Source organism: Pseudomonas sp. So3.2b (assembly GCF_019464415.1).
Taxonomy (GTDB): Bacteria; Pseudomonadota; Gammaproteobacteria; order Pseudomonadales; family Pseudomonadaceae; genus Aquipseudomonas; species Aquipseudomonas shahriarae.
The window spans coordinates 5,221,114-5,335,433 of sequence record NZ_CP080494.1 but is presented as its reverse complement, the minus strand read 5'-3'; the positions used below and the strand labels follow the sequence as shown (position 1 = coordinate 5,335,433).

The 114,320-nt window shown below is 60.5% G+C and carries 100 protein-coding genes, 1 other RNA gene, 6 pseudogenes and 1 riboswitch (2 of these 108 only partly in view); of the genes and pseudogenes, 54 read left to right on the top strand and 53 right to left on the bottom strand.

Annotated features, from left to right (window positions below; translation table 11 throughout):
- Nucleotides 1-761, bottom strand: the 5' portion of a protein-coding gene (locus tag K1X80_RS23970) for a uracil-xanthine permease family protein (protein WP_216311921.1). 514 nt of this gene lie to the left of the window's left edge; 761 of the gene's 1,275 nt are visible here — the first part of the coding sequence; the start codon lies at nt 759-761; its stop codon lies off the left edge, out of view.
- A 2-nt stretch (nt 762-763) separates the two neighbouring features.
- The gene (upp, locus tag K1X80_RS23965; protein ID WP_029291751.1) at nt 764-1,402 is read right to left on the bottom strand and encodes a uracil phosphoribosyltransferase; all 639 of its coding nucleotides are present in this window, start codon (nt 1,400-1,402) and stop codon (nt 764-766) included.
- 163 nt (nt 1,403-1,565) lie between these two features.
- On the opposite strand from upp, the gene K1X80_RS23960 reads away from it, so the two are divergent.
- From K1X80_RS23960 to K1X80_RS23950, 3 genes are all read left to right on the top strand, one after another.
- Nucleotides 1,566-2,123: a hypoxanthine-guanine phosphoribosyltransferase gene (locus tag K1X80_RS23960; protein ID WP_057438125.1), complete on the top strand. Its 558-nt coding sequence runs from the start codon at nt 1,566-1,568 to the stop codon at nt 2,121-2,123.
- A gap of 3 nt (nt 2,124-2,126) precedes the next feature.
- Nucleotides 2,127-2,594: a WbuC family cupin fold metalloprotein gene (locus tag K1X80_RS23955; protein WP_057438127.1), complete on the top strand. Its 468-nt coding sequence runs from the start codon at nt 2,127-2,129 to the stop codon at nt 2,592-2,594.
- A 204-nt stretch (nt 2,595-2,798) separates the two neighbouring features.
- A complete protein-coding gene (locus tag K1X80_RS23950) occupies nt 2,799-3,086 on the top strand; it encodes a PA4642 family protein (protein WP_038443313.1) in 288 nt (95 codons plus the stop codon).
- A 103-nt stretch (nt 3,087-3,189) separates the two neighbouring features.
- Here K1X80_RS23950 and mqo read toward each other — a convergent pair whose 3' ends face one another.
- Nucleotides 3,190-4,698, bottom strand: a complete 1,509-nt coding sequence (gene mqo, locus K1X80_RS23945) for a malate dehydrogenase (quinone) (RefSeq protein WP_057958467.1) — start codon at nt 4,696-4,698, stop codon at nt 3,190-3,192.
- A gap of 733 nt (nt 4,699-5,431) precedes the next feature.
- Nucleotides 5,432-5,668: a hypothetical protein gene (locus tag K1X80_RS23940; protein ID WP_057958468.1), complete on the bottom strand. Its 237-nt coding sequence runs from the start codon at nt 5,666-5,668 to the stop codon at nt 5,432-5,434.
- A gap of 170 nt (nt 5,669-5,838) precedes the next feature.
- On the opposite strand from K1X80_RS23940, the gene K1X80_RS23935 reads away from it, so the two are divergent.
- The gene (locus tag K1X80_RS23935) at nt 5,839-6,426 is read left to right on the top strand and encodes a YajG family lipoprotein (protein ID WP_029291738.1); all 588 of its coding nucleotides are present in this window, start codon (nt 5,839-5,841) and stop codon (nt 6,424-6,426) included.
- Between the two features lie 56 nt (nt 6,427-6,482).
- Here the strand turns inward: K1X80_RS23935 and K1X80_RS23930 are convergent, their stop codons facing one another.
- Nucleotides 6,483-6,692: a hypothetical protein gene (locus tag K1X80_RS23930; protein WP_008434269.1), complete on the bottom strand. Its 210-nt coding sequence runs from the start codon at nt 6,690-6,692 to the stop codon at nt 6,483-6,485.
- Nucleotides 6,693-6,876: 184 nt separating this feature from the next.
- Here K1X80_RS23930 and K1X80_RS23925 point away from each other — a divergent pair, with 184 nt between their 5' ends.
- Nucleotides 6,877-7,134 (top strand): hypothetical protein, encoded by a 258-nt coding sequence (locus K1X80_RS23925; RefSeq protein WP_057958469.1) that lies wholly within the window; start codon nt 6,877-6,879, stop codon nt 7,132-7,134.
- Nucleotides 7,135-7,269: 135 nt separating this feature from the next.
- Here K1X80_RS23925 and K1X80_RS23920 read toward each other — a convergent pair whose 3' ends face one another.
- Nucleotides 7,270-8,433, bottom strand: a complete 1,164-nt coding sequence (locus K1X80_RS23920; protein WP_186625286.1) for a 1-acyl-sn-glycerol-3-phosphate acyltransferase — start codon at nt 8,431-8,433, stop codon at nt 7,270-7,272.
- A gap of 144 nt (nt 8,434-8,577) precedes the next feature.
- Between K1X80_RS23920 and K1X80_RS23915 the strand changes: the two genes are divergently transcribed.
- From K1X80_RS23915 to K1X80_RS23905, 3 genes are read left to right on the top strand one after another with little or no spacing between them, the layout of a single operon-like run.
- A complete protein-coding gene (locus K1X80_RS23915) occupies nt 8,578-8,760 on the top strand; it encodes a CPXCG motif-containing cysteine-rich protein (protein WP_057438139.1) in 183 nt (60 codons plus the stop codon).
- Nucleotides 8,761-8,771: 11 nt separating this feature from the next.
- Nucleotides 8,772-9,032, top strand: coding sequence for a putative signal transducing protein (locus K1X80_RS23910; protein ID WP_057444473.1), 261 nt, complete (start codon nt 8,772-8,774; stop codon nt 9,030-9,032).
- A gap of 36 nt (nt 9,033-9,068) precedes the next feature.
- Nucleotides 9,069-9,689, top strand: coding sequence for an SOS response-associated peptidase (locus tag K1X80_RS23905; RefSeq protein ID WP_057438144.1), 621 nt, complete (start codon nt 9,069-9,071; stop codon nt 9,687-9,689).
- Between the two features lie 130 nt (nt 9,690-9,819).
- Here K1X80_RS23905 and K1X80_RS28665 read toward each other — a convergent pair whose 3' ends face one another.
- Both K1X80_RS28665 and K1X80_RS28660 read right to left on the bottom strand, forming a co-directional pair.
- On the bottom strand, nt 9,820-10,563 hold the full coding sequence (locus K1X80_RS28665) for a methyl-accepting chemotaxis protein (RefSeq protein ID WP_390897828.1): 744 nt from the start codon (nt 10,561-10,563) through the stop codon (nt 9,820-9,822).
- Between the two features lie 114 nt (nt 10,564-10,677).
- Nucleotides 10,678-10,872: pseudogene (locus K1X80_RS28660) on the bottom strand (HAMP domain-containing protein); the annotation flags it as partial.
- A 1,305-nt stretch (nt 10,873-12,177) separates the two neighbouring features.
- Between K1X80_RS28660 and K1X80_RS23895 the strand changes: the two are divergent.
- The gene (locus K1X80_RS23895) at nt 12,178-12,996 is read left to right on the top strand and encodes a M48 family metallopeptidase (protein ID WP_057958473.1); all 819 of its coding nucleotides are present in this window, start codon (nt 12,178-12,180) and stop codon (nt 12,994-12,996) included.
- A gap of 126 nt (nt 12,997-13,122) precedes the next feature.
- Here the strand turns inward: K1X80_RS23895 and K1X80_RS23890 are convergent, their stop codons facing one another.
- From K1X80_RS23890 to K1X80_RS23880, 3 genes are all read right to left on the bottom strand, one after another.
- Complete coding sequence (locus tag K1X80_RS23890) at nt 13,123-13,707, bottom strand: TMEM165/GDT1 family protein (protein WP_057438151.1); 585 nt, start codon at nt 13,705-13,707, stop codon at nt 13,123-13,125.
- Nucleotides 13,708-13,796: 89 nt separating this feature from the next.
- A riboswitch (yybP-ykoY riboswitch) is annotated at nt 13,797-13,916 on the bottom strand.
- A 51-nt stretch (nt 13,917-13,967) separates the two neighbouring features.
- On the bottom strand, nt 13,968-14,966 hold the full coding sequence (locus K1X80_RS23885) for a class I SAM-dependent methyltransferase (protein WP_057958474.1): 999 nt from the start codon (nt 14,964-14,966) through the stop codon (nt 13,968-13,970).
- Nucleotides 14,967-14,997: 31 nt separating this feature from the next.
- A complete protein-coding gene (locus tag K1X80_RS23880; RefSeq protein WP_128592808.1) occupies nt 14,998-15,963 on the bottom strand; it encodes a 2-hydroxyacid dehydrogenase in 966 nt (321 codons plus the stop codon).
- Between the two features lie 84 nt (nt 15,964-16,047).
- Here K1X80_RS23880 and K1X80_RS23875 point away from each other — a divergent pair, with 84 nt between their 5' ends.
- The 7 genes and pseudogenes from K1X80_RS23875 to K1X80_RS23845 all read left to right on the top strand — a co-directional run.
- Nucleotides 16,048-16,677 (top strand): LysE family translocator, encoded by a 630-nt coding sequence (locus tag K1X80_RS23875; RefSeq protein ID WP_057438156.1) that lies wholly within the window; start codon nt 16,048-16,050, stop codon nt 16,675-16,677.
- Nucleotides 16,678-16,824: 147 nt separating this feature from the next.
- On the top strand, nt 16,825-18,507 hold the full coding sequence (locus K1X80_RS23870; RefSeq protein WP_057438159.1) for a fatty acid--CoA ligase: 1,683 nt from the start codon (nt 16,825-16,827) through the stop codon (nt 18,505-18,507).
- Nucleotides 18,508-18,842: 335 nt separating this feature from the next.
- Complete coding sequence (locus tag K1X80_RS23865) at nt 18,843-20,717, top strand: DUF1302 domain-containing protein (protein WP_057958477.1); 1,875 nt, start codon at nt 18,843-18,845, stop codon at nt 20,715-20,717.
- A 28-nt stretch (nt 20,718-20,745) separates the two neighbouring features.
- Nucleotides 20,746-22,110 (top strand): DUF1329 domain-containing protein, encoded by a 1,365-nt coding sequence (locus K1X80_RS23860; RefSeq protein ID WP_057958478.1) that lies wholly within the window; start codon nt 20,746-20,748, stop codon nt 22,108-22,110.
- Nucleotides 22,111-22,342: 232 nt separating this feature from the next.
- Nucleotides 22,343-25,081 carry a LuxR C-terminal-related transcriptional regulator gene (locus K1X80_RS23855; protein WP_220172533.1) on the top strand — a complete coding sequence of 913 codons (2,739 nt, stop codon included), beginning with the start codon at nt 22,343-22,345 and terminating at the stop codon, nt 25,079-25,081.
- 72 nt (nt 25,082-25,153) lie between these two features.
- A complete protein-coding gene (locus K1X80_RS23850) occupies nt 25,154-27,343 on the top strand; it encodes an OsmC domain/YcaO domain-containing protein (protein ID WP_120734133.1) in 2,190 nt (729 codons plus the stop codon).
- A 32-nt stretch (nt 27,344-27,375) separates the two neighbouring features.
- Nucleotides 27,376-27,628: pseudogene (locus tag K1X80_RS23845) on the top strand (MBL fold metallo-hydrolase); the annotation flags it as partial.
- 59 nt (nt 27,629-27,687) lie between these two features.
- On the opposite strand, the pseudogene K1X80_RS28340 reads toward K1X80_RS23845, so the two are convergent.
- The 10 genes and pseudogenes from K1X80_RS28340 to K1X80_RS23795 form a co-directional block, all read right to left on the bottom strand.
- Nucleotides 27,688-27,768, bottom strand: a pseudogene (locus tag K1X80_RS28340) (hypothetical protein); the annotation flags it as partial.
- Nucleotides 27,769-28,022: 254 nt separating this feature from the next.
- Complete coding sequence (locus K1X80_RS23835) at nt 28,023-28,580, bottom strand: DUF3365 domain-containing protein (protein WP_057958481.1); 558 nt, start codon at nt 28,578-28,580, stop codon at nt 28,023-28,025.
- A gap of 205 nt (nt 28,581-28,785) precedes the next feature.
- Nucleotides 28,786-28,993 (bottom strand): annotated as a pseudogene (locus tag K1X80_RS23830) (MBL fold metallo-hydrolase); the annotation flags it as partial.
- Between the two features lie 203 nt (nt 28,994-29,196).
- Entirely contained in the window at nt 29,197-29,385 is a 189-nt protein-coding gene (locus K1X80_RS23825) for a DUF2892 domain-containing protein (RefSeq protein ID WP_081044184.1), read from the bottom strand.
- A gap of 13 nt (nt 29,386-29,398) precedes the next feature.
- Nucleotides 29,399-29,818 (bottom strand): DUF6691 family protein, encoded by a 420-nt coding sequence (locus K1X80_RS23820; protein WP_057958483.1) that lies wholly within the window; start codon nt 29,816-29,818, stop codon nt 29,399-29,401.
- Nucleotides 29,815-30,255 carry a YeeE/YedE family protein gene (locus K1X80_RS23815; protein ID WP_057958484.1) on the bottom strand — a complete coding sequence of 147 codons (441 nt, stop codon included), beginning with the start codon at nt 30,253-30,255 and terminating at the stop codon, nt 29,815-29,817. Before K1X80_RS23815 ends, K1X80_RS23820 begins: the two co-directional genes overlap by 4 nt.
- Nucleotides 30,256-30,398: 143 nt before the next feature.
- Nucleotides 30,399-30,890 carry an OsmC family protein gene (locus K1X80_RS23810; protein ID WP_057958485.1) on the bottom strand — a complete coding sequence of 164 codons (492 nt, stop codon included), beginning with the start codon at nt 30,888-30,890 and terminating at the stop codon, nt 30,399-30,401.
- 189 nt (nt 30,891-31,079) lie between these two features.
- Nucleotides 31,080-31,883: a sulfite exporter TauE/SafE family protein gene (locus tag K1X80_RS23805; protein WP_057958486.1), complete on the bottom strand. Its 804-nt coding sequence runs from the start codon at nt 31,881-31,883 to the stop codon at nt 31,080-31,082.
- A 28-nt stretch (nt 31,884-31,911) separates the two neighbouring features.
- Complete coding sequence (locus K1X80_RS23800; protein ID WP_220172532.1) at nt 31,912-33,582, bottom strand: bifunctional protein tyrosine phosphatase family protein/NAD(P)/FAD-dependent oxidoreductase; 1,671 nt, start codon at nt 33,580-33,582, stop codon at nt 31,912-31,914.
- Nucleotides 33,583-33,634: 52 nt separating this feature from the next.
- The gene (locus tag K1X80_RS23795; RefSeq protein WP_057958488.1) at nt 33,635-34,513 is read right to left on the bottom strand and encodes an MBL fold metallo-hydrolase; all 879 of its coding nucleotides are present in this window, start codon (nt 34,511-34,513) and stop codon (nt 33,635-33,637) included.
- A gap of 236 nt (nt 34,514-34,749) precedes the next feature.
- Between K1X80_RS23795 and K1X80_RS23790 the strand changes: the two genes are divergently transcribed.
- The 9 genes from K1X80_RS23790 (at nt 34,750) to K1X80_RS23755 (ending at nt 42,339) form a co-directional block, all read left to right on the top strand.
- Nucleotides 34,750-36,075, top strand: coding sequence for a sigma-54-dependent Fis family transcriptional regulator (locus tag K1X80_RS23790; RefSeq protein ID WP_057958489.1), 1,326 nt, complete (start codon nt 34,750-34,752; stop codon nt 36,073-36,075).
- A gap of 157 nt (nt 36,076-36,232) precedes the next feature.
- Nucleotides 36,233-36,433, top strand: a complete 201-nt coding sequence (gene cydP / locus K1X80_RS28655; protein ID WP_057958490.1) for a cytochrome oxidase putative small subunit CydP — start codon at nt 36,233-36,235, stop codon at nt 36,431-36,433.
- Nucleotides 36,430-38,001 (top strand): cytochrome ubiquinol oxidase subunit I, encoded by a 1,572-nt coding sequence (locus K1X80_RS23785; RefSeq protein WP_057958491.1) that lies wholly within the window; start codon nt 36,430-36,432, stop codon nt 37,999-38,001. Before cydP ends, K1X80_RS23785 begins: the two co-directional genes overlap by 4 nt.
- Nucleotides 37,994-39,130 (top strand): cytochrome d ubiquinol oxidase subunit II, encoded by a 1,137-nt coding sequence (gene cydB / locus K1X80_RS23780; RefSeq protein WP_057958492.1) that lies wholly within the window; start codon nt 37,994-37,996, stop codon nt 39,128-39,130. Before K1X80_RS23785 ends, cydB begins: the two co-directional genes overlap by 8 nt.
- 22 nt (nt 39,131-39,152) lie before the next feature.
- Complete coding sequence (gene cydX / locus K1X80_RS23775) at nt 39,153-39,275, top strand: cytochrome bd-I oxidase subunit CydX (RefSeq protein ID WP_081044185.1); 123 nt, start codon at nt 39,153-39,155, stop codon at nt 39,273-39,275.
- Nucleotides 39,272-39,559: a cyd operon YbgE family protein gene (locus K1X80_RS23770; RefSeq protein ID WP_057958493.1), complete on the top strand. Its 288-nt coding sequence runs from the start codon at nt 39,272-39,274 to the stop codon at nt 39,557-39,559. Before cydX ends, K1X80_RS23770 begins: the two co-directional genes overlap by 4 nt.
- Before the next feature lie 11 nt (nt 39,560-39,570).
- Complete coding sequence (locus K1X80_RS23765; RefSeq protein ID WP_057958494.1) at nt 39,571-40,011, top strand: group II truncated hemoglobin; 441 nt, start codon at nt 39,571-39,573, stop codon at nt 40,009-40,011.
- 198 nt (nt 40,012-40,209) lie between these two features.
- Nucleotides 40,210-40,590 carry a rhodanese-like domain-containing protein gene (locus K1X80_RS23760; protein WP_057958592.1) on the top strand — a complete coding sequence of 127 codons (381 nt, stop codon included), beginning with the start codon at nt 40,210-40,212 and terminating at the stop codon, nt 40,588-40,590.
- A gap of 987 nt (nt 40,591-41,577) precedes the next feature.
- Nucleotides 41,578-42,339, top strand: coding sequence for an OmpA family protein (locus tag K1X80_RS23755; protein WP_029297808.1), 762 nt, complete (start codon nt 41,578-41,580; stop codon nt 42,337-42,339).
- A 68-nt stretch (nt 42,340-42,407) separates the two neighbouring features.
- Here K1X80_RS23755 and K1X80_RS23750 read toward each other — a convergent pair whose 3' ends face one another.
- The 4 genes from K1X80_RS23750 to K1X80_RS23735 form a co-directional block, all read right to left on the bottom strand.
- Nucleotides 42,408-42,989, bottom strand: a complete 582-nt coding sequence (locus K1X80_RS23750; RefSeq protein ID WP_057958495.1) for a BON domain-containing protein — start codon at nt 42,987-42,989, stop codon at nt 42,408-42,410.
- On the bottom strand, nt 42,986-43,579 hold the full coding sequence (locus tag K1X80_RS23745; protein WP_057438165.1) for a phosphoheptose isomerase: 594 nt from the start codon (nt 43,577-43,579) through the stop codon (nt 42,986-42,988). The genes K1X80_RS23750 and K1X80_RS23745 overlap by 4 nt, the downstream gene beginning before the upstream one ends.
- Nucleotides 43,580-43,683: 104 nt before the next feature.
- Nucleotides 43,684-44,055: a YraN family protein gene (locus K1X80_RS23740; RefSeq protein WP_081044186.1), complete on the bottom strand. Its 372-nt coding sequence runs from the start codon at nt 44,053-44,055 to the stop codon at nt 43,684-43,686.
- Entirely contained in the window at nt 44,055-45,866 is a 1,812-nt protein-coding gene (locus K1X80_RS23735) for a penicillin-binding protein activator (RefSeq protein ID WP_120734129.1), read from the bottom strand. Before K1X80_RS23735 ends, K1X80_RS23740 begins: the two co-directional genes overlap by 1 nt.
- 219 nt (nt 45,867-46,085) lie before the next feature.
- Here K1X80_RS23735 and rsmI point away from each other — a divergent pair, with 219 nt between their 5' ends.
- From rsmI to lpxC, 18 genes are all read left to right on the top strand, one after another.
- Nucleotides 46,086-46,958 carry a 16S rRNA (cytidine(1402)-2'-O)-methyltransferase gene (gene rsmI / locus K1X80_RS23730; protein ID WP_057958498.1) on the top strand — a complete coding sequence of 291 codons (873 nt, stop codon included), beginning with the start codon at nt 46,086-46,088 and terminating at the stop codon, nt 46,956-46,958.
- A 95-nt stretch (nt 46,959-47,053) separates the two neighbouring features.
- Nucleotides 47,054-47,407: RNase P RNA component class A (gene rnpB / locus K1X80_RS23725), an RNA gene on the top strand.
- Nucleotides 47,408-47,761: 354 nt separating this feature from the next.
- Entirely contained in the window at nt 47,762-48,217 is a 456-nt protein-coding gene (mraZ, locus tag K1X80_RS23720) for a division/cell wall cluster transcriptional repressor MraZ (RefSeq protein ID WP_003171868.1), read from the top strand.
- Nucleotides 48,214-49,161: a 16S rRNA (cytosine(1402)-N(4))-methyltransferase RsmH gene (gene rsmH, locus K1X80_RS23715; RefSeq protein WP_057958499.1), complete on the top strand. Its 948-nt coding sequence runs from the start codon at nt 48,214-48,216 to the stop codon at nt 49,159-49,161. The genes mraZ and rsmH overlap by 4 nt, the downstream gene beginning before the upstream one ends.
- Nucleotides 49,158-49,451 carry a cell division protein FtsL gene (ftsL, locus tag K1X80_RS23710; RefSeq protein WP_057438173.1) on the top strand — a complete coding sequence of 98 codons (294 nt, stop codon included), beginning with the start codon at nt 49,158-49,160 and terminating at the stop codon, nt 49,449-49,451. Before rsmH ends, ftsL begins: the two co-directional genes overlap by 4 nt.
- On the top strand, nt 49,451-51,193 hold the full coding sequence (locus K1X80_RS23705) for a penicillin-binding protein 2 (protein WP_162947807.1): 1,743 nt from the start codon (nt 49,451-49,453) through the stop codon (nt 51,191-51,193). The genes ftsL and K1X80_RS23705 overlap by 1 nt, the downstream gene beginning before the upstream one ends.
- Nucleotides 51,193-52,656 carry a UDP-N-acetylmuramoyl-L-alanyl-D-glutamate--2,6-diaminopimelate ligase gene (locus K1X80_RS23700; RefSeq protein WP_057438177.1) on the top strand — a complete coding sequence of 488 codons (1,464 nt, stop codon included), beginning with the start codon at nt 51,193-51,195 and terminating at the stop codon, nt 52,654-52,656. The genes K1X80_RS23705 and K1X80_RS23700 overlap by 1 nt, the downstream gene beginning before the upstream one ends.
- Nucleotides 52,649-54,019: a UDP-N-acetylmuramoyl-tripeptide--D-alanyl-D-alanine ligase gene (murF, locus tag K1X80_RS23695; RefSeq protein WP_120734128.1), complete on the top strand. Its 1,371-nt coding sequence runs from the start codon at nt 52,649-52,651 to the stop codon at nt 54,017-54,019. The genes K1X80_RS23700 and murF overlap by 8 nt, the downstream gene beginning before the upstream one ends.
- Nucleotides 54,019-55,101 (top strand): phospho-N-acetylmuramoyl-pentapeptide-transferase, encoded by a 1,083-nt coding sequence (gene mraY / locus K1X80_RS23690; RefSeq protein WP_057958502.1) that lies wholly within the window; start codon nt 54,019-54,021, stop codon nt 55,099-55,101. The genes murF and mraY overlap by 1 nt, the downstream gene beginning before the upstream one ends.
- Nucleotides 55,102-55,107: 6 nt before the next feature.
- Nucleotides 55,108-56,454, top strand: coding sequence for a UDP-N-acetylmuramoyl-L-alanine--D-glutamate ligase (murD, locus tag K1X80_RS23685; RefSeq protein WP_198830303.1), 1,347 nt, complete (start codon nt 55,108-55,110; stop codon nt 56,452-56,454).
- On the top strand, nt 56,451-57,674 hold the full coding sequence (ftsW, locus tag K1X80_RS23680) for a putative lipid II flippase FtsW (RefSeq protein WP_057958504.1): 1,224 nt from the start codon (nt 56,451-56,453) through the stop codon (nt 57,672-57,674). Before murD ends, ftsW begins: the two co-directional genes overlap by 4 nt.
- Complete coding sequence (murG, locus tag K1X80_RS23675; protein WP_057438181.1) at nt 57,664-58,734, top strand: undecaprenyldiphospho-muramoylpentapeptide beta-N-acetylglucosaminyltransferase; 1,071 nt, start codon at nt 57,664-57,666, stop codon at nt 58,732-58,734. Before ftsW ends, murG begins: the two co-directional genes overlap by 11 nt.
- A complete protein-coding gene (gene murC / locus K1X80_RS23670; protein ID WP_057958505.1) occupies nt 58,727-60,178 on the top strand; it encodes a UDP-N-acetylmuramate--L-alanine ligase in 1,452 nt (483 codons plus the stop codon). The genes murG and murC overlap by 8 nt, the downstream gene beginning before the upstream one ends.
- Nucleotides 60,175-61,158, top strand: coding sequence for a D-alanine--D-alanine ligase (locus K1X80_RS23665; RefSeq protein WP_057958506.1), 984 nt, complete (start codon nt 60,175-60,177; stop codon nt 61,156-61,158). Before murC ends, K1X80_RS23665 begins: the two co-directional genes overlap by 4 nt.
- Before the next feature lie 4 nt (nt 61,159-61,162).
- Nucleotides 61,163-62,029: a cell division protein FtsQ/DivIB gene (locus tag K1X80_RS23660; protein WP_057438185.1), complete on the top strand. Its 867-nt coding sequence runs from the start codon at nt 61,163-61,165 to the stop codon at nt 62,027-62,029.
- A 15-nt stretch (nt 62,030-62,044) separates the two neighbouring features.
- Entirely contained in the window at nt 62,045-63,304 is a 1,260-nt protein-coding gene (gene ftsA / locus K1X80_RS23655) for a cell division protein FtsA (RefSeq protein WP_029297837.1), read from the top strand.
- Between the two features lie 66 nt (nt 63,305-63,370).
- A complete protein-coding gene (ftsZ, locus tag K1X80_RS23650) occupies nt 63,371-64,561 on the top strand; it encodes a cell division protein FtsZ (RefSeq protein WP_057444456.1) in 1,191 nt (396 codons plus the stop codon).
- Between the two features lie 112 nt (nt 64,562-64,673).
- The gene (gene lpxC / locus K1X80_RS23645) at nt 64,674-65,585 is read left to right on the top strand and encodes a UDP-3-O-acyl-N-acetylglucosamine deacetylase (protein WP_029297841.1); all 912 of its coding nucleotides are present in this window, start codon (nt 64,674-64,676) and stop codon (nt 65,583-65,585) included.
- A 146-nt stretch (nt 65,586-65,731) separates the two neighbouring features.
- Here lpxC and K1X80_RS23640 read toward each other — a convergent pair whose 3' ends face one another.
- From K1X80_RS23640 to K1X80_RS23615, 6 genes are all read right to left on the bottom strand, one after another.
- A complete protein-coding gene (locus K1X80_RS23640; protein WP_120734126.1) occupies nt 65,732-67,225 on the bottom strand; it encodes a sensor domain-containing diguanylate cyclase in 1,494 nt (497 codons plus the stop codon).
- Nucleotides 67,226-67,309: 84 nt separating this feature from the next.
- Nucleotides 67,310-68,632 carry an OprD family porin gene (locus K1X80_RS23635; protein ID WP_120734125.1) on the bottom strand — a complete coding sequence of 441 codons (1,323 nt, stop codon included), beginning with the start codon at nt 68,630-68,632 and terminating at the stop codon, nt 67,310-67,312.
- A 313-nt stretch (nt 68,633-68,945) separates the two neighbouring features.
- A complete protein-coding gene (locus K1X80_RS23630) occupies nt 68,946-70,310 on the bottom strand; it encodes a heavy metal sensor histidine kinase (RefSeq protein ID WP_057958509.1) in 1,365 nt (454 codons plus the stop codon).
- Nucleotides 70,300-70,977 (bottom strand): heavy metal response regulator transcription factor, encoded by a 678-nt coding sequence (locus tag K1X80_RS23625; protein ID WP_057958510.1) that lies wholly within the window; start codon nt 70,975-70,977, stop codon nt 70,300-70,302. The genes K1X80_RS23630 and K1X80_RS23625 overlap by 11 nt, the downstream gene beginning before the upstream one ends.
- 9 nt (nt 70,978-70,986) lie before the next feature.
- Nucleotides 70,987-74,082 carry a multidrug efflux RND transporter permease subunit gene (locus tag K1X80_RS23620; protein ID WP_120734124.1) on the bottom strand — a complete coding sequence of 1,032 codons (3,096 nt, stop codon included), beginning with the start codon at nt 74,080-74,082 and terminating at the stop codon, nt 70,987-70,989.
- Complete coding sequence (locus tag K1X80_RS23615; protein ID WP_057958512.1) at nt 74,079-75,245, bottom strand: efflux RND transporter periplasmic adaptor subunit; 1,167 nt, start codon at nt 75,243-75,245, stop codon at nt 74,079-74,081. The genes K1X80_RS23620 and K1X80_RS23615 overlap by 4 nt, the downstream gene beginning before the upstream one ends.
- A gap of 215 nt (nt 75,246-75,460) precedes the next feature.
- On the opposite strand from K1X80_RS23615, the gene K1X80_RS23610 reads away from it, so the two are divergent.
- The 4 genes and pseudogenes from K1X80_RS23610 to K1X80_RS23600 all read left to right on the top strand — a co-directional run bounded on the left by K1X80_RS23610 (nt 75,461) and on the right by K1X80_RS23600 (nt 78,712).
- A complete protein-coding gene (locus K1X80_RS23610) occupies nt 75,461-75,694 on the top strand; it encodes a hypothetical protein (RefSeq protein ID WP_057438192.1) in 234 nt (77 codons plus the stop codon).
- 135 nt (nt 75,695-75,829) lie between these two features.
- Nucleotides 75,830-77,041: a transporter substrate-binding domain-containing protein gene (locus K1X80_RS23605; RefSeq protein WP_057958513.1), complete on the top strand. Its 1,212-nt coding sequence runs from the start codon at nt 75,830-75,832 to the stop codon at nt 77,039-77,041.
- 97 nt (nt 77,042-77,138) lie between these two features.
- A pseudogene (locus K1X80_RS28650) lies at nt 77,139-77,546 on the top strand (PAS domain-containing protein); the annotation flags it as partial.
- Between the two features lie 62 nt (nt 77,547-77,608).
- Nucleotides 77,609-78,712 carry a methyl-accepting chemotaxis protein gene (locus tag K1X80_RS23600; RefSeq protein ID WP_408980315.1) on the top strand — a complete coding sequence of 368 codons (1,104 nt, stop codon included), beginning with the start codon at nt 77,609-77,611 and terminating at the stop codon, nt 78,710-78,712.
- Nucleotides 78,713-78,886: 174 nt separating this feature from the next.
- Here K1X80_RS23600 and K1X80_RS23595 read toward each other — a convergent pair whose 3' ends face one another.
- The 5 genes from K1X80_RS23595 to K1X80_RS23575 form a co-directional block, all read right to left on the bottom strand.
- Nucleotides 78,887-79,630, bottom strand: coding sequence for a YkgJ family cysteine cluster protein (locus tag K1X80_RS23595; protein WP_057958515.1), 744 nt, complete (start codon nt 79,628-79,630; stop codon nt 78,887-78,889).
- 108 nt (nt 79,631-79,738) lie between these two features.
- On the bottom strand, nt 79,739-80,221 hold the full coding sequence (locus K1X80_RS23590) for an N-acetyltransferase (RefSeq protein ID WP_198830305.1): 483 nt from the start codon (nt 80,219-80,221) through the stop codon (nt 79,739-79,741).
- A gap of 3 nt (nt 80,222-80,224) precedes the next feature.
- Nucleotides 80,225-81,127, bottom strand: a complete 903-nt coding sequence (locus K1X80_RS23585) for a chemotaxis protein CheV (RefSeq protein WP_057438202.1) — start codon at nt 81,125-81,127, stop codon at nt 80,225-80,227.
- A 98-nt stretch (nt 81,128-81,225) separates the two neighbouring features.
- The gene (locus K1X80_RS23580) at nt 81,226-82,200 is read right to left on the bottom strand and encodes a D-glycerate dehydrogenase (RefSeq protein WP_057958517.1); all 975 of its coding nucleotides are present in this window, start codon (nt 82,198-82,200) and stop codon (nt 81,226-81,228) included.
- A 134-nt stretch (nt 82,201-82,334) separates the two neighbouring features.
- Nucleotides 82,335-83,303, bottom strand: a complete 969-nt coding sequence (locus tag K1X80_RS23575) for a LysR family transcriptional regulator (RefSeq protein ID WP_057958518.1) — start codon at nt 83,301-83,303, stop codon at nt 82,335-82,337.
- 181 nt (nt 83,304-83,484) lie between these two features.
- Here K1X80_RS23575 and K1X80_RS23570 point away from each other — a divergent pair.
- The 4 genes and pseudogenes from K1X80_RS23570 to K1X80_RS23555 all read left to right on the top strand — a co-directional run bounded on the left by K1X80_RS23570 (nt 83,485) and on the right by K1X80_RS23555 (nt 88,251).
- Nucleotides 83,485-84,995, top strand: a pseudogene (locus K1X80_RS23570) (efflux transporter outer membrane subunit).
- 11 nt (nt 84,996-85,006) lie between these two features.
- Complete coding sequence (locus K1X80_RS23565) at nt 85,007-87,190, top strand: FUSC family protein (RefSeq protein WP_057958520.1); 2,184 nt, start codon at nt 85,007-85,009, stop codon at nt 87,188-87,190.
- On the top strand, nt 87,180-87,380 hold the full coding sequence (locus tag K1X80_RS23560) for a DUF1656 domain-containing protein (RefSeq protein ID WP_057438206.1): 201 nt from the start codon (nt 87,180-87,182) through the stop codon (nt 87,378-87,380). The genes K1X80_RS23565 and K1X80_RS23560 overlap by 11 nt, the downstream gene beginning before the upstream one ends.
- Before the next feature lie 10 nt (nt 87,381-87,390).
- Nucleotides 87,391-88,251 carry an HlyD family secretion protein gene (locus K1X80_RS23555; protein ID WP_057438208.1) on the top strand — a complete coding sequence of 287 codons (861 nt, stop codon included), beginning with the start codon at nt 87,391-87,393 and terminating at the stop codon, nt 88,249-88,251.
- 46 nt (nt 88,252-88,297) lie between these two features.
- Here the strand turns inward: K1X80_RS23555 and K1X80_RS23550 are convergent, their stop codons facing one another.
- Nucleotides 88,298-88,702 carry a hypothetical protein gene (locus tag K1X80_RS23550; protein WP_057438390.1) on the bottom strand — a complete coding sequence of 135 codons (405 nt, stop codon included), beginning with the start codon at nt 88,700-88,702 and terminating at the stop codon, nt 88,298-88,300.
- Complete coding sequence (locus K1X80_RS23545) at nt 88,702-89,889, bottom strand: MFS transporter (RefSeq protein ID WP_057958521.1); 1,188 nt, start codon at nt 89,887-89,889, stop codon at nt 88,702-88,704. Before K1X80_RS23545 ends, K1X80_RS23550 begins: the two co-directional genes overlap by 1 nt.
- A gap of 111 nt (nt 89,890-90,000) precedes the next feature.
- On the opposite strand from K1X80_RS23545, the gene K1X80_RS23540 reads away from it, so the two are divergent.
- Entirely contained in the window at nt 90,001-90,855 is an 855-nt protein-coding gene (locus tag K1X80_RS23540; RefSeq protein WP_198792605.1) for a LysR family transcriptional regulator, read from the top strand.
- A 41-nt stretch (nt 90,856-90,896) separates the two neighbouring features.
- On the opposite strand, the gene K1X80_RS23535 is transcribed toward K1X80_RS23540, so the two are convergent.
- A complete protein-coding gene (locus tag K1X80_RS23535) occupies nt 90,897-91,709 on the bottom strand; it encodes an SDR family oxidoreductase (protein WP_057438210.1) in 813 nt (270 codons plus the stop codon).
- Between the two features lie 20 nt (nt 91,710-91,729).
- Nucleotides 91,730-92,194: a hypothetical protein gene (locus tag K1X80_RS23530; RefSeq protein WP_057438212.1), complete on the bottom strand. Its 465-nt coding sequence runs from the start codon at nt 92,192-92,194 to the stop codon at nt 91,730-91,732.
- 203 nt (nt 92,195-92,397) lie between these two features.
- On the opposite strand from K1X80_RS23530, the gene K1X80_RS23525 reads away from it, so the two are divergent.
- Nucleotides 92,398-95,178: a dermonecrotic toxin domain-containing protein gene (locus K1X80_RS23525; protein WP_220172531.1), complete on the top strand. Its 2,781-nt coding sequence runs from the start codon at nt 92,398-92,400 to the stop codon at nt 95,176-95,178.
- A gap of 126 nt (nt 95,179-95,304) precedes the next feature.
- Here K1X80_RS23525 and K1X80_RS23520 read toward each other — a convergent pair whose 3' ends face one another.
- The 13 genes from K1X80_RS23520 to yaaA form a co-directional block, all read right to left on the bottom strand.
- Nucleotides 95,305-96,756 carry a mannose-1-phosphate guanylyltransferase/mannose-6-phosphate isomerase gene (locus K1X80_RS23520; protein WP_057438216.1) on the bottom strand — a complete coding sequence of 484 codons (1,452 nt, stop codon included), beginning with the start codon at nt 96,754-96,756 and terminating at the stop codon, nt 95,305-95,307.
- 147 nt (nt 96,757-96,903) lie between these two features.
- Nucleotides 96,904-97,557, bottom strand: a complete 654-nt coding sequence (locus K1X80_RS23515; protein WP_057438217.1) for an alginate O-acetyltransferase AlgF — start codon at nt 97,555-97,557, stop codon at nt 96,904-96,906.
- Between the two features lie 16 nt (nt 97,558-97,573).
- Nucleotides 97,574-98,764 carry an alginate O-acetyltransferase gene (locus K1X80_RS23510; protein ID WP_057958524.1) on the bottom strand — a complete coding sequence of 397 codons (1,191 nt, stop codon included), beginning with the start codon at nt 98,762-98,764 and terminating at the stop codon, nt 97,574-97,576.
- Between the two features lie 11 nt (nt 98,765-98,775).
- Entirely contained in the window at nt 98,776-100,308 is a 1,533-nt protein-coding gene (locus K1X80_RS23505) for an MBOAT family protein (RefSeq protein ID WP_057438220.1), read from the bottom strand.
- 187 nt (nt 100,309-100,495) lie between these two features.
- Nucleotides 100,496-101,596, bottom strand: a complete 1,101-nt coding sequence (locus K1X80_RS23500; protein WP_120734119.1) for a mannuronate-specific alginate lyase — start codon at nt 101,594-101,596, stop codon at nt 100,496-100,498.
- 8 nt (nt 101,597-101,604) lie between these two features.
- Nucleotides 101,605-103,053 carry an alginate O-acetyltransferase gene (locus K1X80_RS23495; RefSeq protein ID WP_120734471.1) on the bottom strand — a complete coding sequence of 483 codons (1,449 nt, stop codon included), beginning with the start codon at nt 103,051-103,053 and terminating at the stop codon, nt 101,605-101,607.
- A gap of 11 nt (nt 103,054-103,064) precedes the next feature.
- Nucleotides 103,065-104,654, bottom strand: coding sequence for a mannuronan 5-epimerase AlgG (gene algG, locus K1X80_RS23490; protein ID WP_057958526.1), 1,590 nt, complete (start codon nt 104,652-104,654; stop codon nt 103,065-103,067).
- Nucleotides 104,654-106,141: an alginate export family protein gene (locus K1X80_RS23485; protein WP_057438224.1), complete on the bottom strand. Its 1,488-nt coding sequence runs from the start codon at nt 106,139-106,141 to the stop codon at nt 104,654-104,656. Before K1X80_RS23485 ends, algG begins: the two co-directional genes overlap by 1 nt.
- Nucleotides 106,138-107,517, bottom strand: a complete 1,380-nt coding sequence (gene algK, locus K1X80_RS23480; RefSeq protein ID WP_220172977.1) for an alginate biosynthesis TPR repeat lipoprotein AlgK — start codon at nt 107,515-107,517, stop codon at nt 106,138-106,140. Before algK ends, K1X80_RS23485 begins: the two co-directional genes overlap by 4 nt.
- 164 nt (nt 107,518-107,681) lie before the next feature.
- Nucleotides 107,682-108,851: an alginate biosynthesis protein Alg44 gene (locus K1X80_RS23475; RefSeq protein WP_057958527.1), complete on the bottom strand. Its 1,170-nt coding sequence runs from the start codon at nt 108,849-108,851 to the stop codon at nt 107,682-107,684.
- Between the two features lie 37 nt (nt 108,852-108,888).
- On the bottom strand, nt 108,889-110,370 hold the full coding sequence (gene alg8, locus K1X80_RS23470) for a mannuronan synthase (RefSeq protein WP_162947770.1): 1,482 nt from the start codon (nt 110,368-110,370) through the stop codon (nt 108,889-108,891).
- A gap of 83 nt (nt 110,371-110,453) precedes the next feature.
- Entirely contained in the window at nt 110,454-111,770 is a 1,317-nt protein-coding gene (locus K1X80_RS23465) for a nucleotide sugar dehydrogenase (RefSeq protein ID WP_198817999.1), read from the bottom strand.
- Nucleotides 111,771-112,582: 812 nt separating this feature from the next.
- Nucleotides 112,583-113,362: a peroxide stress protein YaaA gene (gene yaaA / locus K1X80_RS23460; RefSeq protein ID WP_057438227.1), complete on the bottom strand. Its 780-nt coding sequence runs from the start codon at nt 113,360-113,362 to the stop codon at nt 112,583-112,585.
- A gap of 147 nt (nt 113,363-113,509) precedes the next feature.
- Here yaaA and K1X80_RS23455 point away from each other — a divergent pair, with 147 nt between their 5' ends.
- A protein-coding gene (locus K1X80_RS23455; protein WP_120734118.1) for a polysaccharide deacetylase family protein crosses the window boundary here: on the top strand, nt 113,510-114,320 show its 5' portion. It continues 314 nt past the right edge of the window; only the first 811 of its 1,125 coding nucleotides appear in the window; its start codon is at nt 113,510-113,512; its stop codon lies beyond the right edge, outside the window.

The following is a 114,320-nucleotide window of genomic DNA, read 5'->3' as shown; positions in this document are numbered from 1 at the left end:
TCACGACCGGTTACGCTACCCACGGCAATCACGCCGCCGATGTGTTCAATGGCTGGGGCCAGGGCCACCGGGACGATGAACAGAATCGCCTGCCAGTTGAATTCCGGCGCGGTAAAGTGGGGCAGGGCAAACCAAGGTGCGGCGGTGATCTTCGCGGTGTCGACCACGCCGAAGTAGAACGACATGCCAAAACCCACCAGCACCCCGGCAATGATCGGCACCAGGCGGAAAATGCCTTTGCCGAACACGGCCACGATCAGCGTGGTCAGTAGCGCCGGCATCGAGATCAGCATTGCCGTCTGGTAAGGGATCAACTCGGCACCGTCGCCCGACTTGCCCATTGCCATGTTCGCGGCAATCGGCGCCATGGCCAGGCCGATGGAGATGATCACCGGTCCGATCACCACGGGCGGCAGCAGCCGGTCGATAAAACCGGTGCCCTTGATCTTCACGGCGAGGCCGAGGAAGGTATAGACGAAACCCGCCGCCATCACCCCGCCCATGGTCGCCGCGAGGCCGAACTGGCCCTTGGCGAGAATGATCGGGGTGATAAACGCAAAGCTCGATGCCAGGAACACCGGCACTTGGCGCCCGGTGACAATCTGGAACAACAACGTGCCAAGGCCTGCGGTAAACAGTGCAACGTTTGGATCAAGACCTGTGATCAGCGGCATCAACACCAGCGCGCCAAATGCTACGAAGAGCATTTGTGCGCCAGACAGGATCTGGCGCCAAAGCGGGTCGTTGAATTCATCCTGCATGTTCACGCGTCCTTCTGCTTGGTGCCGAAGATCTTGTCGCCAGCATCGCCCAGGCCCGGAATGATGTAGCCGTGCTCGTTCAGGCGCTCATCAATGGACGCGGTGTAAATCACTACATCCGGGTGAGCTTTTTCTACGGCGGCGATACCTTCGGGTGCCGCTACCAGCACCATGGCGCGGATATCCTTGCAACCGGCTTTCTTCAGCAGGTCGATGGTAGCGACCATGGAGCTGCCGGTGGCCAGCATCGGGTCGATGATCATCGCCAAGCGCTCGTCGATCTCGGGGACGAGTTTTTCCAGGTAGGTGTGGGCCTGCAGGGTTTCTTCGTTGCGGGCTACGCCCACAGCGCTGACCTTGGCGCCCGGGATCAGGCTCAGCACGCCTTCAAGCATGCCGATACCGGCGCGCAGGATCGGCACCACGGTAATTTTCTTGCCAGCGATTTTCTCGACCTGGACGGGACCGCACCAACCGGGGATCTCGTAGTTTTCCAGGGGTAAATCTTTGGTGGCTTCGTAGGTGAGCAACGCTCCGACTTCCTGAGCAAGCTCACGGAAGTTCTTCGTGCTAATGTCGGCGCGGCGCATAAGGCCGAGCTTGTGTCGGATCAGCGGGTGGCGGATCTCACGGATGGGCATGGGGAAAGGCTCCGGCGGCGGGCAAAAAAACCGGCCTAGATTAATCTATCCGAGGGTGTTGTCCTATAGACAACCTGTACGTTAGTCCATAAAGGCTTGAACGTTGCGCCCCAGAGGCGTACCTTCGCCCGCTTTTCTTGCCACAGTACCCCTGGAGAGCGCCATGTCCGCTGATCTCGAGCATATCCGTCAAATCATGCGCGAGGCTGACTGCCTGTACACCGAAGCACAAGTCGAAGAGGCTATCGCCAAGGTCGGCGCGCACATCACCCGTGAAATGGCTGAAACCAACCCGGTGGTGTTCTGTGTGATGAACGGTGGTCTTATTTTCGCCGGCAAATTGCTGACGCATCTGCAATTCCCGCTGGAAGCGTCCTACCTGCACGCCACGCGCTATCGCAATGAAACCAGTGGCGGCGACCTGTTCTGGAAAGCCAAGCCGGAAGTGTCGTTCATCGACCGCGACGTCTTGATCATCGACGACATCCTCGACGAAGGTCACACCCTGGGCGCGATTGTCGACTTCTGTAAACACGCCGGCGCGCGCAACGTGCACACCGCCGTGCTGATCGACAAAGACCACGACCGCAAGGCCCGCCCGGACCTGAAGGCCAATTACGTCGGCCTGCCGTGCATCGACCGCTACATCTTCGGTTACGGCATGGATTACAAAGGCTACTGGCGTAATGCCAATGGCATCTTTGCTGTGAAGGGGATGTAAGTCGTGGCGCGTTTTCTTGATCAGTCGCTGTTTGCCGAATTGGCCGAGAAAGCCGCCGCCAACCCCCGTGGCCGGCAGAACGTCAACTTCCACCAGATGGAAGAGCCGTGCCATCGCATGGCTGTCGGTTTGCAGCCACACACCTATGTGCAGCCCCATCGTCATCTCACCGCTGACAAGGCCGAGACCCTGCTGGTACTCAAGGGGCGCCTGGGTATTTTGATTTTCAGCGAGTCTGGCGCGGTTCTGGAGCGGCGCATCTTGCAGGCCGGTGGCGATTGCCAGGGCGTTGATCTGTCGCCAGGGGTTTTCCACGGTCTGGTGGTGCTTGAGCCAGACACGGTGATGTTCGAGTGCAAGGCAGGCCCTTATCGCCCGGTGGGCGAGGGCGAACTGGCGACCTGGGCACCCCGGGAAGGTGAAGCCGGCATGGCTGAGTATCATCGCTGGATGCTTGCCCAGTTCGATTGAACCTGGCAGCGGAAAAAAGGTGGGTGGGGTTTGTGTGGGAGCGGGCTTGCCCGCGATAGCGGAGTGGCAGGTTAGATATGTTCGACTGACCCACCGCCATCGCGGGCAAGCCCGCTCCCACATTAGAGCCTCGTGGCTTCCGAACCTTGTGTCCCGCAGGTAGACTTCTACCCCCGTGTACATGTCTGCAGGCTGGAGTCGGCAATGCGTAAAGATAAGAAACAAGTGATTGGTGACGAGATCGGCGACGATCAGATCAAGCTGTTCCTGGATTTTGAACCGGTCGACGCCACCTCACCGTCCCTGCACAAGCTGATCAAAGCCTATCGCGGCCTGCGCATCGACGATTTCGAGCGGTTCCTGGGCTTTTTCAAGGAAGCCGGGCTGGACCTCGACGGTAAGGACGAGCATGGCCAGACCTTCGTCGATCTGATCAAGGACCAGCGCAACGCGGACGAGTACATCGAGCTGATCAAAATCGCTCGCGGCTGAATAGCCAGGACATAAAAAAACGCCCCGTTCTCATCACGAGAGCGGGGCGATCGTTCCCACGCTCTGCGTGGGAATGCATCCGGTGACGCTACGCGTCACGACCTCAAGCGTAGCTTTCGGCCTCGCTACCTTGCTCAACCAGTTCCAGGCTGATGTTGTTCTGCACGCTGATCTTGCGATACAGCTCGGCATCGGTCTCCAGGACTTTTTCCCGAGCCGGGAAGATTTCCTGCAACTTGGCCGCCCATTCACCGGCCGCCTGGGCCGGGAAGCAGCGTTCGATCAGTTCCAGCATGATCGAAACAGTCACCGAAGCCCCTGGGGACGCACCTAGCAGCGCCGCCAGCGAACCGTCTTTGGCCGCGACCAACTCGGTACCGAATTGCAGCACGCCGCCTTTCTTCGGATCCTTCTTGATGATCTGCACCCGTTGGCCAGCCACTTCCAGGCGCCAGTCCTCGGCTTTGGCTTCGGGATAGAAGCGGCGCAGGGATTCCAGGCGCTGCTCCATGGACTGCATCACTTCGCTGACCAGGTACTTGGTCAGGTCCATGTTGTCCCGGGCCACGGCCAGCATCGGGCCGATATTGCCGAGGCGAATCGACATGGGCAGGTCAAGGAACGAGCCGAACTTGAGGAACTTGGTGGTGAAGCCAGCGTATGGCCCGAACAGCAGGGATTTCTTGCCATCCACCACGCGGGTGTCCAGGTGCGGCACCGACATCGGTGGCGAACCCACGGCCGCCTGGCTGTAGACCTTGGCCTGGTGCAGCTTGACCACTTCCGGGTTGTCGCAACGCAGCCACTGGCCGCTGACCGGGAAGCCGCCGAAACCTTTGCTTTCTTCAATACCCGAGGCTTGCAGCAGCGGCAGGGCCGCGCCGCCAGCGCCGAGGAACACGAACTTGGCGTCGACATTGCGCGTGTTGCCGCTGTTGACGTCCTTGATGCTCACGGTCCAGCCGGCGCCATTGCGCTTGAGGCCGGTAACGCGCTTGCTGTACTTGACGTGGGCATCTGCCGAGCTGCTCAGGTGCGCGAGCAATTGGTTGGTCAGGGCGCCGAAGTTGACGTCGGTACCGTTCATCACGCGGGTCGCGGCGATTTTCTCGTCGGCCGGGCGGCCCGGCATCATCAGCGGCATCCACTCGGCCATTTCTGCGCGGTCTTCGGTGTAGTGCATATCCGAGAACGCGTGGTGCTGGCTGAGGGTTTCAAAGCGTTTCTTGAGGAACGACACGCCTTTTTCGCCCTGCACGAAGCTCAGGTGCGGCACGGGGCTGATAAAGGACTTGGACGAGCCAAAGGTGCCTTTTTTGGTCAGGTACGCCCAGAACTGCTTCGACACTTCAAACTGGGTGTTGATGTGCACGGCTTTCTTGATGTCGATGGAGCCGTCACCCGCCTGCGGGGTGTAGTTCAGCTCGCACAGCCCGGCGTGACCGGTACCGGCATTGTTCCACGGGTTGGAACTCTCCGCGGCACCCGAATCCATCAGCTCAACGACTTCCAGCTTGAGGCCGGGGTCGAGCTCCTTGAGCAGTACGGCGAGGGTGGCACTCATGATGCCCGCACCTACCAGTACTACGTCGACTGCTTCGTTATGCGCCATTTAACGCGTCTCCAAAATCTGCAGCACCAAATTGACGGCATGGCTGCCAGGAGTGACGGGGCGGTTCACGTAATGCCCCAGGTTACCCATGGCCAGGATCGCCATGTCCGATTCTTCGCAATTTTTTTGCAACTTCAGCGGACGCTGCCGACCAGGCCTTATCTGCATATGAACGCATTTAAGGGCCCCTGTGGCAATTCGACTTATGGTCAAGTACGTCCGATCGTGCAACCAAATCCGTAGCGGACAGGCTTCAAGCTCCGGTTTTTGAGGAGTACTCGGTCCTGTGTGGTTGGGCAGTGCCAGACGTTGATGGTGCTTGTACAAACGCAAAACTATTCATTTGCTCGCCACACTCTTGTGAAGTTGTGAAAACCCGTTTTTTTCACGCTCTTTTGAAGACGTGAACCTCAAAAAAGGGCTGCCCCAGCCTGGCACCTGGCCCGAAATCACTGCCGACACGCGGCATAACGGGCAAACAACTCAAGTGGCCGAGCGCAATGGCAGCTCTGGCAGATTCGGTAAAGGCGCAGGTTTGCAGACAAAACAGCCAGCTCGCCAGCTTCACTCGATCTGTGTGGGCGGCTCTCTGTGGGCGGTGCGGGGGAGCTAATACCGGAGCATTAGCGATGCTGCGAGGCCCGATCAGGAGACGTCCTTATAATCGGGGGGAGATTGTAGCGAAGAACTGCAGGGAAATGGACGTGTTTTATGACTTTTATTAGCGCTTCGGTCAGGCGGTCAACGGCAGGCGGTGTGATGACCGTGCGCGGCGCGGGCTGATGCGGGCGCGGGCGGGCAGTGGCTGGTGCATCCAGCTCAAGCGGATCTCCTCGACTTCGACCCAGCCTCCACCCACCGGTGGCTGGCTGCAGTGCTTGAATGCCTGGCAACGACCTTGCGCGTCGAGCAGGGCAAAGTGTCGAAAGGCGGGCTTGCGTGCGAATAAGCGCCAGAGAAAGTCGAACATGGTGGGCCTCCTGATAATGGGGCCAAGCATGCCAGCCCAGCATGACATATCGGTGACACTGAACCGCAGCCGGCGGGCCTGTGTCTGAGGTTGTAACTGGCGCTAGTTCCCGGCAGCGGCGCACCGCTATACTGCTCGGCTGTCGGTACCTGATTTCTGGAGAGAAAAGCATGTTGCAACGCCTGTTGTTCGGTTTGATCACTGTGACCAGCTTGACCCTGGTTGGCTGCGCCCACAGCCCGCAGCAACTCAGCCCGCAACCCAAGCTCACCACCCAGCTGGCGCCTGTAGGCCATGGCCAGCCGGTCTCGGTGCGGGTGGTTGACGGTCGTCCGTCGCCGACCCTGGGCACCCGCGGTGGCCTGTACCCGGAAACCAGCGCCATCACGGTGACTGGTGCCGACGTGCTGCCCAAGCTGCAAGCCCAGGCCGAAGCGGCTGTGCGCCTGCTGGGCTTCACCCCGACCAGCAACTCGCCTGGCGCGCCGCAACTGACCGTGACCCTGGCAGAGCTGAAGTATCAGTCGCCCAAGGAAGGCCTGTACGTGACCGAAGCCACCATCGGTGCGACCTTCCGCTCTGATGTGTCGGCCGGCAACCGTCGCTACAGCGGCCGTTACGGTGCGTCCCTGGACCAGCGCTTCGGCATGGCGCCGAACCAGGAAACCAACACCAAGCTGGTCAGCGACGTGTTGAGTGACGCCCTGACGCGTCTGTTCAAGGATCCAAGCATCGGCCAGATCCTCAGCTCGCAATAATCAGCTGAAAAAAGCCGGGCCCCGTTACGGGCCCGGCTTTTTTGTGTCTGCGCTCTTCATGCCGCCGTTTCGACATAAAAGTCCAGCACACTCACGCCTGTGAGCAGGTCCAGCTCCGGCAGGTCGGCATGTTGGTGCCCGCCGAGGGCGCAATACACCAGCCAGTGCCGGTCCTGGACATTGAACGCCAGGCCGCCGACCAGCGCCTCTTGCTCATCGCTGGGGGCGATCAGATACAGCCGATCCTGGTTCTGCGCGTGCAACATGACAAGCTCCCTTGTGTGCGAAGGGCAACAGAGTGGCTTGTTAAGGTGACGTTCAGGTGACGCTGTAAATTACTCGATACAGTAGTCGTCAATGGGGGAGGGAGCTGTGATGCGCAGGAGGGCGCAGTCCGTTCAGGTTTGTATCTGGATGGACACCCGGTCACTGTTACACCGAGGTTTTTTGATGTCGCTGCCGGCATTACTGCTAAATACCACTGCATTGTTGATTGCCTGCCCCGGCGCCGGGCTGCTGTTTGTGACCCGCCTGCGGGAGCAGCGGGCGATGGCCCAACTTGCCGCGCAAAGTGAAGGGCGGGCAATCGACCAGCCGATGCTGTTTCTGGATGTGCGTACCGAGCGCCGTCATCGCCTGGGCTACCGCCTCGGGTTTGCCTGTATCGGGCTGGCGCTAGTGATCTCCTGGCTCAGCACTCAATTGTAAAAATACCCCAAAACCACTGTGGGAGCGGGCTTGCTCGCAATAGCGGTGTGTCAGTCAAATAGTTATCAACTGACCCACCACCATCGCGGGCAAGCCCGCTCCCACATTGTGTTGTGTGTTGTTCACGCTATTGGCTTACAGGACAATCCCTGCTTTAACCCGATACTGATTACGCACCGGCATCGCATATTGCAGCACCAGATACGGTCGGTGCTCCGCCGGGCAGGCAATCAAGCGTCGCTCCCACTCTGCTTTCGCCTTGGCCAACTCGTCCGCCGGGAACACCTCGGCAGCCGTCGGCACCTGCAATTGCGGGTCGGCGTCGCTCCATTGTGCGTAGGCCAGGTAATGCACGGGAAATAACCGGTAGCCCCCCAGAATCTGTCGGTCCATCTCGATGGCCAACTGTTTGGTGTCTTCAAAACGCTCGACAATCGGCGGCGCGAAGTTGACGTGGACCCGGCCCTTGTAGCCCGTGATGCCCAGGGCAATGCTCACGTCATCTTCACCTGGCGCTTTGGCGTAGGTGCCGGTGGTGGCGCGGATATACAGTTCGCGCGCCTTGGCCGCGTCGCACGGGTCGTATTCGTAGCTGATGGACACCGGCGTCAGGTTCAGCGACAGGATGACGTCAGCAAACGGCTCATCCTTGCGGCTCATATGGAACATCTTGAGGATCGCCGACTCAGTGCGATCATCCCCATCCTTGGCGCGGCCTTCGGCCTGGGCAATCCAGATCGACTGGCAGTCGTTACGGATCGAATGGTTGATGTAGGCCGACAGCAGTTGGTACGCCGCCATCTTCTCGCGTCGCCCGGTAATGGAGCGATGTACGATAAAACTCTTGTTCAGGCGCATCAGATCGCTGACAAACGGCTTCTGCAGCAGGTTGTCACCGATGGCAATGCGCGGTGTTGGCAGGCCGGCGTGGTACACCGCATAGTTGACGAAGGCCGGGTCCATCACGATATCGCGGTGGTTGGCCAGGAAAACATAGGCCGTACCGGACTTGAGCTGTTCGACCCCGGTATAGGTGACGCCGTCGGTCGCCCGGTCGATGGTGTGGTCGACGTAAAACTCGACTTTGTCCTGCAAGGTGGCGACGGTGGTCACACCGGCGAACTCACGGCGCAGCTTCTGGGCGATCAGCGGCTTGAGCAGCCAGCCGAAGGCGCCGGCAAAGCGCGGGAAGCGAAAGTGGGTCAGGATGTCCAGAAAGGCCTTGTCACTGAACAGCCGGGCCAGTACTGCCGGGACTTCGCTGTCGTTGTAAGGTCGGATGGTATCGAATTCGCCCATCATGCTCTCTTGTTAGAAACGGCTAGGGTAAGTAAAGGTTTGGATCGATAAGTGACAGGGCAGGTCTGAACAAATGGCATCAAACGAAAAAGCCCTGCAAATAGACCGGCGATTATACGCACAAGTCACCTGGGAGAGACCGCGATGCTAGAACCTGCGCTGTACGATTGTCCTTATTGTGGTGAAGAGGTCGAGACATCTGTGGATTTGTCCGGCGGTGACCAGAACTATATAGAGGACTGCCAGGTGTGCTGTCGGCCGATCAATTTCTACCTGCAGGTCCACGGCGAGGAATGGATGCTCGAAGTGCGCAGCGAGAATGAATAAGGGGGGCAGCCATGCAACGAATCTACGAACCGGAAAACCTGATGGAGGGCGAGTTGCTGCAGCAAATGCTCGCCAGCGAAGGTATCGACGCCCATCTGGTGGGGCGCCATCTGCTGGGTGGTACGGGTGAACTGCCGATCTTCGGCCTGTTGGGCCTGGAAGTGGAGAACGACCAGGCTGGTGAAGCCCGCGAGTTGATTACCGCCTATATCGGCGCCCAACCGCTACCCGGCGATGAACCCGACAGCTACCCCGACGTGCTGGTCTGTTAGGCTGTCGTTCGGTTTACCCAAGAGTCGTGTTGCCCCATGTGTGGACGTTATGCCCTGTTTCGCTGGAACCCCGCCTTCGCTGCCTTGCCGGGGTTCCCGGCGGATCAACAGGCCCAGTGGAATATTTCTCCCAATGATTCGGTGCTGATCCAGCGCGCTACCGACGGCCAGCGCACCCTGGCGCGGGCCCGCTGGGGGCTGACGCCCCCCTGGTTGACTGATCTGTCCCGCACCCCGGCCCATGCCCGCGCCGAAACCCTGGCCGAACAACCGATGTTTCGCGAGGCCTTTCGCCTGCGCCGCTGCCTGCTGCCAGCCAATGGCTTTTATGAATGGCGTGGCACCCAGCGCAAGCGGCCGTACTGGCTCACGCCGGGGGAGGGCTCGACGCTGTTCTTTGCGGCGATCTGGGAGGCTTATCCGGTGCAGGAGCAGGTGTGGTTGAGCGCGGCAGTGGTGACCCAGGCCGCGCAGAGCCAGCGCCGGCCGCTGATTCTGGATGCGGCGGGGCAGGAAGCCTGGCTCGATCCCGAGACGCCTTTGCATGTGTTGCAGGGGTTGCTGGCCGGTGAGCCGGCGGCGTTGCGTGAGCGGGTGCTGGCTAACATGGTCAATGATCCGAAGCTCAATGGGCCGGAGTGTTTGACCCCGGGTTGAGGCTGGGGGTTGAGTGGGGGATTCGCTGGCGCCATCGCAGGCAAGCCAGCTCCCACATTTTGATGGGTGAATACCTTCAAATGTGGGCGCTGGCTTGCCTGCGATACGGCCCTGAAGGCCGCTGAAACCTTTATACCTTGAACTGATTGATCAACCGCCGCTGCTGCTCCGCCAACTGGGTCAGCCCCGCACTGGCAGCACTGGACTCATCGGCACCGCCCGCCACCTCATTGGCCACCTGGCCGATATTGATCACATTGCGGTTGATGTCCTCGGCCACCGCACTCTGTTCCTCTGCCGCACTGGCAATCTGCGTGTTCATGTCATTGATCACCGACACGGCCTGGGTGATGGTCTCCAGGGCCTGGGCCGCCTTGGCCGCGTGCTGCACGCTTTCATCGGTACGCTGCTGGCTGTCTTCCATGACCCGTACCACGTCCCGCGTGCCTTGCTGCAATTGCTGGATCATGGCCTGGATTTCTTCGGTGGCCTTCTGGGTTTTCTGCGCCAGGTTGCGCACCTCGTCGGCCACTACCGCAAAGCCCCGGCCCTGTTCGCCAGCCCGTGCAGCTTCGATGGCGGCGTTGAGGGCCAGCAGGTTGGTCTGCTCGGCAATGCCGCGGATGGCAATCAGGATGGCATTGATGTTCTCGCTGTCCTTGGCCAGGGTCTGGACCACGCCCACTGCCTTGCCGATCTCCAGGGCCAGGGCGCCGATGGACGTGGAGGTGTCGCGCACAATCTGCATGCCCTGGCTCGCAGCCTGGTCGGCATGGGTGGCGGCTTGTGCGGCCTGGGTGGCATTGCGGGCCACGTCCTGGGCGGTGGCGGTCATCTCGTGCACGGCGGTGGCGACCTGGTCGATCTCGACCATTTGCTTGTGCACCCCGAGGTTGGTGCGGATGGCGATGTCGGCGGTGTGTTCCGACGAATCGCTGACTTTCTGCACCGAACTGACCACCTGGGTAATCATGCCCTGCAGCTTGATCAGAAAGGTATTGAAGCCGGCGGCAATCGCGCCCAGTTCGTCGGCGCGGTCACTGGTCAGGCGGCGTGTCAAATCGCCTTCGCCCTGGGCGATGTCATTGAGCATCGCCACCATCTGCTTGAGCGGCCGGGCAATGCCATGCCCCACCAGCCAGATCACCAGCAGGCCGATGCCGGCAATCACCAGGCCAACCATGGTCATGCCGAAGATATCGGTTTTGCGCTGGGCGTCCAGGTCGCCCTGCAGCGCTTGCAAGTCGGCCATCACCGTGCCCAACGGCAGTTGCAGCATCAAGGTCCAGCGCGCATCGGTCTGGCCGATGTTGAAGGGCAGGAACAACTCGATCAGCCCCTGGGCCTGGTCGACGTCGTAGCGGACTTCGCCGACGTTCGGCTGGTTGAGGTGATCGATTGTATTTTTGTCGAACAGGTCGCTGGCTTTCTCTCCCAGCTTGCTGGCGTCCTTGGTATAGGCGACCAGGCGGCCATTGTTGGAAATCAGCGCCATTTCGCCGGCACCGTTGTACAGCTTCTGGTCGGCAGCGGTCAGCATTTCCTGGATGAAGTTAACCGACAGATCGGCGCCGACGATGCCCTGGAACTTTGCGTCGATCATGATCGGCTCGATAAACGAGGCCAGCATCACCGTGGTATTGCCTACGCGATAGGGCGCGGGGTCGATGACGCAGGGTTTTTGGGTTTCCTTGGAGCAGAGGTAGTACTCACTGGCGCGGATGCCGGTGGAGAGAATTTTCTGGTCGGTCAGGTCGGCGAGTTTTTCCAGGCCCAGGCTGCCGTCCTGGTTGCGGAACCACCAGGGCATAAAGCGCCCGTTTGTGGGCTCTATGCCAACCACGGCGGTGTTCAGGTAGTTGGCGTCGTTGTGGTCGATGGCATTGGGTTCCCAGGCGATATAGGAGCCGAGGACTTTCGGGTTGCGCACCACGGTTTCGTGCAGCAGGTTGATCAGTTGTTCGCGGCTAACCTGCAATGGGGCGCCGCCGTTTGCGTCTTTCATGCCCATCAGTGCGTTGGTGGTGGCCAGGCCTTTGGCGGTCACCAGTGGCGCTTCCAGTTCGCGCTGGATCAGTGTGGCTTGAGTGTGGGCGAGTGCCGTGAGCCGTTGCTCGATGATCTGCTCGAATTGCGCCTGGGTGCGTGCCTGCACCATGTCCTGGGTCCGTGCGCCGGCGAACAGCGCGTACAGCACCAGGGCCGCCACGACGCTCAGCACGATGGCCCCGGCCAATGCCGCAACAGAAAACTGAATCGACTTGAATTTCATGGAAGCTCCGGGCGCTTAGGGCATCATCTGTTTTCTTATATCGGCCACAGGCGCTGCAGACATGAGGTGCTGCCCTGTAAAAGAATCAGGGGTGTCGTTTATAGAATGGTTGTGGGCGTGGGGGATGTCTGAAATCAGCGGTTATGCGTCAGGTGTATCTGGCGCAGATACAAGGGAGGGCCTAGGATATGCGCCATAATTTCAGGGAGAAGGCGCATGAAAAAATATTTGGCGGTAACGGCATTGAGCGCAGCCTTGCTGCTCGCCGGTTGCCAGTCGGTCAACACCACCAGTGGCGGCGCCGTGGGTGTGGAGCGCAAGCAGTACATGTTCAGCATGCTGTCGAGCCAGGAAGTCGACCAGATGTACGCGCAGTCGTACCAGCAGACCCTTGGCGAAGCCAGTGGCAAGGGCCTGCTGGACAAGACCAGCACCAACGCCAAACGTGTGCAGGCTATCGCCAAGCGCCTGATCGCCCAGGCTCCCACCTTCCGTCCGGATGCGGCGCAGTGGAAGTGGGAAGTGAACCTGATCAAAAGCGACGAGATGAACGCCAACTGCGGGCCTGGCGGCAAGATATTTGTCTACAGCGGGCTGATCGACACCCTCAAGTTGACCGATGATGAGCTGGCGGCGGTCATGGGCCATGAAATTGCCCACGCCCTGCGTGAACATGGCCGCGAAGCCATGTCCAAGGCCTACGGCATCGAGATGGCCAAGCAGGGCGCCGGCGCATTGTTGGGCCTGGGCCAGGACAGCATGGCGCTGGCCGATACCGTGGCCAACTACGGCATGACCTTGCCCAACAGCCGCAGCAACGAGAACGAAGCCGACCTGATCGGCCTGGAACTCTCGGCCCGCGCCGGTTACAACCCGAACGCGGCCATCACGCTCTGGAACAAAATGGCCAAGGCCTCCGAAGGCGCACCGCCTGAGTTCATGAGCACCCACCCGGCCTCCAGCAGCCGGATCGCCTCGTTGCAGGCGGCGATTCCCAAGGTGATGCCGTTGTACCAGCAGGCCAAGAAGTCCTGATAATCCAGGCCTTGTGACGATCCAAAGCTGGGAGCGGGCTTGCTCGCGATAGCGGTGGTTCAGTTAATTAATACGTGACTGATACAGCGCTATCGCAGGCAAGCCAGCTCCCACATTTGCAAAGGGTTACAACCAGCCGCTGCTTTGCATGGCCTTGTACACCGCCACCAGCGCCAGGATAAAGAACGCCGAGGCCGCCAGGCGCCGAATCAGGGTCAGCGGTAGTTTCTCCGCGGCGAAATTCCCCGCCAGAACCACCGGCACGTTGGCAATCAGCATGCCCAGGGTGGTACCGATAATCACCAGCCACAACTCCGGGTATTGCGCCGCCAGCATCACCGTGGCGATCTGCGTCTTGTCCCCGATTTCTGCGATGAAGAACGCAATCAGCGTGGTCAGGAACGGCCCGAACTTGCGTGAAGTACTGGCCTCGTCATCGTCGAGCTTGTCCGGCACCAGGGTCCACAGGGCCGTGGCGCAGAAGCTCGCAGCGAGTATCCAGTGCAACACCGCATCCGAGAAGAAACTGCCAAACCAGGCACCCACGGCACCGGCGGCGGCGTGGTTGGCCAGGGTCGCGGCGATGATGCCGGCGATGATCGGCCAGGGTTTGCGAAAGCGTGCGGCGAGGATGAGCGCGAGCAATTGCGTCTTGTCGCCGATTTCGGCCAAGGCAACGATTGCGGTAGGAACGAGGAGTGAATCCAGCATCAGGTAGGTTTCCAGGGGCGGGTCGACACGGCTATGACACGTACAGCCTTCCCGCCCCGGGTAAGGTGTGCGTGTCATAGGTCTTGTCAAACCCCGGTCCGTCTGTGCGGACTCCTGGGTCGCATACGCCATGGTCTGCTGACCAAGTATGTTGACGTATGCCGGACGAGCATGTTGCTCGTGGGAGACTACTCCCCTAGGACGGAGCGGATTCTGCCTTGGCAAAATCCATTCGGCAAGCGTTCTTTTTCAAACGCCCGTCAGCCGCGCTTGGCACGGTAGATGCGAAAACCCTGGCCCTCGGCCTTGACTGCGCACACGCCCAGATGCTCTTCGATCAGTGGTTGGTACTTCAGGAAGCTGTTGGCAACTAGCCGAAGTTCGCCACCGTTTTTCAGATGTTGGCGTGCTTTTCGCAGCAGGTTTTCCGTAGCGAAATAATCCGTATGCACCCCGACATGGAACGGCGGGTTGCTCAGAATCGCATCCAGGCCCATGGGCGCGGCGTCGATGCCATCACCGGTCAGCACTTCGCCTTCCAGGCCATTGGCCTCCAGGGTCAGGCGACTGCTGGCGGTGGCGAAGGCGTCCACGTCGAGCAGCGTCACGGTGTTGTGCGGATAGCGCCGCTTGACCGCCGCGCCGAGCACGCCGGCGCCACAGCCGAAGTCCAGCAGATGACCGCTGGGCAGCTTGTCCAGGTGTTCGAGCAAAAGCGCGGTGCCGCGATCCAGGCGGCCATGGCTGAACACGCCGGGCAAGCTGACGACCTTGAGCGGCCCGTCGGCCAGTGGCACTTCAAAGACCTCGGCCAGGCTTGCCAGGTCGGGGGCTGCCGGGGCGTCGGCCACGGTGGCCAGCCACAGCTGGCAGTGCCGCGCATTGTCGAGCTTGCGTGGTTTGCCGAAGGCGTTCAGTTGTTTGGCGGCGCTTTCGATGCCGCCGCGTTTTTCGCCCACCAGGTACAACTCGGCGCCCGACAGCCGTGCCGCCACAGCCTTGAGGATGTAGTCGGCGAGGTCCTTGGACTTGGGCAGGAATACCACGGCTGTGTCGAAGGCACGCTGCGGTACATTCACCCCGAAATGGCTGCGCTCGGCAAACCGCGCATCCAGCGCCGCCTGATCGCCCGCATGCCAGCACCAGCCATGGGCATTGGGCAGGCGGCCCAGCAGGTCGTCGGCGGGCAGGCCGGCCAGTAACACATTGCCTTGAAAAAGTTCGGCCTGACGAAGCAGTACTTCACTGCGCGGATCCATGGTCTGCTCCCTGAAAAAGGAGCGCAGTTTATCAACTGACGACGCGCTGCGGTGCTCCGCTGAAAAAGCCCCGGGCGTTTTCGGTCAATTGGCCGACGATCCGTTGCCGCGCTTCGCGACTGCCCCACGCACTGTGTGGGGTGATGATCAGCCGTGGGATGTCGCTCGCCAGCAGCGGGTTGCCGGCGGTCGGCGGTTCGACGCTCAGCACATCGGTGGCCGCGCCCCCCAGATGACCGCCGCGCAGGGCGTCTGCCAAGGCCTGTTCATCAATCAGGCCACCGCGTGCGGTGTTGACCACGAACGCGCCCGGCTTGAGCAGAGCCAGTTCGCGGGCGCCGATAAAGTGCCGCGTATGTTCGTTGAGCGGGCAATGCAGGGTCAGGGCGTCGATCTGCGGCAGCAGTTCGTCCAGTGGCACCCGATCTGCGCGGGGCGGGCGACCGGGGATGGCGCCCAGCACTACGCGCATGCCAAAGGCTTCAGCCAGACGCGCGACGGCGCCGCCCAGTTCGCCATGGCCCAGTAAACCCAGGGTTTTGCCTTCCAGCTCGACAATCGGGTAGTCCAGCAGGCAGAACTGCTTGGCTTGCTGCCACAGCCCGGCATCGACGTCTTTTTGATAGTCCTTCAGGCGCGTGGCGAGGTTGAGCAGCAGCATGATCGTGTGTTGCGCCACTGACGGCGTGCCGTAACCCTGGCAGTTACTCACGGTAATGCCCTGGGTGCGGGCGGCGGCCAGGTCGACGTTGTTGGTGCCGGTGGCGGCGATCAGGATCAGTTTCAGGTCAGGGCAGGCGGCCATCGTCTGGGCGTTGATCAGGATCTTGTTACTGATCGCTACCTGGGCGCCTTGCAGGCGCTCGACCACTTGATCGGCCGAGGTCTGTTCGCACAACTGCAAGTCGCTGAAGGTCTCCCGCAACCCGCTGAGGTCAAGGTCCCCCTGGTCCAGGGAAGGGTGATCAAGGAAGACGGCGCGGCGATTGTTCGTCATCAACTGTACCTTTTGCGACAGGGTTCGAAGGCGTAATCTGCCGAGCCTACCAGATGAAATAATCAGTTACTTCTTGGAGTGTGCATGTACCTCACCGAGTTTTTGACCGTGGCGTTGATTCACCTGCTGGCCGTGGCCAGCCCCGGGCCGGACTTTGCCGTGGTGGTACGCGAGAGCGTGACCCATGGCCGGCGTGCCGGCACTTGGACGGCGTTGGGCGTCGGTTCGGCGATTTTCCTTCACGTTGGCTACTCGTTGCTCGGTATCGGTTTGATCGTGTCCCAGTCCATCGTGCTGTTCAACGCCTTGAAATGGGCGGCGGCGGCCTACCTGTTGTATATCGGCTTCAAAGCCCTGCGGGCGCAGCCGGCCAAGCCTGCCAGTGAAGAAGACTTGCACCGCGAAGTGGGCGAGCGCAGTGCCCGCGGCGCCTTTACCTCGGGCTTTGTGACCAATGGCCTGAACCCCAAGGCCACGCTGTTTTTCCTGTCGCTGTTCACCGTGGTGATCAACCCCCACACGCCGCTGGCCATCCAGGCCGGTTATGGCCTGTACCTGGCCGTGGCTACCGCCCTGTGGTTCTGCATGGTGGCCATGTTGTTCAGCCAACAGCGCGTGCGCGCCGGGTTTGCGCGCATGGGCCATTGGTTTGATCGGAGCATGGGTGCGGTGCTGATTGCCATTGGTGTGAAAGTGGCCCTCACCGAGCGCTAAAGGCGCCGCTGGCTGAATGAATGCTGGCGCAAAGCTAGCATTCATCCGGCTCTGCAAATCATTCCTTCGGCTGATTTGGCCGGCGTGCAAGGTCTCTACAGTGCAAATCCTTTAGCCAAGACCGTGCAGTCATAAAAAGGGATTCGTATGTTGCAGACTCGTGTTATCCCGCCCGCCGAAGGCGCCTACCAATACCCGCTGTTGATCAAGCGCCTGTTGATGTCGGGTGCGCGCTACGAGAAAACCCGGGAAATCGTCTACCGCGACAAGCTGCGCTACACCTACCCCACCCTGATCGAACGCGTCGCCCGCCTGGCCAATGTGCTGACCGCAGCCGGGGTCAAGGCCGGTGATACCGTGGCCGTGATGGACTGGGACAGCCACCGTTACCTGGAATGCATGTTCGCCATTCCGATGATTGGCGCGGTGATTCACACCATCAACGTGCGCCTGTCGCCAGAGCAGATCCTCTACACGATGAACCACGCCGAGGACCGCTTTGTGCTGGTCAACAGCGAGTTCGTCGGCCTGTACCAGGCCATTGCCGGCCAATTGACCACCGTCGACAAAACCCTGCTGCTGACCGATGGCGACGAGAAAACCGCCGATCTGCCCAACCTGGTAGGCGAGTACGAAACGCTATTGGCCGCTGCCAGCACGCACTACACCTTCGAGGACTTCGACGAGCATTCGGTGGCTACCACCTTCTACACCACCGGTACCACCGGTAACCCCAAGGGTGTGTATTTCACCCACCGCCAACTGGTGCTGCACACCATCGGCGTGGCGACCATCATGGGCAGCGTCGACAGCGTGCGCCTGCTGGGCACCAACGATGTGTACATGCCCATCACGCCGATGTTCCACGTCCACGCCTGGGGCTTGCCGTATGTGGCGACCATGCTCGGCCTCAAGCAGGTCTACCCTGGCCGCTACGACCCGGAATACCTGGTGGAGTTGTGGCGCAAAGAGAAGGTCACGTTCTCCCACTGTGTGCCGACCATCCTGCAGATGCTGCTCAACGCCAAGGCCGCCCAGGGCGTGGATTTTGGCGGGTGGAAAATCGTGATTGGCGGCAGCGCCCTCAACCGCTCGCTGTATGAAGCAGCCAAGGCCCGTGGCATCCAGTTGACAGCGGCCTATGGGATGTCCGAGACCGGCCCGCTGGTGTCCTGTGCCCACCTCAACGAAGAACTGATGGCCGGCAGCGAAGACGAGCGCACCACCTACCGGATCAAGGCCGGTGTGCCGGGGCCGTTGGTGGAAGCCGCGATCATCGACGGGGACGGCAACTTCCTCCCGGCCGATGGCGAGTCCCAGGGCGAACTGGTGCTGCGCGCGCCATGGCTCAGCGAGGGGTATTTCAACGAGCCGCAGAAGGGCGCCGAACTCTGGGAAGGCGGCTGGATGCACACCGGCGACGTGGCCACCCTCGATGCCTTCGGTGTGATCGACATTCGCGACCGTATCAAGGACGTGATCAAGACCGGCGGCGAGTGGATTTCATCCCTGGCCCTTGAGGACCTGGTCAGCCGTCACCCGGCGGTACGCGAAGTAGCGGTGGTCGGGATTGCCGACCCGCAGTGGGGCGAGCGTCCGTTTGCCCTGTTGGTGGTCCGTGAAGGCCACGGGATTGGCGCCCGCGAACTCAAGGAACACCTCAAGCCGTATGTCGAGCAGGGCCACCTGAGCAAGTGGGCAATTCCAAGTCAGATTGCCATTGTTACGGAAATTCCCAAGACCAGCGTCGGTAAGCTGGACAAGAAACGTATCCGTATCGACATCATTGAATGGCAGGCCAATAACAGCACCTTCCTGTCCACGCTCTGAGCCCTTGTGCCGTGCCCGTTCGGGCACGGCAATGCTCTATTACAAGCCTTCGCCTTGTCATTTTCCGAATTTCAGCCATCCTCTTTTGCGTCAGCCCTCGCTGACATGGCGAAAGGGCTGTCGCAGACGGGTTGGTGATGCAAATCACACTTTAGAGGGATCAAGCGGTACCCCCTGCTGGCTATAGTCCCTCCCAGAGTTTTTCAAGGATGCGGCGCTGCGGTCCTGGGTGGTCCGGTGGCTGTCTGGCATTGGAATCGTTGTATTCCGGCCGTTACAAGCGTGTTTGAAAAGGCTCACTGCCATAACAATAAAATGCACATGGAGTAGCGTCGATGACCTCAGTAAATCAGTTCTGGCGCCGGGCGAGATTACCCCTGGCGGTCAGTCTTGCCTCGACCCTCGCCGGGCCCGCATTCGGCGTCAGTTTCAACATTGGTGAGGTCGAAGGCAGCTTCGACTCGTCCCTGTCGGTGGGGGCCAGCTGGAGCACGGCCAAGCCCGATCGCGACCTGATTGGTGTCAACAACGGTGGCAAGGGGCTGTCGCAGACCTCCGATGACGGTCACTTGAACTTCAAGCGCGGGGAGACGTTCTCGAAGATCTTCAAGGGCATCCATGACCTGGAACTGAAGTACGGCGATACCGGTGTATTCGTGCGTGGCAAATACTGGTACGACTTCGAACTCAAGGATGAAGGCCGCGAGTTCAAGGACATCAGCGACCACAATCGCAAAGAGGGCGCCAAGTCTTCCGGCGGGCAGATTCTCGATGCGTTCATCTACCACAACTACTCCATTGCCGATGCGCCGGGTTCGGTGCGTTTTGGTAAGCAAGTAGTGAGCTGGGGTGAAAGTACTTTCATTGGCGGTGGTATCAACTCCGTCAACCCGATCGACGTGTCTGCGTTCCGTCGTCCGGGCGCCGAAATCAAGGAAGGCCTGATTCCGGTCAACATGTTCTACGTGTCGCAATCCTTGACCGATAACCTGTCGGCAGAAGCGTTCTACCAGTTGGAATGGGATCAGACGATCACCGACAACTGCGGGACATTCTTCTCGCAGCCGGATGTGATTGCTGACGGCTGCAACGATAACTTGCGCTTGCTCAGCAAGCGTTCAGTGATCGCGGCGGGCGGTGGTTTGCCGTTGATGAACGCGTTTGGCGTGAACATCAATGAGGAGGGTGTGCTGGTCAAGCGTGGCCCTGATCGCGACGCACGTGATAGCGGTCAGTTCGGCGTGGCGATGCACTACAACTTTGAGCCGCTGGACACTGAGTTCGGCGCGTATTTCATGAACTATCACAGCCGTGCGCCGATTTTCAGCGCCAGGGGCGCCTCCGCTGCGACCTACGCAGCAGCTAACGCATTGACGTTTACACCCGGCGCCAGTCAGTTGCGTCCTCTCATTGTGGCCGGTAACTCCAGCTACTTTGTCGAGTACCCGGAGGATATTCGGCTGTATGGCTTGAGCTTCTCCACCACGCTGGCGACAGGGACCGCATGGAGTGGTGAATTGAGCTATCGGCCGAATGCGCCAGTGCAACTCAATACCACCGATATTTTGTATGCGGGCGTAACGCCGCTGTTGGGCCTGGGGGACGCTTCGCCACTTAAAGGCTCTGCTGACCAGGATCTGAACGGCTACCGGCGTAAGGAAGTTACCCAGTTCCAGACGACCTTTACGCACTTCTTCGATCAAGTGATGGGAGCAAGTCGCTTGACGTTGGTCGGTGAAGTGGGCGTGACCCACGTCGGTGGCCTGGAAAGCAGTAACAAAGCACGTTACGGGCGTGATCCGGTGTATGGCCCTGGGCAAGGCGCTCTTTGTGCAACGCTTAACGGCGGAACAATTGCCGGTGCCGGACCTGGCACCGATGCCAGCAACCTTACTGCCAATTGCAACAATGATGGCTTCACTACCGCCACTTCCTGGGGCTACCGTGGCCGGGCAATCTGGGAATACCCGGATGTCTTCGCCGGCGTGAACCTCAAGCCTAACGTGGCGTGGTCCCATGATGTGAACGGTTACTCGCCAGGTCCTGGCGGCAACTTTGAAGAAGGTCGCAAAGCGGTGAGCCTGGGGCTGGACGCGGAATACCAGAACACCTACACGGCGAGCCTGGCCTACACCAACTTCTTTGGTGGCGACTACAACACCTCGGTTGACCGCGATTTCGTGGCCCTGAGTTTCGGCGCGAACTTCTAAGTACACTGCATTTCAGGAAGACCAGAACATGAAAATAACCAAAAGTCTGTTGCACGTGGGTGTGCTGGGACTGTCGATCATGGCCAGCAGCGTCATGGCGGCCGTCTCGGCGGATGAAGCCGCCAAGCTGGGCACCACGTTGACCCCGATGGGCGCGGAAATGGCCGGCAACGCTGCCGGCACCATCCCTGCCTGGAAAGCCCTGCCAACCAACGCCGGCGCCGTGGACGCCAAAGGCTTCCTGGCCAACCCGTATGCCAGCGAGCAGCCGCAGTTCATCATCACCGCGCAGAACGTCGAGCAGTACAAAGACAAGCTGGCGCCGGGGCAGTACGCGATGTTCAAGCGCTACCCTGAAACCTTCAAGATGCCGGTGTACACCACCCATCGCGGTGCCACCGTGCCGGCGCAAGTGTTCGCCTCCATCAAGAAAAACGCCACCAGCACCAACCTGGTAGGCGGTGGTAACGGCCTGGAAAACTTCGAAACCGCGATTCCGTTCCCAATCCCGAAAAGCGGGGTCGAGGTGATCTGGAACCACATCACCCGTTATCGCGGCGGCAGCGTGACACGCCTGGTAACCCAGGCCACGCCACAGGCCAACGGCTCGTACAGCCTGGTGTACTTCCAGGACCAGTTCGTGTTCCGCGACAAGATGAAGGATTACGATCCGGCAAATCCGGGCAACATCCTGTTCTACTTCAAGCAGAAAGTGACCGCTCCTGCGCGTCTGGCCGGTGGTGTATTGCTGGTGCACGAAACCCTGGACCAGGTAAAGGAACCGCGCGCCGCGTGGGTCTATAACGCCGGCCAGCGTCGTGTGCGCCGCGCGCCTCAAGTGTCCTATGACGGGCCGGGGACTGCCGCCGATGGCCTGCGGACTTCCGACAACCTCGACATGTACAACGGCGCTCCGGATCGCTACGACTGGAAGCTGGAAGGCAAGAAGGAAATCTACATCGCCTCCAACAGCTACAAGCTCGACGATCCGAAGCTCAAGTACGCCGACATCATCAAGGCCGGCCACATCAACCAGGACCTGGCGCGTTATGAACTGCGCCGCGTCTGGCACGTGGTCGCCACCTTGAAGGAAGGCCAGCGCCATATCTATGCCAAGCGTGACTTCTACATCGACGAAGACACCTGGCAAGCAGCGGTGATCGACCATTACGACGGTCGTGGCCAACTGTGGCGTGTAGCGGAAGCCCATGGCGAGAACTACTACGACAAGCAAGTGCCGTGGTACGCCCTCGAAACCCTCTACGACCTGCAGTCCGGCCGCTACCTGGCCCTGGGCATGAAGAACGAAGAGAAACAGGCCTATGACTTCGGCTTCACTGCCACCACCAGCGACTTCACCCCGGCGGCTCTGCGTCAGGATGGTGTTCGCTAAACAGCGCTAGACAAGTCCGCACCTGTGGGGGTGGGCTTGTGTGGGAGCGGGCAAGTCCGCTCCCACACAAGCCCATCCCCACATTTGTTTTTGGGCATCCGGAAAATAGTTGGTTATTTCTTGTTGTAGTCTTTTTCAGACAAATGTTGCAAAGATCTACAAAGCGACGGCTTTTAACGCTAGTCTGCGGACATCTGCAATGCCGACCACAGCCTACTACAAGAGCCCGGCGATGACTGATCTGTCCCCAATCCAAGGGCCTGCCAGTGCGATAATCCCCACGCTGGAAGGGCGCTTCTACCGACCCCCGCTGCCCGATGGCTATGTGCTGCGCCCGCGTTTGTGCGAGCGCTTGAGCGCCGGCCTGGACGGGCGTCTATTACTGGTCAGCGCGCCGGCCGGGTTTGGCAAGAGCTCGCTGGCGGTGGAGTTCTGCCAAAGCCTGCCTGATCACTGGCATAGCCTGTGGCTGGGCCTCAGTTCGCGGGACAGTGATCCGGGACGCTTCCTTGAGCGCCTGCTGGAAGGTTTGCAGCAGTATTTCCCGCAGGTCGGCACCCAGGCCCTGGGTTTGTTGAAAATGCGCCAGCGCCATCAGCCGTTTGCCTTTGAAGAGTGGCTTGATGGCCTGCTCGACGAATTGACCGTCCACCTGTCCACACGTACCCCGTTACTACTGGTGCTGGATGACTACCACCTGGCCCAGGGCCCGGTGCTGGATCGCTGCCTGCAATTCTTTCTCAACCATTTGCCCGATGGCCTGTTGGTGCTGGTCACCAGCCGCCAGCGTCCCGACTGGCATTTGGCACGGTTGCGTTTGTCCCGGCATCTGCTGGAGTTGCATGAACAAGACCTGCGCCTGACCAACGACGAATCCCTGGCCTTGCTCGAGAGTCATAGCAGCTCGTTGCGCGGTGAAGCCTTGGACAACCTGATCCGTCGCAGCGAAGGCTGGGTGGCCGGCCTGCGTTTCTGGTTGCTGGCGGCCTCCGAAGCCGGCAACGAGGCCGACTTGCCCCAGGGCCTGCATGGTGGGGAGGGGCTGATCCGTGACTATCTGCTGGAAGAGGTGATCGACTGCCTGCCGCCGGAAGTCCAGGCCTTCCTTTACGACACGGCCTCCCAGGAGCGTTTTTGCAGCGAGTTGTGCGATGCCGTGCGCGAGGCCCATGACAGCGCGGAAATCCTGCGCTACCTGCAAGCCCATCAGGTGTTCCTGGTGCCGCTGGACGAGCAGGGCCACTGGTACCGTTATCACCACCTGTTTTCCGATTTACTGCGCACCCGGCGCTCGCCAAATGCGATGTTGCCGGCCGCCAGCCTGCACCTGCGCGCCTGCCGCTGGTTCAACGCCCAGGGCTTGCTCGATGAGGCCGTGGAGCAAGCACTGCGTGCCGGGCATCCGGATGTGGCGGCGAATCTGGTGCAGAACCTGTCCGAAGAACAACTGCTGGCCGAGCAGAACGTCGGCATGCTCCTGCGCTGGAAGATGGACTTGCCCGACAGCCTGTTGATCAGCACGCCGCGCTTGATCGTGCTCTATAGCTGGGCGCTGGGGCTGGCTTGCCAGTTGGATGCGGCGGAAGAGTTGTCCAGCCATCTCAGCCGCTTCCTGCCGGCACCGTCGGCCACTGCGCAGAAGTCGATGCTCGCCCAGTGGCTGGCCCTCAGCGGCATCATCGCCCGTGGGCGCGGCGACCGGGAACTGACCCACTTGTATTGCACAGAGGCCCTGGAAAGCCTGCCGCACAAGCGTTACGGCCAGCGTTTGATGTGCCTGTCGACCTTGTCGAACCTGGCCATCGTCGACGCCGACCTGTGGCGTGCGCGGGGCTTGAATCGCGAATCCCTGGAACTGGCGCAACGCGTCGGCAACCCGCTGTTCGAGGCCCTGGCCCATTACGACCGGGCACGGGTGCTGCAGGCGCGTGGGGAAATCCTGCGTTCCCTGGAGGAGGTGCGCGAGGGCCTGCAACGCTTGCAGGGCCTGGCATCCCAGCGCCTGTATGCGGTGCGCGCACGCCTGTCGTTGTATGAAGGGTTCCTGCTGCTGATGCGTTGCCAGCCGGAGGCCGGCCTGTTGCGTTTGCGTACAGGGCTTGCCGAAGCCCGCGCCTGCCGGGATATCAGCGTGTTGATCGGCCACTGTGTCATCGCCAACCTTGAGGGGCGCCGTGGCGATTTTCCCAAGGCCTTTGCCGAACTGGCCGAAGCCGAGCGCTTGATGCATATCTGGGACGTGCCGCCGATCTACTACCTGGCCATGATCACCCTGATCAAATGCGAGCTGTGGCTGGCCCAGGGCCGTACCGACCTGGCCGATGCCTGGCTGGTGCGCCTGGGGCAAACCTATAACGGCGAGCAGGCCGCCGCCGCCCCGGAGTTTCATCCACACCTGGCGCAACATATCGAACTGCAACAGGCGGCCCTGGACGCCATTCGCGGCCAGTGTGAAAGCGCCCGGCGGCGACTCGATGGGCTGGCGCGACAAGCCGAAGGCAAAGGCCAGCAGATGATTGCGGTGATGGCCCTGAACCAGCACGTGCTGTTGTTGCTGGATGACGGTCAGGCAGTGTCAGCCCGGCCGCTGTTTGCCCGCGCCTTGCAAATGGCCAGCGGTGGCGCGTTGCAACCCTTCCAGCGCCTGTTGGAGCGTTATCCCGACTGGGTACGCGAGCAACTGGGCCAGGCGCCGAACGATTTGATGCGGCAAAGCCTCTGGGCCCTGCTGCCGGCGGTTGCCCCGCGCGAGCCGGTCGAAACCAGCCATTCCAGCGAAACCTTGAGCGCCCGTGAGCTGGCAGTGCTGCAGTTGATCGCCCAAGGGTGCTCCAACCAGGAAATCAGCAACCAGTTGTTTATCTCGCTGCACACCGTCAAGACCCACGCCAGTCATATCAACAGCAAACTGGGGGTCGAGCGCCGCACCCAGGCAGTCGCGCGGGCGCAGGAGATGGGGTTATTGGGGTAAGGGGGAGACTTGCGCCGCAAAAGCCGGATAATGGCGGCCAATTCGTTTGCTCCGCTATTCTGGTAATCCCGCATGGAAATCAAGGTCAATTTTCTCGACAACCTCCGGCTTGAAGCCAAGTTCGATGACTTCACCGTGGTGGCCGACCAGCCGATTCGCTACAAGGGCGATGGCTCGGCCCCCGGTCCGTTCGACTACTTCCTGGCTTCGTCGGCGTTGTGTGCGGCTTACTTTGTGAAGTTGTACTGCAGCACGCGCAATATCCCCACGGACAATATCCGCCTGTCGCAGAACAATATTGTCGACCCGGAAAACCGCTACAACCAGATCTTCAAGATTCAGGTCGAGTTGCCGGCGGATATTTCCGACAAGGATCGCCAGGGCATCCTGCGCTCCATTGACCGCTGCACGGTCAAGAAAGTGGTACAGGCCGGGCCCGAGTTTGTTATCGAAGAAGTGGAAAACCTCGACGCCGACGCCCAGGCGTTGCTGATGCCGGCGGCTGCGTCAGACGCGGGCACCTTCATCGCGGGCAAGGACCTGCCGCTGGAGCAGACCATCGCCAACATGTCGGCCATTCTCGCGGGCCTGGGCATGAAGATTGAAATCGCCTCGTGGCGCAATATCGTGCCCAATGTCTGGTCGTTGCATATCCGCGATGCCCATTCGCCGATGTGCTTTACCAACGGCAAGGGCGCGACCAAGGAAGGCGCACTGGCGTCGGCCCTGGGAGAGTTTATCGAGCGCCTGAACTGCAATTTCTTCTACAACGACCAGTTCTGGGGCGAAGACATCGCCAACGCGGCGTTTGTGCATTACCCGGAGGAGCGCTGGTTCAAGCCCGGCCGTAAAGACGCGCTGCCGACGGAAATCCTCGACGAGTACTGCCTGAAAATCTACAACCGCGATGGCGAGTTGCGCGGCTCACACCTGATCGATACCAACTCCGGCAATGAAGAACGTGGCATCGTCTCACTGCCGTTTGTGCGTCAGTCTGACGGCGAGGTGGTGTATTTCCCCTCCAACCTCATCGAAAACCTCTACCTGAGCAACGGCATGAGTGCCGGTAACACCTTGGCTGAGGCCCAGGTGCAGTGCCTGTCGGAGATTTTCGAGCGTGCGGTGAAGCGCGAAATCATTGAAGGTGAATTCGCCTTGCCGGATGTCCCGGCTGAAGTGCTGGCCAAATACCCAAGCATCCTCGCCGGTATCCAGGCCCTGGAAGAGCAGGGTTTCCCGGTGCTGGTCAAGGATGCGTCCCTGGGCGGCGAGTTCCCGGTGATGTGCGTGACCCTGATGAACCCGCGCACCGGCGGCGTATTTGCCTCGTTTGGCGCCCACCCAAGCCTGGAAGTGGCGCTGGAGCGAAGCCTTACCGAGTTGCTTCAGGGCCGCAGCTTCGAAGGCCTGAACGACTTGCCGCAGCCGACCTTTGAAGGGCATGCGGTGACCGAGCCGAACAACTTTGTCGAGCACTTCATCGACTCCAGCGGCGTGGTGTCGTGGCGCTTCTTCAGTGCCAAGTCCGATTACGCGTTCGTGGAGTGGGATTTTTCCGGCCAGGGCGAAGACTCCAACGCCGAAGAGGCCGCGACTTTGTTCGGTATTCTCGAAGGCATGGGCAAGCAGGTCTACATGGCGGTGTACGAGCATATCGGCGCCAAGGCCTGCCGCATCCTAGTGCCGGACTATTCGGAAATCTATCCGGTTGACGACCTGATCTGGGATAACACCAACAAGGCGTTGTTCTTCCGCGCCGATATCCTCAACTTGCACAGCCTGGATGAAGACGGCCTGCAAGCGCTGGTCGAGCGCCTGGTGGAAAGTGAACTGGATGATTACACCGATATCACCACCCTGATCGGCATCGAATTTGACGACAACACGGCTTGGGGCCAGTTGACGATCCTTGAGTTGAAGCTGCTGATCTATCTCGCCTTGCAGCAGTATGAAGAGGCGAAGGAAGCGGTGGAGATGTTCCTGCAATACAACGACAACACCGTCGAACGCGGCCTGTTCTACCAGGCAGTGAATGCGGTGCTGGAGATGCAGTTGGACGAGGATTTGGAGCTGGAAGACTACGAGGCCAACTTCCGCCGGATGTTTGGCAACGAGCGCATGGACGCCGCCATTGGTTCGGTGGAGGGCAGCGTGCGGTTCCATGGTTTGACCCCGACCAGCATGAAGCTCGAAGGCCTGGATCGACACCTGCGGCTGATCGACAGCTACAAAAAACTGCACGCCGCACGGGCCAACAGCTAGAAGGGAGTCCTTATGCACGCCACAACCCCCGACTGATCCGCGAAACCTTCCCCGTCGGCCCTTTGCAGTGCAACTGCACAATCATCGGCGGGTCACCAAGAAGGCCATCGTGGTCGATCCGTATGGCAACCATGAGCTGATCCTGGCGCGGCGCGGCTCGACGCGCTGGGCCTGGGCCTTAAGGTGGTGAGCATCATCCACACCGATGCGCACCTGGACCACTTCCTGGCTTCCGGCCAGTTGAAAGACAAGACCTGCGCCACGCTGCACCTGCACAAGGAAGATTGTCTTTCTGGGCTGCCCAATACGCTTGGTTTTAGCAACTGAAAAAGTAATCCGAATCGCTCAATCACGAAGCCAAATGTCATAAGCGAAAGACTGGTTCGGTTCCAAGCCGGCAAGGCTCCCTCAGCGGCAAAAAACACTCATGGATCGTTCAGGTCAGATATTAAGTTATCCTTGTTTGAACGATTGTAGATTCGATTCCGGTCAGCTAGCAGCGATTGTTAAATTTATAAGTAAGACACGTAGACGTGTAGATGTTTTTTTCTTACTTAGGCTCCATATGTAGTGGTCTAATAAAAATTGAAATGCTCTAGTGTTCGGCTCAAGGATCGAATGTTGTAGGCTTAACAGAAATACCGCTCACCCAGAATGGGTATTTTTTTGCGTTCCTAAGTTAATCATTTGTTGTCTCTATGATTCGGCGTAGAGTAAATGCACCGCGCAACTCTCCTAGAGCAAAGCCGCGGGCTTTATCCTGTGGGTATCGTTGATCTATTACCGCAGCCAGTTCCGGCTTTAGCTCCTTACCATGGCATCCTAAACACGCCTCACCTGTGGGAATAGCCTTCATCATTCGGAATTCACCCTTTACGATTTCCGAATACGCTAAACCAGATAATGCTTCACCTGCCGCAGCGCGCTTAACAAACTGCTCAAGGATCTGCCTTTCCCAAACATCTGGCGCGTTATCCGGATTTCGAACCTTTAATGCTGTCCGACCCACAACCCACGGTGTTTGACTATGCTGATCAGCAATTTGTGGTGCGAGCAACTGGCAAGCCTCAACGGCGTTAACCGCTCCGCCTGTTTGCATCGCTGATTTCACGGTGTCCATAAGATGCTGCTGGAAGGGGGGAATAAGAGTAGCCCCTTCAGCAGTCATCTTTTCGAGGTCGTCAGCATAGGCTGCAACGCTCAATGCTCCGCTCAGAAAAATCGTTACCATCCGCATATCAATTTCCTCATACTTTTCTCGATCGAACTGTTGGGGTTAACAAACATGGCCTTGACGGGGTGGTGAGTCACGATCTAAAACGTGCATCTGCCCTTGTCAGGTAGCGACGGTATTGACGCATGCCAATTATTTAAGTGAGTCAATTAACGACAGCAACTCAGAGCACGTTAAGAGTCATTTTCAGGTAGCAAGTGCCACTTCCTTAAAATGGAGGTAACTGACCGGCCCGCATGTTCACTTGCACGGATGGGTGGATAAGTGTCGGCGTACCGAAGGTGGCATTCCGCGCTTGGCGCATAGCAACGAAATCTGCTTCGCTGGTGCCCATGATGCACATGGACGTTATGAGTTCGTTGCTTTGCAATGGTTGTTTCATTGCGGTATTCATCTCGACCCGGGACCTTATAGTCGGGTCACTGACAACATAGCTATAGGTATGCTTAGCGGAGTCAAAAAAAGCTTCTACATGTGGTTTCATGATGGAATTCTCTTTTCGATATACGAAGTGGAGTGCTGATCTACCAACGGGCTCTGGTAAGGAACCGTGATCAGTGCTGCGATCTAAACCACCAGGGGCACCTTCAGGCGCCCGCTAGTGTGCAACGGTTGCCGCTCAGCAACGGTTACAGGTTTTGATGCCTAGCAACGTATAGACAGGGCAGAAACGGAAAATGCCAGTGGCCAGCGGCACCAAACCTATCCAACCCCACACGCCGATCACACCGGATAGACTGAGGCCAATGAGAAGCAGACCAGCGACAACGCGCAGGCTACGGTCAATGGTTCCAATGTTCGCTTTCATGGCGATCTCCCGATCAATGGCTGCGCCGGGTCTCCAGCGCAGTAAACAACAACATGCCGGCCAGCATGGCCAACATGAACACAATCACTTGCCAGCTTCCTGTCAGCAGAATTGCCACGGCGGGGCCAGGACAGATGCCTGCTATTCCCCAGCCGATGCCGAACAACAGGCTCCCGCCAATCAAGCGCGGGTCCAACTCACGTTTGATCGGTAGCTGCATTGGCCTTCCCAGCAGAGAACTTGATTGCTGTCGCGCCCAGGTTAGCGGGCCAACGGCTATGCCGATCGCCCCGACCATGACCAACGCCAAGGAAGGATCCCAGGCACCGGTTAAATCGAGGAAAGCGAGTACTTTGCTCGGATTGGCCATGCCTGCCAGAAGCAGACCCAAGCCGAACAGCAAACCCGCAATGAATGCACTCAGTTTGGTCATGTCCAACCCCCCAGCAGATGACGCAAGACAAACACTGTGGCGAAACCACTGAACATGAAGCACGCAGTGGCAACCATCGATCGCGGCGAAAGGCGCGATATGCCGCACACCCCATGGCCACTGGTGCAACCTGAACCATATCGTGTGCCGATGCCCACCAATACACCGGCGACGATCAATTCGAACCAGCCACTTTGGAACTCAATCTGCGGCAGCGTGGCGAACAAGCCCCATAGAAGAGGCGCGATGAGCAGGCCCAGGAGAAAAAGTGCTTTCTCACTCACCCCCTCGCTCCCACGCTGTAAAAAACTGCCGATCAGACCGCTGATGCCTGCGATACGCCCGTTGGCGACGACGAATAGACTGGCCGCCAAGCCAATCAATGCACCGCCTGCAAGGGATGACCAGGGAGTGAAGTTGAGCCAGTCGACATTCATGAAGCTTCTCCGGCACAAAATTGTTGATACAGGGTTTGGATGACTGCCGATGCTGCTGGACTGCTGATGCGATAGAACGTCACCAACTCCAATACCAATCGGGCACTCTAAGCCACAATGTTTTACCTATCCGCTGCAAGTTTTCACGCCCCTGTCGAAGCGGGTTCAGTGGAAGCATGCAGATCACCTTTTAGTACCAGCCCTTCGGAGTCTATGACTCGTAATTGGACTGGGATGCCTTGGGCCACGCTTTGTGTAACGGTGCAAAAACTTTCGAATTGGCCAAGGATGCGCGGTAAGTGCTCCAGCTTGGCAGCTGATTTTCCTAACTGCAGTTCAATGTCTATATGGAGTACCCGTAGGCGATTTTCAGCATTGCGTCCGACCTCAGCAGTGGCCTTGCATGAAAGCGGCTCGGCATCCTGCTTGTACTTACGCAGGGCGAACAGCAGACTGTTAGTCAGACAGTTAGCAACCGCACCGAGCAGCAGTTCCACCGGGCTGGGACCAACAGCCTCACCCAGTGGGGGTGGCTCATCCACGGTCAGAGTCGGCGCACCTTCTTCGAAGTGCAGCGTGCAGCGATAGTCATGTTGTTGCTCCAAACGCAAATTCACACGAGTGCTGTCGTTCATGAGTCCAATCCTTCGTTCATTTGACGGTAGGTTCAATCCAGCTCTGCAGCAGCGGACCAGGAAGTGGATCAGTGGGGTGGCCGAGATAAATACCAGCAGAAGAACCATCGCGGCCGGATCTGGCAGTCATGGATTGGCTGAAGGCTTCCAGGGCAGCCGTCAACAGGCGGATAAGTCCTCCGCCCTGATCTACTGAATAGCTTTTACCAGCAAGGCCACTGCAACCACTGCAGATACAATGGCAAACCCTTTTTGTAAGTTTGGCCCCGACAGCTTGGCAGCGACCAAGCGCCCGCAGATCATGCCGGCTAATGCGCCAATGGAAAACGGAATGGCAACTGCCCACTGTAAGTGCCCAGCTGCCGAGCTTGCAGCAACGCCGGAAATTGAAACCAGTGCAATAACGGCTAGAGACGTTGCGAGCACGGACTGCGCTGTCAAATTGGTGTATCGCTGGAGCGCCGGCACCATCACGAAGCCACCGCCCACGCCGAGCAAGCCGGAAAGCCCGCCCGCGACAATCCCAGAAACGGTGAGCGCCCATGCACAGGGTGCAGTCCAGTTCAGCTTTCCGCGATTTGCGTCCAACAGACAAGGCGGTTGTTTGTTCATGGCCGGTGTCTTTGATTCCGCGGAAGAAGGCAATGAGCGTTGAAACACCCGGAACGCTACGTACATCAAGACAAAGGCAAAGATGATCGTCAACGGACGGTTCGGCATGCGCTGCGCCAGCCAAAGGCCAAGCGGAGAACAGACGATCCCCGCACCTGCGATCAAAAGCGCTGCTTTATAGCGGACGGTGCCGTTTTTGAGTCCCATCACGGCACCCAGAGTCGCGGCTAAACCGACAGCCAGTAAACCGATTGGCCCAGCTTCGGCCATGCTCAACCCCACTCCAAACACCAGCAAGGGAACAGCCAGTATTCCTCCGCCAGCGCCGGTCAGCGCCAGAATGACCCCAACAGTAAGCCCGAGCAGTAGGATCACGATCATCTCAGTCTCCTTGCTTTCAGGTCTGGTTTCATAGGTCGGCCAACTCAGGTTTCGCCATCCACTCATGGCCCTTGAGCATTCCCTTCCAATACAGCGGTGGAAGAATCCGTTCCTTGAGCAGCCATGCCAGCCTCGATGGCCGGGTGCCGTCGATTAGCCAGGATGGGAAGCTGGGGGCGACCTTGCCACCATAGGTGAACTCAGCCAGTACGATCTTGCCGCGTTCAACCGTCAGCGGGCAGGAGCCGTAACCGTCGTAATGGGCGCTGCCTTTCGCTTTACCCATTGCAGCCAGCACATTATGGGCAACGACTGGCGCTTGCTTGCGTGCTGCTGCGGCGGTTTTGGCGTTGCTGGAGTTGGCCGCGTCTCCCAGCGCGTGAATATTGACCCAGGTTTTATGGCGCAAAGTGGCAGGGTCGACATCAATCCAGCCAGCCGTGTCAACGAGAGGGCTGACCCGGATGAAGTCCGGCGCAATCTGCGGTGGCACCACATGAAGTAGATCGAAGTCGCGCGCAACAAGATGGGAGCTGCCATCCGAATCGACGCAGTTGAACGTTGCAGTCCGTGCGGGCCCATTCACGCTGGTGAGTGTGTTGCCGAAATTCAGGTCGACACCATAAGCCTTGATGTATGACATCAGTGCGGGCACATAGTCGGGAACTCCGAACAGCACCGCGCCAGCGCTGCAAAACTCGATCTCGATGTTGTCCAATACACCGGTACGTTTCCAATGATCGGCGGAGAGGTACATTGCCTTTTGCGGTGCCCCGGCACATTTGATCGGCATGGGTGGTTGAGTGAAAATGGCTCGCCCACCACGCAGTTGCTGCACCAGTTCCCACGTGTAAGGGGCAAGGTGATACAGGTAGTTTGAAGTCACACCGTTGCGGCCTAGCGTGTCCGACAACCCCTCGATGGCATGCCAGTTAAGCTTCAGGCCAGGGCATACAATCAGCTGCTCGTATTTGACGACTCGGCATCCATCAAGAATGACGGCATTTCTCTCTGGTTCGAATGCGGCGACCGCCGACTTGATCCAGTGCACGCCTCGCGGGATGGTTGTGCCCATCGTGTGGGCAGTTTGGGGTGCATTGAAGGCACCACAGCCGACAAGCGTCCAGCCTGGTTGGTAGTAGTGCACATCTGCCGGGTCGATGATGGCAATGTCTAGTCCAGGCTCTCGTGCCAGCAAGCTGGATGCAGTCGCGATACCCGCCGCACCGCCACCGATGATGACCACGGAATGCTCCGCCTCAGAAACTTCGACCGGTGTGCGCCCCTGATTCGCAATTCGGCGAATGACGCCTTTCATATCGAACCCGGCTTTTTTGGCAGTATCGACGATGTGTGGCAGGGATTGTTGGCCGGCTTGTGACAGTGCCCACATCGTTGTCGAGCGCATGCCGGAACGGCAATAGGCCAACACGGGCTTTGGAAGCGTTTCAAGGAGCTTGCCAAAGGCAATACCTTGCTCGTCGGTGACTTTGCCTGATTCAGCAGGAAGGTAGTGCGCCTCAATACCGATCGCCTGGGCGGCTCGTTTGATTTCGGCAAACAACGGTTGATCGCCGCCTTCGCCATCGGGACGGTTACACACAATGGCGCGAAAACCAGCTTCTTTCAGTTCCGCCAATTGGTTGGGGAAAATTTGTTCTGATACTGACAGTCCAGGCACAAGGCAACGAATGTCCATAAAGGTCTCCGTTATGGGTATTTTTCTTATAGGTTTTTCAGGGGAGGCAACGTCAGGCGACGTTGAGTGGGATTTTCAGGTAGCGCGTCCCGTTCGCTTCAGGCTCAGGCAAATGCCCGGCTCGCATGTTGACCTGAACCGATGGCAGGATCAGCGTTGGCATGTCCATCAATGCGTCACGCTTTGTGCGCATCGCCACGAACTCTTCCTCACTGATCCCATTACGCACGTGGACGTTTTGCGTGCGTTGGTCTGCAACAGTACTGACGAACTGCACCTCGCGGCCATCTGGCTGGTAGTCGTGGCACATGTACAGCAAGGTATTGGCCGGCAGACTCAGTACCTTGTTGATTGATTGGAACAGCGTACGCGCATCACCACCGGGAAAATCACAGCGTGCAGTACCGTAGTCCGGCATAAACAAGGTATCGCCGACGAATGCAGCCTTTTCGGTCCCATCGCTGATCACATAAGTCATACAGGCTGGTGTATGGCCCGGTGTATGGAGCGCGTGGCATTGCAGCGTGCCGATGGCGAACAGCTCGTCATTGACGAACAGGTGATCGAACTGGCTTCCATCGCGGGCCATATCACGACCTGTATTGAACAGAGTGCCGAATACCTCTTGCACCGTCGAAATCTGGCTGCCGATCCCTATTTTTCCACCGAGCTTTTCCTTCAGGTATGGCGCGGCCGTCAGGTGGTCTGCGTGGACGTGAGTCTCAAGAATCCAGTCGACCTTCGCATTGAGTTCGTTCACCCTCGCAATCAATTTGTCGGCAGACGTTGTGGCGGTGTGGCCGGATTTAGGGTCGTAGTCAAGTACGCTGTCTACTAAAGCGCAGTGGTTGGTCGCTTCATCCAGCACAAGGTAGCTGACGGTATTGGTGGCAGAATCGAAGAATCCTTCGACGTGAAGTTTTACGCTCATGACCTGTCTCCTTAGGGGGGCTTTTATCGAGCCGCTCACACTAAGGACTGACATAGCAATAAGCCTGCCAAGGTTGTTGTGTGCGAAAAATGGTTTTTATCTTGTTGATTTCAATAGATTTATATTTTTTTTAGGGATTTGTTTTTTTATAAGACCCTGAAATTCGCTGCCATTGGCAGTGCCTGTTGACAGAGCTGGCAGTGCCACAACAGGATGGTGGATTCTCAGGAGCCACCATGAAGACCATCCTGCCCGCCCCGGACAACTCACTCCCACACCCGGATCAAGTGCAGTCGCTTGTTTCGTTTCTTGAGCACGAACCCCAGCCGATGATCGTGCTCGATCCGGAGTACAACATCCTGGCCGCCAACACTGCCTATCAGCGGCAGTTTGGCAGCGCTGACAAACCCTTTATCGGTCATAAGTGTTATCAAGTCTCACACCATTACGATGTCCCTTGTGATCAGGCGGGTGAGAATTGTCCGATGAAAAAGGCGCAGGAAATGCGCGGGCCGGATCGTGTTTTGCACATTCACCACACGCCTCGCGGTCCCGAGCATGTCGACGTCGAATTGCGTCCGATCCTAGACGAGCACGGAATAATTACCGCGTATGTTGAGCGTCTCACACTGGTCCGAAGCGCCTCAGCGCGCCCCAGTAACGAAGGGCTGGTGGGCTGTTCACCAGCCTTTAACCTCGCCCTGTCTGAGCTGCAGCGGGTCGCACCATCAATGCTGCCGGTACTGCTGTTAGGCGAGTCCGGTACGGGCAAAGAGTTGTTCGCTCGCGCGGTGCATGAAACCAGCGAGCGGGCCACTGGACCCTTTGTAGTCGTAGATTGCTCAGGATTGACCGAAACGTTGTTTGAGAGCGAGCTGTTCGGCCATGAAAAAGGAGCATTCACCGGTGCCTCCACGCGTAAACCTGGTTTGGTCGAAACGGCCCAGGGCGGCACGTTGTTTCTTGATGAGATTGGCGATGTTCCGCTGGCAATGCAGGTGAAACTGTTGCGCCTGATCGAATCGGGCACCTATCGCCGTGTCGGCAGTGTCGAGACCCTTCACGCCAACTTCAGGTTAATTGCTGCGACCCATAAACCACTGGAAAAAATGATGGAGAGAGGTGAGTTCAGGCAGGACCTGTACTACCGCATCAGCGCCTTTCCAATTCAGTTACCCCCCTTGCGTAACCGAGTTGAAGATATTGGCTTGCTTGTGAATTCATTTCTACAACGTGCCGGTACAGGCAAGCGCCGGCTGACGATAGATGCGGATGCTCTGACACAATTGCAGCGCCTTCCCTGGCCCGGCAATATCCGTGAGTTACGCAATGTTCTAGAAAGAGCCAGTCTGTTCGCTGACGATGGAGTGATCCGCTCCATACATTTACCCCTGCCCAGCGTCGTGATACCTCCTCAGTCCTCGACGTCCACCCCTTTAGGCGGCAGCACGCTGGTACAAGCACTCGCGACTTTTAAAGGTTCCCGCAGTGAGTTGGCCAAGCAAATGGGGATTAGCGAGCGTACGTTGTATAGGCGACTGAAAGAGCAAGGGTTGGCGTAGTCGCTAGCGCTCACACCGCATGACTGCCAATGACTGCCAATGACTGCCACTCTGGCAGATTGGCAGCGTATTAACCTGCCATGGCATCCTCTGCCTTGACGGATTCACTTCTAACATACTGTTATTAAACAATAAAAATAAAAAAGATCCCCTTGGCATGCCGTGTGCTAACTGCATAGTCATGACCATTTCCGACAAACGACTACGACGCCATCTGCTCACAGCAGTACTGATCAAGCTACTGGTGCTGACAGTGCTGTGGTGGCTGTTCATCCGGGATTCGCACGTCAGCGTCGACTCGAACACTATCGGCGACAGGTTCGGTGTACCCACCTCGACTCAAGGGGCAAGCAAGTGATTTCAGAACAACTGGTGGATTTGTCTCGGCTGCAGTTTGCAGCCACTGCGCTTTACCACTTTCTTTTTGTACCGCTCACGGTTGGCATGGTGTGGCTGCTGGTCATCATGGAAAGCGTTTATGTGATGACCGGTAATGTCATCTGGAAAGACATGACGCGCTTCTGGGGCAAGCTGTTCGGCATCAACTTCGCCCTCGGGGTGACTACGGGTATCACCCTGGAATTTCAGTTCGGCACCAACTGGGCGTATTACTCGCACTACGTCGGCGACATCTTCGGTGCCCCGCTGGCCATCGAGGGTTTGATGGCGTTCTTCCTTGAATCGACCATGATCGGCCTGTTCTTTTTTGGCTGGGATCGCCTGAAAAAAGAGCACCACTTACTGGTCACGTTGCTGATGGCCATTGGTACAAACCTCTCTGCGCTATGGATTTTGATCGCCAATGGATGGATGCAGAATCCGGTGGGCTCGGAGTTCAGCTACATCACCATGCGCATGGAGATGGTTGATTTCTGGGCAGTGGTGTTCAACCCGGTTGCCCAGGCCAAGTTTGTACACACGGTCTCTGCCGGCTATGTCACCGGCTCGATGTTTGTGCTGTCGATTTCAAGTTGGTATTTGCTCAAGAATCGTGATGTCGAGTTTGCCAAGCGCAGCTTCCGGGTGGCGGCCGCCTTCGGTCTGGCATCCGTGTTGAGCGTGATCGTGCTGGGGGATGAGTCGGGTTACACGGTAGGTGAGGCGCAGCAAACCAAACTGGCGGCCATGGAGGCCATGTGGGACACCAAACCGGCACCTGCGGGTTTGACCCTGGTCGCCAGCATCAATGAAGCCGAGTCCAGGAACAACTGGGAGGTTGATATTCCATGGGTGATGGGCTTGATCGGCACTCGCTCGGCCAGCAAGCAAATCCCAGGCATACATGACATTAAAGAAAAAAACCGCGCTCGAATTCTCCGCGGCATTACCGCCGTCAATGCGCTGGAAGCGCTGCGAGCCGACCGCACCGATAAAGCGGCATTCGAAACCTTCGAAGCTTATAAGGCGGACCTGGGCTTTGGTCTGCTGCTCAAAAAATACGTCGAGGACGTCAACCAGGCCACGCCGGACATTATCGACAAAGCAGTGAACGATACCGTCCCACGCGTAACCCCCATGTTCTGGGCGTTCCGGATCATGGTGGGGCTTGGTTTTGCGATGTTGATGCTCTTCGGGCTTGCCTTCTGGAGCACGTTGAAGTCGACCTGCACGCGCAGCCGCTGGTTACTGCGTTGGGCTCTTTACATGCTGCCTGCGCCATGGGTTGCCTGCGAGTTGGGCTGGTTCGTCGCCGAATATGGTCGTCAGCCATGGACCATCTATGGCGTGCTGCCTACCCACATGAGTGTGTCTACCCTCAGCGTCAATAACCTCTATGGCTCGCTGGCGGGATTCATCGTGTTCTACACCGTGCTGCTGGTGGTTGAAATGTTCCTGATGGTCAAGTTTGCCCGTCAAGGTCCCGGCAGCCTCGGTACAGGTCGTTATGCCCACGACGCCCATTTGAAGGAACTCCACCATGCTTGATTACTTCACCCTGAAAATTATCTGGTGGGCGCTGGTTGGCGTACTGCTGATCGGTTTCGCCATCATGGACGGCCACGACATGGGGGTTGGCACACTCCTGCCTTTTGTCGGCCGCAACGACCTGGAACGACGCGTGGTTATCAACACCGTAGGGCCGCACTGGGATGGCAATCAGGTGTGGTTCATCACTGCCGGCGGCGCCCTGTTCGCGGCGTGGCCAGTGGTGTATGCCACTGCATTCAGCGGGTTCTATTGGGCGATGATCATGGTCCTGTGGGCGCTATTCTTCCGCCCGGTGGGTTTTGACTATCGCAGCAAGATTCAAAACTCCACTTGGCGCAGCACTTGGGATTGGGGCCTCTTTGTCGGAGGCGCGGTGCCGCCCCTGGTGTTCGGGATCGCGTTCGGCAACCTGTTGCAAGGGGTGCCGTTTCATTTCAACGACCTTCTGGTATCGACGTACACCGGCAGTTTTTGGCAACTGCTCAATCCCTTTGCGCTGCTGACCGGGGTTGTGAGTAGCGCAATGATTACCTTGCAGGGCGGTACCTATCTGGCACATCGCACTGAAGGTGTCATCCAGGCCAGGGCGATCAAAGGTGGAGTGGCTGCGGCAATCGTATTGTCGTGCTCGTTTATAGCGGCCGGCATCTGGCTGCAATGGATCGACGGTTATCGCATTACATCGTTGGTTGATACCGCCGGATTGCCCGATATTCTTAATAAGTCCGTGGTGCGCGAAGCGGGCGCCTGGATGGCTAACTATGGTCATTATCCGTTGTTGTGGCTGTTGCCCGTACTGGGATTGGTTGGCGCAGGAGGTGCCGCCATATTGCTGATGATGCGTCGCACACTCTCGGCGTTTGTTGCCTCATCGCTTGCGGTGATCGCAGTCATCAGCACGGCGGGTGTGTCGATGTTTCCATTCATCATGCCGTCATCAACAGTACCTGCGGCAAGTCTCACCGTGTGGGACAGCGTCTCCAGTCATTTAAGCCTAGCCATCATGTTCTGGGCCACGTTGATCTTCATGCCACTGATCGTGATTTACACCTCGTGGGCGTATCGCGTTATGCGGGGCAAGGTCACCGTCGCACACATCAAAGCCAACGAACATTCAGCCTATTAGTGCCAGCAAAGGAGTAAAGACTATGTGGTATTTCGCCTGGATGCTGGGAGTCGGTTTTGCATTGCTACTGGCTATATTGAATGCGATGTGGGGCGAGAACGAGGGCGGCCGAGCCTTGAGTGACAATGAGGAGACGCGGACATGATGCCGCGTGTTGCTAACGCTCCACCATCCTCACAAATTAATTTGCTGAGTTTGCTTATCGCTGTGGCGATCATGCTCGCATGTACGCTGTATCCCCCCATGATGGCAGCCCCCGATGGGAAAGCTGACCATGTGCTGGCTACTGCGTTGTTTGCGGCCATGAGTGTGGCCTTCGTGAGAGGTGTGGGTTTTGTCCCGCGGATGCTCGTCTGGCGTTGGCTTTTCTCAGGCTGGACCTGCTTTGCGGCACTTGCGCTTGCTGGTTGGGCAAAGTTTCTACATTGAGGACCGACGATATGACTGAGCTATTGAGTGACCAATATAAAGAAGGCGCTAGTACTTATCTCCAGTTAGGGGGGGAATCAGGCGTCCGTAAACTCGTCAACCGCTTTTACGAGCTGATGGATACGCTATCTGAAGCGAGAGTGGTGCGCCTGATGCATCCATTGAGCCTCGCCGACAGTGCTGACAGTCTATTTAAGTTCCTCAGCGGCTGGTTTGGCGGCCCGCCGCTGTTCCAACTGGAGCGCGGCCACCCGCGTCTGCGCATGCGACATGCGCCCTTTGCAGTCAGTATTGTTGAGCGCGACGAATGGATGCTGTGCATGCGTCAGGCAATTGATGAACAGGTGAATGACATAGCGCTAAATAGCAAGCTACAACGTATGTTTTCCGAAATGGCCGATCATATGATTAATACTGATGGGCAAAGTGCAGGTATTGCGGCACCCGTCTGAACGTTGCGTCTACTTTCAGCATCCGCACAATCGCAATGTTTTTAATTGGTTTTACCTGCTGCTTGTGAGAGCAGTTTGATAGATGTTCTTCAGTCTGAACTTTCTGATGGTGCGTATCTATGCCCAGATGGTTTTCCAATGCTGTCTCACCAAACAGAAGTAATCACCTCACTTAATTGGACTTTTAAAAATATCATGATAAAAACTGCCCATGACCTAGTAACTGAGGCAAAAGCACTGATTGAAGAGGTCTCCATCAAGGACGCAGAGCAGGCTATCCAGGATGCAGATGTGCTTATCGATGTGCGCGAAGCGGACGAGTATGCTGCTGGACACATTTCAGGCGCGATACATGCTTCGCGCGGCATGCTGGAATTTAAACTTACTAACGACAGTGCCCTCAGTTCTCGAGAGCTTAAAGTTGTAGTTTATTGCAAGACAAGTGGCCGTGCCGCACTAGCGGCCGCGTCAATGAAAAATATGGGCTATCTGTATGTCAAGTCGATCATGGGCGGATTTGATGCTTGGATCAGTGAAGAGAAACCAATTGCAGTTCCGCACCTGCCAACCTTTGATTAATATCTTATGTTCAAGTGGATTACGTGTTAGTGGTGCAATTCAAGGCAGGGGATCGTTGCGCGTTAATCCTGACAAAGAAATCGAATCGCCAGTGGTTTAGTCTAAGTGATGCCAGTATGTCATAATCAAATTTTTTTACAGTTTTTGACATGTTCCGCCCGCCGCTATACGGGTATCAATGGTCGCTGCAGCAGACTTCGAACTGACTGAGGGAAGTAGGCGCTGTATTTCATGCTCGTTCTATCATTACGCCTGTATGCACCAAGCCAAGGGGCTAATACTGTCCGGTGCCGGAAGGTCAGCAGTGCTCTAGCGACAGTGGCGAGCAAGACCCGTGTTAGTGAAACTCGCTCGCCATTGACGCCACGCTTGGAGCGACGGATTGGGTATCTGACCGCGTTGCAACAAAAGCTTGAGCTTCTGGAGCGTGACCAGCCATTCAGACACCTGAAGTCTCGGCGTCTGTCTGCGGCAGGATTGAATGTGATCTCCGCCCATCCGGCTTACGCGCGGGCCTACCGTTACGACCGGTATGCCCTGCGCTCTGGTATCAGTAGAGCGGTCGGGGAGGAGTCTTTATGGATCAGTCCCACCTAGGAAATCTATGAGCGTTGGTGCTACGTGATGCTTGTGAGCGTGCTCAGGCAACTGTTAGCTCATTTCGAGAAGTGCCGCCGCTTCAAAACCACTGATCGCGTGCTGTGGCGCGCCAGGCATGAGGGGGGGCACGCGTTGTACGCCGTTATGAGAGCCTTGCTCTTGAGATCTGAATCTCGATGTATGGTGATGTAATTGATATAAGGGTGTTTGTCAGGGCCTGACAGGGCAAGGCTCTGCTAGGGTTTAGGTGAGCGTGCCGGTGTTTATCTTTTGTCACAGGTGCGCGGCGGAGCACGGAATTTTTGCCGTTTGTCGCGTTCCAAACTCGGCACAGGTCCATTGCCAATGTCCTCTGCATCACAGAATGCAAAAGTAGGAGCTTCCCTCATGTTCACTTCGCGTCGTCTGCTTGTTGTTGCTACCGCGGTAGCCCTATTGTCGGGCTGTGCTTCCCCTAACCCTTACGATGGCAGCCAGGGACAGGCGGACAACGGTTCACAAGGCATGAGCAAAACCGCCAAGTACGGCGGCCTCGGCGCGCTGGCGGGTGCCTTGGCCGGTGCAGCCATTGACCACAACAACCGTGGCAAGGGCGCGCTGATCGGCGCCGCCGTGGCCGGTATCGGCGCTGCCGGTTACGGCTATTACGCTGACCAGCAGGAAAAGAAACTGCGGGAAAGCATGGCCAACACCGGCGTCGAGGTGCAGCGCCAGGGTGACCAGATCAAATTGATCATGCCGGGTAACATCACGTTTGCCACCAACTCCGATGCTATCGCCAGCAGCTTCTACACCCCCTTGAACAACCTGGCCGGGTCGCTCAAGCAGTTCAACCAGAACACCATCCAGATTGTCGGCTATACCGACAGCACCGGCAGCCGCCAGCTCAACATGGACCTGTCCCAACGGCGTGCGCAAAGCGTGGCCAACTACCTGACCTCCCAAGGTGTGAGCCCGACCAACCTGACCACCCGTGGTGCCGGCCCGGATAACCCGATTGCCAGCAACGCTGACGTCAACGGTCGTGCGCAGAACCGTCGTGTCGAGGTCAACCTCGGCCCGATCCCGGGTCAGCAGTACGGCCAGCCTGCGCAGCAACAGCAGCAGAACAACCAGTTCCAGGGCAATCCGTACCAGCAGTACCAGTAACCGCCAGCCAATAAAAAGGGCGCCGTGCAGTCGATGCACGGCGCCCTTTTTTGTGGCTGGCGATTACATCAGTCGATGTATTCGAACAGCTTCACAATTTTCTGTACCCCGGACACACCCTGTACCAGGTTGGTGGCGCGGGTGGCTTCCTGCTGGGTCAGCAGGCCCATCAGGTAGACGATGCCGTTGTCAGTCACCACCTTGATCCGCGAGCCGGGGATCGCGCTGTCGGTGAGCATCTGCGCCTTGATCTTGGTGGTCAGCACAGCATCATTGCTGATTGCCAGCAGGGTGATGGGTTGTGCGACCTGCAATTCGTTATGGACTTTCTTGACCCGTTGCACGGTCGAAGCAGCTTGCTCGGCCTGGGTCTTGAGGTCGGCGCGCGGGGTTTGCCCGGCGAGCAGCACGATGCCGTTGAAGCTGGTCACGACGATGCGCGATGCGCCGTTACCCAGGTCGGTGGCGGCCTTGGCGACGTTGACGCCGACCTTGGTCTCGATCAGCGAGTCATCGATCTTGCTGCCAAAGGTGCGCGTGCCGCGGTCGTCCTGGATAGGGGAGTCGCGGGTCGCGGTGATGGCCGAGGTGCAGCCGCTGATAGCGAGGCACAGCGTGATGGCCATAAGGCTGAGGCGGTTAACGGTCATTCTTCACTCCCGAACAGTTGGCTGTCGATCAGATCGCACAGGCAGTGGATCGTCAGCAGATGGACTTCCTGAATACGTGCAGTGACATGGGCCGGGACGCGGATCTCCACGTCTTCGGGCAGCAGCAGTGAGGCCATGCCGCCACCGTCGCGCCCGGTCAATGCTACGACAATCATTTCGCGATCATGTGCGGCCTGGATCGCTTGAATAATGTTTGCCGAGTTGCCGCTGGTGGAAATCGCCAGCAGCACATCGCCCGGTTGGCCGAGGGCACGGATTTGTTTGGAAAAGATTTCGTTGTAGCTGTAGTCGTTGGCGATCGAGGTAATCGTCGACGAATCGGTAGTCAAGGCGATAGCCGGCAGGCTCGGCCGCTCGCGCTCAAAGCGGTTGAGCAGCTCGGAGGAGAAGTGCTGGGCGTCGCCGGCCGAACCGCCGTTGCCGCACGAAAGCATTTTGCCTTCGTTGAGCAGGGCGTTGACCATGACCTGGCTGGCTTGCTCGATGTGCGGTGCAAGTACGTCCATCGCCTGTTGCTTGGTATCGATACTGGCCTGGAAAAGCTGGCGAATTCGGGATTGCATGTCCATCTGTGTGACCTTAAGTAGCGCGGCTGTATGGCACACGAATGTGCAGCCCGCAAAGCAAAGAGCAAAAGTGTGCGGTGAAGATGTCCGATCTGTGCCGGTGGCGCTCAGCCGTCGAAGGCGTTGCGCAGCCAGTTCAGACCAGCGGTTCCGTGGGGGCTGCTTTCTATGGCAACCACATCGAAACGGCAGGGGGAGTCGGCCCAGCGACGTTCACTGAGCAAGAAAAACTGCGCGGCGAGTATCAGCTTTTGACGTTTGCGCTCGTCGATACTGGCGAGCGCACCACCCCATTGTGCGTATTTTCTGTAGCGGACTTCGACAAATACTACTGTATCGCCGTCAAGCATGACCAGATCAAGCTCGCCGCGTTTACACAACCAGTTCTGCGCCAGCAGGCGCAGACCTTGTCGCTGCAAGTGTTCAAGTGCTTGTTGTTCGGCATCCTTGCCGGTTTTTGCGCTGGAGCGTGGGGGCATCAGCGCGGGGTATCGGGCAAGCGTTCGATCTGGCCACTGACAAACTTGGCCCACGGCATCTGGCGTTCGATCCGTTGGCTCGGGCTCATGCCCAGGTTGCCGGAATGGCCGTCGATGCGGGTGTCGGGCAGCGCCTTGAGTTGACCCAGGCGTGGCGCCAGGCGGTAGGCGTCCACACCCATCGCATAGAGGCGGCCCAGGCTGCCATTGGCTTGTGGCCATTGTGTAGCAACCTGATTGCGCAGCGGGTCGGTGGTGTTGAGCAGCCACGGCGTTTCGCAGAACATAATGCCGTTCATGTCGTTGTACTGGTTCTTGTCGCCACTGGCACTGAACACGTGGGAAGTGGCATATACCGGCACATCGCCCGCGTATTGGAAGTTCAGCGTCGGCTTGATCTGTTGGGCCTGTTGCGGTGTCACGGCGAGGAAGATGAACTCGATATCCTGGCGACGCGATGGCTGTGCCGCGATGTCAGTGCCGACTGTGCTTTGCAGGCTCTTGGCGCGGCCTTCGCTCTGGCGCAGCTTGAACAGGTCGGCGATCTGCTGGGCGAGGGCCACAGGCTGGTCGACATGTTCGACACCGATCAGGGTGCCGCCGTTGGCTTCCCAGTCCTGGCGGAAGGCCTTGAGCACACGGTCGCCCCATTCGCCTTTCGGCACCATGGCCGCTGCGCGGTGCAGGCCATCGGCGCGGGCACGGCGCGACACTTCACGGGCTTCGTCCTCGGCAGCCAGGCCGAACTGGAACAGTTGCGCAGGGGCTTGGTCGCCCTCGCTGTAGTTCAGGGCCAGGGTGGTGATGGGCAGTTGCGAGCGGGCGCTGAGTTGCTTGACCAGCGGTTTCTCCAGCGGGCCGATCACCAGTTGCACGCCATCAGCCTGGGCCTTTTTGTAGAACTCATCGATGGAGCTGACGCGCGAGCTGTCATAGAACTCGATGACAGGTGGCTTCTGCCCGGCCTGTTGCGCTTGGTAGTGCGCGGCCATGAAACCTTCGCGCAGGGCCCTGGCCACGCTGGCCAGCGGGCCTTGCTGCGGTAAGAGCAGGGCGATTTTATTCAGCGGCTGGCTGGCCAGTTCCTTGAGCTTGGTCAGCGGCGTCGGCAGTTGCACCGCCGCCGGGTGCGCAGGGTTCTGCACGCGCCAGGTGTCGATGGCGGCTTGCTGCTGCTCCAGGGTGCCGGCGTTCTTCACGGCCTGGGCCAGGCTGATCCAGCCGTCGAGGACCGGATTGCCGCTGGCCTGCAACTGCTCGCCAGGTACGGCGGCAATCAGGCTCCAGATGGCTTCGTGGTTGCTGGCGGCAGCATCGCCCGTCAGCAACGGGGCCATGGCCACGCGTTCGCGGGCGGCGGCCAGGGTCTGGCCGTCGGCTTCATAGGCGCGGGCATGCACGCTGCCAGTGCGGATCTGTTGTTCCGGCGGCAACTCCTTGAGGTTTTGCAGGCTCGGATGGCTCAGCGCGGTCAACGCAGCCTTGGGCTGGTTGCGGCCCATGGCCAGTTCTGCAGTCAAGGTGCTGGCGAAGACCTGGGCGGCCGGCTTGAGGCTGTCCAGCGGCACTTGCGCGAGGATCTGCGCGGAGCGCCCAGGATTGTTCTGGTGGAAGGCCATGTCCGCTGCGCTCAGGCGCAGCAGTGCAGCTTTTTCTGGAGTCTTGGCCGAAGTCGCCTGTTCGAGCAGTTGCTCGATGGTGGCATCCGGGGTCCGTGGGAGTTCGCCAAGGCTTGACGAGGGCGAGCTTGCGCAAGCCGCCAACAGGGCAGCCAGGCAAAGGGCGGAGAACAGCCGCAGGCAAGCGATCATGTAAGTGTTCCTGATACCGATCAAATTAGCGTGGAATTGTACCCAAGCACTGGCCCGGGCGCGATGTTACTGGCGTGAAACCGTCTATTTAGATCGTTTAAATGTTGCAGGGCGTCAGTAACCGCAGCAAACAGACCCGATGGACACGACCCCGTTGGCGCATTTTCTTGACGTCTACGCGCTACAATATGGCTTTTGCCAATCTTTGAGGTGTGCGCTTTGACTGCTCCAGGTCCTTTGAATTCCACTGCTGGCTCGCTTTTTGTGGTGGCGACGCCCATTGGCAACCTGGACGACATCAGCGCACGGGCGCTGAAAGTGTTGCGCGAAGCCAAGTTGATTGCGGCGGAAGACACCCGGCACTCGCTGCGCCTGATGCAGCACTTTGGCATCACCACGCCCCTGGCGGCCTGCCATGAGCATAATGAGCGTGACGAGGGCAGTCGCTTTATTACCCGCCTGCTCGCGGGCGATGACGTGGCGTTGATTTCCGATGCCGGTACGCCATTGATCTCCGACCCTGGTTACCACCTGGTCCGTCAGGCCCGGGCGGCGGGCATCAATATAGTCCCGGTTCCCGGGGCGTGTGCGTTGATTGCCGCCTTGTCAGCCGCGGGCTTGCCGTCCGACCGCTTTATCTTCGAAGGTTTCCTGCCGGCCAAGGCCGTGGGGCGCCGGGCGCGTCTGGAACTGTTAAAGGAAGAGCCGCGCACCCTGATCTTCTACGAGGCGCCGCACCGTATCCTCGAGTGCCTGCAAGATATGGAGCTGGTCTTCGGTGGCGAACGCCTGGCCTTGCTGGCACGGGAGCTGACCAAGACTTTTGAAACCCTCAAGGGCCTGCCGCTGGAAGAGCTGCGCGCGTTTGTCGAGGGTGACAGCAATCAGCAGCGTGGCGAATGCGTCGTGCTGGTCGCGGGCTGGGCCGCGCCAGAGACTGAAGATGCCGTGGGCAGTGAAGCCATGCGCGTGCTGGACCTGCTGCTCAAGGAAATGCCACTCAAGCGCGCCGCAGCCCTGGCCGCAGAAATCACCGGTGTGCGCAAGAACGTGCTGTATCAGGCCGCGCTTGATAAGCAAAAGAGCGAATAGTTCCAGGGTTTAACCTGCACGGCGTCGGAACATGATGGCAATGCTGTCTTTTAATACTTGTTCTAAGGCCGCCGTGCCGTTAACCTTCGCGGCGGAGAGTCGATTGGACAGTCGCTGCCCTCTATGAAAATTAGGGGGGGGAGGAAAGTCCGGGCTCCATAGGGCGAAGTGCCAGGTAATGCCTGGGGGGCGTGAGCCTACGGAAAGTGCCACAGAAAATAACCGCCTAAGCACTTCGGTGCCGGTAAGGGTGAAAAGGTGCGGTAAGAGCGCACCGCGCGACTGGCAACAGTTCGTGGCTAGGTAAACCCCACTTGGAGCAAGACCAAATAGGGTTCCAAGGCGTGGCCCGCGCTGGAACCGGGTAGGTTGCTAAAGATGTCCAGTGATGGCCATCGTAGACGAATGACTGTTCAAGACAGAACCCGGCTTATAGATCGACTCTCCACCTTTTTCCCTCTGCACGAGTCTCGGGCAGAAACCAGGTAGTAGCGCAAGAATCCCTCCCTGCCAAATCATTGGCAGATGCGTCTTCGTAATACCGAAAAAATCTTACTCTTAATAAATTACTTTAAGTTCAAGCTCTAGCTCTTTGAGCTATTTGCGTTTGTTGAGTCAAAAACATCGTCGAACTCTCGTTTCTCCTCCTTTTACGCTCCTAAATCTCCGTTCTGTAAGGCTTTTCCTTTAATCCGCGCCTTGACGGTGTGGTAGGCGCATTCCTATAGTGTGCGCAAGTGGCGGAAAGTGGCACAAAGTGGGTTTTTTGAACGTAAAACGCTAAAATTTGGAGAAACGCACCTGTGTTTCGCGGAGCTAACGCTATCAGTCTCGATGCAAAAGGCCGTCTCGCCATGCCGAGCCGGTATCGTGACGAGCTCATTTCGCGAAGTTCCGGGCAGTTAATCATCACGATTGATGCCGTTGACCCTTGTTTGTGTGTTTACCCCCTCGATGAGTGGGAGTTGATTGAAACCAAGTTGCGCGCTCTGCCTTCGTTGCGTGAAGAAAACCGCCGTTTGCAACGCCTGCTGATTGGTAATGCCGTCGACCTCGAACTCGATGGCAGTGGTCGTTTCCTGGTTCCACCGCGTCTGCGCGAATACGCCAAGCTGGATAAGCGCGCGATGCTGGTAGGCCAACTGAACAAGTTCCAATTGTGGGACGAAGATGCCTGGGATGCTGTGTCTGCAGCTGACCTGGCTGCTATTCAACAACCGGGCGCCATGCCTGATGAACTGCGTGATTTGATCCTGTGACTATTGATAGCGGCTTTAACCACATCACCGTGCTGCTTGACGAAGCCGTCGAGGCTCTCGCCGTGCGCCCTGATGGCTGCTATCTGGATGGCACGTTCGGGCGCGGCGGGCATAGCCGGTTGATCCTCCGCCAGCTTGGCCCGGAGGGCAAACTCCTCGGGTTCGACAAGGATCCCCAGGCGATTGCCACCGGGCAAGCGCTAGCGGCCGAAGACGGCCGCTTTGTCGTTGTGCAGCGCAGCTTTGCCGAGTTGGGCGCGGAAGTCGCCGAGCGGGGCATGGCGGGCAAGGTGGCCGGGGTTTTGCTGGACCTGGGCGTGTCGTCGCCGCAGTTGGACGACCCTGAGCGCGGTTTCAGTTTCATGAATGATGGTCCGCTGGACATGCGCATGGACCCGAGCCGTGGCATCAGCGCCGCGCAGTTCATCGCCACCGCGCCCCACGAAGAAATCACCCGCGTATTCAAGGAATACGGCGAAGAGCGTTTCGCCGGCCGCATGGCCCGTGCCGTGGTAGAGCGCCGGGAAATCCAGCCGTTCGAACGCACCGCCGACCTGGCCGAAGTGCTGAAAGTCGCCAACCCGGCATGGGAGAAGGGCAAGAACCCTGCGACCCGTGCATTCCAGGGCCTGCGCATTCACGTCAACAACGAACTGGGCGACCTGGAGGCTGGCCTCGAGGCTGCCCTGGAGTCCCTGGAAGTGGGCGGTCGTCTGGTGGTGATCAGCTTCCACTCCCTGGAAGACCGCATCGTCAAACTGTTCATGCGTCGTCTGGTCAAGGGCGAAACCGACAACCTGCCGCGCAACCTGCCGGTACGTTTCGAAGCCTTTGTGCCGAAAATCAAAATCCATGGCAAAGCGCAGTTCGCTTCCGAAGCCGAACTCAAGGCCAACCCACGTGCTCGCAGCGCCGTCATGCGTGTTGCGGAGAAGTTGCGGTGAGCAAGCTTTTCGCCAAGCCCCTGCCGGGCGGCAGCTTCTTTATGATGCTGCTGTACGTCGGCGTACTGGTGTCTGCAATTGCGGTGTCCTACAGCGCCCACTGGAACCGTCAGCTGCTCAATAGCCTGTACGGCGAATTGAGTGTGCGCGACAAGGCCCAGGCGGAGTGGGGCCGGTTGATTCTTGAACAAAGCACCTGGACGGCCCATAGCCGCATCGAAGTGCTGGCCTCCGAACAGCTGAAGATGCACATTCCTGGCGCGGCGGAAGTCCGCATGGTGGCGCCATGATGAAACTCGAAGGCGCACTCTACCCGTGGCGCTTCCGCGTCGTGCTGGGCTTGCTCGCGTTGATGGTGGGTGCGATTGTCTGGCGCATCGTCGACCTGCAAGTGGTGGATCGCGACTTCCTGATCGGCCAGGGCGATGCCCGCAGCCTGCGTCATATCCCGATTCCTGCGCACCGCGGGCTGATCACCGACCGTAACGGTGAACCCCTGGCTGTCAGTACACCGGTGACTACGCTGTGGGCCAACGCCAAGGAACTGCAAGGGTTCAAGGACAAATGGACCGAGCTGGCCCACGCCCTCGGCCAGGATCCCAAGGCCCTTAAAGAGCGTCTTGAAGCCCAGGCCAGCAAAGAATTCATCTATCTGGTTCGCGGCCTGACCCCGGAACAGGGTCAAGGCGTGCTCGACCTGAAAATCCCCGGTGTCTACGGCATCGAGGAATTTCGGCGTTTCTACCCGGCCGGCGAGACCACTGCCCACATGGTCGGCTTCACCGACATTGATGACCATGGCCGCGAAGGGGTGGAGCTGGCCTACGACGAGTGGCTGGCCGGGGTTCCCGGCAAGCGGCAGGTCATCAAGGATCGGCGCGGCAGACTGATCAAGGATGTCCAGGTCACCAAAAACGCCAAGGCCGGTAAGCCCTTGGCGTTGTCGATTGACTTGCGCCTGCAGTACCTGGCCAACCGCGAGCTGCGCAATGCGATCATCGAGAACGGCGCCAAGGCCGGCAGCCTGGTGATCATGGACGTGAAGACCGGCGAGATCCTCGCCATGGTCAACCAGCCGACCTACAACCCGAACAACCGTCGCAACCTGCAACCGGCGATGATGCGCAATCGCGCGATGATCGACGTGTTCGAGCCGGGTTCGACCATGAAAGCCATCTCCATGAGTGCGGCCCTGGAATCCGGGCGCTGGAAGCCGACCGACAAGGTCGAGGTCTATCCGGGCACCCTGCAGTTGGGCAAATACACCATTCGCGACGTGTCCCGCAGCGAAGGCCCGGTGCTGGACCTGACCGGCATCCTGATCAACTCCAGTAACGTCGGCATGAGTAAAATCGCCTTTGATATCGGCGGCGAAAACATCTACCACCTGGCGCAGAGGATCGGCCTGGGCCAGCCTACCGGCCTGGACTTCCCGGGCGAGCGCGTCGGCAACCTGCCCAACTACCGTGAGTGGCGCAAGGCCGAGACCGCGACCCTGTCCTATGGCTATGGCCTGTCGGTGACCGCGATCCAGCTGGCCCACGCCTTTTCCGTGCTGGCCAACAATGGCCGCATGACGCCGTTGAGCCTGATCCACCTGGACGAAGCGCCGAAATCCGAACAGGTCATCCCGGAAAACGTCGCCAAGACCATGCAGACCATGCTGCAACAAGTGATCGAGGCGCCACGCGGCGTGTTCCGTGCCCAGGTCCCGGCCTATCACGTGGCCGGCAAGTCCGGTACCGCACGGAAGACGTCGGTGGGCACCAAGGGCTATGCCGAAAACTCCTACCGCTCGCTGTTCGCTGGCTTCGGCCCGATGAGCGATCCGCGTTACGCCATCGTCGTGGTCATTGATGAGCCGAGCAAAGCCGGCTACTTCGGTGGCCTGGTCTCGGCCCCCGTATTCAGCAAAGTCATGTCCGGCACCCTGCGTTTGATGAACATCACGCCGGACAACCTGCCGCCGACCCAACAAGCCAACGCCGGACCACCGGTCGCTGCTGTAAAAGCCAATGGAGGGCGCGGCTGATGTCTCTTAGCCTGAACAAGATTTTCGCCCACGCTGGCCGCGATCTGTTGATTCGCGAACTGAGTCTGGACAGCCGTAACGTACGTGCTGGCGACCTGTTCCTGGCTGTGCCGGGCGGCAAGTTCGATGGTCGTGCCCATATCGCCGACGCCCTGCAGCGCGGCGCGGCGGCGGTGGCCTACGAAGTCGAAGGCGCCACTGTATTACCGATTACCGATGTGCCGTTGATTCCGGTCAAGGGCCTGGCGGCGCAGTTGTCGGATATCGCCGGGCGTTTTTATGGCGATCCGAGCCGCCAGCTCAACCTGATTGGCGTCACCGGCACCAACGGCAAGACCAGTGTCACCCAGTTGGTGGCCCAGGCGCTGGACCTGCTGGGCCAGCACTGCGGCATCGTTGGCACCCTGGGCACCGGTTTCTATGGCGCGCTGCAAAGCGGCCTGCATACCACACCGAACCCGATTGCCGTGCAGGCGACCCTGGCCGACTTGAAAAAGGCCGGGGCCAAGGCCGTGGCGATGGAAGTGTCGTCCCATGGCCTGGACCAGGGCCGGGTCACCGCCCTGGCGTTCGACGTGGCAGTGATGACCAACCTGTCCCGCGACCACCTGGACTACCACGGCAGCATGGAGGCGTACGCCGCCGCCAAGGCCAAGCTGTTCGGCTGGACCGATCTGAAGTGCCGCGTCGTGAACCTCGATGATGCATTCGGGCGCCAACTGGCCGCAGAAAAAAGCGAAGCGCGCCTGATCAGCTACAGCCTGGAAGACTCCAGCGCCTACCTGTATTGCCGCGAAGCCCAGTTCAATGATGAAGGTGTACTCGCGACGCTGGTCACGCCCCAGGGCGAGCACCACTTGCGCAGTGCCTTGCTCGGTCGCTTTAACCTGAGCAACGTCCTCGCGGCCATCGGCGCCTTGCTGGGCCTGGATTACGCCCTGGACGAAATCCTGCGTGTATTGCCCAAGCTTGAAGGCCCGGCCGGGCGTATGCAGCGCCTGGGGGGCGGGACGCAGCCGCTGGTGGTGGTCGATTATGCCCACACCCCGGATGCCCTGGAAAAAGTTCTCGAAGCCCTGCGCCCTCACGCCAAGGGCAAGTTGCTGTGCCTGTTCGGCTGCGGCGGCGACCGCGATCGCGGCAAACGCCCGCTGATGGCCGAGATCGTCGAGCGCCTGGCCGATGGTGTGCTGGTGACTGACGACAACCCGCGCAGCGAAGCGCCAAGCCAGATTTTCGATGATATCCGCGCAGGCTTCCAAGACGCCTCTCGGGTGAGCTTCGTCGCCGGTCGCGGCGCGGCCATTGCCCAATTGATCGCCAGCGCCAGCGCTGACGATGTGGTGGTCCTGGCCGGTAAAGGCCATGAGGACTACCAGGAAATCAACGGCGAACGCCATGCCTTCTCCGATCTGGTCGAGGCCGATCGCGCCTTGACCGCGTGGGAGGTGGCCCATGCTTAAGGCCATGCAGTTCAGCGAACTGACTCAGGCCTTGTCGGCCCGTGTGTTGTCGAGCGATTGCAGCTTCGACGGCGTCAGTATCGACAGTCGCAACATCAAGCCGGGGCAACTGTTTGTCGCCCTGGCCGGCCCGCGCTTCGACGGGCATGACTATTTGAATGAGGTGGCCGCCAAAGGCGCGGTCGGTGCCTTGGTGCAGCGTGAAGTCACTGACGCGACACTGCCGCAGTTGCTGGTGGCCGACACCCGTCTGGCCCTGGGTCAATTGGGCGCGTTGAACCGCGCGGCGTTCACCAATCCGGTGGCGGCGATCACCGGCTCCAGTGGCAAAACCACGGTCAAGGAACTGCTTGCCGGTATCCTGCGCACGCGCGGGCCGGTGCTGGCGACCCGTGGCAACCTGAACAACGATTTCGGCGCACCGCTGACCCTGCTTGAACTGGCGCCGGAACATACCGCCGCCGTGATCGAGCTGGGCGCGTCGCGCATTGGCGAAATTGCCTACACCGTAGCCATGACCCGGCCGCACGTCGCCATTATCAACAACGCGGGCACTGCCCACGTTGGCGAGTTTGGTGGCCCCGAGAAGATCGTCCAGGCCAAGGGTGAAATCCTTGAGGGACTGGACGCTTCCGGTACCGCAGTCCTGAACCTCGATGACAAGGCCTTCGAAACCTGGCGTGTACGTGCCGCCGGGCGCAAGGTCTTGAGCTTCGCCGTGCACAACGCCGCGGCGGACTTCCATGCCTCGAACATCACGCTCGATGCCCGTGGCTGCCCGGCCTTCACCCTGCACAGCCCGCAAGGTGATGAGCACGTGCAATTGAACCTGCTGGGCAACCACAACGTTGCCAACGCCCTGGCCGCCGCCGCCGCTGCCTACGCCCTGGGCGTGTCGCTGTTCGGCATTGCTACCGGCCTGGGCGCAGTGCAACCGGTCAAGGGGCGCACCGTGGCGCAACTGGCGAGCAACGGCATGCGCGTGATTGATGACACTTACAACGCCAACCAGTCCTCGATCTGCGCGGCCATTGACCTGCTCAAAGGCTTTGACGGTCGCAAGGTGCTGGTGCTGGGTGATATCGCCGAGCTGGGCGACTGGGCCGAACAGTCCCACCGCGAAGTGGGTGCCTACGCCAGTGGCAAGGTCGACGCCTTCTACGCCGTCGGCCCGAACATGGCCCACGCCGTCGCCGCGTTTGGTTTGGGCGCGCGGCACTTCGCGAGCCAGGCCGAGTTGATCCAGGCGCTGGGCGTAGCCGAACAAGACAAACACACAACCATTTTGATCAAGGGATCGCGCAGCGCGGTGATGGAAAACGTCGTCGCGGCCTTGTGTGGCTCAAGTACGGAGAAACATTAATGCTGCTGCTGCTGGCTGAGTATCTGCAACAGTTCCACAAAGGCTTCGCGGTCTTTCAGTACCTGACCCTGCGCGGGATCCTGGGTGTGCTGACCGCGCTGTGTTTGTCGCTGTTTCTGGGGCCATGGATGATCCGTACTCTGCAAAACCTGCAGATCGGCCAGTCCGTGCGCAATGACGGCCCGCAGTCGCACTTGTCCAAGTCCGGCACACCGACCATGGGCGGCGCGTTGATCCTGTCGTCCATCGGCATCAGCACCTTGCTCTGGGCCGACCTGGCCAACCGCTATGTCTGGGTGGTGTTGCTGGTGACCCTGCTGTTCGGCGCCATCGGCTGGGTCGATGACTACCGCAAGGTAATCGAGAAGAACTCCAGGGGGCTGCCAAGCCGCTGGAAGTATTTCTGGCAATCGGTGTTCGGCCTGGGCGCGGCGATCTTTCTTTATATGACTGCGCCGAGCGCGGTGGAAACCACCCTGATTTTCCCGATGCTCAAGGATGCCAGCATCCCGTTGGGCATTGGCTTCGTGGTGTTGACCTATTTCGTGATCGTCGGCTCCAGCAACGCGGTCAACCTGACCGATGGCCTCGACGGCCTGGCGATCATGCCGACGGTGATGGTGGGCGGCGCCCTGGGCATCTTCTGCTACCTGTCGGGTAACGTGAAATTCGCTGAATACCTGCTGATCCCGTATGTACCGGGCGCGGGTGAATTGATTGTGTTCTGTGGCGCGCTGATCGGTGCCGGACTGGGCTTCCTGTGGTTCAACACCTATCCGGCCCAAGTGTTCATGGGCGACGTCGGCGCCCTGGCGCTGGGCGCTGCCCTGGGCACCATTGCCGTGATCGTGCGCCAGGAAATCGTCCTGTTCATCATGGGCGGCGTGTTCGTGATGGAGACCCTGTCGGTGGTGATCCAGGTTGCATCTTTCAAGTTGACCGGTCGCCGCGTGTTTCGCATGGCGCCGATTCATCACCACTTTGAACTCAAGGGCTGGCCGGAGCCACGGGTGATCGTCCGTTTCTGGATCATCACCGTGATTCTTGTGCTGGTTGGCCTTGCCACCCTGAAACTGAGGTAGAAACGAGTGTCCCTGATCGCTTCAGACCACTTCCGCATCGTTGTCGGCCTCGGCAAGAGCGGCATGTCCCTGGTTCGCTTCCTGGCGAACCGGGGCACGTCGTTTGCCGTGGCCGATACGCGGGAAAATCCACCGGAGCTGGTCACGCTGCGCCGTGACTACCCGCACGTGGAAGTGCGTTGTGGCGAGTTGGATGTCGAGTTTCTGTGCCGTGCCGACGAGCTCTACGTGAGCCCCGGCCTGGCCCTGGCGACCCCGGCCCTGCAAGCGGCAGCGGCGCGTGGCGTGAAGTTGTCCGGCGATATCGAGCTGTTTGCGCGTAACGCCAAGGCGCCCATCGTCGCGATCAGCGGTTCCAACGCCAAGAGCACCGTCACCACCCTGGTCGGCGAAATGGCGGCTGCGGCCGGCAAGCGCGTGGCCGTGGGCGGTAACCTCGGTACGCCGGCGCTGGATTTGCTCAGCGACGATATCGAGCTGTATGTCATGGAGCTGTCGAGCTTCCAGCTGGAGACCACCGATCAACTCGGCGCCGAAGTGGCCACCGTGTTGAACGTCAGCGAAGACCATATGGACCGCTACAGCGGCCTGCCGGCTTATCACCTGGCCAAGCACCGGATCTTCCGTGGTGCGCGGCAAGTGGTGGTCAATCGCCAGGATGCCCTGAGCCGTCCGCTGATGGGCGAGGGCCTGCCATGCTGGACCTTCGGCCTGAGCAAACCCGATTTCAAGGGCTTTGGTATCCGTGAAGAGAATGGCGAGAAATACCTGGCCTTCGAATTCCAGAACCTGATGCCGGTCCGTGAACTGAAGATCCGTGGCGCCCACAACCAGTCCAATGCCCTGGCGGCCCTGGCGTTGGGGCATGCGGTCGGCTTGCCGTTCGACGCGATGTTGTCGAGCCTGCGCACCTTTGCCGGCCTGGAGCACCGCTGCCAGTGGGTGCGCGACCTGGATGGCGTGAGTTACTACAACGATTCCAAGGCCACCAATGTCGGCGCCGCGCTGGCCGCCATCGAAGGCCTGGGTGCCGATATCGACGGCAAACTCCTGCTGATCGCCGGTGGCGACGGCAAGGGTGCCGACTTCAAGGACCTCAAGGGCCCGGTGGCTGCTCATTGCCGTGCCGTGGTGCTGATGGGCCGTGACAGCGACTTGATCGCCGCTGCCCTGGGCGACGCAGTGCCGCAAGTGCGCGCCACCTCCCTGGACGACGCCATCGCCCAATGCCGCGCCCTGGCCCAGCCCGGCGATGCCGTGCTGCTGTCGCCGGCGTGCGCCAGTTTCGACATGTTCAAGAACTACGAAGAGCGCGGCCAATTGTTCGCCCGTGCCGTGGAGGGCTTGGCATGAGTCTGGACCTGAAGAACATTATCAAGCCGTACCCGTCGCCGATCATTACCGGGCGCGGGATCGACCTCGACTTCCCGATGCTCGCCGGTTGCCTGGCGCTGCTGGGCCTGGGCCTGGTGATGATCACCTCGGCCTCCTCGGAAGTGGCCGCCGTACAGTCGGGTAACACCCTGTACCACATGATCCGCCACCTGATTTACCTGGTGATCGGCCTCGGTGCGTGCATCGTCACCATGATGATTCCTATCGCCACCTGGCAGCGCCTGGGTTGGCTGATGCTGCTCGGTGCCTTCGGCCTGCTGGTGATGGTAATCGTCCCCGGCATCGGCCGTGAGGTGAACGGTTCGATGCGCTGGATTGGCTTCGGTGCCTTCAACGTGCAGCCTTCGGAAATCGCCAAGGTGTTCGTGGTGATTTACCTCGCGGGCTACCTGGTGCGTCGTCAGAAAGAAGTGCGGGAAAGTTGGATGGGCTTCTTCAAGCCATTCATCGTGCTGCTGCCCATGGCCGGTCTGTTGCTGATGGAGCCGGACTTCGGCGCCACCGTGGTGATGATGGGCGCCGCTGCTGCGATGCTGTTCCTCGGCGGGGTGGGCTTGTTCCGCTTTGCCCTGATGGTCGGGCTCGCCGTGGCGGCCGTGACGATCCTGGTGCAGGCGCAACCCTATCGGATGGCGCGCCTGATCACCTTTACCGACCCCTGGTCTGACCAGTTCGGCTCCGGCTACCAGCTGACCCAGGCGCTGATCGCCTTCGGTCGCGGCGAGTGGCTGGGCGTGGGCCTGGGCAACAGCGTGCAGAAGCAGTTCTACCTGCCGGAAGCCCATACCGACTTCGTGTTCTCGGTACTCGCCGAAGAGCTGGGCGTGGTCGGCTCCCTGGCCACCGTCGGGCTGTTCGTGTTCGTCTGCGTGCGGGCCATGTACATCGGCTTGTGGGCGGAGAAAGCCAAACAATTCTTTGCCGCCTATGTGGCTTACGGCCTGGCCTTCCTGTGGATCGGCCAGTTCCTGATCAACATCGGTGTGAACGTCGGCCTGCTGCCGACCAAGGGCCTGACCCTGCCGTTCCTCAGTTATGGCGGCAGCTCGTTGGTGATCTGCTGTGCCTGTCTCGGCTTGTTGCTGCGTATCGAGTGGGAGAGTCGAACCCATTTGGGCAGCGAAGAGATGGAATTCAGCGAGAGCGATTTTGCCGAGGAGCCGACCCATGGGCGCTAACGTGCTGATCATGGCGGGCGGCACCGGCGGCCACGTGTTCCCGGCGCTGGCCTGTGCCCGTGAGTTCCAGGCCCGCGGCTACACCGTGCATTGGCTGGGTACGCCCCGTGGCATCGAAAATGAACTGGTTCCGGCGGCCGGCTTGCCCCTGCACCTGATCAACGTCAGCGGCCTGCGCGGCAAAAGCAAATTGTCCCTGCTCAAGGCGCCGTTCGTGTTGCTCAAGGCGGTGTGGCAGGCGCGCAAGGTTATCCGTGAGTTGAAGCCGGTGTGTGTGCTGGGCTTTGGTGGCTATGTCACCGGTCCCGGCGGTGTGGCCGCGCGATTGGCCGGTGTGCCGGTGATCGTCCACGAGCAGAACGCTGTGGCCGGTACTGCCAACCGCCTGTTGGCGCCATTGGCGGCGCGAGTCTGCGAGGCATTCCCGAATACGTTTGCAGCCATGGACAAGCGCCGCACCACCGGTAACCCGGTGCGTACCGAGCTGTTTATGGACATTGCCCGCCAGGCCCTGACCGGGCGCAAGGCGCACCTGCTGATCCTCGGCGGAAGCCTGGGCGCCGAACCGCTGAACAAGCTGCTGCCGGAGGCGCTGGCGCAACTGCCTGTGGAACTGCGTCCCGAGATTTTCCATCAGGCAGGCAAGAACCACGATGAAGTGACTGCCGCCCGCTATCGCGAGGCCGGTGTCGAGGCGACTGTAGAGCCTTTTATCAAAGACATGGCCCATGCCTATGGCTGGGCCGACCTGGTGGTCTGTCGCGCAGGTGCGTTGACCGTCAGTGAACTGGCTGCTGCCGGTCTGCCGTCCTTGCTGGTGCCTTTGCCCCATGCGATCGACGATCACCAGACCCGCAACGCCGAATATTTGGCCGGGGAGGGCGCTGCCTTCCTGCTGCCGCAAAGAACGACTGGCGCCGCCGATCTGGCCGCACGCCTGACTGAGGTTTTGATGCAACCCGAACGACTGAACAGCATGGCGAGCACCGCAAGCCGCCTGGCCAAACCCGACGCCACCCGTAGCGTGGTCGATATCTGCCTGGAGGTGGCCCATGGTTGAGAATCAAAAAGCCATGCCGCAACCGGAAATGCGCCGCATCCGTCGCATCCACTTCGTCGGTATCGGCGGCGTGGGCATGTGCGGGATCGCCGAGGTGTTGCTGAACCTGGGTTACCAGGTCTCCGGCTCCGACCTCAAGACCTCGCCGGTCACCGAGCGCCTGGAATCGTTTGGCGCACAGATCTTTATCGGCCACCGTGCCGAGAACGCCGCGCAGGCCGATGTACTGGTGGTCTCCAGTGCCGTGAACACCTCCAACCCGGAAGTGGCCACCGCCCTTGAACGCCGTATTCCCGTGGTGCCCCGCGCCGAGATGCTGGCCGAGCTGATGCGTTACCGTCACGGCATCGCCGTCGCCGGTACCCACGGCAAGACCACCACCACCAGCCTGATCGCCTCGGTATTTGCCGCCGGCGGCCTGGACCCGACCTTCGTGATCGGTGGCCGGCTGAATGCAGCAGGTACCAATGCACAACTGGGTACCAGCCGTTACCTGATTGCCGAAGCCGATGAAAGCGATGCCAGCTTCCTGCACCTGCAGCCGCTGGTGGCCGTGGTCACCAATATCGACGCCGACCATATGGCGACTTACGACGGCGACTTCAACAAGTTGAAGAAAACCTTCGTCGAGTTCCTGCATAACCTGCCGTTCTACGGTTTGGCCGTGGTGTGCCTGGACGATCCGGTAGTGCGCGAAATCCTGCCGCTGGTCAAGCGTCCGACCGTGACCTATGGCTTCAGCGAAGACGCCGACGTGCGCGCGATCAATGTACGTCAGCAAGGCATGCAGACCTTCTTTACCGTGTTGCGCCCGGATCGCGAGCCGCTGGACGTCTCGGTGAACATGCCGGGCAACCACAATGTGCTCAATTCCCTGGCGACCATCTGCATCGCCACCGATGAGGGCGTCAGCGATGAAGCCATCGTCGAAGGCCTGTCGGGCTTTGCCGGTGTGGGCCGGCGCTTCCAGGTCTACGGCCACCTGCCGGTAGACGGCGGCGACGTGATGCTGGTGGATGACTACGGTCACCACCCGACCGAAGTCGCGGCCGTGATCAAGGCCGTGCGTGGTGGCTGGCCGGAGCGTCGCCTGGTGATGGTCTACCAGCCGCACCGCTACAGCCGCACCCGTGACCTGTACGACGATTTCGTAAATGTATTGGCCGATGCCAACGTGCTGCTGTTGATGGAAGTCTACCCGGCCGGTGAAGAACCGATCCCCGGCGCCGACAGCCGCAAGCTGTGCAACAGCATCCGTCAGCGCGGGCAACTGGACCCGATCTATATCGAGCGCGGCGTGGACCTGGCGCCGGTCGTCAAGCCGCTGTTGCGTGCCGGCGACATCCTGCTGTGCCAGGGTGCCGGTGATATCGGCGGCCTTGCCCCTAAATTGCTCGCGAGCCCGCTGTTTGCTGCCGCGCCTGCCCAGGGGAAGTCGAAATGACCACCAACTACGGCTCCCTGTTCTCCACCATCGCGCCTGCCGACTTCGGCCGCGTGGCGGTACTGTTCGGCGGCAAGAGCGCTGAGCGCGAAGTGTCGCTCAAGTCCGGCAATGCTGTGCTCCAAGCGCTGCAAAGTGCCGGTGTGAACGCCTTTGGTATCGACGTGGGCGATGACTTCCTCGCTCGCCTGCAGGCCGAGAAGATCGACCGAGCCTTCATCATTCTTCACGGCCGTGGCGGTGAAGACGGCAGCATGCAGGGCCTGCTGGAGTGCGCCGGGATCCCTTACACCGGCAGCGGCATCCTTGCCTCGGCACTGGCCATGGACAAGTTGCGCACCAAGCAGGTGTGGCACAGCCTGGGCATTCCGACGCCGCGTCACAGCGTTTTGTGCAGCGAAGACGATTGTATTTCTGCGGCCAAGGAACTGGGCCTGCCTTTGATCGTCAAACCAGCCCATGAAGGCTCCAGTATCGGCATGGCTAAAGTGAACTCGGCCGCCGAATTGATCGACGCATGGAAAGCGGCAAGTACCTACGATTCGCAAGTGTTGGTGGAACAGTGGATCTCCGGTCCCGAATTCACCATCGCGACCCTCCGTGACCAGGTATTGCCGCCTATCGCGCTGGGCACCCCCCATACCTTTTACGACTACGACGCCAAGTACCTGGCCTCCGATACCCAGTACCGGATCCCATGCGGCCTCGATGCAACCAAAGAGCAGGAATTGATGGACCTCACAGCGAAAGCCTGTGAGGCGTTGGGTATCGCCGGTTGGGCGCGGGCAGACGTGATGCAGGATGACCAGGGGAACTTCTGGTTCCTTGAAGTCAACACCGCACCGGGCATGACCGACCACAGCCTGGTCCCCATGGCTGCACGCGCAGCCGGCCTGGACTTCCAGCAGTTGGTGCTGGCGATCCTGGCCGCCAGTTATGTGGCCGGTAATGTGGCCGGTAATGAAGAGGCACGAGGTTAAGACCATGCAAGGCGCATCGCTTCGCCATCAGCCACCCGCTCCCGGCCGCAAGCCGGTGCCGCGTGGTGCCAGTCGAATGGTGGCTAAAGAGCCGATGTCGGCGCGCCTGCCGAAAGCCAACTTTGGTTTTCTCAAGGCCCTGTTCTGGCCGGTGCTGTTGGTGGCGTTGGGCTTTGGCACCTATGAAGGTGCGCAGCGCCTGTTGCCGTATGCCGACCGCCCCATCACCAAGATCAGCGTGCAGGGCGACTTGAGCTACATCAGCCAGCAAGCGGTGCAGCAGCGGATCGCGCCTTTTGTCGCGGCGAGCTTCTTCACCATCGACCTGGCAGGCATGCGTGCCGAACTGGAGCAGATGGCGTGGATTGCCCACGCCGAAGTACGGCGCGTGTGGCCGGATCAAGTGACGATCCGCCTGGAAGAACAACTGCCCGTGGCCCGTTGGGGTGACGAAGCGCTGTTGAACAACCAGGGCCAGGCGTTCAACCCGCGTGAGCTGGCCAACTACGAGCATTTGCCGCAGTTGTTCGGGCCGCAACGGGCGCAACAACAAGTGATGCAGCAGTACCAGGCGTTGAGCCAGATGCTGCGGCCACTGGGCTTCTCCATTGCGCGCCTGGAATTGCGCGAGCGGGGCAGCTGGTTCCTGACCACCGGGGCAGGCAGTTCCGGCCCGGGCATCGAGTTGTTGCTGGGACGCGACCACTTGGTGGAGAAGATGCGCCGCTTTATCGCCATCTACGACAAAACCCTGAAAGAACAGATTACGAACATTGCGAGCATCGACCTGCGTTACGCCAACGGCCTGGCCGTTAGCTGGCGCGAACCGGCTGCGCCCACGGCAGCGCAACCCGCTGTCGCGAAGAATTAAGAAGAGGCAGGACCCATGGCAAACGTGCAAAGCGGCAAAATGATCGTCGGTCTCGATATCGGCACCTCCAAGGTGGTGGCGCTGGTAGGCGAGGTCGCGGACGACGGCACGCTGGAAATCGTCGGAATCGGCACGCATCCGTCCCGGGGCCTGAAGAAGGGCGTGGTGGTCAACATCGAATCCACCGTGCAGTCGATCCAGCGCGCTATCGAAGAAGCGCAACTGATGGCGGGCTGCCGAATTCACTCGGCATTCGTCGGCGTGGCGGGCAATCACATCCGCAGCCTGAACTCCCACGGCATCGTGGCGATCCGCGACCGTGAAGTCAGCTCGGCCGACCTTGAGCGCGTCCTCGACGCTGCCCAGGCCGTGGCGATCCCGGCTGACCAGCGTGTGCTGCACACCCTGCCGCAGGACTACGTGATTGATAACCAGGAAGGCGTACGTGAGCCCCTGGGCATGTCGGGCGTCCGCCTGGAAGCCAAGGTCCACGTGGTGACCTGCGCCGTGAATGCCGCACAGAACATTGAAAAATGCGTGCGTCGTTGCGGCCTGGAAATCGACGACATCATTCTTGAGCAGTTGGCCTCGGCCTACTCGGTCCTGACCGACGACGAAAAAGAGCTGGGCGTGTGCCTGGTGGACATCGGCGGCGGCACCACCGATATCGCGATCTTTACCGAAGGTGCGATCCGTCACACCGCGGTGATCCCGATTGCCGGCGACCAGGTGACCAACGACATCGCCATGGCCCTGCGGACACCGACCCAGTACGCCGAAGAAATCAAGATCCGCTACGCCTGCGCCCTGGCCAAGCTGGCCGGTGCCGGCGAGACCATCAAGGTGCCGAGCGTGGGCGACCGTCCACCGCGTGAACTGTCGCGCCAGGCCCTGGCCGAAGTGGTCGAGCCGCGCTACGACGAACTGTTCACCCTGATCCAGGCTGAACTGCGTCGCAGCGGCTACGAAGATTTGATCCCGGCCGGCATCGTGCTGACCGGTGGCACCTCGAAGATGGAAGGCGCGGTCGAACTGGCCGAGGAAATCTTCCACATGCCGGTCCGCCTGGGCGTGCCCCATGGCGTCAAGGGCCTGGGCGACGTGGTGCGCAACCCGATTTATTCCACCGGTGTGGGCTTGCTGTTGTACGGCCTGCAAAAGCAGACCGACGGCATTTCCCTGTCGGGCATTGGCAGCCGCGAAAGCTATAGCAGTGACGAGCCCAAAGCGCCGTTGCTGGAGCGCCTGCAGGCTTGGGTGAAAGGCAATTTCTAAAGATTTACCGCAACACCGTTTCAAAGTAGTAGGCGAAAAAACTAGAGAAATGAAAGGAGAGGGAAAATGTTCGAACTCGTAGACAACATCCCCGCAAGCCCGGTTATTAAAGTAATCGGTGTCGGCGGTGGCGGCGGCAACGCTGTCAATCATATGGTCAAGAGCAACATTGAAGGCGTTGAATTCATCTGCGCCAACACTGATGCCCAGGCGCTGAAGAGCATCGGCGCGCGGACCATCCTGCAATTGGGCACAGCCGTGACCAAGGGCCTGGGCGCTGGCGCCAATCCGGAAGTCGGCCGTCAAGCCGCCCTGGAAGACCGCGAGCGTATTGCCGAAGTGCTGCAAGGCACCAACATGGTGTTCATCACCACCGGCATGGGCGGCGGTACCGGTACCGGTGCGGCGCCAATCATTGCTGAAGTAGCCAAGGAAATGGGGATCCTGACGGTCGCTGTCGTGACCCGTCCGTTCCCGTTCGAAGGCCGCAAGCGTATGCAGATCGCCGACGAAGGTATCCGTCTGCTGTCTGAAAGCGTTGACTCGTTGATCACCATCCCCAACGAGAAACTGCTGACCATCCTCGGTAAAGACGCCAGCCTGCTGTCGGCTTTCGCCAAGGCCGATGACGTACTGGCCGGTGCCGTTCGCGGTATCTCCGACATCATCAAGCGTCCGGGCATGATCAACGTCGACTTTGCCGACGTACGCACGGTCATGAGCGAAATGGGCATGGCAATGATGGGCACTGGCTGCGCCAGCGGTCCTAACCGTGCACGTGAAGCGACCGAAGCGGCCATCCGCAACCCGTTGCTCGAAGACGTGAACCTGCAAGGTGCACGCGGCATCCTGGTGAACATCACCGCCGGTCCTGACCTGTCCCTGGGTGAGTACTCCGACGTGGGTAGCATCATCGAAGCCTTCGCTTCCGAGCACGCGATGGTCAAGGTCGGTACCGTTATCGATCCAGACATGCGCGACGAGCTGCATGTGACCGTGGTTGCCACGGGTCTGGGCGCTAAAATCGAGAAACCGGTGAAGGTTATCGACAATACCGTGCACACCAGCCAGGCCTCGGCCGCCGCTCCAGCACCTGCTCGTCAGGAACTGCCGTCGGTGAACTACCGTGATCTGGATCGTCCGACCGTGATGCGCAACCAGGCCCAGGCCGGTGCTGCGGCGTCCCGTAGCCCGAATCCGCAAGATGATCTGGACTATCTGGACATCCCGGCTTTCCTGCGTCGTCAGGCCGATTAATGGAATGTATCAGGGCTATGAAGGTGATTGGTGTTCAGCAAAGGTCTGGTCTGCTATTATCGCCAGCCTTTGTTGATACCAGTTCGCAATTTGCGCTGAAGCGGTCCAAGCCATGATTAAACAACGCACCCTGAAGAATATTATCCGTGCCACAGGTGTAGGTCTGCACTCCGGGGAGAAGGTATACCTGACTCTCAAGCCCGCACCTGTCGACACCGGCATCGTGTTTGTTCGTGCCGACCTGGACCCTGTGGTGCAGATTCCTGCTCGCGCGGAAAACGTTGGCGAAACCACCATGTCGACCACATTGGTCAACGGTGACGTCAAAGTGGACACGGTGGAGCACTTGCTCTCGGCCATGGCTGGCCTGGGCATCGATAACGCCTACGTCGAGCTCTCCGCGTCTGAAGTCCCGATCATGGATGGTAGCGCTGGACCTTTCGTATTCCTGATTCAATCTGCCGGCCTGGAAGAACAGGACGCAGCCAAGAAGTTCATTCGCATTCTGCGGGAAGTGACAGTAGAAGACGGCGACAAGCGCGCCACCTTCGTCCCGTTCGAAGGCTTTAAAGTGAGCTTTGAGATCGATTTCGATCACCCGGTATTCCGTGACCGCACCCAAAGTGCAAGCGTGGATTTTTCCAGCACTTCGTTCGTAAAAGAAGTCAGCCGCGCCCGTACCTTTGGTTTCATGAGTGACATCGAGTACCTGCGCAAGCACAACCTCGCACTCGGCGGCAGCGTTGAAAACGCCATCGTGGTCGACGCGGATGGTGTACTGAACGAAGACGGCCTTCGCTATGAAGACGAATTCGTGAAGCACAAGATCCTCGATGCAATTGGTGACCTCTACCTGCTGGGCAATAGCCTGATAGGCGAGTTCAAAGGCTTCAAGTCGGGCCATGCACTTAACAACCAGCTCCTGCGCAAGTTGATTGAGCAGAAAGATGCTTGGGAAGTCGTGACCTTCGAAGATGCCAGCACCGCACCGATCTCTTACATGCGTCCCGTTGCGGCGGTGTAAGTAACAACTCTCTTTCTTTAGTTTTTAAAGGCTGCCTTCGGGTGGCCTTTTTTTATGGCGGTGGTTTGTGGCTCCGCCAATGTTCAATCAAGGCGCAAAACAGACCTGCGGTGACAAGCTCCCTCGCCACAATAGGTACGCAATCACTACCTCACCAGGGCCGCATCGACGACGCGGTTACGCCCGCTATTTTTCGCCTCATACAATGCCCGGTCAGCACTGAGCAGCAACTCCTCCAATGACGCGCTGCTGCGTTTGTCCCAGGTGCTCAGGCCGATACTCACCGTAATAGGCTCGCTATCACCGGCAACCGGCGGCAAGTGCTGGATCCCCTGGCGGATATGCTCGGCAATCGTCCTGGCACCGCTGGCATCGGTATGCGGCAGGATCACCGCAAACTCTTCGCCGCCGTAACGTGCCGCCAGATCGGCCGGGCGGCGGATTTGGCGGCCGATCACCTGCGCCACGCTGCGCAAGGCTTCATCCCCCCCCTGATGGCCATGGCGGTCGTTGAAGGCCTTGAAGTGGTCGACGTCGATCATCAGCACAGACAAGGGCTCGGTCGAGCGGCGGGCGCGCTCCCATTCCAGAGCCAAGCGCTGGTCGAGGGTCCGGCGGTTGGCCAGGCCGGTCAGGCCGTCCGTGGCTGCCAGTTCTGACAGCACCTTCTCGGCGCGATAGCGGCGCCGCAGCTCCAGGCGCAACATCCAGCTCAGCCACAGCAGGCCCACACACAACACCCCGGTGGCCCCTGCCGTCAGCCACGCGGCGCGCTGCCAGGCGGCGAACACATCGTCGCTGGCCAACGCCACCACCACGATCAATGGCAACCGCCCCACATTGGTAAAGGTATACAGCCGTGGCGTACCGCTGATCGCAGAGATGGCCCGGAAGCTGCCGCTGCCTTCTTTCAGCATGCGCTTGAAGTTGGGGAGTGAACTCAGGTCCTTGTCGATCATGTCCTGTTCGAGCACGGGGTGCTGGGCCAGCAGGATGCCCTGGTTGTTCAGCAGGTTGATGGTGTTACCGTTGCCGATGGTCAGGCTGCTGAACAGTTGGTCGAAATACGCCAGGCGCATGGTCGCCACGGCCACCCCGGCAAACTCGCCGTCGGGCCCGGTCACGCGGCGGCTGAAGGCGATACGCCAGACCTGCTCGCACTGACAATGGATCTTGAACGGGCGGCTGATAAACAGTCCGGCCTCGGGGTTCTGTTGATGGACCTGGAAGTAGTCGCGGTTGGCGAAGTTACGTCGGGTTGGGGTCAGCGTCGACGAGTCGGCAAGCACCGCGCCCTGGGCGTCCAGCAGCAGGACTTCACCTTTATAGGGGGCTGCGGTGGACTGGTCGAATTGCAGTTGATGCCGCACATCCGCCGGCAGTCCCGACAAGTCCTTGCCGGCCGCCTCAATCAGGCCGTGCAGTGCCAAGTCATAGAGCTCGACGTTGCGCAGCACATCGGCATTGATCAGTTGGGTGATATTGCTGGTAGACCGTTGGGCGGTCTGCAGCGTGCTGGCATGTTCGCGGATCAGCAGCACGGCGACGATGATCAGGATCAGGGTGACGGTGAGGCCACTGCCCAGAATCAGCAAAAGCTCCGGGCGTGCAGGCAGGTTAAGGGCGCGGCGTTGACTCATCGGACGGACTTCGGCGGTGACGATGAGGGCAGTTTAGTTCCGCGCGCCTGAAATTAGCTCATCGGCAAAAAAGATAATTGGCCGTCAGAACACATTGATCGGGTAGTCGACGATCACCCGGTACTCATCCACATCGCGGTCCACCGCCGAGTAGCCATTGCTGCCCCGGTTGGTCGCCCATTGCAGGCGCACCGCCAGGTCCTTGGCCTTGCCGCCCTGCACCACGTACTTGAGGTCGATATCCCGCTCCCAGTGCTTGGCGTTCTTGCCGTCGGCGCTGTACCAGGCCGAGTAGCCGCGGCTGTTGGGGTCGACTTTGGTCAGGTCGGTCTTGCCGCTGATGTACGACACCGCTGACGTCAGGCCAGGGACGCCGAGCCCGGCGAAGTCATAGGCGTACTTGAGCTTCCACGAGCGCTCGTTGGGGCCGTTGAAGTCCGAGTATTGCTGGGAGTTGTCCAGGTACACGCTGTCGCCCTGGGCGATGTAGTCGAACGGCGTGTTGCCGTTGACCCGCTGGTAGGCGGCCATGACGCTGTGATTGCCCACGCCCACGGTGAAATGCAGGCTGTAGGTGTTGTTGTCGATATCCCCCAGCAAGGCATTGCCGGTGTCCTGGGTATGGTAGAAGTGCAGGCCCGGGTTGAGGCTGACCAGGTCATTGACCGCGTAGGTGTAGTCCAGGTCGTAGTAGTACTGGTTCCACACGTCCTTGAGTTCGGAGGCGTACAGGTTGCTGGTCAGCCCTGGCAGACCGCTCCAGGCCACGCCTGCCCAGTTCATATGCTGGCTGTCCTGGCCCGTGGGCAGCGCGCCATAGCTGGTGCCGATGCGCCCGTGGCCGCTCTGGTTGTAGAGCTTGGCAAAGCTGGCCTGGCCGCCTTCGAACATCCAGCCGTCGAGGCTGTGGTTGGTCAGGCTGACGCCACGGAAGGTCTCGGGCAGCATGCGGGTCATGCCGCCGGCAATTACCGGGTTGTTGAGGAACAGATCGCCGGCTTTGAATTCGGTATCCAGAGCGCGGATTTTCAAGGTGCCGCCACCGGTGGAAAACGAGCCCGGCGCTTTGCCGTTGCCGCTGCCGTACGGCAGGATGCTGGAGCCGTCGGTACCGCCGCCGCCGTCCAGTTTCAGGCCGAGCATGCCATGCACATCCAGGCCGAAACCCACGGTGCCCTGGGTGTAACCGGACTCGAAGACCCCGAGGAAGCCTTGGCCCCACTCTTTGCTGTCGTCGGTGTGAATGTCGCGGCGGTCACGATTCATGTAGTAGTTGCGGGTGTTGATATTGAGGCTGGAGCCTTCGACGAATCCGTCGGTGGGAGGGGTGTCTGCGGCATGGGCGATAGGGGAGATAGTTGCTGCAATCGCGAGGAATAACGGGGTGAATGTCAGCGCGGTTTTCACCGGGGGAGCTCCTTTGGGTCAGTCTGAACGGCCAATGTTGTGGGGTGTTCCTGGCCTTTTTTACGGCAAAAAAAAGCCGCTGAAGTCAGCGGCTTTAAGACAGATTCCCAGTGTAGAGCCCTGGAAATAAGTCGAGGGAAATGGCAGGGCGGGTCGGCTGTCTTTGCCGTCTCGCTCGTCGATGCGACATATTGGCGCAGGCGAGCGGTACGGTACAGAGTGTAACAAGATAATGACTGTTGCCCAAATCGCAACAGTCGAGACGATGAAGACCCTCTATGGGAATGGGCTTATGTCGGAGTGATTTTGAAATTCAGATCGGCAGGGTGATACCAAAGGTGTTGCCACCGTGTTCACTGCGCACAAACACCTCCCCGCCATGCATCAAGGCAATCGCCTTGACGATGGCCAACCCCAACCCATGATTGGCCCCGCTGTTGCTGCGCGAGGCGTCGACGCGGTAGAAACGCTCGAACAACCGTGGCAAATGCTCGCTGGCGATCCGTTCTCCAGGGTTGGTCACGCCAATCAGCACCTGCTGCTCGTGCGTTTCAATCCGCACCTCGATCACTTGCCCCGGCGAGGTGTGCTGCACGGCGTTGTTCAGCAGGTTGATCAGGGCCCGGCGCAAATGGGCCTTTTCGATCCTCACCTGGGCATCGCCGACCACCGTGACCTGCACCTGGGCGTCTTCAAGGATAAAGTCCAGATAGTCGAGGGTGGTCGCCACCTCATCGGCCAGGGAGCTTTCAACCAGCTTGGTGGCTTTGCTGCCCTGGTCGGCGCTGGCCAGGAACAGCATGTCATTGATGATCGAACGCAGGCGCTCCAACTCCTCCAGGTTCGATTGCAGCACTTCAAAGTAATGCTCGGCCGAGCGGCCACGTGTCAGCGCCACCTGGGTCTGGCCGATCAGGTTGGTCAGTGGCGAGCGCAGTTCGTGGGCCACGTCGGCGTTGAACGACTCCAGGCGCGAGTAGGCGGTTTCCACCCGCTCCAGGGTGGAGTTGAAGGCATTGGCGAATTGCTTGAGTTCCGGGGGCAGCGGCGACAATTGCAAGCGCCCGGACAGTTTCGGCGGGGCCAGTTTTTGCGCTTCGTCCGAGAGCCTGATCAGCGGCTTGAGGCCGATGCGCGCGACCCAGAAGCCCAGCAGCGAAGCCAGCACCACGCCGATAAACGCCAGGCTGATCAACGCCATCAGCAAATGGTGCTGGGTGGCGCGGAAGTTGGCGGTGTCGATGGCGATCATAAAGCGCAGCGGCGGGCGCAGGTCCTTGGCCGGGAACTGGCTGACCAGCACCTTGAACGGATACGCATGCCCCGGCAGGTATAAATCACGCTTGCCCGTGGGGCCGGCGGCGAACTCGCGAAGGTGCGCGTCCGGGTTGCCGTACTCATAGGCCGGGTCGCTGCTCACTACCCAGAAGCGTATGCGTGCATCCTCTTCGCCCAGCAGCTTGAGTTTGTTGGTCATTTTCACCCAGTGATCCGGCGTGCCGAAACGTGTGATCGACGACTCCAGCACACTGTAGCGCGCATCCAGTTCGGCCTCCGGCAACAGGCCCAGGCCACGGTCCACCTGCTGGTAGAGCGCGCCGCCGATCAGCAGGAAAATCACCAGCGCGACCAGGGTGAACATGCCGCTCAGGCGCAGGGCAATCGAGTTACTCGACACTGCGGTTCTCCAGTACATAGCCCATGCCACGGATGGTGTGCAGCAGCTTGTGCTCGAAGGGCCCGTCGAGCTTGGCCCGCAGGCGCTTGATCGCCACTTCGACCACATTGGCGTCGCTGTCGAAATTGATGTCCCAGACCATTTCCGCAATCGCCGTCTTGGACAGGATCTCGCCCTGGCGCCGCGCCAGGACGCTGAGCAGCGAGAACTCCTTGGCCGTCAGGTCCAGGCGCAGGCCGGCGCGGCTGGCCTTGCGGCTGATCAGGTCGATCCACAGGTCGGCAACGGTCACCTGCACCGGTTCATGCCCGCCGCTACGGCGGGTCAGGGCTTGCAGGCGGGCGACCAGTTCGAGAAAGGAAAACGGCTTGCCCAGGTAATCGTCGGCGCCTTCGCGCAGGCCGCGAATGCGGTCTTCCACGCGCTCGCGGGCAGTCAGCATGATCACCGGGGTTTGTTTACGCGCCCGCAGTGCGCGCAGCACGCCGAACCCGTCGAGGCCGGGCAGCATCACATCGAGCACGATTACTGCATAGTCGCTTTCCAGGGCCAGGTGCAGGCCCTCGATGCCGTCGCGGGCGACGTCCACCGTGTAGCCTTGTTCCGTCAGCCCGCGATGCAGGTAGTCGGCGGTTTTCTCTTCGTCTTCAATAATCAGGACACGCATGACCCCGCCTCAATGTGTGGTCGCCAGCCCGAGGGCCGGAGTGGGTCTGTGGAACAGCTTCTCAAGGTACAAGTATATGACCGGCGTGGTGAACAGCGTCAGCGCCTGGCTCACCAGCAACCCGCCGACCACCGCGATGCCCAGGGGCTGGCGCAGCTCCGCGCCGGGGCCTGCGCCGAGCATCAGCGGGACTGCGCCCAGCAGCGCGGCGAGGGTGGTCATGATGATCGGTCGAAAACGCGTGACACAGGCTTCATAAATCGCATCCGCCGGTGCCAGCCCACGAACCCGTTGGGCTTCGAGGGCAAAGTCGATCATCAGGATGCCGTTTTTCTTGACGATGCCGATCAATAGCACCAGGCCGATCAAGGCCATGATGGAAAAATCCTGGCCCAGCAGCCACAGCATGATCAACGCACCCAGGCCGGCCGAGGGCAGGGTCGAGATGATGGTCAGCGGATGCACGAAGCTCTCATACAGCACGCCGAGGATGATATAGACCGCCACCAGCGCCGCGAGGATCAGCCACGGCTGGCTGGCCAATGAACTCTGGAACGCCTGGGCCGCACCCTGGAAATTGCCAATGAGGGTGCTCGGCATGCCGATCTCGTTCTTGGCCTGGTCGAGCATGATCACGGCGTCGCCCAGGGCCACGCCCGGCGCGAGGTTGAACGACAGGTTGGCCGCCGGGAACATGCCGTTGTGGCTGATGGATAACGGCCCGACCGTCGGCGGGTCGACCTTGGCCAGCGCCGACAATGGCACCATTTCGCCGCTGAGGGGCGAGCGCAGGTAGAAGTAGTTCAGGCTCTCGGCCTTGCCCCGTTGCTGGCTGTCCAGTTCCAGCACCACCTGGTACTGGTTGGTCTCGGTCTGGAATTCATTGACCTGGCGCTGGCCGAACGCATCGTACAGCGCCTGGTCGACATCGGTGGCGGTCAGGCCGAAACGCGCGGCGGCCTGGCGGTCGATGCTGATGTGGGTGATGCTGCCGCCCAGTTGCAGGTCGTTGGACAGATCGCGGAAGGCCGGGTTGGTGCGCAGTTTTTCGGTCAGGCGCTGGGTCCAGGTATTCAGGGTCGCGCCGTCGTTGCTCTTGAGCACGTACTGGTACTGGCTGCGGCTGGGCCCGGAGCTGAGGTTGATGTCCTGGCCGGCGCGCAGGTACAGCACGATCCCCGGTACCCGGGCCAGTTTGGCGCGGATCCGGTCGATAAACTGGCTGGCCGACACATCGCGATCACCGCGATCTTTCAGGGCAATCCAGAAGCGGCCGTTGGCGATGGTCTGGTTACTGCCGGTCACACCCACCGAGTGGGAGAAGTTTTCCACCGCCGGGTCGGCCTTGATGATTTCGGCCAGGGCCTGGTGCTTGGCCACCATGTCCGGGTAGGACACATCGGCCGCTGCCTCGCTGGTGCCAAGAATAAAACCGGTGTCTTGTACCGGGAAAAAGCCCTTGGGGATAAACACGTAGCCGGCCACGGCCAGGCCCAGGGTCACAGTGAAGATGCCGAGCATCGTGCGCGGATGGGCCAGGGCCCGGCGCAGGTTCCTCGCGTAACCGGCCAGCAGGCGTTCGCCAAAGCCCGGTTTGTCGTGGGGAGGGTGGGCGGGGGCGCGCATAAACTGCCCGGCCAGCATCGGCGCCAGGGTCAGGGACACCACCACCGAAATCAGGATGGTCGAGGTCGCGGTCAGGGCAAATTCCTTGAACAGGCGCCCGACCACGCCGCCCATGAACAGCAACGGGATAAACGCGGCCACCAGCGAAAAGCTGATCGACACCACGGTAAAACCGATCTCGCCGGCGCCCTTGATCGCCGCTTCGCGCTTGTCCAGGCCCGCCTCAAGGTGACGGTGGATGTTCTCCACCACCACAATCGCATCGTCCACCACAAAACCCACGGCAATCACGATGGCCACCAGGGTCAGGTTGTTCAAACTGAAGCCCATCACATACATCAGGGCAAAAGTGGCCACCAGCGACACCCCCAGCACACTGGAGACAATCAGGGTTGCCGACCACTGGCGCAGGAACAGCGCCATCACCGCCACCACCAGCAACACCGCGATCAACAGGGTGATTTCCACTTCATGCAGCGAGGCACGAATGGTCTTGGTGCGATCCGACAGCGAGCTGACTTCCACCGACGCCGGCAGCATCGCCTGCAAGCGCGGCAGCTCGGCCTGAATGCGGTCCACGGTGTCGACGATATTGGCCCCCGGCTGGCGGAAAATCACCAGGTTGACCCCCGGCGTATCACCGGACCAGGCCTGCACGTAGGCGTTTTCCGAACCGTTGATCACCCGTGCCACGTCGCGTAACTGCACCGGCGCGCCGTCCTTGTAGGAAACAATCAGCTCGCCGTATTCCTCAGGATGAAACAGCTGATCGTTGGTCGACAGCGTCGATACGCTGTCGCGCCCATACAGCGCGCCCTTGGCCAGGTTCAGGCTCGACTGCTGCAGCACCAGGCGGATATCGGCCAGGGTCAGGCCGATGGCGGCGAGTTTGTCCGGCGAGGCCTGTACCCGGATTGCCGGGCGTTGCTGGCCGGTGATGCTGATCTGGCCGACGCCGTCGATCTGGCTGATCTGCCGGGCCAGCAGGGTTTCCACGTAGTCGCTCAGTTCGGTGCCGGGCATATTGTTGGAGCTGATACTGAGGATCAGCACCGGGCTGTCCGCCGGGTTGACCTTGCGCCAGGTCGGCAGGTTGGGCATATCGCTGGGCAACTTTCCGGCCGCCGTGTTGATCGCCGCCTGCACTTCCTGGGCGGCGGTGTCGATGCTCTTGTCGAGGGTGAATTGCAGGGTCAACAGGCTGGAGCCCAGGGCGCTGCTAGAGGTCATCTGGGTCATGCCGGGGATGGCACTGAATTGCACTTCCAGGGGCGTGGCCACCGACGAGGCCATGGTGTCGGGGCTGGCGCCGGGCAGTTGGGCGGTGACCTGGATCGTCGGGAACTCCGCCTCCGGCAATGGCGCGACGGGCAGGCGCGGAAAGGCGATCAAGCCCAGCAGCACCAGGGCAAAGGTCAGCAGCAGGGTGGCGACCGGATGGTCGACGCACCAGGCCGATACTGAACCACGGCCCTTCATGGCCGGGCCTGCGCTTGGGCGGTCTGGATCACCTGCGGCGGCTCCTTGAGCACCTCCACCTGGGCACCGGCCTTGAGGCGCGACTGGCCGTCGCTGACCAGCACATCACCGGCCTGCACACCGGTGACAATTGTCAGGTCGCTGTTCTGGTAGGTCACATGTACCGGCACCACGTCCACCTTGTCGCCATTGACGCGGTACACGAAGTGCGAGTCCAGGCCGCGCTGGACCACGGTCGGCGGCACCACCAGGGCCGCCTTGTCGAGGGCGGTCTGGATCTTCACCGTGACCAGTTGCCCCGGCCACAGTGTTTGCGTGGCATTGCTGAATTCGGCCTTGGCGCGGATGGTGCCGGTGGTGGCGCTGATCTGGTTATCAATCAGGCTCAGGCGGCCTTTGCCGAGCAGGATGGCGGCCGGGCTGTCGGTGTCGGCGCCGAGGAACGCATCGACACTGGCCGGGTGTTGCGCGGCGATCAGGCCCTGCAGGGTCGGCAGCATCTGTTGCGGCAGGGAAAATTCCACGGCGATCGGGTCGATCTGCGTCACCGAGAACAGGCCCTGGGCATCGCTGGTACGTAGGAAGTTGCCTTCATCCACATTGCGAATCCCCACCCGCCCGCTGACGGGGGAGCGAATCTGTGTGTAGGAAAGCTGAACCTGGGCCGCATCAATTGCCGCCTGGTTACCCAGGGCCGTGGCCTTGAGCTGGTTGACCAGGGCTTGCTGCTGGTCGTAAGTCTGCTTCGACACGCCGTCGTCGATGCTCAGCTCTTTGTAGCGCTTGAGATTGACTTGTGCCACCTGCAACTGCGCCTGGCTTTCGCCCAACTGGGCCTTGGCCTGGTCAAGGCTGGCGCGGATCGCCCGGTCATCAATGCTCGCCAGCAGGTCGCCGGCCTTGACCCGTTGCCCCTCCTTGACCAGCAACTGGGTGAGAATGCCGTCGACCTGCGGGCGGATCACCACGCTATGCAGCGACAGTACCGAGCCGATACCGCTGACAAACCGTGGGATATCCTGCTGCGCGACACTGACCACCCGGACCGGGATTGCGCTGGAAGCCGACAGCTTGGTCTTGGCCGGCCGGGTCGCCACCCAGGCCACGACCGCCAGGGCCACGACGGCGAGCACAATCACGGTGGTTTTGCGTGGAATGGGCATGGTCTCGCGGCGTCCGGACAGGGAAAGGGAGGAGTGGAGGCTCTTTATAGCCTGTAAAGCCGGTCAGCAAAGTGACCGGTAACTGACAGGGCTGTCAGCAAAGGTCGACCATTCGTACGGGCAGTGGTTAAAGAACCAGGGCGCGCAGGTATACTGCGCGCCAGTGTGGCCCGCAAGTCGGGCCCGCGTCATTTTTTGCACGCTCCGGAGCTTCCATGAATTCCCCGACACAACCGCCTGTTGAAAGCGCCGAACTCGCTGATCCAGACAGCCTCGACAGTGAAGCCAAGCCGGTGATCCCGGCGTTCAAATTCCCCTTCAAGCCGGGTGAGCTGGCCGGGGCGAAAGACAGCAATCAGCCGTGGTACAAAAACGGCGCGAAGAACGGTCACACCAAGACCCCCGGCATGGCGCCGCCCGGCACCCGTCGTTCGATGGGCAAGCGCTGACTGCCTACAGCCATTGCTGACTTTTCGCCTTGTCGGCCCATGACCTTTTCTTGAAAGCTTGCTCGATACCCCTTCGCCGCGCCTGGTTGGCAGCACGGGGTGAAGGAGTGGGATTTTCAAGAAAGGGATGTCTTCATGGCTTGGGCAAAGATCTTTGTTTTATCCATTGGGGCGCTACTGTCGGGCGCCTTTCTGATAGGGCCGGTGGCCGCCGCGGCGCCGCGCAGCGAGATCCGCTTCGCGATTTCCCCTCTGTTTCCTCCCTATGAAAGCCGCAACGCCCAAGGGCAGTTGGTCGGCTTGAACATCGAACTGGGCAATGCCTTGTGCGCGCAACTCGATGTTCGCTGCACCTGGGTCGATCAAGTCTTCACCCATAGCATCGCAGCCCTTGAAAGCCGGCGTTTCGACGCAATCATGGGCATGGCTTCTACCCCGCAACGCCGGCAGTTGATCGACTTCACCGACGATTTGTACCCCCTGACCACGCACTTGGTGGCGCGCCGTTATTCCGGGCTGATGCCCACGGTACGCGCCCTCAAGGGCAAGCGCGTGGGGGTGTTGACCGGCAGCAATCGCGAAGCGTTCGCCCTGGCGCAATGGGCGCCGGCCGGGGTGATCATCAAGAGCTTCTGGCTCAATGACCAGTTGATCCGCAGCCTGGTGGCCGGTGATATTGACGCGACTCTGCAAGGTACAGCCGAAATTCGCCAGGAGCTGCTCGACACCGAGCAGGGGCAACCTTTCGATTTCGTCGGCCCGCCGGTCACCGGCCAACAGATGGGCACTGCCGTGGCCATCGGCGTGCGCAAGTCCGATCGTGAATTGCGCAGTGACCTTAACCGGGCGCTGGAGCAGCTCAAGCAGAGCGGCGAGCACCAGCGCATTCTGCGAGGGTATCTGCGGGAGGAACTCGACATTGCAGCGGCGCAACCGGGCGATGGGCCGCGCTTTTACCCCAGCGAGCTGACGCTGCCTTTTTCCGAGGCGGTGCGGGTCGGCGACACGTTGTACATCTCCAGTATCTCGGGGTTGGATATTCGCGGCAATCCGGTGAAAGGCGGGACGGGCGCACAGATGAAGCAGGTGATGAAGAACCTGCACGACCTGTTGGAGCGTCATCATTCGTCGTTGGATCGGGTGGTCAAATGCACCTTGATGCTGGCCGACCTGGATGATCTGGCTCTGGTCAATGAGGTGTACCTGGGCTACTTCGCCCGTAGCCGCTTACCCGCCCGCAGCGTACTGGCCGTGCGCAGGTTGCCGCGCAGCGCACGGGTGGCGCTGGACTGTGTCGCCCTGATTGAGGAGTACCACGAGCCGCAGGCGCTGGCGCCGGGCAACTAAATGCGTGGAACATGAGCTGGATCAGTATTTGCTCAACCGGTGCGCTTAGAGTCGGTGCCCCTGCCGACTCCCCCAATAACCCCCGAGCGCGCTTTCCATGAAGATCAATCTCCCGGTCACGGGGCGAAATGTGGACATTGCCCAAGATGCCAACATTCTCTCGACCACCGACCTCGGCAGTTCGATTACCTACGCCAACCAGGACTTTATCGACGTCAGCGGCTACAGCCGCGAGGAGCTGCTGGGCGCGCCACATAATCTGCTGCGCCATCCGGACATGCCGTCGGCGGCCTTTGCCCATATGTGGCAGACCCTCAAAAGCGGTCGCTCGTGGATGGGCATGGTGAAGAATCGCTGCAAGAACGGCGATCACTACTGGGTCAGTGCCTATGCCTCGCCGGTCACCCGCGACGGCGTGGCGGTGGAGTACCAGTCCGTGCGGACCCGGCCCGATGCGCGGCGGGTGATGGCGGCGGAGCGCGTGTATGCCCGTCTGCGCACGGGCACTCGGCGCATGCGGCCGGTGCTGGAGATGCCCTTGAAGTTGTCGCTGGTCACCGGCGCGACATGCGCCTTGACCTGGGGGCAGGGGTCGGCTTGGCGAGCTATCCGTGGGCGGTGCAAGTGCTGGGCCTGGCGGCGGTGGGCGCGGTGGGGATATTAGGCGTCAACCTGTTGTTGCGCCCCCTGCGGCAACTGAGCGAGCGGGCGCGGCAGATCGCCGATAATCCCGTCAGCCAGGCGATCTATACCGGGCGTGCGGATGAGCTGGGGCAAATCGAATTTGCCATGCAGATGCTTGAAGCCCAGGTGGGCGCGGTGGTCGGCCGGATTGGCGATGCATCGCAGCGTTTGTCCGGGCACGCCGCCGCCCTGGTCGAGCAACTGGACAGCAGCCACAGCAGCACCCTGGGCCAGCAGAGCCAGACCGACCAGGTGGCCACCGCCATCCACGAGATGGCGGCCAGCGTGGCGCAAGTCGCCAACCATGCCCAGCAAGCTTCGAAAGCCGCCGACCAGGCCGGCAGCGCGACCCGTGAAGGTCATCAGCGAGTGGACGAAAGCCGCGATGCGGTGCTGCGTCTGTCCCAGGAACTGGCCAGGGCCACCACGGTGATCCATCAATTGGAAAGCCATAGCGGTGATATTTCCGGTGTGCTGGAGGTGATCCGGGCGATTGCCGAGCAGACCAACCTGCTGGCCCTCAACGCGGCCATCGAGGCAGCGCGAGCGGGCGAACAGGGCCGTGGTTTTGCGGTGGTGGCCGACGAAGTGCGCGGCCTGGCACAACGTACCCAGCAATCGACCAATGAAATCCAGCGCATGATCAGCACCCTGCAGGGCGGCGCCCGGGATGCGGTGATGGCCATGGAACAGAGCAGCCAGCATGTCGAAGCCAGCGTCGATCACGCCCAGCGCGCCGCATCGGCCCTGGATGGCATCAGCCAGCGGGTCAACCAGATCACCGCCATGAGTGTGCAGATTGCCACTGCAGTGGAAGAACAGAGCGCGGTCAGCGAAGACATCAATCGCAATATTGTCGGCATCCGCAATGCCGGCGAAGCCACCGTCACTGCCGGTCAGCAGAGCCAGCTCAGCTCGGGCGACGTGGCGGCCCTGGCGGAAGATCTGCGGCGGCTGGCAGAAGAGTTCTGGGGCAAACGCCACTAGGTTGTGGATGCCCTTCAGTTCAGAGAGGGGGCAGGGCAATCAGTCACCTGTGGCGAGGGAGCTTGCTCCCGTTGGGGCGCGAAGCGGCCCTAAAATGGGACTGCTACGCAGTCCAACGGGAGCAAGCTCCCTCGCCACAGCTACAGCTACAGCCCCAACCCCATTTGACGCGCCTCAGGCAGCGCGCAGCGAGATAAACGCATAGTTGGCCGGCACCTCGGTGGCGATCTGTGCCCCGGCATCCAGCAACTGTTCGGCGATGTCCATGCCGGACACATGAAACACCCACTCATTGGCCATGGCCGGTTGTTCCACCGCCAATTCAATGGCCTGGGCAAACGCGCCCATATCCGGCAGATACGCGGTAAAGCCATCGCCCTTGAGCGCCGTGGTGCGAATCCCCAGCAGGGCGCACACCGCTTCCTTGGTCTGCACGTCGTCACGGTCGGCCTGGCGTGAGCGGCGGATCAGCTCCGCCAGTTCAGGGTCCACCAGTTCACCCCCGACGATCAGCGCCGGGCCCTGTTCCCAGGAGTGCGGCGGGCAATCCTTGGCGGCCGGGTTCAGCGGGATATGCGGGTTGATCTCCATCGGGTAGATACGACAGACCAGTGGCCGCCGCTCATAGATGCCGCAGCGGTTGTCTTCGTCAAGATTCCGGCAGGGCCCCGCGTTGTAGGCGGCAAAAGTAATGGCCACAAACGCCTCGGTCGTGCCGCTGGGCACCACCACCGAACGCCGTTCGGCATGCTCGCGTTGTTGCAGCGGCAGGCCCAGGCCATTGCCCAGGAAGCCTTCCACCAGGACGATGACATTGCCGCCGTCCGCCGCCCACTGGCGGGCTTCGTCGAGTGTCAGGGGGACATGATGGTCGGTGCAGCATTTGCCGCAACCAACGCAGGAAAAATGGGTATTCATGGAAGATCTGCTACCAGGCCAGGTCAGAGGGCGCTCTTGGACGGTGACGGGTTTTTGCCTCTATCCGCCGTTCAGAGACTCTGGAAGCAAGTTATGCGCCAGTGCCGGTCAGTCGTCGCTGACCACGTCGCGCAGCACAAACACCATGCCCGCACTTTCATACAGCTGGCGTGCGCGCAGATTGCTCTCCAGCACCTTGAGGTCCACATAGGGCTCGCCGCGTTGCTTGAACACCTGGAAGCTGTGCAGCAACAAGGCGCGACCCAGCCCCTGGCCCTGGGCACAGGGGTGAATGGCGAGATTCTTGATAAAGGCACTGGTCCAGCATTGGGCCACGCCAAGAATGCCTTCGGCGTTGCTGACCACCAGGCACAGCCTGGGGTCGAACTCTGCGTTGCTGATGAACTGCTGCTGCCAGGTGTCCAGGTTGGCGACATGGCCGCCGCCCTGTTCCTGGGTCATGCGTAACACCGCATGAATCGCCGGGGCCAGTTCGTCGCGGTAATGGTCCAGGCGGATGCCGGCCGGCCATTGCGGCGCGGGCAGGCTGGTGGTGAGGTCGCGGCGCAGCAGTCGGTAATACGCTGTCAATGTTTACAGGCCTTTTTGCGCCACGGTCTGGGCCGCGACCACCAGGCATTTGGTCAGCTCGGGTGACGAAAACTTGGTCAGCACCGAGTCGGCACCGGCCAGGCGGGCTTTTTCGCTGTTCATCGCGCTGTCCAGGGAGGTGTGCAACAGCACGTACAAATCCTGGAAGTCCGGGGTTTCGCGCAGGGTGCGGGTGAGGGCGTAGCCGTCCATTTCCGACATTTCGATGTCAGACACCACCACATTGATCTGCCCGGCGCTGCCTTGCAGTTCCAGCAGCACGTCGATGGCCTCTTTGGCACTGCGAGCGGTGTGGCAGGTCAGGCCGAGGTTGCGCAGGGTGTGCACCGATTGCTGCAGGGCCACCTGGCTGTCGTCCACCACCAGGATGCGCGCATGGCCGAGCACTTCGGCTTCTTCCATGGTCAGGTCGGTCGGTGCCACTTCGATCTGCGCGGGGGCGATGGCGTGGATGACTTTTTCGATGTCCAGCACCTGCACCAGCACCCCGTCGACCTGGGTCACGCCGGTGATAAACGAGCGCGTACCGCCGGAACCAAAGGGCGGCGGACGGATATCGGTGGTCAGGCAATGCACGATCCGGCTCACCGCCTGCACATGCAGGCCCTGCTTGGAGCGGCTGACATCAGTGACGATCAGGCAACCGCCGTCGGGGTCTTGCAGGGGCATTTCGCCCAGCGCCCGGCTGAGGTCGATCACCGACAAGGCCGCGCCACGCAGGGTGGCGATGCCTTTGACGTGCGGGTGGGACTCCGGCAGCTTGGTCAGCGGCGGGCAGGGAATGATTTCGCTGACTTTCAGCAGGTTGATGGCCATCAGCTTGCCGCTGCGCAAGGTAAAGAGCAGAAGCGAGAGTGAATCTGCGCGGGCTTTGGTGGTGGACATAAAAACCTTCTGTGGATCAGCGATAACAATCTATAGCGGGTTATCGACGTTCGCGCCAAAAACTGTAGGGGCTGGCTTGCCAGCTCCTACAATGCCGATCAGCCTTTCCACACCTGCGGGTTCACCAGATCCTGCGGGCGCTGGCCCTGCAGGGCGCTGCGCAGGTTGTCCAGGGCACGGTTGGCCATGGCTTCACGGGTTTCATGGGTGGCCGACCCGATGTGCGGCAAGGTCACTGCATTGCTCAGTTGGAACAGCGGCGACTCGGCCAGGGGCTCGCGCTCATACACATCCAGCCCGGCGCCGCGAATGCGCTGGGTTTGCAGGGCTTCGATCAGTGCCGGCTCGTCCACCACCGGGCCTCGGGAAATATTCACCAGGATTGCGCTGGATTTCATCAGGCCCAACTCGCGATGGCTGATCAGGTGCTGGGTCTTTTCACTCAACGGCACCACCAGGCACACAAAATCCGCCTCGGCCAGCAACTGGTCCAGGCTGCGCATCTGCGCGCCCAGTTCCTGTTCCAGCGTGGTCTTGCGGCTGTTGCCGCTGTAGATAATCGGCATATTGAAGCCCAGGCGCCCACGGCGGGCGATGGCCGCGCCGATATTGCCCATGCCGACGATACCCAGGGTCTTGCCGTGTACATCACAGCCAAACAACGGCGCGCCGACGCTGGCTTTCCACTGCCCGGCCTTGGTCCAGGCGTCCAGCTCGGCCACGCGGCGGGCGCTGCTCATCAGCAGGGCGAAGGCCAGGTCGGCGGTGCTTTCGGTCAGCACATCGGGGGTGTTGGTGAGCATGACCCCGCGTTCGTTGAAGTAGTCCACGTCGTAGTTGTCGTAACCCACGGAGACACTGGACACCACTTCCAGCTTGCTCGCCCCTTCGAGCTGCGCCCGCCCGAGCTTGCGGCCGACGCCGATCAGGCCGTGGGCGTGGGGCAGGGCTTCAGTGAACTGCGCGTTGATATCACCCTGCTTGGGGTTGGGGACGATGACCTCGAAGTCCTGTTGCAGGCGTTCGATCATCGCGGGGGTGACACGGCTGAAGGCGAGGACAGTCTTTTTCATCGCAAGTGAGGCTCATCGACAGGGAAGAATGCCAAGCACGCTAACATTCCTCGCTGCGAATGTCAGGACACCGCTAGACCTCTGTGGGCACAGGGCAAAATGTGGGAGGCTGGCTTGCCTGCGATGACGGCAGGTCAGCTACCCAGCCGCACCCCACCCAAACTGCCACTCAGTTCATACGCAACCAGTTCCGCCTGGTGCGCCGCGAGGATCTCCGGCAGCGAGCCGCGCAGGTATTCCACCCAGGTCTTGATCTTCGCATCCAGGTACTGGCGCGACGGGTAGATGGCGTACAGGTTCAGTTCCTGGGAGCGGTAATTCGGCATCATCCGTACCAGGGTGCCGTTACGCAGGCCTTCGATGGCCGCGTACACCGGCAGCAGGCCGACGCCCATGCCGCTGATGATCGCGGTCTTCATCGCGTCGGCGGAGTTCACCAGGAACGGCGAGCTGTTGATGCTCACGCTTTCCTGGCCGTCCGGGCCGTTGAAGGCCCATTTGTCCAGTTGGATCACCGGGCTGACCAGGCGCAGGCAGGCATGGTTGAGCAGGTCACTGGGCCGCTGCGCGCAGCCGTTGGCTTTGACGTAGGCCGGCGAGGCACAGACGATGCTGTAGGTGATCCCCAGGCGTTGGGAGACAAACCCCGAGTCCGGCAGCTCGCTGGCGAGCACGATGGACACGTCGTAGCCCTCGTCCAGCAGGTCGGGCACGCGGTTGGCCAGGGTCAGGTCGAAGGTCACGTCGGGGTGGGTGCGGCGGTAGCGGGCAATCGCGTCGATCACGAAATGCTGGCCGATGCCGGTCATGGTGTGCACTTTGAGCTGCCCGGCGGGGCGTGCATGGGCGTCGCTGGCTTCGGCCTCGGCTTCCTCGACATAGGCGAGAATTTGCTCACAGCGCAATAAATAGCGCTTGCCGGCCTCGGTCAGGGCGATGCGGCGGGTAGTGCGGTTGAGCAAGCGGGTTTGCAGATGGGCTTCCAGATTGGAGACCGCGCGCGAGACGTTGGCCGTGGTGGTGTCCAGTTGTACGGCGGCGGCGGTGAAGCTGCCGGCCTCGGCGACACAACTGAAGGCGCGCATGTTTTGCAAAGTGTCCATGGGGTGCTCTCAAGGGAGATGGCAAATTGTGACACGAAGTTACGGGGGCGAGTGAGCCCGACCAATGGATTATCGCCTGAACGGTAATAAAGATTCACAGGAATCCCACCTTATCGCCATTCCCCGTGCCCCCTAGAATTGCCGCACCGTCCCCGCAACACCACCTCAGGAATTCGCAGCAGTGCCGCGTCGCATCAGCAGAGAGCTGAAGACTCTCAGTGTTTGGGCTTTATCGTTAGCAATCAGCGGCTGCATCGGAACCGGAGGAATTGCCCCCCAAGGCAAGCACCTCGCCGCCAATACCCTGGCCACCGACGACGCGATCCAGAGCGCCGCCCGGGATGCCCACTGGCCGACCAGCCAGTGGTGGCAGGCCTATGGCGACCCGCAACTCAATCGGTGGATCGACCTCGCCGTACAAGGCAGCCCGAGCATGGCCGAAGCCGCCGCCCGGGTGCGTGAAGCACGGGCCATGGCCGGGTTGGCCGAGTCGGCCGAGGCCGTGCAGATCAACGGGGATGCCACCTTCAAGCGCCACAACTGGCCCAGCGATCAGTTCTACGGCCCCGGCAAGCTGGACAATTCCACCACCTGGGACAACAACGCTGCCCTGGGCCTGAGCTACGCCCTCGACCTGTGGGGCCGCGAGCGCAATGCCAGCGAGCGCGCCGTCGACCTGGCGCATAGGCGTGTCGCCCAGGCACGCCAGGCCCAGTTGGAATTGCAGAACAATGTGGTGCGCGCCTATATCCAGCTGTCGCTGCATTACGCCCAGCGCGATATCGTCGCCGCCACCCTGGCCCAGCAACAGCAGATCCTCGACCTGGCGCAAAAGCGCCTGGATGGCGGGATCGGCACGCACTTTGAAGTCAGCCAGGCCCAGACGCCGTTGCCGGAAACCCATCGGCAACTGGACGCCCTCGACGAAGAGATCGCCCTGACCCGCAACCAACTGGCGGCTTTGGCCGGCAAGGGGCCGGGGGAGGGTGCAACCTTGCAGCGGCCGACCCTGGCCCTCGGTGCGCCGCTGAAATTGCCCTCGGCACTGCCCGCGCAATTGCTCGGCCAGCGCCCGGACGTGGTCGCCAGCCGCTGGCAAGTCGCGGCCCAGGCCCGGGGATTGACGTGGCCCACGCCGGTTTCTACCCCAACGTCGACCTGGTGGGCAGCCTCGGCTACGTCGCCACCGGCGGCGGCATGCTGGAGTTCCTCACCGGCAAGAAACTCAACTACAGCGTCGGCCCGGCGATCACCCTGCCGATCTTCGACGGTGGCCGCCTGCGTGCGCAATTGGGCGAGGCCAGCGCCGGCTACGACATTGCCGTGGCCCGCTACAACCAGACCCTGGTCAATGCACTCAAGGGCATCAGCGACCAACTGATCCGCCGCGAATCCATGGCCAAGCAGCAAACCTTCGCCGCCGAATCGCTGGCCTCGGCGCAGAAAACCTATGACCTCGCAATGATCGCCTATCAGCGCGGGCTGACCGATTACCTCAATGTGCTCAATGCCCAGACCCTGCTGTTTCGCCAGCAGCAGGTCGAGCAACAGGTCCAGGCCGCGCGCTTGAGCGCCCATGCCGAACTGGTGACAGCCCTGGGCGGTGGCCTGGGTGCTGGCAGCGATGCTCCGACACCCGATAAGACACTCCCGAGCAAGACCCCGGCGGCTTTGGCCGTGTTCGATCACTGATCAGGTTCCCCATGACTCCCTTGCCTGCACCGCTGCGTTGGCTGCATTCCCTGGAATGGCGCCGTGGCTTTTTCGACTGGGCGCGCAGTGATGGCGTGACCTGGGTGTATATCTTCAAAGTACTGATCGCCGCGTTTCTCACCCTGTGGCTGGCGATGCGCCTGGAACTGCCGCAACCGCGTACCGCGATGATCACCGTGTTTATCGTGATGCAACCGCAAAGCGGCCAGGTGTTTGCCAAGAGCTTCTACCGCTTCCTCGGCACCCTGGCGGGGTCGGCGGTGATGGTGTTGTTGATCGCCTTGTTTGCGCAAAACACCGAGCTGTTCCTTGGCGCGCTGGCGATCTGGGTCGGCGTGTGCACGGCCGGTGCCACCCGTAACCGTAACTTTCGCGCCTATGGTTTTGTGCTGGCCGGGTATACGGCGGCGATGGTCGGCCTGCCGGCGCTCGCCCACCCGGACGGCGCCTTTATGGCGGCGGTCTGGCGGGTGCTGGAAATCTCCCTGGGGATTTTGTGTGCGACCCTGGTCAGTGCCGCGATCTTGCCGCAAACCAGCAGCGCGGCCATGCGCAACGCCTTGTACCAGCGTTTCGGCACCTTCGCGCTGTTCGTCACCGATGGCCTGCGCGGGCGCAGCCAGCGTGAAGGTTTTGAAAGCAGCAACGTGCGCTTTATCGCCGAAGCCGTGGGCCTGGAAGGGCTGCGCAGCGTCACCGTATTCGAAGACCCCCATATGCGCCGGCGCAATGGTCGCTTGAGTCGCTTGAACAGTGAGTTCATGGGCATCACCACGCGCTTCAACGCCCTGCACCAGCTGCTCGAACGCCTACGCAGCGATGCCGCCGACCATGTGGTGGCCGCGATCAAGCCCGGCCTGCAGGACTTGGCCGAACTGCTCGATGGCTTCAGTGGGCGCGCCCTGACCAGCCCCGATGCTGCGCGCCTGGTGAGCCAACTGACGGCCTACAAGGAGAGCCTGCCGGCCAAGGTCCGCAGCCTGCGGGCGATGTTCCAGGAGAGCAGCCCGAGCGATGCCGAGCAGTTGGATTTCCACACTGCCTACGAGCTGCTGTACCGCTTTGTCGATGACCTGCACAACTATGCGCAGACCCATGCTTCCCTGGCCGAGCACAGCCACGCACGGGAGCACTGGGACGAGTCCTACACGCCGAAAACCAACTGGCTGGCCTGTGCCGCGTCGGGAATTCGCGCGTCATTCATTCTGCTGGTGCTGGGCAGTTACTGGGTGGCCACCGCCTGGCCCAGCGGCGCGACCATGACCCTGATCGCGGCAGCCACCGTGGGCCTGTCGGCCGCCACGCCGAACCCCAAGCGCATGGCCTTCCAAATGGCCTGCGGGACGCTGATCGGCGCCGTGGTGGGCTTTGTCGAAATGTTCTTCGTGTTTCCCTGGATCGACGGCTTTCCCTTGCTCTGCGTGATGCTCGCCCCGGTGATCGTGCTCGGTGCGTTCCTCTCGTCGCGCCCGCAATACGCCGGGGTCGGCCTGGGCCTGCTGATCTTTTTCAGTACCGGTTCGGTGCCGGACAACTTGACGATCTACAACCCCTACACCTTTATCAACGACTACATCGCCATGATCATCGGCATGCTGGTGTGCGCCGCGGCGGGGGCGATTATCCTGCCGCCCAACAGCCCTTGGCTGTGGCGCCGCCTGGAGCGCGACCTGCGTGAGCAAGTGGTATATGCCATCAGCGGCAAGCTCAAGGGCCTGGCCTCGGGTTTTGAAAGCCGCACCCGCGACCTGCTGCACCAGGCCTATGGCCTGGCCGCCGGCCAGCCACAGGTGCAACGCAACCTGTTGCGCTGGATGTTTGTGGTGCTTGAAGTCGGTCACGCGATCATTGAGTTGCGCAAGGAACAGGCGATTCTGCCGGTGCACCCGGCGTACGCTCAATCCCAGCCCTGGCGCCAGGCCATCCGGGTCATGGGGCGTTCGCTGGTGCGGCTGTTTTTGCAACCGAGCCAGAGCAACCTGGAGCGCGCCCTGGTGGCGGTCGATCACGCCATCAGCCGCGTGCAGGCCACCGACGAACCCTTCGCCCCGCACTTCGACACCTCGGCCCTGCGCCGGGTGAAAAGCTACCTGCACTTTATCCGCACCTCCCTGCTGGACCCGCAATCGCCCCTGGCTGCCTTCAAGCCTTCCGGAGTCGCCCATGCCTCGTGAAATCGCGTTCCACGGCATCTATATGCCGACCATGACCCTGATGTTTTTTATCGCCGCCGCACTGGCCTGGGCCCTGGATCGCTTCCTGGCGGGCTTTGATTTGTACCGTTTTTTCTGGCACCCGGCGCTGCTGCGCCTGAGCCTGTTCACCTGTCTTTTCGGCGCCATGGCGCTGACTGTCTACCGTTGAGAATGCCCCGATGAAAAAGTTTTTCAGCCTGCTCGCAACCCTGCTGGTTCTGGCCCTGGCGATCTGGATTGGCCGCACCTTGTGGGTCCATTACATGCAGACCCCATGGACTCGCGATGGCCGGGTGCGCGCCGACATCATCAACGTGGCCGCCGACGTCACCGGCGAAGTGGTGGATGTGCCGGTGCGTGACAACCAGTTGGTGAAAAAGGGCGACCTGCTGATGCAGATCGACCCCGAGCACTACCGCATCGCGGTCAAGCAGGCGCAATCTTTGGTCGCTTCACGCAAAGCCACCTGGGAGATGCGCAAGGTCAACGCCCACCGCCGTGCCGACCTCGACGCCCTGGTGATCTCCAAAGAGAACCGCGACGACGCCAGCAACATCGCCGACTCGGCCCTGGCCGACTACCAACATGCCCTGGCGCAACTGGAGGCCGCCGAACTGAACTTGAAACGCACGCAAGTCGTGTCAGCGGTCGACGGCTATGTCACCAACCTCAACGTGCATCGCGGCGACTATGCGCGCATTGGCGAAGCCAAGATGGCCGTAGTCGATATGAACTCGTTCTGGGTCTACGGCTTCTTCGAAGAAACCAAGCTGCCCCATGTGAAAGTCGGTGATAAAGCCGATATGCAACTGATGAGCGGCGAGACCCTCAAGGGCCATGTGGAAAGCATCTCCCGCGGCATCTACGACCGCGACAACCCCGAGAGCCGCGAACTGATCGCCGACGTGAATCCGACCTTCAACTGGGTACGCCTGGCCCAGCGGGTACCGGTGCGGATCCATATTGATGAAGTGCCGGAGGGGGTGTTGCTGGCGGCGGGGATTACTTGCACGGTGATCGTCAACCAGGCACAAAACTAAACAGAGGGCATCAGGCACGTCGCCTGCCGGCTCCTGCAGGGGAGGGTTATTGGCCCTGGATATAGGTCTCATGCAGGTGCCGCCACAGCAGTGCGCCGCTGGCCTGTTTCTCGAACACCACGGTGGCCCGGCGATCCGTCTGGCTGGCGCTGTGATCAACCTGATGCTCACGGTAGGTCACCGTGGCACCCCGCGCATGGCGGTCGATGCCGGTCAGTTCACTCAAGGTGATTTTCAATCCGGGCCGCATGCCGCCCAGGCGAGTGAACAGGGCCTGGACCCCGGCGGCATTCACCCGTGCGCCGGTGGCGGGGGCGATCATGCTGAACTCGGGGGAGAAGCGCGCCAGCAAGTTCTGCAGGGTGCCTTCGGGGGCTGTGCCGGCAAACCACTGCTCGATCTCGATGTGGGTCTGGATCACTTCTTCAAAAAAGTCGCTGTAATCAATCATCATTGAGTCTCGCTGGCTGGGTGAAGCAGTGCGCGAACCCTGGAGGTATCCAGGCTCAGCGCTGCGAAGAGCGGCAGCAGTGTCAGGGCTGCCGCGATCAAGAAGGTCATGGTGAAGGAATCCGAGGCCGATAGCACGGCGCTGAGTGCCGCTGCGCCGAGGCAAAAGCTCACTTGCCGATTGATATTCCACAGCGCGCTGGCGTGGCCCATGCGTTCGGCAGGAATATCCAGAAAGGCCAGGGTCTGCGCGGTGCTGCTGCACAGGCTGCCACCCAGGCCCATCAGGGCATAGGCGCCCACCAGCAGGGCGGGCTGGGCAGCATTGAGCAGCAGGATGCCGGCGCATTGCAAGGCCATGCCGGCCAGCAGCAATGGCTTGGGCCCGCACCGGCTGAACAACTGCTTGCTCAGGTAGATGGCCAGGGCCGAGGCCAGTGCCCACGGCAGCATCAAGGCCCCGGTGCGTGTCGCGTCGTATCCAAGGCCTCGCAGGTAGAGGATGGCGACCAGGCTGGTGCCGATAAAGACGCCGGGGATAAACAGATACACCAGCATCGCCACTCGCAGCATCGGGTGGCGGATCTGCTTGAACAGACTCCCCAAGGCCAGGGCCGGTCGCGAGGTTGCGGGCACATCGGGTTTTATCCACAGCAGTGCCAGCAGCAGGGTCAGGAGGGCCAATGGCAGGTTGGCATAGAAGATCCAGCGCCACGACACCGTGTCCACCAGCAAGCCGCCCAGCGCCGGGGAGAGTGCTGGCACCAGCAGCGTCACCGACATCACTCGGGCCGTCAGTTGGTGACGCTGCCCAGGGGCAAAGTGTCGGTACGCCAAGGCCTGGCCCACCGGTATCAGCAATCCACCCCCCAAGCCTTGCAACAGCCGCCAGCCGATCAGGGCCTGAATCGACTCGGCCTGGCCTACCAGCACCGATGCCATGCCAAACAGCCCCAGGCTCGCGGCGATCAAGCGCCGCTCGCCCAACACTGCGGCGAGCCAGACGCTCAGCGGAATAATCAGGGTCAGGCCGAGCAGGTATGCGTTGCTGATCCACGCCAATTGCGTGACCGAAGCCTGCAGTTCATGGGCGATATCCGGGTAGGCGACGGTGGCGACAAACATGTTCACCAGGTCCAGGGCGAAGCCCAGTAAAAAGATCCAGGCGACTTTCGAGCGGTAGGTCATAGGGGCGATCCAGCGTTTGAGGCTGGCAGGGTAGGCCGGTTGCAGAGCTTGGGATACACGGGTTTGCCTGTTAGTTTGTCAAAAATATTTTGACAAAGGGGGGCTGTGGCCATGGTCAGTCTGGACCGATTCGACACTTTCAAAGCCGTGGTCGAGGCCGGCTCGCTGACGGCCGCCGCCGATCTGCTGGGCCAGACCCGCGCGGTGGTCAGCTTCAATCTCAAACGTCTGGAAGCCGAACTGGGCGTCACCCTGCTCACCCGCAGTACCCGCCAACTGGCGCTCACCGATGCCGGCGAACGTTTCTACCTGCGCTGTACACGCATGCTCGAAGAAGCACGGCTGGCAGTGGAAGAGGCCCGTTCTGAGCACGCCCAGCTCAAAGGCACCCTGCGCATCACCACGACTGTTGAATATGCGTTGGCGGTGGTCGCGCCGGCCGTGGAAGGTTTTCGCCGCCTGCACCCGGACCTCAACATCCACTTATCCACATCCTCGACCCATGCCGACCTGATCTCCGAGCGGTTTGACGTGGCGATCCGGCTGGGGCGCCTGGTGGACTCCAATCATCGTGCGGTGCAGTTATCCACCTATCAGGTATTTGCCGTTGCGGCGCCTGGTTTGGGTAGTGCCCATACGTTGGATGAACTAGAACGACTGCCCAAGCTGGGGCATGGCCGCCTGACTGAGTTGAGCGTGACCGACCCGGCAGGTGGCGAACATCAGTATCGCTCTGGCCCCAGTGCGCTGGTGGTCGACAGTGCCGCCGTGCTGCAAGCATTTGCCGTGCGCGGGCATGGCGTGGCGGTCCTGCCGCAGTGGCTGGTGCAGGAGGACCTGGACGCGGGGCGGCTGGTACGCCTGTTGCCGGATCATCGTTTCGCGCCTCAGGGGGTGTATGCGCTGTATCCGGACACGCGGCATTTACCGCTGAAGGTGCGGGCGTTTATTGACTTCATGAAATAGCGAAGACCCCGTGCAGAGGGCAAGTCCGCTCGCCACGGTGATCAAAGTGCTCCACCCAGCCCAAATCGCTTCTTCAACACCGTCTCCAACAACCCCTTGGGCAGCAGCGCCGCCATCAACGGCAACGCCCGGCTGCCATTCCCCGAACGCAGCAGGCGCGGTGGTTCACTCTGTTGCACGGCCTTGAGCACATCCGCCGCAAAGGTGCTGGCCGGGGTCGGTTTGTCCTGGGAGGCCTGGGAGCGGGCACGGATGCTTTCGCGCAGTGGCCACCACGGCGATTGTTCATTGATCAGCAATTCGGCCTGGGTGCCGGCGTTCTTGGCAAAGTGGGTATTGATCGCCCCCGGCTGCACTTCCATGACTCGCACGCCAAACGGTGCGAGTTCCATGCGCAAGGCATCGCTCAAGGCATGCACGGCGGCCTTGGAGGCGCAGTAGGCGCCGGCAAACGGCGTGACCAGCACCCCGGAAACGCTGCCGATATTCACCACCAGCCCTTTGCGCGCGCGCAGGGCGGGGAACAGCGCCTGGGTCACGCCGACGATGGCGAACACGTTGGTCTCGAACTGGCGCTGCAGGGCCTCGGTGCCACCATCGAGCAGCGGGCCCATGGCGCCGTAGCCGGCGTTGTTGATCAACACATCCAGCTCGCCCACCTGTCCGGCCAATTGCGCCAGGGCCGCGCCATCGTTGACGTCCAGTTGCACGGCCTTGAAACCGGCAGATGCGAGGGCCGCGACGTCTTCGGGACGACGGGCGCTGGCCCATACGTCATAGCCGGCGACTTTGAAGGCATCGGCCAGGGCACGGCCGATGCCGCTGGAGCAACCGGTGATAAGCACGTTAGGCATGGGGCAATCCTTGGTAGTGGTTAGTCGGAGAAGCTGCCTTGCAGGTGTTCGGCGCGAAACTCCAGGGTTTGCGGGCGGTAGCCGGGGCGCAGGGGCGGCACTGGCAGACAGTCTTCCCAGGTGGCGCCGGCCTGCAGTTCGCCGGGGCCGCGATAACGCGGGGCAGCATAGACGTTGTCCGCCAGGTTCACCGTATCGCCTGGTGCGTAGGCGGCGACGCGCCAGCGCAGTTCGGTCAGGGGGACGTCGTTGCCGTTGTTGAGCTTGAGCTGCAAGGGGCGGTCGGCGGGGCACTGATCGGGGGCATAGTGGATGCGCAGTTCCAGGCGCGCCAGTTGCGAGGCTTCGCGGTTGTCCAGCCAGACCACCCATATCGCCACGAAGCCCAAGCCCACTGCTGCGGCGAGGGAAACCGGCAATGCCTTGGCCGGGTAGCGCAGGAGTAGGACCAGCCAGGTGATGATGAGCAGAACGCCGAAGAACATGGGGGCAGCCTCGTGGGTAGATGAACCATCGTACCGTTGACAGCATGCGGTTGCCTATCGGGTTGCGGTCACCCCCGAACGGACACTCCACGTAACCTTCGCGCTGGAATCAAGGGGGTTGTTCGCTTCACACACCTATATACAGCCACAGACTGACGGTCGTTGTTCTGTGAGCTTTTTTTATACGTGCCGAGAACAACGCCATGACCTTATCCGTACAAAATTTTGCTGTTCCAGCCTACCGCTCCTTCGCTTCTGACGATGAGAGCAGCCCAATGAAGTCCGCCTCCAATCCCCAAGCCACCACCGTTGCCGGCAACAGTGCCCTGGACAACCGTAACGCGCTGATACTGACCCTGGCAGGCCTGGAGCAAGGACTTGCAACGGGCCGTATATCCAATGAGCATATTCTCCCGGCCTTGCAAACCGCCAAAATACAATTGGCTCCCGATGCGCAACACCCAGGCCCGACAATGGAAGTCAGCCTTGCGCAATACATCACCGCCAATGGCTGGAGCATTCCGCAAAACCGAGAGGGGCTCATCCAACTCAGGCAGACCGTGTCTGCCCTGGCACCGACAAGCCCCTCGAATGCCTACGCAGTCATTACCGAGCGAGCCGCCAAGGCCAATGTCGAAAAAACCAAATTCAAAAAGATTGTGTTGGACACGGCCGTGGCGTTTCCAGATGTGCGCAAAGAAGCCAAAAAGCGTGCAGAAGAAATTGTGTTCGGGTTGACCGGAATCCATGTAGACGCCGACAAGACTTATTTGAATCGTTTTAACAGTTCGCAATCAGGGCAAACCGCTACCGGTTGGGAACACATGAAGGAAGAACCCACGTCATCCATCAGTTTGACTGACGCCGTGTTGAAGAACTTTTCCGAGTACGACGGGATTCCCGGCACTCTGGACTCGGAAGCGGGCTTGTATAAAGACGGCCCCGGACAAAGCGCCAAAGCAGGCTATGGCGCCCACAACGAAATCCCCCTGGCGCCTTCGGCCTTTATGAAGGCCCTTTGGAAATCCGATTTCCAGACGACCATGTCGGCAAAAATCGACAGCTTCTGGAAAGACCACGCCGATGGCTACCGCACAGTCCAGAAAGGCATATTCATCTATAGGGCAGGCGAGCAACTCAAGGCCCAGGAGGCGAAGTTACCGGCCGAACGTGCGCTGCAGCCGCCCGAGCATCAGCTCACCAGGAGTGACTATAGACGGCTGATGAAGGCGGTTACCGGTGCAGAAATAGCCGAAGACCAGCCCATGACCGTGGAGAAACTGCAGGCAACCTCCCCGGTAACCGGCGATGTCCAGGTTCATGCATTTGATATCAATGGCTTTCAGTCCAGTGATATTTTGCGTTTTACCCTGCCCGCAGAGGGGCTCCAGAAGGATGCCAGCGGGCGCCTGGACGGCGTGCAAATTCTCTATATTCCTGACGCCAAGCCAGCCTTTCTGAAATTCGCCTCACTGGAAAAAATGGATCAATGGGTCAGCGATCAAGGCAAGACGCCCCAGACGCGCAAAGCCCTGGAGTCGCACTTCTCGTTGGCTGATCGGCAGAACAGTGAGTCCGGTGGTTTTGGGACCGCATTCTTTAATGCAATCGTGCCGCTGGGTTCCCTGATCTCTGAGATACGGCCAAAAAACGGCGTCGATTCATCCCTGGAATACCTCAGTACGGATAGCGTCAGCAGCCAGGAGGGCAACGTCATTGACCGCAGCAATATCGCGATCAAGGGCGATGTGTTCAGTCACATGGCGGACAGTGGCCAGCAGCGTATGAGGAACGACGCAGACACCGCGATCAAATCCAACAGCGAGGTCACCCGTGACACCTGGCTCAACGACATTTCGGTCGGCGCAGAACTGCTGGTCAAACTGGCCCCGCTGGCTGCTCCGGTCGCCGCCGCTGCCGTCATCACAAGTCTCACGGAAGTGGTATTGGGCACCGAAAAAGAGATTTCGGGCGACACCCAGGCTGAACGTCATGACGGGGCGTCGAAGTCATTCGATGGCATGATCAACACCTTGTTCTCCTCTGCCGGTCTCAGCTCAAATGCCGCGGATCCCTTTGCGCTGCCCAAAGAAGAACCGCTAGCCCCTGAACCCTCCGTGGAGTCCGCGTCCGAACCGGCGCCTGACTCTCCAGGCGTTGATGCCGATGTGCCCAATCGCCTGCAACCGTCACAAACGGACAACATCAGCGCCTACGCCATTGCCGATGGCGAATCGTTACTGGCCAAGAGCACAGTCAATGCTAGAGGGATTTATCAGTACAAGAACGAGGCGGGGCTAGATCGTTGGTTTATCCGTTACACCGATCAGTCCGGTATCGCCAAGACGTATGAGATTAAAGGTGATTTCAAACTCAGTGACGGCTATGTCCAGATTATTGATCCCCAGACCGGTAAACCCGTACTGACCGTTGAAACAGGTGCCGATAACCAATGGCGCGCGAGCAAGATGCTCGGGGGCAATAGAAAAGGCAAGGGGGTCAACGCTGCCCGCGAGCAGCCTGCCGGGCAGGGCCCGCTGGCATCAAGCTCAGCAACCAATCAACCCTTGGCCAATCATCAGGATTGGCAGTCGATAGTGGATTCGGGCACTTACAACGGCAAGCCGGTTTACATTCACTACACCAGCAAGGCCGGCGCAGAAGCGATCGCTCGCGAGCGAAGCATCAATGATCTGGCGCGTGGTGAAAGGCGTGCGGGTTCAAAGGGCGGTGTGTACGTTAACCCCCCAGGCCAGCAATTTAACAGCGAGAACGTTGAGAACCTGTTGTTTTTAGGGAATGAACGCTATGTGGGCAGTGGCGACTATATGGTGATCTTCAGCTCTGACCAGGTGCCCACGGATTTAGGCCCGGTCACGGCCGGCAGCCAGTTCGTCGAGCTCAAGATGGCCAAAGAAATCAAGCTGACGCCGTCGAACTTTCTGTATTTGGGGCCGAACAATTTCAAGGACTATTTCGAGTGAAGGGAACAACGCTGAGTGGGTGATCGCTGCCAATCTGCAAAGTGGCCCGATCAGAAAAAGCCCCCGCCCAGCCCATTGCGGATAGGGGACGCAACGGGCTGGGCGAGGGCTTTTTGTTTTGCGGTGTTACTGCGCGATGGTTTTCACTGACACACCACGCTCGACGGGAGTCGAGCGCCCGTAGATATCTTCAAACCGCTCGATATCGTCTTCGCCCAGGTAGCTGCCCGATTGCACTTCGATGATCTCCAACGGGATCTTGCCCGGGTTGCGCAGGCGGTGCACCGAGGCAATCGGGATGTAGGTGGACTGGTTCTCGCAGAGCAGGAACACATTCTCGTCGCACGTCACTTCGGCGGTGCCGCTGACCACGATCCAGTGTTCGGCGCGGTGGTGGTGCATCTGCAGCGACAGGCACGCGCCCGGCTTGACCGAGATGTGCTTGACCTGGAAACGCCCGCCCATGTCCACCGAGTCGTAGGAGCCCCACGGACGGTAGACCTCGCAGTGGTTCTGGGTCTCGCTGCGCCCCTGTTCGTTCAGGGTGTTGACCATCTGCTTGACGCCCTGGACCTTGTCCTTGTGGGCAATCATCATCGCGTCCTTGGTTTCCACGACCACGATGTTTTCCAGGCCGATCACCGACACCAGCTTGCCGTTGCCGTGGATCATGCAGTTCTTGCTGTCCTGGATCACCACGTCGCCCTTGGTCACGTTGCCGTTGGCGTCTTTGTCATTGACCGCCCACAACGAGGCCCAGCAACCCACGTCGCTCCAGCCGGCACTCAGCGGCACCACGCAGGCGCGCTGGGTTTTTTCCATCACCGCGTAGTCGATGGAATTGTCCGGGCAGCAGGCGAAGGTGGCTTCGTCGAAGGTCACGGTGTCGGCGGTGTGTTCGCTGCGTTCCAGGGTCAGCACGCAGGTGTCGTAGATGTCCGGATCGTGCTTTTTCAGCTCTTCGAGGAAGCGGCTGGCGCGGAACAGGAACATCCCGCTGTTCCAGAAATAACCGCCGCTTTTGACGAACTCGACGGCGCGTTTTTCATCCGGCTTCTCGACGAACTGCTGCACCCGGCTGACACCTTCGGGCAGCAGCGAATCGTTGGTGGACTTGATATAGCCGTAGCCGGTTTCCGGACGGGTGGCCGGTACACCGAACAGCACCATCTCGCCACGCTCGGCCGCCACGGTAGCCAGGGCCAGGGCGCGTTGCAGGGCTTTCTGGTCATCCAGCACATGGTCGGCTGGCAAGACCAGCATCAGTTCATCGCGGCCTTCATTGACCAGCATCATCGCGGTCAAGGCCACGGCCGGCGCGGTGTTGCGGCCAAACGGTTCCATCAGGATGCGCTGGCTGTCGAGCTTGCGAGTGCTCAGTTGCTCATTGACGATAAAACGGTGGTCTTTGTTGCAGACGATGATCGGTGCGTCCATGCCTTCAAACACCAGGCGCTCGAGGGTTTGCTGGAACAGCGTGTGCTCGCCGGTCAGGGCCAGGAACTGTTTAGGAAACTGTTTACGGGAAAGCGGCCAAAGACGTGAGCCGCTACCACCGGAAAGGATTACTGGGATCATGTGTTTCTCCTTGAATCGATTTGGGTCAGAGCTACGAAGGTTTGTCGTTTCACTCTTGTTTTTGTCTCGGTCCTGAGTCGACACGCGGACAGTGTGGGAGCAGGCAAACCAGCTCCCACAAGGGGGCGTCTCAACTCAGGGAAATCATCAACGGGTCGACACGGGGCGCTTGACCCACACTGGCGACAGGTTGCTGCCGGAGCCGGTGACATACAGCACCGCCGCCTCACCACGTTCCAGGGCCACCGGCTTCACATCGCCAACTTTCTTGTCACCGTCGTACAGCGCCAGGCTGACCTTCACCGGGTTGATCTCGCGCTCGCCACGGCCCTTGGCGGCCACGGCCTTGACCACATCGGTCTTGCCGTCGGCGGTTTTCAGGGTCAGGGCCTTGTCGCTGAGGTTCTGCACGCGCACCAGGGATTTCTGCTTGTTCTTGAACGGCGGTTCTTCGATCAGTTGCGGCTGGCCGCTGGCGCTGTTGACCAGGGTGTAATAGTGATCGGCGGCCAGTTTGACCGTGACGTTCTGGCTACCGACCTTGGCGCTGTAGTCACCGCCCGGCAGGAAGCTGAAGTCACTGCTGGCCAGCGGTGCCACATCGCTCAACGCCGTGTTGCCGACGCTGGCGCTGACTTCCTGGTTGCTGGCGTTGAACAGGCGCACGAAGCTCGAGCCTTTCGGTGCGACGGGGCCATAGAGGGCGGCGTCGCCTGCGAACGCGGACATGGATACGAAGCTCATGCCGGCGGCCAGGGCCAGAGTCTTGGCGAGACGACGCGGAGTAGTAGTGAAAGTCATGTGAGTTACCTCTCTTTCAGTTTTGCGCCCGGTCGGGCGTCTCGGATTTTTCGGTTTTAACTGGGGTGTTGCTTGCCATGTTCTGTTGGCGCGTACCGGCTTGTTTGAGCTGCGCGACCCACTCGGGGTCGGCTTCGCCGATTTCGTTGTTCACCGGCAGATAGCGTTCCGGAAACTCCCAGATCAGCACTTGCGGCGGGCTGTTCTTGAAGTCATCGCTTTTCAGGTAGCTGAGCATCGGCAGGATCGGGCCGTGGCCGTCTTCGGAGTAGTTCACCACTTCGCTGCCCAGGGCTTGCTTCAGGGCGCCGACGAAGTTCCAGTTGGGGTTGGCGCTGTAGCTGGTGCCCACCAGGGCCACCGGCATCTCGCTGTCGGCAAACAGCGCGTCGTCGCCTGCGGCCTGGGCCTGCACTGCGTGGGTCACGCGTTTTTGCAGGGGCTCCTTGGGCGGCATCAGGTTTTCGAACAATGGGTCCAGGGGCAGGAACAGGCGCAAGTCACCGCTGTGGGGGGCGATGCCCTCGGCGTCGGTGACAAAGCGCTGGGGCTCGCCGCTGAGCAGGGTCTTGGCGTTGATGGTCCTGGCCAGCTGCTTGGCGGCGACTTCGGCGCCATCCGGGGTCCAGTGGGTGTCGGTGCGCAGGAACACCTGCTGGCCGTGGAGCTTGGCCTGTTGCAGCGGGCCCAGCAGGTCGGGGGCGAGGATTTTGTCGGCGGCAACCCGCGCATGGAAGTCCTGATAAAGCCCGGCATGAATGCTCGCCGGTTGCACTTCACCCAGATGCTCCGGGTACAGGCGCACCTTGGCCGGGACAATCGCCATCACCAACTGCACGCCCTTGGCCTTGAGGGTCTGGCGCACGCCTTCGACCAGGGCGTAGTTGTCTTGCAGGTTCTGCTCTTCGTTGACGGCGGGGTTGAACTCCTCGTCGCTGTACAACCAGTGATCGCGACCCAGCACCACGCCGGGACGGCCTTCGTTGAACAGCTTGTAGTCCAGGGCGGCCCAGAGGTTGGTGCCCAGGCGCTTGATCGGGAACTCGTCGTCGTAATGGGTCTCGACGGCCTTGGCCCAGCGCCCGTTGAGCACGGTGGCCTCGGCGTTGGTGTTGAAACCGAAGAAACTGCGCACCGACCACGCGCCCAGGGCCATAAGCAGGGCCATGAACAGCGCGGCGTAGAGGATGCGGAATGAACGGGTCATGGTCGGCTCCCTCAGAACTGGAAGTAAAGGAACGGCGAGAAGCTTTGCGCCGAGAGTTTCAGAATCGAAGCCACAAACAGCAGCAGGATCACCGCGCGCATGGCATAGCGGGGCCAGTCGGCGGTCCAGTAGGCCGGTTGCACGGCGGCGTTGCTGCCGACGCTGAAACCGGGCTCCTGGATGCTGCCGGGGGTGTCGCCAGGCACTGCCTTGATCAGGCTCGGATCGGCCGGCTTGGCCTTGTCGGCCGGGCGATTGTTGTAGAAGTCGCGCAGGCCGAAGAACGCCAGCGTGGCGTAGGCCACCACCATGGTTGCCACTTGCAGGCCCGTCAGGTTGGCGCGGTTGAGTTCCGACAGCGACCACTCGCCAAAGCTGAACATCGCGCCGTACATGCGACCGGCGACGTGCAGGTTTTCGGCACGGAAGATCACCCAGCCCATCACCACCAGCAGGAAGGTGAAGGCCCAGCGCACCGGGTTGAAGCTGCGTGGCGAGGTGTTGAGGCCGATGGCTTTTTCAATCGCCAGCCACATGCCGTGCCAGGCGCCCCAGACGATGTAGGTGATGTTCGCGCCGTGCCACAGGCCACCGAGCAGCATGGTCAGGAACAGGTTGCGATAAGTGGTCAGCGTGCCTTTGCGGTTGCCGCCCAGGGTGATGTACAGGTAGTCACGCAGCCAGGTGGACAGGCTGATATGCCAGCGCCGCCAGAACTCGGTGATCGACTGGCTGATATACGGCTGCTTGAAGTTTTCCATAAAGCGGAAGCCCATCATCAAGCCCAGACCGATCGCCATGTCGCTGTAGCCGGAGAAGTCGAAATACAGCTGCGCGGTATACGCCAGCGCGCCGAGCCAGGCGTCGCCGGTGGTGGGGTTTTGCAGGGCAAAGCAATGGTCGGCCACCACCGCCAGGGTGTCGGCGATAAACACCTTCTTGATAAAGCCCTGCATGAACCGCGTGCAGCCCTCGGAGAATTTATCCAGGGTGTGGGTGCGGTTGTTGAACTGGTCGGCCAGGTCGCGAAAGCGCAGCACCGGGCCGGCAATCAAGTGCGGGAAGATCGCCACGAACGCCGCAAAGTCGATGAGGTTGCGGGTGGCCGGGGTGTCGCCGCGGTACACGTCGATGATGTAGCTGATGGACTCGAAGATGTAGAACGAGATCCCGATCGGCAACAGCACGTGGGTCAGGATAAACGGCTCCAGTCCCGCCGACTTCATCATCAGGTTGATGCTGTCGACGCCGAAGTTGGCGTACTTGAAGTAGCCGAGGATGCACAGGTCGACCGCCACGCCGAGCAGCAGCCAGCGCTGGGCCGGCTTGGTGCGCACGCCTGCGGCACCGACCTTGAGGCCGATCCAGTAGTTCCACAGGGTCACGGCGGCGAACAGCGCCAGGAAGTCCACTCGCCACCAGGCGTAGAACACATAACTGGCAATCAGCAGCAGCAGATTGCGATAGCGTTGCCCGCTCAAATAGTACAAGCCGAGAAAGATCGGCAAGAACAGAAACAGGAACACATTGGACGAGAAAACCATCCCGATCTCTCCATGTTTAACCAACAGTCAAGGGCCAACGGCCCCCCCAAACCCCCCACGAAAACCGGGGAGGGCGATCGTTCCCACGCTCTGCGTGGGAATGCCTCTTGTGACGCTCTGCGTCACGCTGTGGGACGCAGAGCGTCCCGTGCTGCATTCCCACGCGGAGCGTGGGAACGATCAGCGGCTAACTGCCTTTTTCATGTGCCGGGTCGTAGACCTTGGTCAGGTCGCCACCCAGGCGGAAGGTCTTGAACGGCTGCATCTCGTGCTTGCGCTCCAGTACCTCCGGGGCGCAGGTGTAGAGGGTGCAGAAGGGCTCCAGCCAGGCGAATTTCGAGTCCTGCTCCAGATCCTGCATGTCCTGCTCTTTGCCGTTCTTCTGCTCGAAGAGTTCCGGATCCTTGACCCCGGCCAGCACCTTGTCGCCCAGGCGCTTGAGTGCGCCGTTGTTTTCCGGGCGTACATCCACGCCATTGACCAGGGCGAAACTGGCGATCATCGCCAGCGGTGGCAGCGCATAGTTGTGGTAGGCCAAGGCCCGTTGCTGGCGCTTGAGTTCGTTGGGCAGGTAGCCCTGGGCGTCGACCTGATTGGCACCGACCTTGTATTCCTTCACCGCCCAATCGAACAGGTCGCGACGGTTGGTGGCGACGGATGTGGCCATCACCGACCAGGCGGCCCAGTACGAATGGTTGTTGGTTTTTTCCAGGGGCAGGTTGTCCCAGTCGCTGACCACTTGCTCGGCCAGTTTGTTGAACCAGGCTTCGATCAACTGCGATTCCTGTGGGTGCCTGGCCAGCGGTTGCGACTCGGAGAACTTCAGGCGCACATAGGCCGACGCCATGCTGCCCAACGCCCATTTGCGCATCGACTTGCCGGTGTGGTTGAAGTCCTTGGACATCAACGCATCGGCCTTGGCCCAGCTCACCAGCCAGTTCAGCGTGCACTGCAATTGCTCCGGGCGACCGTCGCGCATGAACTGCATCACCCGCTTGCTGGTGTCTTTTTCCAGTTTGGTGATGTCGGCGGTGCTGTCGCGAAAGGCTTTTTCCGACTGCACATTCAGGGTCGAACGGGCTTTGTCGGAGCCTTCGTATTTGCTGCGAAACTGCAGCGAGCCGGTGTAGGGCGTCGGCATGGCGTCGCAGTCATTCTTGAAGTCGCCGGTCTTGAACGCTTCAATCGGCGCGAAGTAGCCCTGGGGCGGACGCAGCGGCGCGGCGGCGTTGGCGTGGCCGGCAAATATCGCCAGGCCGAGCAACGTTGGAATCAATAACTTCTGCATAGGTAACCTCATTGCCCGGCGGAAGCAGTCTGCTGACCACCCGCGGGGAATACGTTGCGTGTGCAAATTTTCGCTTCGACTTTCTGCGCCGCAGCGCCCGCTTCGGGGCCCTGCACTTCCACGGCCAGCAGGTTCTGCGAGGCCCAGTCTTCATCGGTGCGCAGTTCAAAGGCGAAACGCCCGTCTGTCTCGGATGTTTCGGGTTTGTCGATCTTGATGTCCTCGTGGCGCCCGTTCATGTACCAGAGGGTGGCTTGCAGGGTTTTCACCGAGGGATCGGCGAAGCGAATGTCGACCTGATGACGGCTGTTGCGCAGGTCCATGTTCTTGCTGTTAACCATCAACTCGTTCTTGCCCGGCTTGAGGGTGGTGCTGGCGCTCATCTGCGCCGGCTTGCCCTCACAGCCGTTGTCGAGCAGGGCCATCATCTGGCGGTAGGTGGTTTCCTGGTCGAGGCGATACAGCGGTGAGAATTCCCAGATCAGAATCTTCGGTGGGCTCTTCTGGAATTCTTCGCTGCCCAGGTACTGGATCATCGAGCCTTCCAGGCCACCGCCGGGGAAGGCGACGTTAAGGATGTCGGCGCCGATTTCCTGTTGCAGGAAGCCGGCGAAGTTGTAGTTCTTGCCACTGTGGCTGGTGCCCACCAGGGTGATCTGCGGGTTGCCGGAGTCGCCGAACAGGTCGCCGTCCGCCGCTTCGCCCTTGGGCTCGGTGCTGAACTGGTCCATGTACTGGATCGCGTAGCTGGTGCCGCACAGCTGCCCGGCCATGTTGTGCAGGGTGCCGGTCTTGCCCATGCGCCCGGACTTGTTGGTCTCGAATTCACGCTGGGGGATCCCGGCGAACTCGGGCATGGCGCGCACCTTGGCCCCGACGATTTTGGCGGTGCGCTGGGCGCCATACGGGGTCCAGTGCTGGTCGCCACGGAAGTAGAAGTCGTGGGCCGGCTGTTCGTCCGGCAATTGCTCGTTGGTCAGCGGCGACAGGTCCGGCACCACATAGCCCATCTTGGCAAAACGCCCGAGCATGCTCTTGTAGTTGCCCAGGGCCTTGTCGAAATCGAAGCTGGCTTTCTCTGCCGGGTTGAGTTTGTTGCGGTTCACCAGGCCACGGGTCGGCTGGTAGACCACCACCAGTTCCACGCCCTTGCTCTTGAACGCATCGCGCAGTTGCTGCATGCGCTTGTAGCCGGCCGGGGTGGTGTCGAATTCGGTGCGCAGGTCTTCCTGGGTACGGAACAGCCAGTCGCCCTGGGCCTGTACCAGGGTGGTGAAGTTCTGCTGGTAGCGGGTGGTGTAGTTCTTTGCGTCGTGGGCCTCGGGGCACAGGTTGCAGCACGGCTCGGCGGTAAAGCTCGGCGCCTGGGCTTCATCGGCGCGCACGCCGCTGCTGGCGGCCAGGATGCCGAGGGTCAAACCCGAGAGGCTGAGTAGCTTGATCATGTGTGGGTGCATAAAGGTCATCCTCAGTCCTGCAATGGGGTCTGGCGTTCGACAGGGTCGATCAGCACGGCTTTTTTCTGGCGTACCAGCAAGTCGAGAATCTCTTCCTGGCGCTCACCTAGAACGCCGGAGAAGCTGATGCCACTGGATTTGGTCGGCGCGAGCATCGACACGCGGTACAGCTCGATGCTCAACGGCGAGTCGATGGACAGCGGCCCGCTGCCATTGGCCGCCAGCTCGCCGCCAACCACGATCAGCGAGACCTTGGTGTCGAACGGATCGAGCGCGATGTCGCGGTCGGTGTCGGTCAGGTCCTTGATATGGCCGTAGACCCCGGTCAGGCCGTTGGCCATGGCGAGGTTCTCGTACAGGCGGATGTTCACGCTGTTACGGACACGGATGCCGTGGCGACGGTTGCTGATCACCTTGTTGCCCCACAACAGGTTATCGCCGCTCTCATAGAGGGTGATGCCGTCGGTGTGGTTGCGGTAGATCTCGTTGTCGGCGATCAGGTTGTTCACGCTGTTACGGTCGATCACCAGGCCCGACAGCTTGTTGTCGTAGCTGCGGTTGTTGAAGATGAAGCTGTCGTTGACTTCACGGGAAATAATGATGCCGTGCTTCTTCTTGGTGCCGTATACGGTGTTGTCGGCAATGATCAGGCCGTGGGAGCGGTCGTGGGGGTCGATGCCGTAGACGATGTTGTCTTTGTAGGTGCTGCCCTTGATCACAAAACCGGTGGTTTCGTAGCAGTAGAAGCCGTACCACATGTCGGAGAACTCGGAATCGACAATCCAGCCGGTCGGCTCCGGGCGCTTGAGGACCTTGGCCATGTTCGGCGTGTACTGGGAAATACTCACGCCGTAGGACTTACTGTTGGCATAGCCGAAGCTGGCCATCTTGCTGTTGACGATATAGGTCTGGGTACCGCCCCAGGCCAGCAGGAACGGGCGGAATTCCGTGGGCGAGCGGAAGGTCGCCGGGCCGTTGGTTTTCTCGCGCCAGCCGGTGATCCTGGTGTCGCGCACAAACAGCTGGCCGTCGTTGACCAGGAACGAGCCGGCTTCCTGGGACAGGCGCAATTCCTGGGTCTGCCCGTCGATTTCGAGGATGCCTTTTTCGCCGACCACAATCGGCAGCCTGGCCAGGAACACGCCGGGCGAGGTTTCGCTCAGGTATTGCTTGGGCACCTTCTTGAGCAGGTCCTTGAGGTTCATGTAGCCGTCGTCGATAAAGATCGCCTGGGGAATGCCGTGCTGGCGCACCACCCATTCGGCCATCTTGTTGTCGCCGCCGATGAAGTCCTTGAGGGCGTTTTCCTGCATCATCCGGCGCACGCTGACCTTGCCGGCCTTGCTGCGCACGATTTTTTTCGCCACGGCTTCGGCGGTGTAGCCCGAGAGGTCCGGCAGCGGCGGCTTGGCCATCTCCAGCGGCGCCGTAGGCGGGCTGGTGATGGTGTAGGTCTTGGCCTGTTGCAGTTCCTTGGCGAGGGTGGGCGCCTTGACCTGCGGCTCGACATTGGCAAAGGCCGGGGCGCACGCCAGCAGCATTGCCGCAGCGAGCAGGGCCGAGCCTTTGAGGGCGTGAGGATTCATTGCGCAGGCTCCCATCAGAAACGCCAGATCACATCGACAAAGGCGCGGTGCATGTACGAGTCGACTTGCTTGCCATAGGCGTCGCCCGGTTTGAACACACCGCCACGAAAGCGCACCAGGGCCGACGGTTCGTCGATCGACTGGCTGAGGGCGGCGGGCAGCAGGCCTTTCTTGAAGTACTTGGTGACCACCAGGTCCATCTCCTGGCCAAGGTCTTTCTTACCGTCTTCCAGGGGCAGGGAGGCGCTGGACAGCACGGCGCCGGTGACGTCGTCGTAGTTGTTCTGCACCGCGTCGATGCCATTGCTGCCCACTGGCTTGTTGCCGTCCACACGCCAGAACTTGTGGTAGACCAGGCTGGCGTCGTAGTCATCGCGCAACTGCCAGGAACCGAACAGGCTCATGGACTGCATATTGTTCATCTCGCCGCGAAACGCCTCGCCAAAACGATGCATCCGCGATTGGGTGCCGGTGAAGTTCGAGCGGTTGCTTTGCAGGCCGTTCTGCTCGTAGTCGGCACTGGCGCGGGCATAGGCCGCACCCACTTGCCACTGCGGGTCGAGGCGCAGGCGCACCCCCAGGTCGGTGGCCCAGCCATCCACATCGGTATTGCGCTTGGCGTTGGCCGGGCGGCTACCGTCGGCGTTCAGCGCGTTGACGTTGCTACGGTCGCCCTGCATGCCGGTGACGCTGGCCCAGTAGTTGACGGTGTTGGTGTTGCGCCAGTTATAAGCGTCGCTGTTGGCCTCAATGCCGAGCCAGGTCAGGTCGCCGTTCTGGCGCTTGTCCAGCGAATCGGCGGCCACGCCCGGTTGCGGGTAGTCGAGCTTGCCGTCGTCATGGCTGTGATGACCGCGCACGCCAACCCAATGGCCCGGGGTCCACTGGTAGGCCGCGTCGGCGTAGAAGTGCTGGCGGTCCTTGTCTTCGGGGGACAGTTCCTTGAGGTCGGTGCGGTACTCGCTGAAGCGTTCGGCGGCGCCGACATTGGCCTTGAGCAGGGTGGTGTCGAAGGTCCAGTTCAGCGCTTCGATGTTGGTGTCGCGCCATTGCCCGTCATCATTGCGCAGGCGCTGGCGGCCCAGCTTGAGGATCTCGCCGGGGTAGGGGGTGAAGCCGCTGTAGCCGACCCAGAACTCACGCAGGGCCAGGTAGTTTTTCTTGGTCTTGCGGTCGTTGTTGCTCGATTGCTCGGTGGTGTCGCCATCGGACTGTTGCAGGGTGTCGGTCTCGATGATGTCGCTGGACGCCACCGCCTGGCCCATGGCGTAGGCGCTCCAGGCGCCGCTTTCACCGTAGATCCACGGGCGCACATCCAGGCCGATGCCGTTGACGTCGCCGCCTTTTTGCGTGCCCAGGTCGCGGTCGTCTTCGGACTGGCCGGTGACTTTCACGTCCAGGCCGAAGTTCTTGTCTTCGGTCAGCGCGGCCAGGGTCGGGCACGACCACAGCAGGGCGAAGGTCAGGCCAATACCGGCCTTGACGAATGGATTGAGTTTCATAGGGATTCCTCGCCGTCTTCTTCTTGCAGGGCGTGCAGTTGCAGCGTGCTTTGGCTCAAGGCACCACGGGCGGCCAGCTCTTGTTGCAGCAGGCGCTGGCCCTCGGCGCGCTGGGCGGGCGGCAGTTGTTGTTCGAGTTGCGCGGCCAGTTCATTGGCCTGCGGCGTGTCCTGGCGCTTCGCCAATTGGCTGAACACATAGGCGTTGAGCGGGTCGGGCTGGGTGCCCTTGCCTTGGGAAAACAGCTGGGCGATAGCGAAGTCGGCGCTGTTCTGGCCGTTGCGCGCCGCCGTCAGCAAGTGATCCAGGGCTTTTTGCGGGTAGACCTGGCCCAGGTAGCCACGGCGGTAGATCTGGCCGAGGTAGTAATCGGCGGCCACTTCCCGGCCCTGGGCATTCTGGAAGTGGGCTTCGGCGGCCTTGGCATCGGCCGGCACCCACTTGCCTTCGTAGTAGAGCTTGCCCAGCAGCAACTCGGCGCGGGGCTGGTCGGCGGCGCGGCCGTTGTCGAGGTACTTCATCATCTGCTCGACGTCGCCCAGTTCCGGGAAGTCGTAGAGCAGTTGCGCGAGGCTGACCCAGGACGCCGGGTAGCCGGGGGCGATTTTTTCCAGCAGGGCCTGGGCGCTTTTTTCATCGGTCTTGCCCAATGAGGCATCGCCCAGCACACGGGCCACACTGTCGACCCGCTGGGCGCTGACGGTGCCACGGCTGTAGCCGGCTTCCATCTGCTTGAGCAGTTCGGCCTGTTGCTCCGGTTGCTCGCGCTTCTGGTAGACAGTGGCCAGTTCGACGTAGCAGATATCGGTGCTGTTCAGCGCGGCCTTGCAGATTTTTTCGATGTCATCCAGGTGCTGATCGTAGGTGCCCTGGGTGCGGTACAGCAGCACCTGTGCCAGGCCGGCTTCCGGGTAGCCGGCGGAGCGCCAGCTATCAATCTGCTGCTGCGCGTTGACGCTGGGGAAATCGTGGGGGTATTGCAGGTACAGCATGGCCAGCGGGATCAGGGTGTTGCCTTCGCCATTGGCAAAGGCTTTTTTCAGCAGGCCTTCGGCTTCGCGGTGCTCGGCTTCGGTGGCGCCGGGCTTGGCCACCAGCAGGCGACCGAGACGGGCCTGGGCGCGGGGCGAAATATCGGCCGCCGCACGGTAGGTGGCTTCGGCTTGCTTGATCTGCGCCGGGTCACGGCTGCCGACCTGGATATCGGCCAGGCCGACCTGGGCTTCGCTGTAGCCCAGCTCTGCCAGTTGCTGGTAGTTCTGCGCGGCGGTGGTGGTGTCGCCACGCTTGAGGGCTTCATTGGCCAGGCGCTGGTCGGGCAGGCCGGCGCAACCGGCCAGTGTGACGGCCAATGCCAGCAGCGCCACAGGTCGCAAGGGGGAGCGAGCTTTTGTGGGCGCTGGCTTGCCTGCGATGGCATCGCCGCGGTGTATCTGCTGCACCGAGTCGATGCCATCGCGGGCAAGCCCGGCTCCCACAGAAGTGGGCTCCCACAAGGATTGTGTTGTTCTAGAAATAGGCTTCACAGGCAAATCCTCGCTTACAAACCAGCAGCCATGGCTTTATCAATCAGCCAGTTCAGGGACGGACCACGGTCGCTGGTCACTTCCACGGGGCGGCCGGCATAGGCGCTGTCCAGCGGGGCATCGGGCTTGATCTGCACGCGGATATCCGAGGACAGGTCGGCGCTGTTGAGGCTGGTGCTGCTGACGATGGTGCCGGTGCGGGTCTGTTCTTCATCGGCGACCTGGAAGCTCACCGGGGTGCCTGGGCGCACGTCGCCGAACTGGCGATAGGAGAAGCGCGCCTCGACATTCGCCTGACTGCCGCGCGGCACCAGTTGGAAGATCACATCACCCTTGCTCGCGTATTGACCATCAGCCACCAGTTGCTGGGCGACGATGCAGTCGCAAGGGGAGGTCAGGGTGCCGGTCATTTGCTTGCCGAACAGCTCTTCGACCTTGGCCGGTTGCAGCTGGTCTTCGTCCAGGTGGCCCTTGAGCACATCCAGCATGCTGGTGCTGAAGGTCGCCAGTGGCGCGCCTTTGGCGGCAACGCCGTGGTCTTTGATCAGGCTTTGCACGGTGCCGTCGCGGGGCATCGTGACGTTCATCCCCGGCACGCTGACCAGGCCGGCCTGGGCATGACTGACGAAGTACATGCCATACACCGACTTGAACACAAACCCGAATGCCGCCAGGCCCACCAGGAAGATCGCCAGGCTGAACGTCACGGCGCGCAGGCGACCAAAGGCGCTCATGCCGCTGCCGCTGTCCTTGACCTTGCGTGCCTTGGTGAAGTTGTCGCGCTGCAGGGTCGCCAGTACATCGCCCATGGTCACGATATCGCCGGACAGGTGCGAAGTGATCAGGTGCCGCAGGGTGGAAATATCCTGGGCATCCAGGTTCTGGAACTGGCAGCCGGTGCGGCCGGTCTGGCGGTCGTGGGAGCGGATCAACAGCTCCACGTCCATCGCCAGGCCGAGGTTGTCGATGACAAACTGCAGGCGCGCTTTATGCACATCGCCGACCTTCAGCGGTTGCTGGGCGGCATTGAAGGCCAGGCCGCCGGCGGACAGGTCGATGACCCGTACTTCCATGGGCGTGCGGTCGGCACCGAAGAAGCGCAGCTTGGCCGGGATTTTCACCCGGGCGTGTTGGCGCTGGGCTTCGGATTCGTGGACAACGTTGGCGTTTACTTGACTGTTCATCAGGGCATTTCCTTAAGTTAATTCAGGCTTGGCAGGGTCAGACCATCATCAGCAACACGGCGACGAAAATGCTGCCGGCGGAGAAGGTCATGGTCCGAGACGACCAGGTGTTGAACCAACGTTGAAAGCTGGCCAAATCGCGGGTCAGTTTGGTGTCCTGGCGGGTCCAGGACTGTTGATCGAGGCGGAAGAACACGTAGATCTTCACCAGCGCGCCCATGATCTGGTTGTAATAGAGAATCACCGGGTAGGCGGGGCCGATCTTGTGCCCCGAGCACGACAGCAACAGGGTCAGAATCAGGCGGGTGATGCCGATCCACAAAAGGTAAGCGAGGATGAACGCGCCGCCGTACTTGAAGGTGGCGATGATCGCCACGGTCAGGCCGAGCAGGGAGGTCCACATCGACACGCGCTGGTCGAACAGCACCACGCTGGTGAACAGACCCAGGCGGCCCATGCCCAGGCCCAGGGCCCGGGAGTTCTGGCGCAGGTTGTTGCCGTACCAGCGGAACATCAGCTTGCGGCTGGCCTTGATAAAGCTCTTTTCCGGCGGGTGTTCCACGGTGTTGATCGCCGCATCGGGCACGTAGAAGGTGTCGTAACCCAGGCGCATCAGGCTGAACCAACTGGACTTGTCATCGCCGGTCAGGAATTTGAAACGGCCCAGGCGCCAGTGTTGCAGCGAGTCGCTTTCCACGTCGGCGATAAAACCGGGGTCGGTGACGACGCTGGCACGGAACACCGACATGCGTCCGGTCATGGTCAGCACGCGCTTGGACAGGGCCATGGAGCACATGTTGATGTGGCGTTGGGCGAAGCGCAGTTTGTGCCACTCGCTCATGATGTAGCCGCCGCGCACTTCGCAGAACTCGTTGGTGGTCAGGCCGCCGACATTGCCGAACAGCTGGAACCACGGCACGGTCTTGCGCACTACGCCTTCGGCGAGCACGGTGTCGCCGTCGATCACCGCCACCACGGCGCGGTCGTCCGGCAGGTGACGGGAGATCGCCCGAAAACCGAAGGCCAGGCCGTCGCGCTTGCCGGTGCCGGCGATACGCACGAAGTCGAGCTTGACGTGAGCCGGTGGGTTCATCTTTTCCCAGAGGCTCTTGACCAGCAGCTCATCGGACATTTCCACCAGGGAGCAGACCACAGTGGTGGGGAAACCGCACTCGATGGCCTCGCGGATCACCGAGCTGTAGACCTGGGCCGTGGTCAATGCGTCGATACGAAAGCTGGTAACCATCAGGAACACATGGGACGGGTCCGCCGCCTTGCCCAGCTTGCGCACTTTGCGCCGCAGGTGCGGGTAGACCACGTACAGGAACAGCATGCCGCGAAAGAAATGCGTAGCACCCATCGAGTAGCGCCAGATACCCACGGCGCCAATCAGGAAAATAAAATTCTTCGACTCGGAGTCGAACGTACTCGCCGGCAGCAGCAGGGCGAGTCCCATCAGCAGGCTCAGAAAGACCAGCCAGCCGGCGGATTGGAGCAGTACGTGTTTTAACTTGGACATAAGCGTCATCCGAAGGTGAAGAAGGCTTCAAGCTGCAAGCGCTGGGGATCAGGACACTTGCAGCTTGAAACTTGCCGTTGCTGTTACCAGCAAATGCCTTCGGTACGGCCACTGACGCTGGTGGCCTGGGTCATAAAGCCCACCAGGTCGACCACTTGCTTGCCGTGCGGGGCTTGCTGGGCCAGGGCGCGGAATTTCTCGTCGCGGTTGCCGAGGATGATCACGTCGCTGTTGTTGATCACATCGTCGAAGTCCGAGTTGAGCAGGGACGACACGTGGGGAATCTTGCCTTCGATGTAGTCCTTGTTGGCCCCATGCACACGGGCGTATTCGACGTTGCTGTCGTAGATGCTCAGGTCGAAGCCCTTGCCGATAAGCATTTCCGCCAGTTCCACCAGTGGGCTTTCACGCAGGTCATCGGTGCCGGCCTTGAAGCTCAGGCCCAGCAGGGCGACCTTGCGCTTGTCGTGGCTGGAGACGATGTCGAAAGCGTTCTGTACCTGGGATTCGTTGCTGCGCATCAGCGAGTTGAGCAGCGGCGCCTCCACGTCCAGGGAGCTGGCGCGGTACGTCAGGGCGCGCACATCTTTTGGCAGGCACGAGCCGCCGAAGGCAAAGCCGGGGCGCATGTAGTACTGGGACAGGTTGAGGGTCTTGTCCTGGCAGACCACTTCCATCACTTCGCGACCATCGACGCCTACGGCCTTGGCGATGTTGCCGATTTCGTTGGCGAAGGTGACTTTGGTGGCGTGCCACACGTTGCAGGTGTACTTGATCATCTCGGCAACGGCGATGTCCTTGCGGATGATCGGCGCATCGAGTTCTTCGTACAGCGATTGCAGGACATCACCGGAGGCTTTGTCCAGTTCACCGATCACGGTCATCGGTGGCAGGTCGTAGTCGGCGATGGCCGTGGATTCGCGCAGGAACTCCGGGTTGACCGCGACACCGAAGTCGACGCCGGCTTTTTTGCCGGAGCAGTCTTCGAGGATCGGGATCACCAGGTTGGCCACGGTGCCGGGCAACACGGTGCTGCGCACCACGATGGTGTGGCGGGTGGTCTTGTCACGCAGGACAAAACCGATCTCGCGGCATACCGCCTCGATGTAGTTGAGTTCCAGGTCGCCGTTCTTTTTGCTCGGTGTGCCGACACAGATCATCGACAGGTCGGTATCGCGGATGGCGTCGGCGAAGTTGGTGGTACCGCGCAAGCGGCCGGTGGCAATGCCCTGGCTCAACAGTTCGCCCAGGCCGGGTTCAACGATGGGGGATTTGCCCGCGTTGATCAGGTCGATCTTATCCTTGGAAATGTCTACGCCGACCACTTCGTGGCCCCGTGCAGACAGGCAACCGGCACATACTGCGCCCACGTAACCCAAACCAAATATGCTGATGCGCATCGCATTTACCTCTATCTTTATCACGCCATTAGATGGCCGGAGTTCATGTTTTCAAGCGTCACTCATGCACTAGGTAATGCGGTGAATAGACACAGCATTGCCATGTACAGGCATGTTAAAAGTCGAGTGACTAACTAATGCACTCAAGTTGTGCGCAACTTGGCCTTATTGTTGGGGCTTGCCCTGAAATGCAGCCAGCCTTCGGTGAGAAGGGTCTGGCGTCAGTGCCGCAACGCCTTGATATGGATATAAAGCCCTTATCTATCAACGCATTGGGTTGTCTCACTGACCCATTTGGGTAGGCTCAGCCTTGGCCTTGTAGGGGATGGTCATGCAACCTTATCGCCCGCCCTCAACTAAACAGTTGTTAATCAGACCGAAGGGTCAAAGTTGAATATGACAACTTTGCTACTTCCGTTGGTCGCTGTGTAAGTCATATCGCACAAGAACAGAGATAATCGTTACCGGTGGTATGAGCGGCACTGAAGGACATAGTTCCTGGCCGCTCATCCTGTTTCTGGAAATTTCTTGAAATATTAGGAAAGATGGCACTAGTACTATATTGATAGCACTTGCGGATTGGGCTAGTGGTTATAGGGAGTTGGCGCGGGGATATAGTTTTGTGCCACTACTGTTTGAAAAAAGTGGTGCCACTACGAAAAATTCTGACGAATGTCGAGTGAAAGAAACGTTAGGAAATCTGAAGAAATATTTTTGACGTCAAAGTAATGACGATTCCGCATTTGAAATACGGAAAAAATGTGGGAGCAGGCTTGCCAGCTCCCACATCGGATTTGCGCTGTACTGGCGACCTACTCCGGTGCGTGATCGCGCAAAAATACCAGGTTATCCGGCTTGGACTGCTCGGCACTGAAGCGATAACCCTGGACATCAAACTGCTTGAGCTGCGCCGGGTCGTTGATGCGCTCTTCGATGACAAAGCGGCTCATCATGCCCCGGGCCTTCTTGGCGTAGAAGCTGATGATCTTGTATTGGCCGTTCTTCAGGTCCTTGAACTCGGTATTGATGATCCGCGCGTTCAAGGCCGGGCGCTTGACCGCCGAGAAGTATTCGTTGGAGGCCAGGTTCAGCAGCACATCATCGCCCTGCTCAGCCAGGGCCTCGTTGAGCCATTCGCTGATCCGCGTGCCCCAGAAGGCGTACAGGTCCTTGCCACGGGCGTTGCCCAGCTTGGTGCCCATCTCCAGGCGGTACGGCATCATCAGGTCCAGGGGGCGCAGCAGGCCGTACAGGCCCGAGAGCATGCGCAGGTGGTCCTGGGCGTAAGCGAAGTCGGCGTCGTTGAAGGTCTGGGCATTGAGGCCGGTGTAGACGTCGCCCTTGAAGGCCAGCAGCGCCTGCTTGGCATTGGCCGGGGTGAAGGCCGGGGTCCAGCTGCCGAAACGTGCGGCGTTGAGGCCGCCGATCTTGTCGGAAACATGCATCAGTTCGCTGATCTGCGCCGGGCTCAGCTCGCGCAACTGCTCGATCAACTCCTGGGAGTGGTCGAGGTATTGCGGCTGGGTAAAGCGCTGGGTTACCGGCGGGGTCTCGAAATCGAGGGTTTTGGCGGGGGAAATCACCGTCAGCATGAAGTCGTCTCCTGTAATCGTCGGGGGATTCTAGGGGGTTGGGGCGTTGGACTCCACCTATCACGCCAATAGCTGCCATACGGTTATCCCTGTGGGAGGATAGTGATCGGCTATAGTGGCCGACGAATCAGGAGGGGGAGACCTGTTGTGCGAATTGCGCTTTTAGTGTGCGCCTGGCTGACGTGCCTGGGCGCCCAGGCGGCCAGTGTGGATGTCGCGACCCTGGACCGTGGCACCTGGCCGGAAAAACTCAGCAGCCCGGCGCTGTTTGATGTGGCATCACGCGCCGAAATCCTCATGTTCGCCAACGCGCTGCTGGCCAGCGAGGCCCTGGATGAACCGGCCCTCAAGCAGCGCCTGGGGCTGAAGATCGTCAACCAGGGCGCTATCGACGACCTGCGCCGCCACCTCTGGCAGCGGTTGCTGGAGAACTACATGTTCGCCCAGCAAAGCTGCGAACAGGACGCCTCATTCTGCTATCTGGTGGACAACCTCGACGACCTGCGCGATCAAGCCGGCAAGTTCGAGGTGAGCGAGCAATCTTTCTATATAGGCTGGGCCGGTCCCAGCCGCGCGTTTCACCAACGCTACCTGGATGAACTGTTGCGCAAGGCCGCGCTGTTCCCGCAGATCGGCAGCGAAGTGGCGCGTTTTGGGGATTTCGAGCGCAATGGCGATGAACTCAACGACCGCCTGTTTTTACTGACCTTCGATGGCGGCCCGTCACCGCTGGGCGGTCAGACCGACTGGCTGGCCGACTACCTGCGCAAGCAGAAAATGACAGCCACCTTCTTTGTCCTGGGCAACAGCCTGCAAACCCGCCTGGAAAAGACCTCGGCCGTCGATGTGCAGGGTTTGTACCAGGGCCAGTGCGTGGGTATCCAGGGCTGGCAATACCGTTCCCACAGCCATTGGGTCGACTGGCAAAGCTCGATCACCCGCAGTGCGTCGCTGACCC

What these genes read in the sequence shown, in the direction of transcription:
- cydP (WP_057958490.1), top strand. Translation starts at nt 36,233, where the DNA reads ATGCCGTGTGCTAACTGCATAGTCATGACCATTTCCGACAAACGACTA.
- K1X80_RS23870 (WP_057438159.1), top strand. Translation starts at nt 16,825, where the DNA reads ATGTTGCAGACTCGTGTTATCCCGCCCGCCGAAGGCGCCTACCAATAC.
- K1X80_RS23525 (WP_220172531.1), top strand. Translation starts at nt 92,398, where the DNA reads ATGACCTTATCCGTACAAAATTTTGCTGTTCCAGCCTACCGCTCCTTC.
- K1X80_RS28665 (WP_390897828.1), bottom strand. Translation starts at nt 10,563, where the DNA reads ATGGTCGAGATCGACCAGGTCGCCACCGCCGTGCACGAGATGACCGCC.
- K1X80_RS23750 (WP_057958495.1), bottom strand. Translation starts at nt 42,989, where the DNA reads ATGACCGTTAACCGCCTCAGCCTTATGGCCATCACGCTGTGCCTCGCT.
- K1X80_RS23515 (WP_057438217.1), bottom strand. Translation starts at nt 97,557, where the DNA reads ATGACTTTCACTACTACTCCGCGTCGTCTCGCCAAGACTCTGGCCCTG.
- K1X80_RS23910 (WP_057444473.1), top strand. Translation starts at nt 8,772, where the DNA reads ATGCAACGAATCTACGAACCGGAAAACCTGATGGAGGGCGAGTTGCTG.
- K1X80_RS23595 (WP_057958515.1), bottom strand. Translation starts at nt 79,630, where the DNA reads ATGAATACCCATTTTTCCTGCGTTGGTTGCGGCAAATGCTGCACCGAC.
- K1X80_RS23585 (WP_057438202.1), bottom strand. Translation starts at nt 81,127, where the DNA reads ATGTCCACCACCAAAGCCCGCGCAGATTCACTCTCGCTTCTGCTCTTT.
- alg8 (WP_162947770.1), bottom strand. Translation starts at nt 110,370, where the DNA reads ATGTCCAAGTTAAAACACGTACTGCTCCAATCCGCCGGCTGGCTGGTC.
- K1X80_RS23505 (WP_057438220.1), bottom strand. Translation starts at nt 100,308, where the DNA reads ATGGTTTTCTCGTCCAATGTGTTCCTGTTTCTGTTCTTGCCGATCTTT.
- K1X80_RS23930 (WP_008434269.1), bottom strand. Translation starts at nt 6,692, where the DNA reads ATGTTGCACGCGCAGAACCAGGATCGGCTGTATCTGATCGCCCCCAGC.
- K1X80_RS23835 (WP_057958481.1), bottom strand. Translation starts at nt 28,580, where the DNA reads ATGCGGATGGTAACGATTTTTCTGAGCGGAGCATTGAGCGTTGCAGCC.
- K1X80_RS23735 (WP_120734129.1), bottom strand. Translation starts at nt 45,866, where the DNA reads ATGATCGCTTGCCTGCGGCTGTTCTCCGCCCTTTGCCTGGCTGCCCTG.
- K1X80_RS23880 (WP_128592808.1), bottom strand. Translation starts at nt 15,963, where the DNA reads ATGACGAACAATCGCCGCGCCGTCTTCCTTGATCACCCTTCCCTGGAC.
- K1X80_RS23575 (WP_057958518.1), bottom strand. Translation starts at nt 83,303, where the DNA reads ATGGACACTTTGCAAAACATGCGCGCCTTCAGTTGTGTCGCCGAGGCC.
- K1X80_RS23545 (WP_057958521.1), bottom strand. Translation starts at nt 89,889, where the DNA reads ATGACCTACCGCTCGAAAGTCGCCTGGATCTTTTTACTGGGCTTCGCC.
- K1X80_RS23580 (WP_057958517.1), bottom strand. Translation starts at nt 82,200, where the DNA reads ATGAAAAAGACTGTCCTCGCCTTCAGCCGTGTCACCCCCGCGATGATC.
- K1X80_RS23795 (WP_057958488.1), bottom strand. Translation starts at nt 34,513, where the DNA reads ATGAGCGTAAAACTTCACGTCGAAGGATTCTTCGATTCTGCCACCAAT.
- K1X80_RS23560 (WP_057438206.1), top strand. Translation starts at nt 87,180, where the DNA reads ATGCCTCGTGAAATCGCGTTCCACGGCATCTATATGCCGACCATGACC.
- K1X80_RS23815 (WP_057958484.1), bottom strand. Translation starts at nt 30,255, where the DNA reads ATGAATGTCGACTGGCTCAACTTCACTCCCTGGTCATCCCTTGCAGGC.
- K1X80_RS23465 (WP_198817999.1), bottom strand. Translation starts at nt 111,770, where the DNA reads ATGCGCATCAGCATATTTGGTTTGGGTTACGTGGGCGCAGTATGTGCC.
- K1X80_RS23885 (WP_057958474.1), bottom strand. Translation starts at nt 14,966, where the DNA reads ATGGATCCGCGCAGTGAAGTACTGCTTCGTCAGGCCGAACTTTTTCAA.
- cydX (WP_081044185.1), top strand. Translation starts at nt 39,153, where the DNA reads ATGTGGTATTTCGCCTGGATGCTGGGAGTCGGTTTTGCATTGCTACTG.
- K1X80_RS23925 (WP_057958469.1), top strand. Translation starts at nt 6,877, where the DNA reads ATGTCGCTGCCGGCATTACTGCTAAATACCACTGCATTGTTGATTGCC.
- K1X80_RS23755 (WP_029297808.1), top strand. Translation starts at nt 41,578, where the DNA reads ATGTTCACTTCGCGTCGTCTGCTTGTTGTTGCTACCGCGGTAGCCCTA.
- K1X80_RS23555 (WP_057438208.1), top strand. Translation starts at nt 87,391, where the DNA reads ATGAAAAAGTTTTTCAGCCTGCTCGCAACCCTGCTGGTTCTGGCCCTG.
- K1X80_RS23765 (WP_057958494.1), top strand. Translation starts at nt 39,571, where the DNA reads ATGACTGAGCTATTGAGTGACCAATATAAAGAAGGCGCTAGTACTTAT.
- K1X80_RS23890 (WP_057438151.1), bottom strand. Translation starts at nt 13,707, where the DNA reads ATGCTGGATTCACTCCTCGTTCCTACCGCAATCGTTGCCTTGGCCGAA.
- K1X80_RS23610 (WP_057438192.1), top strand. Translation starts at nt 75,461, where the DNA reads ATGAATTCCCCGACACAACCGCCTGTTGAAAGCGCCGAACTCGCTGAT.
- K1X80_RS23485 (WP_057438224.1), bottom strand. Translation starts at nt 106,141, where the DNA reads ATGAAACTCAATCCATTCGTCAAGGCCGGTATTGGCCTGACCTTCGCC.
- K1X80_RS23660 (WP_057438185.1), top strand. Translation starts at nt 61,163, where the DNA reads ATGCAAGGCGCATCGCTTCGCCATCAGCCACCCGCTCCCGGCCGCAAG.
- K1X80_RS23920 (WP_186625286.1), bottom strand. Translation starts at nt 8,433, where the DNA reads ATGGGCGAATTCGATACCATCCGACCTTACAACGACAGCGAAGTCCCG.
- K1X80_RS23905 (WP_057438144.1), top strand. Translation starts at nt 9,069, where the DNA reads ATGTGTGGACGTTATGCCCTGTTTCGCTGGAACCCCGCCTTCGCTGCC.
- K1X80_RS23550 (WP_057438390.1), bottom strand. Translation starts at nt 88,702, where the DNA reads ATGATTGATTACAGCGACTTTTTTGAAGAAGTGATCCAGACCCACATC.
- K1X80_RS23640 (WP_120734126.1), bottom strand. Translation starts at nt 67,225, where the DNA reads ATGAGTCAACGCCGCGCCCTTAACCTGCCTGCACGCCCGGAGCTTTTG.
- K1X80_RS23875 (WP_057438156.1), top strand. Translation starts at nt 16,048, where the DNA reads ATGTACCTCACCGAGTTTTTGACCGTGGCGTTGATTCACCTGCTGGCC.
- K1X80_RS23520 (WP_057438216.1), bottom strand. Translation starts at nt 96,756, where the DNA reads ATGATCCCAGTAATCCTTTCCGGTGGTAGCGGCTCACGTCTTTGGCCG.
- K1X80_RS23825 (WP_081044184.1), bottom strand. Translation starts at nt 29,385, where the DNA reads ATGAAAGCGAACATTGGAACCATTGACCGTAGCCTGCGCGTTGTCGCT.
- lpxC (WP_029297841.1), top strand. Translation starts at nt 64,674, where the DNA reads ATGATTAAACAACGCACCCTGAAGAATATTATCCGTGCCACAGGTGTA.
- K1X80_RS23600 (WP_408980315.1), top strand. Translation starts at nt 77,609, where the DNA reads ATGCGCCTTGACCTGGGGGCAGGGGTCGGCTTGGCGAGCTATCCGTGG.
- K1X80_RS23665 (WP_057958506.1), top strand. Translation starts at nt 60,175, where the DNA reads ATGACCACCAACTACGGCTCCCTGTTCTCCACCATCGCGCCTGCCGAC.
- ftsA (WP_029297837.1), top strand. Translation starts at nt 62,045, where the DNA reads ATGGCAAACGTGCAAAGCGGCAAAATGATCGTCGGTCTCGATATCGGC.
- K1X80_RS23810 (WP_057958485.1), bottom strand. Translation starts at nt 30,890, where the DNA reads ATGAACGACAGCACTCGTGTGAATTTGCGTTTGGAGCAACAACATGAC.
- ftsW (WP_057958504.1), top strand. Translation starts at nt 56,451, where the DNA reads ATGAGTCTGGACCTGAAGAACATTATCAAGCCGTACCCGTCGCCGATC.
- upp (WP_029291751.1), bottom strand. Translation starts at nt 1,402, where the DNA reads ATGCCCATCCGTGAGATCCGCCACCCGCTGATCCGACACAAGCTCGGC.
- K1X80_RS23850 (WP_120734133.1), top strand. Translation starts at nt 25,154, where the DNA reads ATGGAAATCAAGGTCAATTTTCTCGACAACCTCCGGCTTGAAGCCAAG.
- K1X80_RS23860 (WP_057958478.1), top strand. Translation starts at nt 20,746, where the DNA reads ATGAAAATAACCAAAAGTCTGTTGCACGTGGGTGTGCTGGGACTGTCG.
- K1X80_RS23620 (WP_120734124.1), bottom strand. Translation starts at nt 74,082, where the DNA reads ATGAAGGGCCGTGGTTCAGTATCGGCCTGGTGCGTCGACCATCCGGTC.
- K1X80_RS23960 (WP_057438125.1), top strand. Translation starts at nt 1,566, where the DNA reads ATGTCCGCTGATCTCGAGCATATCCGTCAAATCATGCGCGAGGCTGAC.
- K1X80_RS23705 (WP_162947807.1), top strand. Translation starts at nt 49,451, where the DNA reads ATGAAACTCGAAGGCGCACTCTACCCGTGGCGCTTCCGCGTCGTGCTG.
- algG (WP_057958526.1), bottom strand. Translation starts at nt 104,654, where the DNA reads ATGGGAGCCTGCGCAATGAATCCTCACGCCCTCAAAGGCTCGGCCCTG.
- K1X80_RS23615 (WP_057958512.1), bottom strand. Translation starts at nt 75,245, where the DNA reads ATGCCCATTCCACGCAAAACCACCGTGATTGTGCTCGCCGTCGTGGCC.
- K1X80_RS23625 (WP_057958510.1), bottom strand. Translation starts at nt 70,977, where the DNA reads ATGCGTGTCCTGATTATTGAAGACGAAGAGAAAACCGCCGACTACCTG.
- K1X80_RS23565 (WP_057958520.1), top strand. Translation starts at nt 85,007, where the DNA reads ATGACTCCCTTGCCTGCACCGCTGCGTTGGCTGCATTCCCTGGAATGG.
- K1X80_RS23770 (WP_057958493.1), top strand. Translation starts at nt 39,272, where the DNA reads ATGATGCCGCGTGTTGCTAACGCTCCACCATCCTCACAAATTAATTTG.
- K1X80_RS23790 (WP_057958489.1), top strand. Translation starts at nt 34,750, where the DNA reads ATGAAGACCATCCTGCCCGCCCCGGACAACTCACTCCCACACCCGGAT.
- K1X80_RS23605 (WP_057958513.1), top strand. Translation starts at nt 75,830, where the DNA reads ATGGCTTGGGCAAAGATCTTTGTTTTATCCATTGGGGCGCTACTGTCG.
- K1X80_RS23740 (WP_081044186.1), bottom strand. Translation starts at nt 44,055, where the DNA reads ATGCCCCCACGCTCCAGCGCAAAAACCGGCAAGGATGCCGAACAACAA.
- K1X80_RS23510 (WP_057958524.1), bottom strand. Translation starts at nt 98,764, where the DNA reads ATGACCCGTTCATTCCGCATCCTCTACGCCGCGCTGTTCATGGCCCTG.
- K1X80_RS23855 (WP_220172533.1), top strand. Translation starts at nt 22,343, where the DNA reads ATGACTGATCTGTCCCCAATCCAAGGGCCTGCCAGTGCGATAATCCCC.
- murF (WP_120734128.1), top strand. Translation starts at nt 52,649, where the DNA reads ATGCTTAAGGCCATGCAGTTCAGCGAACTGACTCAGGCCTTGTCGGCC.
- K1X80_RS23915 (WP_057438139.1), top strand. Translation starts at nt 8,578, where the DNA reads ATGCTAGAACCTGCGCTGTACGATTGTCCTTATTGTGGTGAAGAGGTC.
- K1X80_RS23940 (WP_057958468.1), bottom strand. Translation starts at nt 5,668, where the DNA reads ATGTTCGACTTTCTCTGGCGCTTATTCGCACGCAAGCCCGCCTTTCGA.
- K1X80_RS23805 (WP_057958486.1), bottom strand. Translation starts at nt 31,883, where the DNA reads ATGATCGTGATCCTACTGCTCGGGCTTACTGTTGGGGTCATTCTGGCG.
- K1X80_RS23820 (WP_057958483.1), bottom strand. Translation starts at nt 29,818, where the DNA reads ATGACCAAACTGAGTGCATTCATTGCGGGTTTGCTGTTCGGCTTGGGT.
- K1X80_RS23865 (WP_057958477.1), top strand. Translation starts at nt 18,843, where the DNA reads ATGACCTCAGTAAATCAGTTCTGGCGCCGGGCGAGATTACCCCTGGCG.
- K1X80_RS23530 (WP_057438212.1), bottom strand. Translation starts at nt 92,194, where the DNA reads ATGTTCTTCGGCGTTCTGCTCATCATCACCTGGCTGGTCCTACTCCTG.
- mqo (WP_057958467.1), bottom strand. Translation starts at nt 4,698, where the DNA reads ATGGCGCATAACGAAGCAGTCGACGTAGTACTGGTAGGTGCGGGCATC.
- ftsZ (WP_057444456.1), top strand. Translation starts at nt 63,371, where the DNA reads ATGTTCGAACTCGTAGACAACATCCCCGCAAGCCCGGTTATTAAAGTA.
- yaaA (WP_057438227.1), bottom strand. Translation starts at nt 113,362, where the DNA reads ATGCTGACGGTGATTTCCCCCGCCAAAACCCTCGATTTCGAGACCCCG.
- K1X80_RS23800 (WP_220172532.1), bottom strand. Translation starts at nt 33,582, where the DNA reads ATGGACATTCGTTGCCTTGTGCCTGGACTGTCAGTATCAGAACAAATT.
- K1X80_RS23540 (WP_198792605.1), top strand. Translation starts at nt 90,001, where the DNA reads ATGGTCAGTCTGGACCGATTCGACACTTTCAAAGCCGTGGTCGAGGCC.
- cydB (WP_057958492.1), top strand. Translation starts at nt 37,994, where the DNA reads ATGCTTGATTACTTCACCCTGAAAATTATCTGGTGGGCGCTGGTTGGC.
- K1X80_RS23475 (WP_057958527.1), bottom strand. Translation starts at nt 108,851, where the DNA reads ATGAACAGTCAAGTAAACGCCAACGTTGTCCACGAATCCGAAGCCCAG.
- murG (WP_057438181.1), top strand. Translation starts at nt 57,664, where the DNA reads ATGGGCGCTAACGTGCTGATCATGGCGGGCGGCACCGGCGGCCACGTG.
- K1X80_RS23700 (WP_057438177.1), top strand. Translation starts at nt 51,193, where the DNA reads ATGTCTCTTAGCCTGAACAAGATTTTCGCCCACGCTGGCCGCGATCTG.
- K1X80_RS23935 (WP_029291738.1), top strand. Translation starts at nt 5,839, where the DNA reads ATGTTGCAACGCCTGTTGTTCGGTTTGATCACTGTGACCAGCTTGACC.
- K1X80_RS23500 (WP_120734119.1), bottom strand. Translation starts at nt 101,596, where the DNA reads ATGCAGAAGTTATTGATTCCAACGTTGCTCGGCCTGGCGATATTTGCC.
- K1X80_RS23745 (WP_057438165.1), bottom strand. Translation starts at nt 43,579, where the DNA reads ATGGACATGCAATCCCGAATTCGCCAGCTTTTCCAGGCCAGTATCGAT.
- K1X80_RS23535 (WP_057438210.1), bottom strand. Translation starts at nt 91,709, where the DNA reads ATGCCTAACGTGCTTATCACCGGTTGCTCCAGCGGCATCGGCCGTGCC.
- mraY (WP_057958502.1), top strand. Translation starts at nt 54,019, where the DNA reads ATGCTGCTGCTGCTGGCTGAGTATCTGCAACAGTTCCACAAAGGCTTC.
- murC (WP_057958505.1), top strand. Translation starts at nt 58,727, where the DNA reads ATGGTTGAGAATCAAAAAGCCATGCCGCAACCGGAAATGCGCCGCATC.
- K1X80_RS23950 (WP_038443313.1), top strand. Translation starts at nt 2,799, where the DNA reads ATGCGTAAAGATAAGAAACAAGTGATTGGTGACGAGATCGGCGACGAT.
- K1X80_RS23895 (WP_057958473.1), top strand. Translation starts at nt 12,178, where the DNA reads ATGAAAAAATATTTGGCGGTAACGGCATTGAGCGCAGCCTTGCTGCTC.
- K1X80_RS23495 (WP_120734471.1), bottom strand. Translation starts at nt 103,053, where the DNA reads ATGCACCCACACATGATCAAGCTACTCAGCCTCTCGGGTTTGACCCTC.